Source organism: Rhizomonospora bruguierae (genome assembly GCF_018397995.1).
Lineage (GTDB): Bacteria > Actinomycetota > Actinomycetes > Mycobacteriales > Micromonosporaceae > Rhizomonospora > Rhizomonospora bruguierae.
In genome coordinates, this window is sequence record NZ_BBQH01000012.1 from 69,823 (window position 1) to 184,115 (window position 114,293).

A 114,293-nucleotide genomic window follows, 5' to 3' on the forward strand; every position below is an offset into this window, starting at 1 on the left:
CGCACAGTAGCCGAACCGCCGGTCCGGACCGTGATCACCTCGCTACGCATGCCGCCGAGTCTGCCAAAGAACCGGCGTTACCGGCCGGTACGTGTGTTACCGGTGACAGTTGGCGCGCGGTCCGGGTGACGACCGACCCTCCGGCGGGGCAGGATGGGGACACACACACCACATTCCCACGGTGGAACCCGCCGGGGGAAACCAGCCAGAAGGACAGCCTGTGGCCACGGAACGCAAGCGGCCGGTGATCAGCGACGGCCTGCCGAGCCAACTGCCGGACATCGATCCGGAGGAAACCGGTGAGTGGGTCGAGTCGCTCGACGGCGTGATCGACGAGCGGGGCTCGAAGCGCGCGCGCTACGTCATGCTGCGCCTGTTGGAGCGGGCCCGCGAGCGTCAGGTGGGCGTCCCGCCCCTTACCACCACCGACTACCTCAACACCATCCCGCCGGAGCGGGAACCCTGGTTCCCGGGTGACGAGCACGTCGAGCGCCGGATCCGGGCATACATCCGGTGGAACGCGGCGATGCTGGTGCATCGGGCGCAGCGGCCGGAGATCGGCGTGGGTGGGCACATCTCCACCTACGCGAGCGCGGCCAGCCTGTACGAGGTGGGCATGAACCACTTCTTCCGGGGGCGCAACCATCCGGGCGGCGGCGACCAGATCTTCTTCCAGGGGCACGCCTCGCCGGGCATGTACGCGCGGGCGTTCCTCGAGGGGCGCCTCACCGAGCTGGATCTGGACGGCTTCCGCCAGGAGCTGACCCACCCCACCGGCGGGCGGGGCCTGCCGTCGTACCCGCACCCCCGGCTGATGCCGGACTTCTGGGAGTTCCCGACGGTCTCCATGGGTCTCGGCCCGCTAAACGCGATCTACCAGGCCCGGTTCAACCGGTACCTGCACCACCGCGGGATCAAGGACACGTCGCAGCAGCACGTGTGGGCGTTCCTCGGCGACGGGGAGATGGACGAGGTCGAGTCGCTGGGCGCGATCGGCCTGGCCGCCCGCGAGGAGCTGGACAACCTCACCTTCGTGATCAACTGCAACCTCCAGCGGCTGGACGGCCCGGTCCGCGGCAACGGCAAGGTGATCCAGGAGCTGGAGTCGTTCTTCCGGGGCGCCGGCTGGAATGTGATCAAGGTGATCTGGGGCCGGGAGTGGGACCCGCTGCTCGCGGCGGACACCGACGGCGCCCTGGTCAACCTCATGAACACCACACCGGACGGTGACTACCAGACGTACAAGGCGGAGTCCGGCGCGTTCGTGCGGGAGCACTTCTTCGGCCGGGACCCGCGCACCCGCAAGATGGTCGACGGGATGTCCGACGAGGAGATCTGGAACCTCAAGCGGGGCGGCCACGACTACCACAAGCTGTACGCGGCGTACAAGGCGGCCGTGGAGCACACCGGCCAGCCGACGGTGATCCTGGCCAAGACGATCAAGGGCTGGACGCTCGGCTCGCACTTCGAGGGCCGCAACGCCACCCACCAGATGAAGAAGCTGACGCTGGACGACCTCAAGTCGTTCCGGGACCGGCTCTACCTCGACATCCCGGACGAGGCGCTGGAGGCCAACCCCTACCTGCCGCCGTACTACCACCCGGGCGAGGACTCGCCGGAGATCAAGTACCTGAGGGAGCGGCGGGCGCAGCTCGGCGGGAGCATCCCGTCCCGGCCGACCGTGTTCCCGCCCCTGAAGATCCCGCCGAGCGCGACGTTCGGCGACGTGAAGCGCGGGTCCGGCAAGCAGAAGGTCGCCACCACGATGGCGTTCGTCCGGCTGCTGAAGGACCTGATGAAGGACAAGGAGATCGGCAAGCGCTGGGTGCCGATCATCCCGGACGAGGCGCGCACGTTCGGCATGGACTCGCTGTTCCCGACCGCGAAGATCTACTCGCCGCACGGGCAGAACTACACGCCGGTGGACCGGGAGCTGTTCCTGTCCTACCGGGAGGCCATCGCCGGGCAGATCCTGCACGAGGGCATCAACGAGGCCGGTTCGGTGGCGTCCTTCATCGCCGCCGGCACCTCGTACGCCACGCACGGCGAGCCGATGATCCCGCTGTACATCTTCTACTCGATGTTCGGCTTCCAGCGCACCGGCGACGGGCTGTGGGCGGCGGCGGACCAGATGACCCGCGGCTTCCTGCTCGGCGCGACCGCCGGGCGGACCACGCTGAACGGCGAAGGGCTCCAGCACGAGGACGGGCACTCGCTGCTGATCGCGGCCACGAACCCGGCGGTGGTGGCGTACGACCCGGCGTTCGCGTTCGAGCTGGCGCACATCACCGAGGACGCGCTGCACCGGATGTTCGGCGAGAAGCAGGAGAACATCTTCTACTACCTCACCGTCTACAACGAGCCGATCGTGCAGCCGGCCGAGCCGGAGAACGTGGACGCCGAGGGCATCAAGCGCGGCCTGTACCGGTACCGGCCGGCCAGCGGCGGCGAGGGCCCGCGGGCGCAGATCCTCGCCAGCGGCACCGGCATGCAGTGGGCGTTGCGGGCGCAGGAACTGCTCGCCCAGGACTGGAACGTGGCCGCCGACGTGTGGTCCGCCACCTCCTGGACCGAGCTGCGCCGGGACGCGGTCGTGGCGGAGGAGCACAACCTCATGCACCCGACCGAGGAGCCGCGCGTCCCGTATGTCACCGCGAAGCTGGCGGACGCCGCCGGCCCGGTGGTCGCGGTGTCGGACTTCATGCGCGCGGTACCGGACCTGATCGCGCGCTGGGTACCGGGCGACTACACGTCGCTGGGCACCGACGGCTTCGGCATGTCGGACACCCGGGGCGCCCTGCGCCGGCACTTCCACGTGGACGCCGAGTCCATCGTGGTCGCCACGCTGCGCCAGCTCGCCCGGCGCGGCGAGGTGCCGGCCGGCGTCCCCGCCGAGGCCGCCAAGAAGTACGCGGTGGACGACCCGCGGGCCGCCAGCGCCGGCGAAACCGGCGGCGACTCGTAGGGCGACCCGGCAAGGCCCCCGCCGGCCCGGCGGGGGCCTTGCCGGGTCGCGCGATGGGCCTAGAGTGCCGGCTGTGAAGGCGGATTACGGGTTCGACGCGCCGGCCGTGCCGGTGGCCCTGGGCGGCGCGGGGGTTCTGCTGCTGGGCGTCACCGCCGTCGTCTGGCTGGCCGCCGGCGCCTCGTGGGCGCTGATCCCGCTGGCGTACGCGGTGCTCATGCTGGCCTCCTGCGCGGTGTACGTGCACACCACCGCGGCGCGGCAAGTTCGCCGTCTGGGCGGAACTGCTCGCCGGGCTGGGGCTCGCCGGCGACGAGCGCGTGCTCGACCTGGGTTGCGGTCGGGGTGCCGTGCTCACCTCGGCGGCGCGGCTGGTGCCGGGCGGCCGGGCGGTTGGCGTGGATTTGTGGCGCTCGGTCGACCAGTCCGGCAACGACCCGGCGGGCAGCCGGGCCAACGCGGGCGCCGAGGGTGTCGCCGTCGACCTGCTCACCGGGGACCTGCGGGCGCTGCCCGTGCGCACCGGGGCGGTGGACGTGGTCGTCAGCAGCCTGGCCATCCACAACATCCCGGACGAGCGGGGCCGGCTGTCCGCCGTCGGGGAGGCGTACCGGGTCCTGCGGCCGGGCGGGCGGCTGGTGGTCGCGGACTTCCGGCACGCCCGCCGGTACGCGGAGGAACTGACCCGGCTCGGCTGCACCGACGTGCGGGTACGCGGGCTGGGCTGGCGCTTTTGGTACGGCGGGCCGTGGGCGTCGACGGCGGCGGTCACCGCGACCCGGCCGTGAAGCGGACCGCCACCCCGGCCCTGACCTGGGTGGAGTTCGACCGCACTGACGCGGCGGCCGTGATCGCGCTGGTGCGCCTGGTCGCCTCGACCGGCGACCCGGGCAGGCACGGCGACGGCGTGGAGGTGGTCGTGGAGGCGCCCAGGCCGCGCCTGGTGGCGGACCTGTTCGGCGCCGAACCGGCGGCCGCCCGGATCGCGGTGACCGGACCGGGTGGCCGGGTCGGCTACCCCTTCCACATCGAGCTGATCTCGGACCGGGGTGGCAACGCCGCCCGGGTGCTGCGCGCGCCGCGCGGCTGGGCCACGAGCAACTCGGCCGGGCACGCCTTCCTGATGCAGAAGGGGCGCCCGGGCGCCGCCTTCGACTGGGCGGGCCTGGTCGCGGGTGCGGTATGGGCGCTCTCCCACCTGCGCCCGGACGCCCGGGACACCGGCTGGCGTACCGCCATCGACCGCGAGGCGCGCCGGGTCTAGCCATCCGGGGGGATCGCCCGCGCCCGCGCGGTATCGGCCCGTGGGGCGAACCCGCGAGCCTGCCCACCGAGGTGGCAAGTAGGCTTGCCGGGTGACTGTTCGCGTCCGTTTCGCCCCCTCCCCCACCGGCATGTTCCACGTCGGCGGCGCCCGGTCGGCACTGCAGAACTGGATCTACGCCAAGCAGCGGGGCGGCGACTTCGTGCTGCGGATCGAGGACACCGACGCGGCCCGCAACCGCCCCGAGTGGACCGAGGGCATCCTCACCGCCCTCGACTGGCTCGGTATCCGCCGGGGCACCTACGAGGGCCCGCTGTTCCAGTCGCAGTACGCGGCCGAGCACCGCAAGGCGGCCGAGCAGTTGCTCGCCATGGGTCGCGCGTACTACTGCGACTGCTCCCGCGACGACGTGGTCGCCCGCACCGGCAACAAGCACACCGGGTACGACGGCTTCTGCCGGGACCGCGGCCTCGCCCCCGCCGAGGGCCGCGCGCTGCGCTTCCGCACCCCGGACGAGGGCGCCACCGTCGTGGTCGACCTGATCCGCGGCGAGCCCACCTTCGAGAACGCCCTCATCGAGGACTTCGTCATCGCCCGCGGCGACGGCTCGCCGGTCTTCCTGCTCGCCAACGTGGTCGACGACATGACCATGGGGATCACGCACGTGATCCGGGCCGAGGAGCACCTGCCCAACACGCCCAAGCAGCAGTTGCTCTGGCAGGCTCTCGGGCACCAGCCGCCGGTCTGGGCGCACGTGCCGGTCGTGGTCAACGAGAAGCGCCAGAAGCTGTCCAAGCGCCGCGACAAGGTCGCTCTCGAGCAGTACCGCGACGAGGGCTACCTCGCCGACGCCATGCGCAACTACCTCATGCTGCTCGGCTGGGCCCCGAGCGGCGACCGGGAGATCGTCCCGTGGTCGGTCGTCGAGCAGGAGTTCCGGTTGGCGGACGTGAACCCGTCCCCCGCCTTCTTCGACGAGAAGAAGCTGCGCGCCTTCAACGGCGAGTACATCCGCGCCCTGCCGCCGCAGGAGTTCGTCGCCGCCTGCGAGCCGTGGCTCACCGGCACCGCGATGATCCCCGCCCCGCCGTGGAATCCCGCCGACTTCCGCCCGGCCGACTTCGAGGCGGTCGCGCCGCTGGCCCAGACCCGCATCGCGGTCCTGTCGGAGATCGTCCCGGCCGTGGACTTCCTGTTCCTCCCCGAGCCGGTCGTCGACGAGGCGGCCTGGGCCAAGGCCATGAAGGAAGGCGCCGCCGAGCTGCTGGACGCCGCGATCGCCGCGTTCGGGTCGCTGCCCGAGTGGTCGGCCGAGGCGCTGAAGACGACCCTGGAGCAGGTCGGTGCGGAGCGGGGCCTGAAGCTCGGCAAGGCACAGGCCCCGGTCCGGGTCGCGGTGACCGGGCGGAGCGTCGGGCTGCCCCTGTTCGAGTCCCTTGAGGTTCTCGGGCGGGAGCGCACGCTGGCACGGTTGGTCTCGGCGCGCGCCCGCGTCTAAACCGTTTGGCCCGCTTCAGCGCCGTTGTGGGGTTTCGTGGCCCGACCGTGCCCGTCGTGGGTGGTCAGGCTTGGTCTCCTCGCCGGTCACGGCGGGCCACGAACTCAGCTGAGTGGGGAACCTGCTGGCGGAACGTCCATCTGGGGGCCCAACAACGCCGTCTGGCGCGGGGCGTGGGCTTCTTGACTGCGTGAGTACGGGATCGATTGGGGCCCGTTCCGACCCGGCGAGGTACGGGTGAACATGTACCGGGTTCGTCGGCCTGACGGACGTTTCGGTTGCGATGTCGAATACCTGGTCCGCGCCGACGCGTTGCACCGCCTCGGGCTTACCCCTCCCCACCGCGAACCCGCCAACCGACCAGTGGCAAACACCCTTCTCATACCGGCCGGATGGTGAAGGAGTTATTGCTGATGCCGATCGATGACCCGCCACAAGAACTGCTGTAGTGGGCGCTGACGGCCACCCAACCGCTGGGAAGCGGCGAGTTGGAGCAGACGAGCAGGCCGGTGACCGGCTGGGCGATAGTGTAGGAGTTGTTGCTGATGCCGATCGACGAGCCACCGCAGACGCTGCTGTAGCGGTTACTGGTGATCACCCAACCCGTGGGAAACGGCGAATTGGAACAGACAACCAGATTGGTGACCGGCAGCGAGATGGTGTAGGAATTGTTACCGCCGACCGACGAGCCGCCGCAGGAACTGCTGTAGCGGTTACTGGTAATCACCCAACCCGTGGGAAACGGCGAATTGGAACAGACAACCAGATTGGTGACCGGCAGCGAGATGGTGGCGGAGTTGTTACCGCCGATCGACGACCCGCCGCAGGCGCTGCTGTAGCCGTTGCCGACGATGACGTACCCGTCCGGCACCGGCGTGCCGTAACAGATGGTGGAGACTGCCTGTGCGGCCGTGGGCGCCGCGACGACCCCGGCGGCGAACAGGCCGGCCACGGCCAGCGCGCGCACCGTGCGGCGGATGGTCAGGGAGATCGAGAGCATGGGTTTCCCTTCTATGCAATGACACCTGCCGATTAGAAGATCCCTCAACGGGACGCCGGCTTGGTGACGATCCATCGACGAGAGTGACAGACAAATTTCAGAGGACGTTGAGAAGGTGGGCGCTTGCCGGCCGAGCCCATGACGGCGCGGGACAGACTCTCGTGACACCCCAGGAGCCGAAGAACCACGAAGGTGATAAACGGCAAAAAAACGAGCATATGCCGTAGTTCGCTGTGGATAACGTTGGGGATAACCGCCGTAAGGTTGTGGAAAAGCTGTTTACCGGCGTGCCATCCGCCGCGCCGCTTCGCGGAGTGTCGGACCGGTGGGGCACGATGCCCTGGTGCGCGATGAGCTGGACCAACTGACCCAGGATCCCCTGCCGCGGCTCGAGTCGCCGGGGGTGGATGCGCCCGGCGAGGTGGTGGGGCGGGTGCTCGGCACGGCCGACGCCACCCCGCTGCAGTTCTGGACCGCGGTCGCCCCCGGCAGTTACCTCCAGCTCGACGACGTGGTGGTGACCCGGCGGGAGTTGCCGGGCGGCGAGCCGGTGACGATCGCCGGGGTGGTCACGCAGGTGCGGGCGCGGCACGAGGGCGCGCAGTTCGACAGCGACGTGTTCGCGATCGCGGATGGGACGCTGCCGGCACAGGTGCAGGAGGCGGCGGAGATCACGACCACCCGGGTGGACCCGGAGACGTACGTGCCGCCGCATCCGGGTGCGGTGGTGCACCGGGCGCGGGGCGAGGCGCGGCGGCAGGCGCTGCACTTCGACCGGATGGAGCGGCCCATCCCGATCGGTACGGGGCGGGACGGGGTGCCGGTCTACCTGAACGCGGACTTCCTGGACGGGCAGCGCGGAGCGCACGTGTCCATCTCCGGCATCTCGGGCGTGGCCACCAAGACGAGCTTCGCGACGTTCCTGCTGTACTCGGTGTTCAACAGCCCGGTGCTGGGCGGCGACCGGGTGAACACGAAGGCGCTGATCTTCAACGTCAAGGGCGAGGATCTGCTGTTCCTGGACCACCCGAACGCCCGCCTGGACGACCGGACCCGGGCGGCCTACGCCCAACTCGGGTTGCCGGCGGGGCCGTTCGGGGACGTGCGCGTGTTCGCGCCGCCGCGGGCGGGCGACCGGTCGGGCAGCCCGGACGTGAGCAGCCGGCTGTCCGGTGTGGACACGTTCTACTGGACGCTGGCCGAGTTCTGCGCCAAGCGCCTGCTGCCGTACGTGTTCGCCGACGCGGACGACGAGCGGCAGCAGTACACGATGGTGGTGCACGCCGTGGCGGCGCACCTGGAGCGGCACGCCCAGCCCGCCGAGGGCGGCGGCGGGGTCAGCATCGACGGCGTGGCGATCAACGGGTACGACACGCTGGTCGACTTCGTCGTGGACCGGCTCAACGACGAGGAGACCCGGCACTCCTGGACCGGCAGCGCGGTCGGCCAGGGTACGGTCAACGCGTTCGCCCGGCGGCTGATCGCCAGCAAGAAGGACCTGTCCCGGCTGATCCGGGGCGACCTGGCGACGCGGCGCCCGCACGAGGTGAACACGGCGGCCAGCGCCCAGGTGAGCGTGGTGGACCTGCACAACCTGCCGGACCGGGCGCAGCGCTTCGTGGTCGGCGTGACCCTGAAGACCGAGTTCGAACGCAAGGAGAAGGCGGGTACCGCGAAGCCGCTGCTGTTCGTGGTGCTGGACGAGTTGAACAAGTACGCGCCGCGGGACGGGTCGTCGCCGATCAAGGAGGTGCTGCTGGACATCGCCGAGCGTGGGCGCTCGCTCGGGGTGATCCTGGTCGGCGCGCAGCAGACGGCGAGCGAGGTGGAGCGGCGGATCGTGACGAACTCGGCGGTCCGGGTGGTGGGCCGGCTGGACCCGGCGGAGGCGTCGCGCCCGGAGTACGGCTTCCTGCCGCAGGCGCAGCGGCAGCGGGTGCTGCTGGCCAAGCCGGGGACGATGTTCGTGAACCAGCCGGACATCCCGGTGCCGCTGTGCGTGGAGTTCCCGTTCCCGGCGTGGGCGACCCGGCCCGCGGAGGCGGGCGCGGCGCCGGCCGCGGTGCTGCGGTCGATCACCCAGTCGGCGGACCCGTTCGCGGTGGTGGGCGCCAAGAGCGGCCTGTCGGACGACGAGATCCCGTTCTGAGGGAGGGCCTGCGAGCGTGAAGATACTGCACACCTCGGACTGGCACGTCGGGAAGGTCCTCAAGGGACGGTCCCGGATCGAGGAGCACGTGGCGGTCTTGGCCCAGGTGGTAAACGTGGCCCGGCAGGAGCGGCCGGACCTGGTGATCGTGGCGGGCGACCTGTATGACACGGCGACGCCCACCGCCGACGCGACGAAGGTGGTCACCCGGGCGCTGTCCGCGCTGCGGGCGACCGGGGCGGACGTGGTGGCGATCGGCGGCAACCACGACAACGGTCCGGCGCTGGACGCGCTGCGCCCGTGGTCGGAGGCGGCCGGCATCGCGCTGCGCGGCACGGTCCGCGAGTCGCCGTCCGAGCACGTCATCACGGGCACCACCGCCGGCGGTGAGCGGTGGCGGCTGGTCGCGCTGCCGTTCCTGTCCCAGCGGTACGCGGTGCGCGCCACGGAGATGTACGAGTTGACCGCCGCCGAGGCGACGCAGACGTACGCGGACCACCTGGCCCGGCTGCTGGCCAAGCTGACCGAGGATTTCACCGGGCCGCAGGACGCGGTCAACCTGATCACCGCGCACCTGACGGTGATCGGCGCGGAGGCGGGCGGCGGCGAGCGCGAGGCCCACACGATCATGGGGTACGCGGTGCCCGCCACGATCTTCCCGACCAGCGCGCACTACGTGGCCCTGGGCCACCTGCACCGGGCGCAGCAGGTGGTCGGGCCGTGCCCGGTCCGGTACAGCGGCAGCCCGCTGGCGGTGGACTTCGGGGAGGAGGAGAACCTCCCGACGGTCACGCTGGTGGAGGTCACGGCGAGCACCGCGGCGAAGATCCGGGAGGCGCCGATCACGGCGGCGGTCCCGCTGCGCACCCTGCGCGGCACGCTGGAGCAACTCGCCCAGTTCGGGCCGCAGGAGGAGGGCTGGCTGCGGGTGTACGTGCGGGAGCAGCCGCGCGCGGGGCTGCGCGAGGAGGTGCAGGAACTGCTGCCAAACGCGCTCGAGGTGCGCATCGACCCGGACCTGCTGCCCGCCGCCGGCGCCGGCACCCGGGCCGCCGAGCGCGCCGGCCGGTCGCCGCGGGAGCTGTTCGGCGACTACCTGGACAGCAAGGGCCAGTCCGACGCGGACGGGGTCCGCGAGCTGTTCGACGAGCTGTACGAGGAGGTGAGCGGCGCGTGAGGCCACTGCGGCTGGACCTGGCCGGGTTCACGGTCTTCCGGGAGGAGACCACGGTCGACTTCACCGACACCGACTTCTTCGCGCTGGTCGGGCCGACCGGGTCCGGCAAGTCCACGGTCCTGGACGCGATCTGCTTCGCCCTCTACGGCACGGTGCCCCGCTGGGGCGACAAGCGGGCGATCGTGAACGCGCTGACCCCGTCCGCGAGCGAGGCACGGGTGCGGCTGGTGTTCGAGTCCGCCGGCGCCCGGTATGTGGCGACCCGGGTGGTCCGCCGGGACGGCAAGGGCCGGGTGTTCACCGGCGGCGCGGCGCTGGAGCAGTTGCCGCCGGGCTTCGACGTGCGCAAGTTCGACACCGGGCTGACCCCGGAGGATCTCGGCGAGGTGCTCGCCGGCACGGTGGCGGAGATGGACGAGGCGGTGCTGGCCGCGGTGGGGTTGCCGTACGACCAGTTCACCTCGTGCGTGGTGCTGCCGCAGGGCGAGTTCGCCGAGTTCCTGCACGCCAAGCCGGCCACCCGCCAGCAGATCCTGGTGAACCTGCTGGGCCTGCACGTGTACGAGCGGATCCGGGTCCGGGCGGGTGAGCGGGCGAGCACCGCGGACGCGAAGCTGGCCGCGGTCGACCGGATGCTGGACGGGCTGGCGGAGGCCGGCGACGAGGCGGTCGCCGAGGCGGCGGAGCGGGTGGCGGCGATGCGCGCGCTCGCCGGGTCGGTCGAGGCGGCGATGCCCCGGGTGGCCGCCGCGGCCGCGGCGGTGGCGGCCACCCGCGACACCCTGGCCGACCTGGACGCCGAGATCGCCCTGCTGGCGGCGGTGCGGGCCCCCGCCGAGGCGGGCCGGATGGCCGCCGCCATCACCGCGGCCCGGTCGGCTGCGGCGGACGCGGCGGACGCCGTGGGCGCCGCCGAGGAGCGGGAGGAGAAGCTGCGCGGCGAGTTGGCCGGGGCCGGCGACCCGGCGGCGCTGCGGCTGCTGTTGGCGGCGCACACGGAGCGGGAGCGGCTCGACGGGCAGGCGACGGCGCTGGCCGCCACCCTCGCCGAGGCGGACGCGGAGCACGAGAAGGCGGAGAAGGCGCTGGCGCGGGCCCGCACGCGCGTCGCGCAGGCGCACGAGGCGCTGGAGGCGGCCCGCGCGGCGTACCAGGAGGCGCAGACCGCCGACCGGGCGGCCGCGATCCGGGCGCACCTGGTCGCCGGCCAGCCGTGCCCGGTGTGCGAGCAGACCGTGGGTACGGTACCGGCGGTGCACGCGAAGTCCGCCGTGGCGGCGGCGGAGGCGGCGGGGAAGAAGGCGCGCGCGGTCGCGGACAAGGCGGACGAGCACCTGGCCGGGTGCGACCGGGCGGTGCGGGAGTTGGAGACCGCGCTGGCCGGCACCCGCGCGCAGCACACACAGCTCACGGCCCGGCTGGCGGAACTGGACGAGCGGCTGGCCGGGGCGCCCGGGCCGGAGGCGCTGCGCCGGGACCTGGCGGCGATCGAGGAGCTGCGGCGCGGCCTGGAGGAGGCGAGCGCGGCGGTCCGGTCCGCCCGGGAGGCGCACCGGCGGGCGCGGGGCGCGGTGGAGGCCGCCGAGGAGCGGCTGCGTGGCGGCTGGCGGGCGTTCGACGCGTCCCGTGACGGCGTGGCGAAGCTGGGTCCGCCCGCCGCGGAGCGGGACGACCTGGCCGCCGCCTGGTCGGCGCTGACCGGCTGGGCGTCGGGGGCGGCCGACACCAGGCGCGCGGAGCGTGGCGCGGCGGAGGCGGCGGTGGCGGCGGCCGAGGAGGGCGTCGCCGCGGTCCGGGCGCAGATCGAGGCGCTGTTCGAGGAGGCGGGGCTGGCGGTGCCGGCGGCCTCCACACCGGGCGGCGGCCAAGGCCGTGGATCGGCCGCCGCGCCGGGCGGCGGGCGAGCCCGCGGAAGCGCGGCCGGCGGGCGGGGGCACGGCGCCGGGAACAGCGGCGCGGACGACGCCCGGTACGCACGGGCGGCGCACGTCGCGGTCGAGCGAGCCGAGGGCGAGCAGCGCCGCCTGGCGGACCGGCGGGAGCAGGCCGAGCGGCTGCGCGAGCAGCGGGCGGAGCACGAGCGGCAGTCCCGGGTGGCCAAGGCGCTCGGCACGCACCTGCGGGCCAACAACTTCGAGCGCTGGCTGCTGGCCGAGGCCCTGGACCTGCTGGTGGACGGCGCGTCCCGGATCCTGCGGGAGCTGTCCGGCGGGCAGTACGACCTGGTGCACGACAAGGGCGAGTTCTTCGTGGTGGACCACCACGACGCCGGGCTGCGCCGGGCGGTGCGCACGCTGTCCGGCGGCGAGACGTTCCAGGCGTCGCTGGCCCTGGCGCTGGCCCTCTCCGAGCAGCTCGCCGGCCTGTCCAGCAACGCGGCCAGCCTGGAGTCGATCCTGCTGGACGAGGGGTTCGGCACCCTGGACGCGACCACTTTGGACACGGTCGCGGTCACGCTGGAGACGCTGGCCGCCCGGGGCGACCGGATGGTGGGCGTGGTCACCCACGTGGGGGCGCTCGCCGACCGCATCCCGGTCCGGTTCGAGGTCACCAAGGACGCGCGGTCGGCGCGGATCCGGCGGGTGGGCATGTGACGGTCTGGTTCAAGGACGCCTGGGGGCCCGGCTACGGCACCTCCTTCGAGGTGCCCGATGAGCCGGCCCCGGCCGGCGAGGGCGGCGCGGAGGTGGTCGTCAACGTCGAGCGTGAGCTTCCCGTGTGGGAGGCCCTCTCCCCCGCGCCCGGGGCGCGGACGCCGGACGTGGTGATGCTCGTCGACGGGGTCCGGCGGATCGACGGCGGCATGTGGAGCCGGGAGCCGGACGGCGCCTCGCACCGCGCCCTGGCCGTGTCGTACGCGGCCGGCGTGGTCCGCTGCGACCTGCGGCGGGGCGTGGCCGACCTGGTGGACAGCGAGGTGCGGCGGGGGCTGTTCACCAGCAGCCCGACGGCGACGGACCTGGTGGCGGGGCAGGTCCGGTATGAGGTGCACCGGGTCGGCAGCCCCGACCCGGCGAAGCTGCCCCGGGCGATCCAGGCGCCGCTGACCGCCCTGGAGGTGCACGTCTCCGACCGGGCCGGGGACGACGCCGGCCTGCTCGTCCTGGACGGGCCACTGCGGAGCAGGCGGCACCTCAGGAACGCGGTCGGGTACACGAAGACGCAGCAGGAGAGCTACCTGCCCGCCGAGTTGATCCCGGTCGTGACGGACCTCGCGCCGGGGCAGCGCACCCCCGTCTTCCGGCGCGGCACCCGGTGGGCGAGCTACTCGTGGTATCTGCGGCTGCCCGGCCCGCGCGGGGCGCCGTGGAGCGGGATCGTGCGCGTCGAGTGCAGTACCGAGGTGGGCGACCAGGCCGCGATCGAGTTGGCGGACGTGTCCGCGGTGACGCTGCCCCGGTTCGCCTCCACCCCGTACAAGGACGCGCGGGCCCCGCAGAACCTCGTCCCGATCGGCGGCCTGGAGCGGCGGCTGCGTGCCCTGCTGGGCGACCCCCGCCTGCTGGACCGCGCGCTGTCCCTGGCGACCCGGTCGCCCGCGCCAGTCACCGCGTAGCGGGGCACCGGGCCGGAAATTCCCCGCCGGCCGGTTGATCCGGGCGGGGCCGGCATCCGTATTCCCTGGCAGCCCGCCACCGGTGGTCGGCGGTGCGGTCGACGGGGTTACGTGCTGCGACGGAGGTCTCCATGGCGATGGCGCTGAATCCGACGGCCGATGGAGCGCTGGGTCCCATCGCCATCGGCCGCCCCTGGAAGCGCCCCGCCCGCACGGCGACGACCCCGGCGCGCACCGCCCGGACCCCGCGCAGCCAGCAGTCCGCTACCACGGTCGAGCGCTTCGCCGATCGGCGCCCGGCCCTCGACGCGGCATCCGGCGCCCACCATGATGGGGCGGTGACCCCCCGGCCGGCTCCTCGACACCTCGCCGCCGGGTCCCGGTCCGAGACGGCGGCCGCCCGGCACGAGGAGGCCCTGGTCCGCTCGCTGTACGCCGAGCACTCCCGGCCGCTGCTCGCGTTCGTCCTGCGCCTCGTCGGCGGCGACCGGCAGCGCGCCGAGGACATCGTCCAGGAGACCCTGCTGCGCGCCTGGCGCAACGCCCACAAACTCGGCGCGCAGGGGCAGACCTCGCTGCGGCCGTGGCTGGTGGCGGTGGCCCGGCGGATCACCATCGACGACCACCGCAGCGCCAACGCCCGGCCGACCGAGACGTACGACCGCGAACTGGACACGATGCCGGTCGCCGACGAGACGGACCGGCTGCTCGGCCGGATGACGGTTGCCGAAGCGCTGCGTACGCTGAGCCCGGCGCACCGTGAGATCCTGGTCGAGACGTACTTCCAGGGCCGCACGGTCCCGGAGGCCGCCGAACGGCTCGGCCTTCCGCTGGGCACCGCCAAGTCCCGGGTGTACTACGCGCTGCGGGCGCTCGGTGCGGCGCTACGCGAAAGGGGGGTGACCGGATGACGGAGCACCGCGACGTCGCCGCGTACGCCCTCGGCCTGCTCGACGACCGCGCCGCGAGCCACTTCGAGGAGCACCTGCTCGACTGCGAGTCGTGCGCCGCCGAACTGGACTCGATGGTCCCGGTGATGGAGGCGCTCGCCGATGTCGATCCGGTCACCCTGGTCGAGCCGGCCGCCGCACCGGCCCCCCAGCGGTTATCCGCCCCCGGCCGGCGGCACGACTCGGCCCACCCGGCCGGGCACCCCGGCTCCGGCGGGCGCCGGGAGGCGCTGCTGCGGCCGCTCAAGCGGCACCGCCTCGCCGGGCGCCCGCGGGCGCTGGTGGCCGCGGCCGCGTTCGGGGCCGTGGCGCTGCTCGCGGTCGGCGGGCTGATCGTCGGAGCGCGGTGGAGCGGCAGCGACCCGCCGCGGATCCAGGCCGAGAACACGAGCGGCACGCAGAACCCGGCCCGGACCGCCCCGCCACTCGGCCTCGGCGGCCCCGAGGCGCCGGCCGGCAAGAAGTACGAGGCCACCGACCCGGTGACCGGCGTGCACGCGCTGGTCCTGCTGGAGCGCAAGGCGTGGGGCAGCCAACTGTCGTACGCGATCAGCCAGCTCACCGGCCCGCTGACCTGCCGGCTGACGCTGGTCCGGGCCAACGGCACCACCGAGACGCTGGCCAGTTGGAAGGTACCGCCGGCCGGCTACGGCACCCCGAAGCAGCCGCAGCCGCTGGAACTGCAGACGGCCACCGCCACCGACCCGGACGACCTGGCCCTGGTGCAGGTGCAGGCGGTCGCCCCTAACGGCGTGGTCAAGACGCTGGTCGAGATACCGCTGTAACGACGCCACAAGCCAGAACCAGCGCGAGCCAGACCAGCACGAGCCGGGCCACCGAGCCCGGCTCGCGACGTTTCCGGCGGCCGGCGGAAATTCACCCGGGCCCATCCAGGGAACCGTTCATCCGCGGAGCCCCGCCGTCCGTACTCACCGGTGAAGCAGCGAGCGTCGCGCACCAGTCCGTCCGTTTCGTTCGTCCCTGGAGGTGATAGGCGTGGCGGGGTCAGGCCGATGGATGGTTCGACTGTTTGTCGGCGCCGCCGTGACGCTGTGCGGCCTGGCGGCCGGTCCGGTCGCCGCCCACGCGGATTCGCTGCCCAAGGGGTACACGATGACCGAGTGGGGCCCGCTCGGCCCGGCCGATATCGACCTGGTGACCAAGGTGCGGCTGGCCGGCCTGTGGGAGATCCCGGCCGGGGAGATGGCCAAGGAGAAGGGGCACAGCGCCCGGGTCCGGGCGGTCGGCGCGGAGATCGCCAAGCAGCACCGCGAGCTGGACCTGCTGGCCCGCACCGCCGCCGACAAGCTGTCCCTGCCGCTGCCCGACGAGCCCAACCGCGACCAGCAGGGCTGGTTGCAGGAGATGCGTGACGCCAGCGGCGCCCAGTTCGACAACGTGTTCATCGAGCGGCTGCGCCAGGCACACGGCAAGATCTTCCCGGCGATCGCCACGGTCCGCGCCGGCACCCGCAACTCCGTGGTGCGCGAGCTGGCGCAGCGCTCCAACAACTACGTGATGACGCACCTGGTGCTGCTGGAGAGCAGCGGCCTGGTGGACTACAACGGGCTGCCCGCGCCGCCGTCGCCGGTCGGCGTCGCGCCCGGCAGCGTGCAACTGTCCACCGACGATGTGCGCGGCGTCAACTCGACGGTCATCTGGGTCGTCCTCGGTCTCGCGGCGCTGGCCGGCGGGGCCGCCACGATCCGCCTGTTGCGACCGCGGTAGCGACTTCCCCGCCGCCCGGTAGCCCGACCGGGCGGCGGGGAGCCACGACCCCCGGGTCGGTCCTCGACCCCACCCGCCGGCACCCGCCGCCGGCACCGGGACCGACCCGGGATCAGGCAACACCCACGCGGGGAGGAGGTGAAGCGGCCACACGGTTCGACAGCCGAGCGGCACCCGGGATCCCGTCCCCGGGTGCCGCTCTTCGTGTGCGCCGGCGGCTCCCGGGCGCCGCCGACGGGCGCCGTAGGGTTGACCGGTGGGCGAACGGACCCGGCGCGCGGCCGGAATGGCGGCGGCGGTCGACACCGGCACCGCCCGGCTCTCCCCCGACCCGGACCGGCCCCGCGCCTACACGCTGCTGTTGGACGGGGCGCCGCAGTCGCACGTCGACCTGGACGACCCGACCGCGCTGGAGTTCGAGTACGTACGCCGGCTCGCGTTCGCCCTCGACCTGGCGGCGCCGGCCGGGCACCCGCTGCGGCTCCTGCACCTCGGCGGCGGGGCGCTGACCCTGCCCCGGTACCTGGCCACCACCCGCCCGGGCTCCACGCAGCGCATCGTCGAGATCGACGCGGCCCTGGTCGAGCTGGTCCGGCGGGAACTGCCCTGGCCGCGCTCGGCCGGGCTGCGGGTGCGCGTCGGGGACGCCCGCGAGGTGGTCACCGGCACCCCGGACGCCGCCTACGACGCCGTCGTGGCGGACGTGTTCGCCGGCTCCCGCACCCCCGCCCACCTCACCTCGGTGGAGTTCCTCAACCAGGTCGCCCGGGTGCTGCGCCCCGGCGGCTGGTACCTGGCGAACATCGCCGACGGCCCGCCGCTCGCCTTCGCCCGCGGCCAGGTCGCCACGCTGCGGTCCGTCCTGCCCGAGGTGTGCCTCATCGCGGACGCGGGGGTGCTGCGCGGCCGCCGGTACGGGAACGTGGTGCTGATCGGGGCGCGCACGCCGCTACCCGCCGCGGAGCTGGCGCGACGCGCCGCCGGGGACTGGTTCCCGAGCCGGCTGGTCACCGGCGGGGACCTGGAACGCTTCGCCGCCGGTGCCGCCGCCGTGCGGGACGCGACCGCCCGGCCCTCCCCGCCGCCCCCGCCGGACTCCTTCGGAGCTGGGCTGCCCTGAACCGGTGCCTGGAACCGGGCGCTCCGGGGGCTAGAGTGTGCCCGTGGCGCAGGGGACCCGGCGGCTGGCACTCCCGCCGCATTACCACCTCGCCGGAACGGTCGGCCAGCTCGCGATGGGCCGGCACGACCCCTGCGCCCGCTTCGCCGGCGACGCCTTCTGGTGGGCCACCCGCACCCCGGACGGCCCCGGCACGCTCAGCCTCCGCCACGACGGCGACGACCTACTCGCCACCGCCTACGGCCCGGGCGCCGGGTGGCTGCTGGACCGCGCCGACGCCGTCGCCGGCCTCCGCGACGACCTGACCGGCTTCGCCGACCTCGCCCGCGCCCACCCGGTCGTCGCCCGCCTCGCCCACCAGCGTCCCGGCCTGCGCATCCCCGCCACCGGCCGGCTGTTCCCCCGGCTGCTGCGGGCCATCTTCGAACAGAAGGTCACCGGCACGGAGGCGTTCCGGGCGTACGCGGGCACCGTCCGCCACTTCGGCGAACCCGCGCCCGGCCCGAACCCGCAGCTGTGGCTCCCGCCGCCGGCCGAGGCGGTGGCGGCCACCCCGTACTGGGTCTTCCACCCGTTCGGCGCCGAGCAGCGTCGCACCGACACGCTCCTGCGCACCGCCCGGGTCGCCGCCCGCCTGGACGCCTGCGCCGATTCCGCCGAGGCCACCCGCCGCATGACCGCCATCCCCGGCATCGGTCCCTGGACCGCCGCCGAGGCGGTCCGCACGGTCTACGGCGACCCGGACGCGGTGAGCGTCGGCGATTACCACATCCCGAACACGGTCGCGTGGGCGCTGGCCGGCGAACCGCGCGGCGACGACGCCCGCATGCTCACGCTGCTGGAACCGTTCCGCGGCCACCGCGGGCGGGTCTGCGTGCTGCTGGAGCAGGCGGGGATGATGGCGCCCCGCTTCGGCCCCCGCATGCCCCTGCGCACCTTCGCCCGCTACTGACCTTCCTCCGCGGGGACCGCGAGGCGGGAGGGCGGCGGGGATGGGAAGGTCCGAAGGGCGGGACGAGGTGGGGTGTTCCGCATGGACGTCAGGATCGAGAAGGGGCGCCCCGGTGACGCCGGAGAGCTGATCACGGTGCAGCGGGCCGCGTTCGTGGGTGAGGCGCAGCTGTACGGGACGCCGTTCCTGCCGCCGCTGACCGAGCGGCCGGAGGAGGTGTTCGCGCCGGGGGTCGCGGTGCTGGTGGCCCGGCTCGGCGCGCGGCTGGTGGGGTCGGTGCGCGGGGTGCTGTCCGGCCCGACGTGGCTGGTGAAGCGGCTCGCGGTGGCGCCGGACCTGCACGGGCGCGGGATCGGCAGCCGGCTGCTCGCGGCGGTCGAGGCCGCCGCACCGCCCGCCGCCACCCAGCTCCAGCTGGACACGGGGGCGCGCAGCGAGCCGAACCTGCGGCTGTACCGGCGGTACGGGTACGCCGAGGTGGACCGGCGGGCCATCAGCCCCGATGTGACCCTGGTCTACCTGCGTAAACGAATTGCTGGTTGACTGGCGGGGTGGACCTGCCCGTGTTGCCGCCCGTCGAGCCGATGCTCGCCACCGCCGTACCGGAGCTGCCCACCGGGTCCGGCATGAGCTACGAGCCGAAATGGGACGGTTTCCGCTGCATCATCTTCCGCGACCGGGACGAGGTCGAGCTGGCCAGCCGCGGCGGCAAGACCCTCACCCGGTACTTCCCGGAGGTGGTCGCCCAGGCCCGCGACCAGCTCCCCGAGCGCTGCGCGGTCGACGGCGAACTGGTCGTGATCCGGCGGGCGGAGGGCAGCCAGCCGAGGCTGGAGTTCGAACTGCTCGGCCAGCGCATCCACCCGGCCGCGTCCCGGATCGCGCTGCTGGCCGAGCAGATCCCCGCCTCGTTCGTCGCGTTTGACCTGCTGGTACTGGGCGACGAGGCGTTCCTGGACCGCCCGTACGAGCAGCGGCACGACCTGCTCGCGGCCGCGCTGAAGGACGTGGTCCCCCCGGTGTACCGGACGCCGACCACGACGGACCCGCAGGTCGCGCGGCGCTGGTTCGAGATCTTCGAGGGCGCCGGGCTGGACGGCGTGATCGCCAAGCCGGCGGACCTCCCGTATACGCCCGGCAAGCGGCTCATGTACAAGGTCAAGCACGCCCGCACGGCGGACGCGGTGGTGGCCGGGTTCCGCTGGCACAAAACGGGGCCGGTGGTGGGCTCGCTGCTGCTGGGGCTGTACGACGACAAGGGGACCCTGCACCACGTGGGCGTCTCGTCCAGCTTCTCCATGGCGCGCCGGGCCGACCTGCTGACGGAGCTGAAGCCGTACGAGAACCCGCGGTCGCACCCGTGGACCGGCGTGGACCCGAACGAGGCGGGCGAGGCCGGCCACCGGGTGCCGGGCGCGGTGAGCCGGTGGACCGGCAAGAAGAACCTGGACTGGGTGCCGCTGAGGCCGGAACTCGTGGTGGAGGTGGCGTACGACGCGATGGAGGGGGACCGGTTCCGGCACACGGCCCGGTTCGTGCGCTGGCGGCCGGACCGCGACCCCCGCTCCTGCGGCTACGACCAACTCGAACGGCCGGTCCGCTTCGACGTGGACCGGGTGCTGTCGGGCGACGTGGGCTGACGATCACCGCGCGGGGCCCGGATCCGTCGCCCGGCTCGCGTAGCCTCGACCCGTGCCGAATCCCGGGAGGGTCGTTGTCGTGAGCCGTCCGCACCGCCGCGCACCGCTCGTCGCGCTGCTGGCCGGATTCGTCGCCGTGGTCGCCACCGCCGGCTGCTTCCTGCCGGTGGTGATGCCGACCGGCGGCGCCGACCCCGACCACCCGGTGGGGCTGCCGCCGTCGAGCAGCCCGGGCGGCCCGGCCTGGTCCCGCTGCGACGACGTGCCCGCCAAGCTGGTCGGGCAGGGCGCCCGCGGGATGCGGTACGACTGCGCGACCATCTCCGTGCCCGCCGACTGGGGCGGCGGCGCCGGCGGCGACAAGCTGGAACTGTCACTCATCCGGATCCGGTCGGCGGACCAGAGCCGGCGCATCGGGTCGCTGCTGGTGAACCCGGGCGGCCCCGGCGCGTCCGGCGTCGACACCGCGGTGTACCTGTCGTTCGGCCCGTCCTACGGCGGCCTGCCAACGGAGATCACCCGGCGCTTCGACATCGTCGGCTTCGACCCGCGCGGCGTCGGCCGGTCCAGCCCGATCAAGTGCATGGGCGACCGGGACATGGACGCCTACTTCGGCGCCGACCCGGACCCGCGCACCCAGGAGGAGTTCGACCAGGTCGCGGCGATCCGGCAGAAGCTGGTCGCGGGCTGCGTCCGCAAGTACGGCGACGACCTGCGGTACTACTCGACCGAGCAGACGGCCCGGGACATCGACGCGATCCGGGCGGCGGTCGGCGACGACAAGACGACTTACCTGGGGTATTCGTACGGCACGCTGCTCGGCGCCACGTACGCCCAACTGTTCCCCGAGAAGGTGCGGGCGCTGGTGCTGGACGGCGCCGTGGACCCCGAGCAGGACATCGTGGCCGGCTCGGAGTCCCAGGCGAAGGGCTTCGAGCGGGCGTTCACGAACTTCACCACCTGGTGCCGGAACACCCCGAAGGAGTGCCGGGTGGCGCCGGACGCGCGGGCCGCGATGACCGACGCGCTGGAGAAGGCGCGCAGTTCGCCGATGCGGGCCAGCGACGGGCGGGAGGTCACCGCCGGCTGGGCGCTGTGGGCGGCGGTCTCGTCGCTGTACACCGAGCAGGGCTGGAAGGAGTTGGCCGACGCGCTGGAGGACTACCAGCGGGGCAACCCGCGCGGCATCCTCAAGCTCGCCGACCGGTACGCCGAGCGGACCGACGCGGGCGCTTACAGCAACCTGTTCGACGCCAACTCCGCCATCAACTGCACCGACTCGGACACCTCCCTCACCGCCAACAAGATCCGGTCGTACCAGGAGCAGTGGCGGGCCAAATACCCGCTGTTCGGCGCGCCGATCGCGGTGGACCTGATCACCTGCGCCCAGTGGAGCGCCCCCCGGGACCCGTACCCGACCGGCGCCGCCAAGGGCGCCCCGCCGATCGTGGTGGTCGGCACGACCGGCGACCCGGCAACCCCATACGAGCAGACCGGGCGGTTGGCCGACATGCTCGGCGTCGGTCACGTGCTGACCTGGCAGGGCGAGGGGCACACGGCGTACCCGCAGACGCCGTGCGTCACGAACGCGGTGGACGAGTACCTGATCAACCTGACGGTCCCGGCGGACGGCAAGACCTGCCCCGCCCGGTGAGCCGGGGAACGGTGAGGCGGGGAGTCAGGGCTTGCGGTCGCGGTCCTTGGAGGGCTGCACCCGCTTGGGCTCGCCGGGCATCTTCGGGTGGTCCGGCGGGTAGGGCAGGTCGCCCTCGCCCCGACGCTCGTCCCGCTCCGCCCACTCCAGCAGCGGGGTGATGTCGAACGGGGCGCCGTCGATGCCGGCGTGCGGGTCGCCGAGCTTGGCGAGGCGGGGCGGCATCGTGCGCAGGTCGAAGTCGTCGGGCTCGACGTCGGGCAGTTCGTCCCAGGTGACCGGGGCGGAGACGGTGGCCCGGGGGTTGGCGCGCAGCGAGTACGCGCAGGCGATCGTGCGGTCCCGGGCCATCTGGTTGTAGTCGATGAAGACCCGCTCGCCCCGCTCCTCCTTCCACCACCTGCTGGTGATCAGTTCCGGCCGGCGCCGCTCCAGCTCGCGGGCCAGGGCGATGGTGGCGCGGCGCACCTCGACGAACGTCCAGCGGGGGTGGATGCGCAGGTACACGTGCACGCCCCGGCCGCCGGAGGTCTTCGGCCAGCCGGTGGCGCCCAGGTCGGCCAGCAGGGCGCGCAGCTCGCCGGCGGCGGTCACCACGTCGTCGAAGTCGGTGCCGGGCTGCGGGTCCAGGTCGATGCGCAGCTCGTCGGGGTGGTCCACGGCGTCGCGCCGGACCGGCCAGGGGTGGAACACCACGGTACCCATCTGCGCGGCCCAGGCCACGTGGGCCAGGTCGGCGGGGCACAGCTCGTCGGCGGTCCGGCCGCTCGGGAAGCTGATCTTCGCGGTCTCCACCCAGGGCGGCACGCCGCGGGTCGGTATCCGCTTCTGGAAGAACATCTCGCCGTCGATGCCCTCCGGGAAGCGCTGGAGGGTCGTCGGCCGGTGGCGCAGGGCGCGCAGGATGCCGTCGCCCACGGCCCGGTAGTACTCGAAGATGTCCCGCTTCGTGTAGCCGCGCTCCGGGAAGTAGACCTTGTCGGGGCTGCTGAGGCGCACCGTGCGCCCGGCCACCTCGACCTCGGTGGTCGCGCCGTTGCCGCGGGACCGCGCGGGCTTCGCGCCCTCCGTCGAGCCGTCCATGACGCGACCCTAGTCGACCGGGGACGCGATCGGGCGGTACGCGGCCGACGCCCCTGACCCGCTGCTTCGTCAACTCGCGTCCGCGCGTCGACCGGCCGCCTGGGCGCCCACAGCGGGAGGCGGCCGGGTGCCGGCCGCCTCCCGGTGCCGGTCAGGCCGCGCGGCGGTGCCGGCCGGCGTAGACGGCGGCGGCGCCACCGGCGGCGAGCAGGCTGCCGAGGCCGACCAGGCCGGCGACCGGGGAGCCGGTCAACGGCAACCCGCCCGCCACGGCGGTCTCGACGCGGGGCCGCAGCGGCGGGCTGCTCGGCGGCGGCGGCTCGTTGCCACCGCCGTACCCGCCGCCATTGCCGCCGCCGTTGTTACCGCCACCGCCGTTGTTGCCGCCGCCGCCGTTGTTGCCGCCACCGTCGTTACCGCCACCGCAGTCGGCGGTGGCAACCGAGCCCAGCAGACTGACGCCGTTGCACGAGATGGAGATCGGCACCTGGATCGGCGCGTTCACCTGGATGCCGTTGCCCACCCCGATGCCACCGGTGCTGGCGGTCGACCCGCCCGGCGCGACGGCGGAGGCACCGCGACCCGACTCCGAGGCGCCACCCGATTTCGAGCCCGCGCCCGACTTCGCACCGGCGCCCGCTGAGCCGCCGCCGATCGCCGAACCGCCGCCGCCCAGCAGGCCGCCACCGGCCGCTGAGCCGCCGTCGATCGCTGGGCTGCCCGAGGCGGTGCCGCAGGTGCTGAAGACGACCGAGGCGAGGCCGGCGATCGCGTTGCAGTCGATCGACACGGGCGCCTGGATCGGCACGTTGACCTGCAAACCATTGAGCAAGCCATACGCGTCCTGCGACTGCGCGTCGGCGGCGGCGCCGGTCGCGGAGGCGGCCGCCTGCGCGGGCTGCCCACCGAGGGCCAGCGCGGCGACGGCGAGGCCGGCCGCCGGGACACCGAAGAGAACACGGTGCGGCTTCGTCATCTCAGTCCCATCTCGCTTTTTGCGGCTTTTGCCGCTTATGTCGGAGCGAATTGTACCGGCGGACCGCCCGCCGGGCGCGTCGGGACGCGCCGGCCCGCAGCGCGGACCGGTGGACGAAAGCGCACGTCACGGGCGGGCGGTCACCCGGTACGCAGGGTGCAACGAGCGGGAGGCCGTACCGTTGACGGCATGGCGAGCGACAACATCACCGATCTGCCCCGCACCGAGGACGAGTGGCGGGTGCGGCTGAGCCCGGAGGAGTTCCGGGTGCTGCGCCAGGCCGGCACCGAGGCACCATGGAGCGGCGAGTACGTCAACACCAAGACGCGCGGCATGTACCACTGCCGCGCCTGCGGGGCGAACCTGTTCCCGAGCGACTTCAAGTTCGCCTCGGACTGCGGGTGGCCCTCCTTCGACGACGCCATCCCGGGCGCCGTCAAGGAGATCGAGGACCGCAGCCACGGCATGGTCCGCACCGAGATCCGCTGCGCCCGGTGCGACTCGCACCTCGGTCATGTGTTCCACGGCGAGCACTTCACACCGAAGAACACCCGACACTGCGTCAACTCCCTGTCCATCCGCCTCGAACCGGCGGGCGACTAGGCGCGGTCAGTCAAACTGCCAGAGCTTGGGCGATCTCGCGCGCTAGTTGCTCACTGCCGGCTGCGATGAACGTCTGTCGGCGGTCCATTGCCTTTGCGATATTCGCCTTCGAATCAAGTTCGTAGTCCAAGGTTATCGGGTCGCCATCAAGGTCGACAACCACGCCGCCGGCGGCGGTCAGTATGTAGTGGCCCGGCGCCAGATCCCAGATGGCGAATCCTTTAGCAAATTCGATGACCGCCTCCGTGAAGCCGGCAGCGACGTGGCAGAGGCTCACCGAACCGAAGTCCAGGCCTATACGCCCCCGTTGTTTGCCGTCGGGGGCGGGCGCCCCTAGCGCCTGTAGTAATCCTTCTTGCTGGCTCAGCGGAACGAAACGCTCCATTGGCCGCATAAGGAAATTCGTGACAAGGGACTCCGACAGCCGTTTTGGTGCCCGTACCATCAGTGGCCGGCAAAGATTGTCAGCAGCCACCGCGAATGCCCGATCGACACCGTCCACGTCTCGGGCGGCTACATACAGTTGAATATGGTGGTAGATGTCCCCGACAACGGACGCGACCGGCCGGGCGAGCGACCGCGAATACGCCATGACGTGTGTGTATCCATTCAAGCCACGCACGGCGAGTTCACTGGTGTCCAGTGGATCGACAAGGATACAGAGGTCGGGTTCGGGTTCAGTGCCTACAACCTCCGGCTCGGCTTCTTCCGAGGCGTAGACGAATGAACCAAGCCGGTCGGCGAGCAGCGCTTTGTATCGCTCATGCATCCACATGTCGTGCACCGACAGGAAGTTGTCGCCGTGGCGAATATTGTCACTCTCGCCCGTGTTGCCCGAAAAGGCCGCCTCGATGAGCTTCGGTCTGATCTCGGCGATAACCGAGCGGACGACCTCCGCAAGGCTGCTCCCAATCCCATCAGAAACCGTTACCGCTGACATCCCATCTCCAGCACATCGTTAGCGCAGCTCAAGGGGCGGTTCTATGCCAGGCGGACCCATCGTCGCCGCGATGAACACTGCCTCGAACCCGGCAGCTCGCATGATATTAGCCCCAGTGAGGTCATCGAAACTCGAAACCTCAAGATCCTTGCCTTTTGTCATGGCCCCAAAGACGGCGAAGTACAGGGAGGCGTCGGGATACCGGCTTCGCAATTCGCGTGAGATGAAGCCCACCACGTCCGCGTGCTTGACTTCAAAGTCACAAATGACGATTGTTGGCGCCTCTTTCGCGGCCGGAAAGAGCGGCTGTTCGGCAAGACTGATGTCATCGCGAGTCTTGTTACATCTCAGATAGCCGATGGCGCATCGGCCGAATTGCGCGGAGGCCAGGAAGGTTGCCATAACCAGGCCGGCTTCGTTGACGCCGAAGCAGATATCGGCGTCGAGCCGTCTGCCCAGGTTCTTGATCTGACGCATGAGTCGTTCGACACCGAAGCCGAATACCTCCCACGGCAGATCCAGCAATTGTCCAGGGGTTGGGTTCGGTAGCGAAAACGCGCATACTTCAGGGTTGCCATTTTCCACGGTCGGCACGGGCAGGTTGAAGTCAGACCCAATCATGTCTAGCACCGAGGATGGCTGCCGCGGCATGTGAAGGGGCCGCCTAATTGAATCGGCTCGGGGAGCCCCCGAAGTCTCGGCCCGCTCGCTGAACTGCTTTAAAGAGAGCTGGTCCTCCGGCGGCAACCTTTCATAAGCCTCTGCCACCAGATCACCGGGCGAGATACTCTCATTACCGACACCAAGCGGACCGCGACCGTACGCGGCGGCAAGTATCAGTAGGCTTGAGAACATCGGCGGTGAACCCCTGCCCCTAGTGCGCGCCCATGTCTCCCAAGCGTTGATTGTGGTGCCGCCGAGACTCGTCTGATGTCCCGCAACCTCGTTATATCGGGCAGCCGCTTGATCCTGCGACAACCCGGCCGCATACCGAAACGCCTGAATACTCGGGATGTCCCGGTGGCGGTTCATCAATTCCGCCGCTGCTAGCTTGACCGAGCCAAGCTCCTGCCACAATTGCTTGCCCTGCCGGGCGAGTTCACGTCCACGCGCCTGAGGGCTGGCAATCTGGCGGGTTGGTCGGCCCATCTTCCCCTTCCTCATCCTCCGCACACGACCGGTGGCACACCGATACCTTACCCATGCGGGTGGGCAAACGCGGTGACCGGCCTGTGACCGCAGCTCAGGCTTGCCCAGAAATCCGAGCGTCAATGACCGGGTACGCAGGTGTATATGCCTTCGACCATTGGCATGGTTTAGATAGCAGTCGTCTCCGATAGCTATTTGCCCTGGTCGGGGCCGGACTTGGCTCCCCGCCGTTTCGTGTCGATCAAGCGCCGTGGCGGTGGGTGAGGTCCGGGCGGTGCGCTGCGGAGCGGGCGGTAAGGGCCTTTTCCGCCGTTCGCGGCGCAACGCCCGGACACTTGGCGGCTTGGGAGGTGGGACATGGCTACCTATTCCGGCAGGGAGCAGATTGATCGCGCTCAGGCGGCGCTTGATCGGCATGTGGTGTCGCCGTCGGTGTTCGCCGACCGGTTACGGGCCCTGCGCATCGCGCGTGGCCTGTCGCTGCGCCGGTTGGGGCGGCTGGTGCACTACTCGCACGGCTGGTGCCGGGTGAGGCGCGGGTGTACTCGCTGGCAGCGGCGCGGGCCGGCCGCGCGCGGTGAGGGTCGGACATACCGCGCGGGCGCCGCCTGCCGCGCGGCGACGGGAGGTGAGACGACATGGGTGCGATGCGTCCTGCATCAGCCGGACCGGTTGCCGGAGCCGGAACCGCCGATCCGGCTGCCCCGACCGGTGTCCCCGATGACGACCGGCAACAGAGGAGTCGATGGCCACCGCCTGACCGTGGCCCCACCGTAGAACGGAGATAGCGACAATGACGACGAACACCACGAGCACCACGACGCGGCCGGAACCGGCCGCCGTCGGCAAACGCGCCGCGCAGATCCTAGGCCTGATCAGCGGCAGCCCGGAGTACCGGCGGCTGGTCGACTCGGCCGGCCGGTACGTCGACTGCTGGGCGACATTCACCGGCTACCCGATCATCTCGACGTTCAACCTCGAGGTCGACACCGCGCCGCTGTTCACGGAGGCGATGCGGGTGCTGGCGCTCAAATCGGCGGTCTACGAGTTGTCCGGCGAGGACGAGGAGGCGGCCGAACTCGTCGTCTCGGCGCCGGTGGACGAGATGGTGCACGCGGTGCTGGCGCAGTACACGCTGTGTCAGACAATGACGCAGCGGCTCGGGCTGCGGTTCGTGCACATGACCGATCAGGAGCGGTTCGGCTGGCGGCACGGCGACTACACCGAGCAGTGCTACCGGGCAGCCGGCTGGGGCGAGCCGCCGGCCCGGTACTGGATCGATGCGGACGAGACCGGTCGCCGGTTGAAGATCCTCAATAGCAGATACCGGTCGATCGGCATCGACAACGACGGCCGCCGGCACTCGATCGACTTCAACAGTGACCAGTCGCTGACCGCCGTCGGCTGATAACTGACTCAGCTTCGGCGGGCCAACTCCACCGACAGCACCCGGCGCATCGCCGCGACCACGTGTCGCGGGTCGAACCGCACCGCCGCAGTGGCCTCCGCTCGTGCCAGGGCGGAGGCCATCCGGTCAAGGTCGGCGTCGCGGAGGGTGGCGACAAGCCAGCCTTCCAGGTCTGCCACGTCGGCCGGTAGCTCCAGGTGGACCGGGGCCGGCACGGGTGTGGGCGGAGCGACCTGCGGCAGCGGAACGGCGTCGGAGGCGTAACGGGCGGGTGGCAGCCCGACCCGGAACGGGTGCACGCAGGTCGGGGCGCCGGTGTGCACGTTGATCCGGTATCCGGCGTGCGGATCGTAGCGGGAGTCCGGTCCGGGCCGGTCGGACACATCGAACTCGCCCACGCCGACCAGTTGCGCCGGGCAGATGCCGCACAGCGACTCCTCGCACCAGTCCGGCAGTCGATCACCGCGATCCATGTCAAGGCGCCCTAACTCGTTACAGAACAACATATTCCGCGCCGTCAGGGTAGCGCCAAGTCGCGCCGGATCGAAGGGGCCAATCAATGTCCGTGCTCGCCCGCCCACGTCACCCGATCGTGGCCGATGCGCTGGAGTTGGCCCGCGCCTGGTGCGATGGGCAGGTCATCGACAACGCTCCCGCACTCTCGCACGCCGTACGGGTCGCGGTCGTGCTCGGCCGGCATGTACCCGCCGCGCCGCCGGAACTGATCGCGGCCGCGTTGCTGCACGACGCCCCCGAGTTCGCCCCGCCCTGCGTCGACCTGGACGCGCTGCTGACCGCCAGACTCGGCCCGGCCGTGACCACTGTGGTGCGGGCATTGGAACGCGAACACCAAGCGCTCGCCTCCCACAGCCTGCCGGATCTGGCCGGCGTGCACGGATGGACGGTGTGCGCCAGCGCCGCCGACAAGATCGTCAGCCTGGGGTCGATCCTCGGCCGGGCCGACCGCACGGGCGACCCGGCCGCCTACTGGGCCGCCCGTGGTGCGTTCCTGTCTCGGGCGGACTACTTCCGCGCCTTCCACACCGCCGCATCCCCGCACCTTCCGGGGCGGATGGGCGCCGATCTGGGCCGGCTGGTCGACCTGGCCGTACAGGCGTCCGAGGCATACGGTCCCCGCTGATCAACGGGCCTCCGGTGCGCGTGCACCTCGATGTCGTCGGCGTGGCGCACCCACTACCACTTGACTAGTAGCGCCATCTCAGCGTCTGCTGCGAGCGGCCACCCGCCTAGGATCGCGGGCATGACCTCGCAGCACCCACCCGTCGAGTTGCGGTCCGCCTCGTTCCGGGAGCTCGACGCCGCCACGCTGTACGCGCTGCTGAAGTTGCGGGTGGACGTGTTCGTGGTGGAGCAGAAGTGCCCCTACCCGGAACTCGACGGGCGGGACCTGGAGCCGGGCACCCGCCACCTGTGGCTGAGCCGGGCGGATGCGCCCGTCGCGTATCTGCGGGTCCTGGCGGAACCCGGCGGCGTGAACCGGATCGGCCGGGTGGCGGTGGCGCCGGATCGGCGCGGCGGTGGCCTCGCCGGCCGGCTGATGACCGAGGCGCTGGCCGTGGTCGGTGACCGGCCGACCGTGCTGGACGCGCAGGCGCACCTGGCCGGCTGGTACGCCCGCTACGGCTACGTCGCCGAGGGCGAGGAGTTCCTGGAGGACGGCATCCCGCACCTCCGGATGGCCCGCCCCGGCGTCACCGAGCTCCCACCGGTGGGGTGACCGCTACGGCAGCGCGGCGACGATGTCCGCGATCGGGCGGCGCCGCCCGGTGTAGAACGGCACCTCCTCGCGCACGTGCCGGCGGGCCCGGGCCGCGCGCAACTCACGCATGAGGTCCACGATGCGGTGCAGGTCGTCCGCCTCGAAGGCGAGCATCCACTCGTAGTCGCCGAGGGCGAACGAGGCGACCGTGTTGGCCCGCACGTCCGGGTAGCCGCGCGCCATCTTCCCGTGCTCGGCGAGCATGTCGCGGCGCTCGCCCTCCGGCAGCAGATACCACTCGTACGAGCGCACGAACGGGTACACGCACAGGTACCCGCGCGCCTGCTCACCGGCCAGGAACGCGGGGATGTGGCTGCGGTTGAACTCCGCCGGCCGGTGCAGCGCCATCTGTGACCAGACCGGCGCCAGGTGCCGGCCCAGCCCGGTGCGCCGCAGCAGCCCGTACGCCTCCTGGAGCGCGTCGCTGCTGCTCGAGTGCCACCAGATCATCAGGTCGGCGTCGGCGCGCAGCCCGGACACGTCGTATGTGCCGCGGATCGTCACGTCCTTGCCGTCGAGTTGCTCGAACAGCGCCTCGACCTCGCCGGCCACGTCGTCGCGCAGCGCCGGCAACGGACTCTCGGCCCGGAACACCGACCACATCGTGTACCGGATGGTGTCGTTCAGCTCGCGCAGCCGGGCGGCGTTCGTCTGCTCGCTCATGCGGCCCATTGTTCCAGTGTTGCGGCGATCACATCCGCGGCGGTCTCCCCGGACCGCACGCACGCGGGTATGCCCACCCCGTCGTACGCGGCGCCGGCCAGCGCGATCGTGCCGGGCAGGGCGGCCCGGGCGGCGGCCACCCGCTCCAGGTGGCCCGGCGCGTACTGGGGCAGCGCGCCGCCCCACCGCTGCACGAACGACTCCACCGGCGCCGGCAGCGGCCCGACCAGCCCGGACAGTTCCTTGAGCGCCTGGTCGACCAGGTCCTCGTCCGGCCGCTGGAGCGCCTGCTCCTCGCCGTACCGCCCGACCGACGCGCGCACCAGCGCCACCCCGTCCGGCCGGCGGGTGTGCGGCCACTTGGTGGTGAAGAACGTGGCGGCCTTGATGAGCATCCCCTCCGCCGCCGGAACCAGCAGCCCGGACAGGTCCGGCAGCTCGGCCGCCGGCAGGGCCAGCGCGACCAGCGCGACGCTGGCGTACTCCAGGGCGCCGACCGGGGCGGCGGCATCCCCCGGCACCCCGGCCAGCAGGCGCGCGGCGGGCGTGGCGGGCACCGCGAGGACCACGGCGTCGGCGGTCACGACCTCGGGGGCGCGGGTGGCGCCGAGGACCAGCCGCCACCGCGGGCCGGGACCGGCCTCCGGCGGCGCGGGGCTCAGTTCCCGGACCGGGAGCCCCAGGCGCAGATCCGCACCCGACGCCGCCGCGACCGCCTCGACCAGCCGGCTCACCCCGCCCGCGACCGTGGCGAACACGGGCGTGCCCGGCGGCCGCGGTGCCGCCGCCATGGCCGCGCGCACGGCGCCGGTCAAGGTGTGCCTCACCCGCGCCGCCGCCGCCAGCCCCGGCATCGTCGCCGCCAGCGACAGCCCGTCCGCCCGGCCCGCGTACACGCCGCCGAGCATCGGGTCGACCAGCCGGTCCACCACCTCGTCGCCCAGCCGCCGGCGCACCAGCGCGCCGACCGCCACGTCCCGGCCCGGCTCCAGCAGCGGGCGGCCAGCGTCCCGGTCCAGCTCCGCCGCCGGCCGCGCGACCGCCGCCACCTTCTCCAGATCTCCGGGGACCCCGACCAGCGTGCCCCCCGGTACCGGGCGCAGGCGGCCGCCGACCGCGAGGGCCGCGGGCCGGGGCGCCGGGTGCACCAACTCCCCCGCCAGGCCGACCCGCCGCGCCAGCGCCACGGCCGCCGACTCGCCACCGTCCGGGTCGCGGACGAGGAAGTTTTCCGCCCCGCGCTCCACCGGGGACCCCGCCAACTCGCCGGTGCGCAGCTTCCCGCCGAGCGCGCCGCTCCCCTCGTACACGGTTATGGTGGCTCGGGGAAGGCGCTCCCGCAGGCGGAGCGCGGTAGCGAGGCCGGCGATCCCCCCGCCGACGACGGCGACACGCGTCATGGCCCCAGCGTGCCAGTCACGGTCCTGACAGGGATGGCGGGGGTCTCGTATGCTCTCGCGCGTGTCCAGCAGTGCTGAGCGCGGCGGCGCCGGCCGCCGGGGAATCCTGGCCCGGATTCTCGCCGCGCCCGTGCGCGCCACCGGCGTAGCGGCGAGCGCGCTCGCCCTGGTCGTCTCGGGGTTCACCGGCGGCCTGGAGCCCGCCGCCGCGCCCGGGCCGCCGCAGCAGGCGGCCAAGGCGACGATCGAGGGCAAACCGTGGAATGTCACGGTCAACGGCGTCGGGTACACAAAGGACGCCAAGCCGCTGCGGCCGGAGAAGGAGGGCGATCACTGGATCGCCGTCGGCGCCACGGTGGAGGTCACGGCCGACGAGACCCGCAACGACATCCGGGAGGCGCTGACCCTGGTCGGCGTCCCCGGCCTGCGGAACGAGAAGCCGAGCCGGGTGCTGCTGGGCCGGGACGAGACCCAGGCGCCCGAACTGCACCCGGGCCTGCCCGAGAAGCTGCTGTTCTTCTGGGAGATCGACCCGGCGGCCCCCCAGCCGGTCGAGGCGAACGTGCAGATCTGGGGCAAGACGCAGCGCGCCTCCACACTCACCGGCCACCGGAGTTGGCTGGACCCCGAGGTGAAGGCGCACGTGATCGTCCCCGTCCAGAATCTGGACCAATGACGTACCCCGGCGTTCCGCGGTCCCCCGGCGCCTACCCGGCGCCCGGTTCTTCGCAGCCCCACGGCGCTTATCCTGCGCCTGGTTCTCCCCCGGCCGCCGGTGGCCCCGACGCGGACGACGGCGGGCGACGGGGCCGATTACGGTCCCGGTTCGGCGCCGGCCTGCTGATCGTCGCGGCGCTGGCCGTCGGCACGCTCATCCGCTCCGGCACGCCGGATGTGGACACCGCCGAGCGCCCGTTCAGCCGCGCCGGCGTCATCGGGCGACCCGTCGACGCCCGAACCTTCGACGCCACCGTCCTGGCCGTCCGCGGCGCCGCGAAGATCCACCGGGACGGCGGGCTGACCGGCCGCCAGGAGCACGACACCGACGGCGTCTGGATCCTCCTCAAGGTGCGCCTCGAGGCCCACGACCACACGATCCAGGTCGGCTGGGCCGGTCTGAAGGACGGCAAGGGCCGCACCTTCCACAGCACCGAGCGCATCACGCAGCCGCTGATCGGCGGCCGCTCCCTCCAGCCCGGCATCCCGCTCACCGGCGAGGTGGTCTTCGAGGTGCCCAAGGACGCGGCCACGAACGTCACCCTGCAACTCACCGAGCGCCCCATCGACCGACGCATGGCCGCGATGGTCGAGGTTCCGCTGCCCATCAGCCCGTCGGCGGTGGACGGCTGGCTGGCGAACCCGGCCCCGGTCCAGATTGAGAACCCGGTGGTGGGCTGATGACACACCCGCCGCACCACCCCGCCCCCGAGCCCGACCACGACCCGGCGGATGCCCCACCCTGGGCGCATCCGCAGCCCGGCTACCACCACACGGCCCCGACGCAGCCCGGCCATCCCCAACCGCCGGGCTTTCCGAGCCACCCGCCTGCGCCGCCGCCGGGCTTCCAGGGTCAGCCGGCAGCGCCGGCCGTCGCGGACCCGCATGCACCCGCGCCCTTCCAGGGCCAGCCCGCGCCGCACGGCTTCCCGGGCCAGCCCGCGCCGCACGGCTTCCCGGGCCAGCCCGCGGTCCCGGGCCAGTCCGCGCCGCCGGGTCAACTCGCGCAAGGTCAACTCGCGCCTCAGGCGCATCCGGCGCCGCCCTGGGGGCCGGCGCCGGCCCACCCCCACCCGGGCCAGGTCACGCCGCCTACCGTTCAGCCTCATACAAGGCCACCCGCCGTTCCAGGTCAGCCGGTTCCGCCGGCCCTGTACAGCCAGCCCTCCTGGGCGCCGCCACCGGGCCAGCCAGCACCGCCCTGGCCACCACAACCAGGCCAGCCAGCACCGCCACCAGCGCCCGGCCAGCCATCAGCGGCGCCCTGGGCGGCGCAGCCAGGCCAGCCACCAGCGCCCTGGGCGCCGCAACCCGGCCAGCCAGCACCGCCACCAGGTCAGCCAGCCTCGGCAGCGCGGCAGCCAGCGCCGCCGTGGGCACCGGTGCCCGCTCCGGCGGGTGTGCAGCCGCACCTGGGCGGTCAGTCGGCCGTACCACCTTGGGCGGCGCCACCCATGCAACCGCCCGGCCCGCCGGCGCCACCGTGGGCTTCCCCACCCGCCGCCCATCCGGCGGCACCACGCCCGGCCGTCCCCGGTGGTGCGCGGGCCGCCGGGGCGCCGCGGCCGCCCGGGTTCTTCCGGCGGAACCGGTGGGGGCTGATCCTGCTCGTCCCGGCACTCGTCGGCGCCTTCTGGGCGCCGGCCAAGAACGCCTACGACACCTACCGCTTCACCCCGAACCAGGTGCCGATGGCCGCCAACGGTGCCGGGTGGGTCAGCTACGACGGCGGCCAGGTGCGACTGATCGAGGTGGGGCAGGCCACGTTCAAGCCGCGGTTCGGGGTGACGCCGTCGGCGCCGGCGGGCACCACCGCGTGGCGGGCCCTTCTGCGGTTCTCCGGCGCGGCGGAGAAGGCGTTTCTGGGCTGCGAGGTCGAACTCGAGGATGCCCGGGGCCGCCGCTACGCCATGAACCCGTCGGAGATCAGCGGTTTGGGGGCGCTGTACGCGGTCTGCACGCCGGGCTCGGACGCGAGCGGGACGCCGGAGTACGACACCGAGGCGTACTTTGTCATGCCGGCCGGGGCGCGACCGGTGGCGGTGCGGATCAGCACGCGGGCGATGGCGCCGAACTACGTGAGGCTGACCGTCGGCTGATTCCAGCCCGGGCCGGCGGGGGTGGCCGCAGGGCCGGGAGCCGCCGGGGCGGCGGGGTTCGCCGGGCCGGCGGGGGGCGGCGCGGGCGGGCTGGCCGGGACGCTCGACCCGGAGGCGTCCTCGTGCTGGGTGGCCAGGACCCGGTCCACGGCGGCGGCGAGCAGGCAGGCGAGCAGGGTGTGGCCGATCGCGTCGTTGACCGTCGCCAGCACCCGCGAAACGGGCATCCAGACCTGGCCGAGGTCGCGCGGGCCGATGAGGAACCGTTCCACCTCCCACAGCCACTTGGTGGCGGTCTGGAGGATCAGGAAGACCAGGCAGAACAGCAGCATCGGGCGCAGCCCGGCCCGGCCCAGCAGGCGCAGCCCGTGGATCAGGGGCAGGAAGCGCTCGCGCAGTTCGCCGCCGACCGCCCGGCCGGTGCGGCGCAGCGGGCCCGGCCTGGGCGGGGGTTCGTCCACCACCCGCTGCTGCTCCTGGGTGAGGTCGTTGGGCCCGGCCGCCGCCGGCGCCGCTTCGGACCCGACGGCCGGCGGGGACGCTTCGTGCCGGTCCTGGGCGGCTTTGTCCTTGGCGAGGCGGCGGCCGTAGACGACGGCGCCGACGGCGAGCCAGGCGACCGGGACCACGATGACCGCCTCCGCCGACGTGATGAGCTGGCCCACCCAGCCGACCAGCCGCTCACCGGTGCGGGTCAGCGGGCCGAGCGCGCCCAGCAGCTCCGTGCCGGTGCCCTGCGCCCAGCTCACCACCCGGCGCTCGCGCGCCCAGTCGAGCAGGTTGCCGGAGTAGGTGGCGACCAGGCCGCCGAACGTGACGATCCAGATCGCCTCGACGTAGGCGCCGAGGACGCCCAGCCAGCGGGTCCGGTCGCGGCGCCGGGCCCGGCCGAGCAGCCAGCGCAGCACGAACGCGACGGGCACCACGGCCAGCATCAGCGGCACCGAGACCGGCAGGCGTTTCAGCACGTCCGGGTGGCCGCCGTCGAACACCCCGCCCTCGCCGAACAGCGCGTCCTCCAGCACCCGGTACGAGTACGTGCTCAAGTCGTCCTTCAGGTACCCGTACGAGGCGTAGACGGCGAGGAACGGCACGAGCACGCTGCCCAACTGGTCGAGGACGCCGAGTTGGGTCCGGCCGGGCTCGGTGGCGCGGCTGAGCCAGGGCAGCGAGGGGCGCACCACCCGCAGCGAGAGCACCAGCGCGCTCAGCGTGGCGATCGGCGCCAGCACCAGGATGAACAGGCCCAGCACGGCGTGCACGGCGCTGGCCCGCACGGCCACTTCCATCGCCAGTTCTCGCAGGGCCATGCCGGCGAAGACGAGGGCGAACAGCACGGGCCAGTGGCGCAGGAACAGCCGGCCGGCACCGAGGACCACCGCGCCGGCGTCGCGCAGCGCGGCCAGCCCGAACCGGGACGCTCCCGTGCGCCCCCGCGGCTCGCCCGGCTCCCCCCGGCCCGCCCGACCCTGTTGCTCGATCAGCCCCGCGGTCACGCGGACAGGCTAGCCGAGCACCGCGCCACTCCGGGTGCCCGTCACCGCGCGGACGCGGTGTGCACCAGGTCCACGATGCGGGTCAGCACCTCGGCGTCGGTCTCGGGTAGCACGCCGTGACCGAGGTTGAACACGTGCCCCGGCGCGGACCGCCCGTCGGCCAGCACCCGCCGCACCTCGTCCTCGATCACGTCCCACGGGGCGAAGACCACGCACGGGTCCAGGTTGCCCTGCACCGCGCGCCCGCCGACCCGCCCGGCGGCCTGGTCGAGGGGGGTGCGCCAGTCGACGCCGACCACGTCCGCGCCGGCCTCGCCCATCGCCGTGAGTAGCGGCGCGGTGCCCACTCCGAAGTGGATCCGGGGTACGCCGGCGTCGGCCAGGCTCGACAGCACGTGGCTGGAGTGCGGCAGCACGAAGCGGCGGTAGTCCCGCTCGGAGAGGGCTCCGGCCCAGGAGTCGAACAGCTGCACGGCGCTGACCCCGGCCGCCACCTGCACCCGCAGGAACGCCAGGGTGATCTCGGCGAGGCGGGCGCAGAGGGCGTGCCACACCTGCGGCGCCTGGTACATGAACGCCTTGGTCTTCGCGTGGGTGCGCGACGGGCCGCCCTCGACCAGGTAGCTGGCCAGCGTGAAGGGGGCACCCGCGAAGCCGATCAGCGGGGTCGGCCCCAGCTCCTTGACCAGCAGGCGGACCGCCTCGTCTACATAGGACACATCGGCACCGTCGATCGGGCGCAGCCGCTCCACGTCCGCCGCGGTGCGCACCGGCTCGGCGATCACCGGCCCGGTGCCGGGCACGATATCCAGCTCCACCCCGGCCGCCGCCACGGGCACCACGATGTCGCTGAACAGGATCGCCGCGTCCACCCGGTGCCGCCGCACCGGCTGGAGCGTGATCTCGCAGACCAGCTCAGGCCGCCGGCACGACTCCAGCATGCCGATCCCCTCGCGCACCCGGCGGTACTCGGGCAGCGAGCGCCCCGCCTGCCGCATGAACCAGACCGGTGTGTACGGGACCGGCTCCCCGCGGCAGGCGCGCAGGAAGGCGGAGCCCTCGGTTTCGCGTGTCATCGCCTGCATCGTGTCATGTCCCGGCCGGTCACGGCCCGCCGCCCGGCACCGGCCCGGCGCGCCGCGCGGCCCGCGCCCGTGGCTCGGCCTACGCTGCGGACTATGGCGTCGTCGACCGTCCTTCCCGAGACGTTCACGCGCGCCGTCGCCGGCCTGCGCGCGGTGCGGCCGCGCGCCGAGATCATGCTGGAGGAGATCCCCGCGCCGCAGCGCCTGGCCCCGTACGCGCACGCGCTGAGCGCCACCGTGCTGCGCGGCGGCGACGAGGTGGCCACCGGCCGGCTGATCCTGCTGCACGACCCGGCCGGGCACGAGGCGTGGGCGGGCACCCTGCGCCTGGTCACCTACGTCACCGCCGAACTGGAGCCGGAACTGGCCACGGACGCGCTGCTGCCCGCCGTCGGCTGGAGCTGGCTGGTCGACGCCCTGGACACCCAGGACGCCCCCTACCGGGCGATCGCCGGGACCGTCACCCAGACCCTCTCCACCCGCTTCGGTGAGCTGGCCGGGCCGGTGGCCGGCGCGGACATCGAGATCCGCGCCTCGTGGACCCCGACCACCGACGACCTCGCGCCGCACCTGGGCGCCTGGTGCGTGCTGCTCGCCTCGACGGCCGGACTGCCGCCGCCCGGGGTGACCTCCATCACCGATCGGACCCACCCGGCCGCCTGACGCCGCCTCAGCAGATCGAGATCGAGTCGCAGGCGATACCGATGGGGACGGCGAGCCCGATGCCCTCGGCGTCGCGCGCCTTGGCGGTGGCGATGCCGACCACCTTCTTCTCCCCGTTGATCACGGGGCCGCCCGAGTTGCCCGGGTTGATCGGGGCGTCGAACTGGATGACCGTGCCCGCCCCGTCCGGGTCGTTGCGGAAGGCGCTGACCACGCCGGTGGTGACCGAGTCGCTGAGCCCGAGCGGCGAGCCCACCACGATGATCTGCTGGCCCGACTTGACCGGCTTGTCCGCGACGACCAGTCCGCTGATCTTCTCGCTGGTGCGCAGGTGTGCGAGGTCGTTCTCCTCGTCCACCTCGACGATCGTGGCCGTGAACTTGTCCGACTGCCGCTCCAGCTGCACCTCGCGCCCGCCGGCCTTCCAGACCGACTCCACGACGTGGAAGTTGGTGAACAGGTTCGCGCCGCCGCCCGTCGCGGGCTTGCCCACCGCGAACGCGGTACCGAGGAAGTTGCCCGCCTTGACCCGGAACACGCTGGGCAGCACGGCGGTGGCGACGGCCTCGGGGTTGAACACCTTGCCCGCCTGGGCGGCGAGCTGCGCGGTCTGGTCCTCCAGCGCCCGCAGCCGCCCGTCGTCCGAGGACTGCGCGTCCGCGTTACGCCGGTCGGCCTCGGCCAGCCGGTCGCTCAGTTGGTTGATCTGCAGGGCCTGCAGCACCGCCACCGCGATCAACACCGCCACCAGCGTCAGCGCCACCACGCCGGGCCAGGCCAGCCGCCGCGGCGCCTTTTCCGGGTACCCGGGGGTCGTCGCGCCCGAAATCGGCGCGGCGGGAGTGCCGCCACCCGCGGGCGGCACGGAGGCCGGCGGGGCGAACCCGGCCGGAGCCGGAGCCGGCACGCCGAACGGCGGCGCGGAGGACGCCGAAGGCGGAGCTGCCGAGGCGTGCACGGAAGCCCCGGAGAACCCGGATGGGGGCGCGGAGGCATACGCGGGGGGGCCGGACGGCCGGGCCTGCCAGGCGGCGCCAGCGGGTGACCCGGCCGGGCCGCCACCCGCCGCCGGACCCGAACCCATCACCGGCGCACCCGGGTTCGCGCCCACCGCAGGCGCTGCCGAACTCGCGCCCGCCGGCGCGCCAAGGCTCGCGCCCCCCGCCGGTCGGTACGGCCCCGCACCCGTTGCCGCCGAAGGCTGACCCGCACCCCCCGGCGGCACGTACGGGCTCGCGCCCGGCGGCACGTGGGGGTTGGCGCCCGGCGCACTGCCCTGGCCAGCGGACGGCGCCGCATACAGGTTCGCGCCCGGCGCACCGGCCTGGCCAGCGGGCGGTTCTGCATACGGGTTGGCACCCGGCGCACTGCCCTGGGCAGCGGGCGGCGCCGCATACAGGTTCGCGCCGGGCGCACTGCCCTGGGCAGCGGGCGGCGCCGCATACAGGTTCGCGCCGGGCGCACCGGCCTGGGCAGCGGGCGGCGCCGCGAGCGGGTTGGCGGACGGCGGCACGGGCACGGAGCCGTACACCCGCGACGGATCGCGGCGGGGCGGGTCGAGGCGCGGCGGCAGCGGCCCGGGCCGCGCACCGGCGGCGGTGCCGGGCGGCGGCACCGCGGTCGACTCCTCGCCCGGCGGCCCGTTCCCCGGCGCCGGTTGCGGCGCCGAGGGCTGGCCGGGCTCGGCGTCGCGCGGGTCGTACCCAGCGGTCATAACAGGACGTCCTCCCCATTGACGTGCGCCCGCCAGCATGCCACCGTCCGGCAACCCCGTGGGGCCCACCCCGGTATGCCGACGCGCCGGACCCGGCTGCGACAGGTGAACACCGGTTGACACTACGGTTGTCGGGTGACCGACGAACCACCCCTGCGCCGTCGGCCCGTCGAACACCCCGGGGCAGGGGATGGTCCGGCGGGTCCGCCGGCCCCCATGCCCCTCACCGAGCCGCGCGACGGCACGCCCGAGCCGATCGCCACCCCGGCCGCCCTGGCCGAGGTGGTCGAGCGCTTCGCCGCCGGTACCGGCCCGGTTGCGGTGGATGCTGAACGGGCCTCCGGCTACCGATACAGTCAGCGCGCGTACCTGGTGCAGCTGCGCCGCGAGGGCGCTGGTACGGCGCTGATCGACCCGATACCGCTGGGCGATCTGACCGCGCTGGGCGCGGCGATCGCCGACGCCGAGTGGGTGCTGCACGCGGCCAGCCAGGACCTGCCGTGCCTGGCCGAGGTGGGCATGCGCCCGAAGCGGCTGTTCGACACGGAGTTGGCGGCCCGGCTGTGCGGCTTCGAGCGGGTCGGCCTGGCGGCGCTGACCGAGCAACTGCTGGGCCTGACGCTGGAGAAACACCATTCGGCGGCGGACTGGTCCACCCGGCCGCTGCCGCAGTCCTGGCTGACCTACGCCGCGCTGGACGTGGAACGCCTGGTCGAACTGCGCGACGTGCTCGCCGGGGAGTTACGGGCGCAGGGCAAGCAGGCGTGGGCCGCGGAGGAGTTCGCCGCGCTCACCGTCACCGGCGCCCTGCCACCCAGGCCCCGGGCCGATCCGTGGCGCCGCACGTCCGGCATCCACCGGATACGGGGGGCGCGGGCGCAGTCCCGGGTCCGGGCGATGTGGTACGCCCGGGACGAGGTGGCCGCCCGCCGGGATTCGGCGCCCGGCCGGGTGCTGCCGGACGCGGCGATCATCGCGGCGGCGGAGATGGACCCGAAGGACGAGCGGTCCCTGCTGCTCCTGCCCGGCTTCGGCGGCCGCTCGGTGCGCCGGCTCGCGCGCACGTGGCTGGAGGCGCTGGCCGGGGCGCGGGCACTACCGGACGACGCGCTGCCGGTGACGCCGGTGGTCGAGGGCCCGCCCCCGCCGCACCGCTGGGCGGAGCGGGACCCGGTGGCCGCCGCCCGCCTGGCCCGCTGCCGCGAGGTGGTCACCCGGATCGCCGCCGGGCACACGCTGCCGCCGGAGAACCTCGTCTCGCCGGACTACATCCGCCGGCTGGCCTGGGCCCCTCCGCCGGAGCCGTCGCCGGCCACAGTCGGCGGGATCCTGCGCGGCTTCGGGGCCCGCGGCTGGCAGGTGGACCTGCTCGCCGAGGAGCTGACCGCCGCCCTGCCCGACCCGGCGCTGCCGGAGGCGGCCGGCGAGGCGTAACGGCCGTGCCCTGATGTGGCCCGTCCCACCCGGGGTACGACCATGCGTTACTCACGAGTAACATTGCCTTGCCGAGCGTCCCGCCTGAAGGAGGCACCGTGCCCCGTGAAGTCCGCGACGTCGTCTTCGTCGACGGCGTGCGCACCCCGTTCGGGAAGGCGGGCGGCGTCTACGCCAACACCCGCGCCGACGACCTGGTGATCCGCTGCATCCGGGAGCTGCTGCGGCGCAACCCGCAGCTGCCGCCGGAGCGGGTGGACGAGGTGGCCATCGCCGCCACCACGCAGATCGGCGACCAGGGCCTGACCATCGGCCGCACCGCCGCACTGCTGGCCGGCCTGCCGAAGTCGGTGCCGGGGTACGCGATCGACCGGATGTGCGCGGGGGCGATGACCGCGGTCACCACCGTCGCGTCGGGCATCGCGATGGGCGCCTACGACGTGGCGATCGCCGGCGGCGTCGAGCACATGGGCCGCCACCCGATGGGCGAGGGCGTGGACCCCAACCCGCGCATCCTCGCGGAGCGGCTGGTCGACCCGTCCGCCCTGGTGATGGGCGCGACGGCGGAGAACCTGCACGACCGCTTCCCGGGCATCACCAAGGAGCGCGCGGACGCGTTCGGCCTCGCGTCCCAGCAGCGGACCGCCAAGGCGTACGCGAACGGCAAGCTCCAGCCCGATCTGGTACCCGTAGCGGTCCGCGACCCCGAGGCGGGCTGGGGGCTGTCCACGGTGGACGAAGCGCCCCGCGACACGTCCATGGCGAAGCTGGCCACCCTGAAGACCCCGTTCCGCCCGCACGGCCGGGTCACGGCGGGCAACGCGGCGGGCCTGAACGACGGCGCCACCGCGAGCCTGCTCGCCGCCGAGGAGGTGGCCCGCGAACTGGGCCTGCCGGTCGCCATGCGGCTGGTCAGCTTCGGCTTCGTCGGCGTCGAGCCGGAGGTGATGGGCGTCGGCCCGATCCCGTCCACGGAGAAGGCGCTGCGCCTGGCCGGCCTGACCATCGACGACATCGGCCTGTTCGAGCTGAACGAGGCGTTCGCCGTGCAGGTGCTGGCGTTCCTGGACCACTTCGGCATCGCCGACGACGACCCCCGGGTCAACCCGTGGGGCGGTGCGATCGCGGTCGGCCACCCGCTCGCCTCCTCCGGCGTGCGGCTGATGACCCAGCTCGCGCGCCAGTTCGCCGAGCACCCCGAGGTCCGCTACGGGCTGACCGCCATGTGCGTCGGCATCGGCATGGGCGGCACGGTGATCTGGGAGAATCCACTGTGGGAGGACGGAAAGTGAGCACGGAGACTCCCCTGCGCCGGGATGGCGAGGTTCGCAACCCCAACGAGGTGATCACCAGGTCGCTGCTGCGCCTGGTAGCGGTGCCGGGCCTGGACCGCCCGGCCGCCCTCGTCACGCTGGACAACGGGCTGGACCACACCAAGCCCAACAGCTTCGGACCCGGCGGCCTGGCCAGCCTCGACGACGCCCTGGACCGTGCGTTCGCGGCCAACCCGGCATTCATCGCGGTCACCGGCAAGCCGTACATCTTCTGCGTGGGCGCGGACGTCACCGGCATGCCGCTGATCACCACCCGCGAGCAGGCGCTGGAGATCGGGCGCCTGGGCCACCGCGTGTACGCGCGGCTGAAGGAGAGCACGGTCCCCACGTTCGCCTTCGTCAACGGCGCGGCGATGGGCGGCGGCCTGGAACTGGCGCTGCACTGCCACTACCGCAGCGTCTCCGGCGGCGCCGCCGCGCTGGCCCTGCCCGAGGTCTCGCTCGGCCTGGTGCCCGGCTGGGGCGGCACCCAACTGCTGCCGAACCTGATCGGCATCGTCAACGCCGCGCAGGTCATCATCCAGAACCCGCTCATGCAGAACCGCATGCTCAGGCCGAAGCAGGCCCGCGAGCTGGGCATCTTCGACGAGCTGTTCGAGCCGGCGGACTTCCTGGAGCGTTCCCTGGAGTGGGCGGCCGGAGTGGTCCGCGGCGACGTGACCGTCGAGCGGCCCGAGGTGGACCGCAGCGAGATGTGGGACGCCGTCGTCGGCTTCGCCCGCCAGCAGCTCGACGAGAAGCTGCACGGCGGCGCCGCCCCGGCCGCCTACCGGGCACTGGACCTGCTGCTGCTGGCCAAGACCGCCGACTTCGCCACCGGCACCGCCGCCGAGGACGAGGCCCTGGCCGACCTGGTGGTCAGCGAGGAACTGCGCAGCGGCCTGTACGCGTTCGACCTGGTCCAGCGCCGCGCCAAGCGCCCGGCCGGCGCGCCGTCCACCGGCCTCGCCCGGGACGTCACCAAGGTCGGCATCGTCGGCGCCGGCCTGATGGCCGCCCAACTCGCCCTGCTGTTCGTGCGCCGCCTCCAGGTCCCCGTTGTCCTCACCGACCTGGACCAGGAACGCGTCGACAAGGGACTGGCCCACCTCACCGGCGAGATCGACAAGCTGGTCGGCAAGGGCCGGCTCGACATCGGCACCGCGGCCAAGCTGCACGGCCTGGTCAGCGGCTCGGTCGACAAGTCCGGCTTCGCCGACGCCGACTTCGTCGTCGAGGCGGTCTTCGAGGACCTGGCCGTCAAAAAGCAGGTCTGGGCCGAACTGGAGAAGATCGTCGGACCGGAGTGCGTGCTGGCCACCAACACGTCCTCGCTGTCGGTCACCGCGATGGCCGCCGACCTGGAGCACCCCGAGCGGGTGGTCGGCTTCCACTTCTTCAACCCGGTCGCGGTCCTGCCGCTGCTGGAGATCGTGCGCGGCGAGCGCACCGACGACGCCACGCTGGCCACCGCGTTCGCCGTCGGGCGCAAGCTCAAGAAGTCCTCGGTACTGGTGAAGGACGCGCCCGCGTTCGTGGTGAACCGCCTGCTGACCCGCTTCCTCGGCGAGATCTTCGCCGCCGTGGACGCGGGCACTCCCCCGGCGGTGGCAGACTCCGCAGTGGACCCGCTGGGCCTGCCGATGCGCCCGCTCGCGCTGCTGCACCTGGTCGGCCCGGCGGTGGCGTACCACGTGGGCGGCACCCTGCACGCGGCGTTCCCGCAGCGGTTCGGCGTCTCGGAGAACCTCAAGCGGATCGCCGGCTCGGGTCAACCGCTCATCGTCGACGACGAGGTGAACCCGGCCGTGGCGAGCCTGCTCAAGCTGGGGGACGCGCCGCTGACCGCGGAGCAGGTCCGGGATCGGGCGCTCTCGGCGCTGGCGCAGGAAATCCGGCTCATGCTGGACGAGGGCGTCGTCGCCGAGGCGCAGGACATCGACCTCTGCATGATCCTCGGCGCCGGCTGGCCGTTCCACCTGGGCGGCATCACCCCGTACCTGGACCGGTCCGGCGTGGCGGAAAAGGTCACCGGCAAGCGATTCCTGCCCAAGGGCGTCGCCAGCCTGCCGGCGTAGCCACTGCACAAGAAGGGTCCTCTGGTACGCAAATACCGGAGGACCCTTCCCGCATTATGGGTACTTCTATGCCAATGCACGTCTTGCCCAAACCCGGCTGATGAGATCCGGGCGGCCCAAGCGATCGAGGGAGCCCCTCTGTGCCAGCCGCGTGCGCTTATGCGCGAAAAGTCACGACACCACGCCCCGGCCGACACTCAGAGCCGACACTCAGGCGCGCTCTGCGGCGCTGCGCTCGACGCAGAACAAGTGGCCCTCAGGGTCTGCCATCGTCACCCAGCCCGTACCGTCCGGCTTCCGGTGATCCTCGTGCTCCGTCGCGCCGAGACCCTTCAGCCGCTCGACCTCCTCGTCGCGGCTGCGGTCGGTGGGGCGCAGGTCGAGGTGGAGGCGGTTTTTCACCGACTTGCTATCGGGTACCCGGATGAACAGGATCGTCGCCTCGCCCGCCGCCTCGAGCATGACCTCCGGGTCACCGGGGTTGTCGTCGGGGCGCATCGGGCGGCCGAGAACCCGCGACCAGAACTGCGCCAGGTCGTACGGGTCCCCGGCGGTGTCGAACGTGACGTTGTGAATTGACGCGACCATCGCACTCTCTCCAATGTGGATTGTGGTGCGCCCGGCCGCGGCGGGTCAGCGGTGCCGGCGGCGGGGCGCGGGTACGGCTCGAGTGAGCATGTTTCGCACCTCCCTCCGCCTCAGGCTGACCGCAGGAGTGTAACAAAGGTTGCGACGGCGTGGGCGGTCGGGGGCGCCGGCATCGCCGACACCCCCGACCGCTCCTGATCAGGCCGCGCAGCTGGCCGTCGGGTTTGTGTTGTTGCCGTTCTTGTAGAGCGTGATGCCGAAGTTGTTGCCCGACCCGTTCGGTTTCGCGGTGAGCGTGCCGGTGCTGCCGCTGACCGAGGCGTTCCAGCTGTTCTGCAGGCTCTGGCTGCCGTTCAGCCGGATCGTGACGGTCCAGTTGCTGCTGCCGCTGACCGAGAGGTTCACGTTGAACCGGTCCGACCACTCATCGGCGCGGGTGACGCTGACGCTGCAACTACCCGTGCCGCCACCGCCCGGCGGTGGTGTCGTGGCGCTCCCTCCGGAGGCGGAGCAACTGGCCGTTGGGGTGGTGTTGTTGCCGTTCTTGTAGAGCGTGATCCCGAAGTTGTTGCCCGACCCGTTCGGTTTCGCGGTCAGCGTGCCGGTGCTGCCGCTGACCGAGGCGTTCCAGCTGTTCTGCAGGCTCTGGCCGCCATTCAGGTTGATCGTGACGGTCCAGTTGCTGCTGCCGCTGACCGAGAGGTTCACGTTGAACCGGTCCGACCACTCATCGGCGCGGCTGACGCTGACGGTGCAACCGTTGTTGCCGCCGGGCGGCGGCGGGGGCGGCGTGGTACTGCCGCCGCCACCGGTGCTCCCGCCGACCGTGATGTTCGAGCTGCCGCTGCTCTGGTAGCCCTCGGTCGCGAGGATCTGGTAGTCGTGGCTGCCCAGGTTCATGCCGAGCCGGGACCAGGCGTCGAAGTGGTTGCCGGCGGTGATGGTGCCACCGGTGCGCTTCTGCTGCCGCACGCTCCAGTACTGGTAGAAGGTCGCGGTGCCCTCGATGGAGGGCTGGTTCACCCGCTGCGTGCGGTAGATGTCATACGTGCCGCCGTCGCTGGTGACGGTGCCCATGAACCCCTGCCCGCCCGGGGGCCGGTAGGTGCCCCAGTTGTCCACAATGTAGTACTCGACGAGCGGGCCTCTGGTCCAGCCGTAGAGGGTCAGGTACGCGTTGCCGGACGGATTGAAGCTGCCGGAGTAGGTCACGGTCCGGCGGGCGCCGGGATTCCAGCCCTTACCGGCCACGAAATTGTTGATGCTGCTCCATTGGGTGCTGTACTGCCCGCCAGCGCCCATGGTCATCGTGACGTTTCCGCTGTCTTTCCAGAACGAGTAGAAGTACCCGTTGTTGGTGCCGGTCTGGTTGGTGGTGACGGTCGTGTCGGCGTAGGCGTTGCCGGCCAGCATCGTTCCACTGACGGCGAGTACGGCGGCGCAGACGGCGCCGAAGATCAGCCTGATCCGGCCGCGACCGCGGCGCTTCAGGCGGGCGGGAGCATCGCTCATGTGCGTCTACCTACTCGTGAGACCTGGCGGACGAACCAGGTGGTGGTACGACCGGGGTTGGGGGCTTGCTGGTCGTCGTGGGTGGACGGCCACGAGGCCGGTCGCGGCGGGTGACCCGGACCGGTGGCGCCGACGTTTGTCGATGGCTCATCGTCGGCCAGTAACGGTTGCGATGTCAAGAAGTTCCGAGAAGTTCCGAGAGGTGAATGAGTGCTAAATTCCTGGTCAGAGCCGCATCGCCGAGCCAATCGGGCGCACCGATCAAGCGATGCCGGGAATGAGATGTGAAAGTTTTCAGAATCTTTCCGGACAAGTCCCGGCCGCCATCCGCGCCCCGGGTTCGAGCCGCGACCGCGACGCTCGGCACATCACCACTCCACCCCGCCCGGCGCCCCACACTCGCCCCGCTCCGCGCCCGCACCCCCGCCCCGCCACGCCACGACCGCCTCAATCCCGGCACCACAACTCCAAGATCGATCCCGGGTCCTGGCCCCGGCCCACCCGGTCACGCGATCCGGGTGTCCGCGCGGCGCTGTTCGGGGCACCGCACGGTCGTGTGAGCCCTTATCGTGCCGGCGGTGACGGTGGCGTGGTTGGCGGTGGTCGGCGCGGCGATCGGCGTGGGCGGCCGTCTGGTGGCCACACGGTACGGTGCCCGGCCGCCGTGGTTGGTGACGGCTGCGGTGGGCGCGGCGGTGTTCGCCCTCGTCGGTACCCACCCGAGGGTCCTCGATCCGGCGGTCCTGTGGGTGGCCGCGTTCGGGGTGTGCCTCGGTTTCGTCGACGCGGCGGTCCACCGGCTGCCGGATCCGCTGACGCTGCCCGCGTTCGCCGGGGCGGTCGCCCTGCTGGCCGTGCGCGGCAACGCGCTGCCGGCGCTGCTCGGGGCGGCCGGGTTCGCGGGTGGATACCTGGTGTTGGTCCTGGTCAGGCCGGGCGGCATGGGTCTGGGTGACGCGAAGTTGGCGCTCTCGCTCGGCGCGGTTCTCGGCCCGCACGGGGCCGGCGCGGTGGTGGCCGGGGCGGTGGCTGGGCTGATCCTGGCCGGCGGCCACGCCGTCGTGCTGCTCCTGCTGCGCCGCGCGACCGCGGCGACGCGGCTGCCACACGGGCCGTTCATGCTGCTGGGAGCGCTCGCCGCGCTGCTGGCGACGACCGGGTGACGCCGCCCGCGTCGCCCCCGGGCCGCCACCAATTGACCATGGTCGACCAGAGGGCACGGTAAGGTGCCGCGGTGGATTGTCCCGTTGGCCACGTGCGTCACAAGCGCCACGAGCGTTAGGAGCGAAACAGTGCCCCTCAAGCAGCTACGTCGCGTCCGCTGGGCGGTCCGGGCCACCCTGGGCCTGGGCGTCGCCGCGTCGGTGGTGGCCAACATCCTGCACGCGATGGACAACCCGATCAGCCAGGCCATCGCCGCCTGGCCGCCGCTCGCGCTGCTGCTGACCGTCGAGCTGATCTCCCGGGTGCCGGTGCACCGGCGCTCCCTGGCGTACGCCCGGATCGCCGCCACCGCCGTGATCGCCGGCATCGCCGCGTGGGTGTCGTACTGGCACATGGCCGGCGTCGCCGCCCGCTACGGCGAGACCGGTGCCGCGGCGTACCTGCTGCCGCTGTCCGTGGACGGGCTGATCGTGGTGGCGAGCATCTGCCTGGTCGAACTGGGTGCCCGGATCGCGGCGGAGTCGCAGTGGCAGGCGGCGCCCAAGGCCACGCCCACGCCCGCGACAGGCACCGCGGCCGCACCGGCGACGGCCGCCACGCAACCCGCCGCACCCGCGCCCGCAACAGCCACCACGCCGGAATCCGTACCGGTCATGGCACTCGCCTCCGTGGCACCGACGAAGCGCGCTCCGGCGCCGGCCCGGCGGCAGGGCGCGGGTACCAAGGAGAAGTCGAAGCCCCCGCGGCGCTCGCCGGCGGAGACGGCGGCGCTGGCCTCGGCCTATGTGGCGGCGAAGCCCGACGCGACGGACGCCGAGGTGGCGAAGGCGCTGGGCATCACGACGCAGCGCCTGCGCACGGTCCTCCGGCAGACGGATGTGGCCGCCGGCACGACCGCCGCGAGCCCCGCCGCCGCGAGCCCGACCACCGCGAGCGCTTCCGCCGCGAACCCGACCACCGCGAGCGCTTCCGCCGCGGGCACGACCGCCCCGAACCGCGCAGCGCTGAAGCGCGCGGTCTCGGAGCGCGCGGCCCTGGAGCGGGCCGCCTGAGGCCAGCGGCTACGCCGGGGTAGCCGTGGACCGAGTGCGGCCCTGAAGCGGCGCCCGCGCGGCCGGGGAAGACATTGGTGTCGGACCTCGTCCGGGCGCGCTGGTGACCGAGCTGCACAGGAAACACCCACCGTCCGATCACGGCCGTTTCCCATACCGAAGCGGAGCACCGTGGCACACTCCCCCACCCCGATCAAAGGACAGCACAGAAACCGCCGTAACCGCCGGTCCCTAGCCCGTCGCCAGGGGTGACGTAGCCGGGGTCACGGCGGCGGTCGCGGTCGCGACCGGGGTGGCATCGGCCGCCGGGAGCGAGACGGTGACCTCCAGCCCGCCGCCGTCGAGGGCCACCGCGGCGACCGTGCCGCCGTGCGCGTCGCAGACCGCGCGCACGATGGACAGCCCCAGCCCGGAGCCCCGGTTGCCGGTGCGCTCCCGGCCGCCCCGGCGGAACGGTTCGAACAGCCCCGGCACGTCGGCCTGGTCCACCTCGAAGCCGGTGTTGCCCACCACCAGCACGACCCGGTCGCCCTCGGCGCAGGTGCGCACCCAGAGCCGCCCGTGCAGGTGGTTGTACCGGACCGCGTTCTCGATCAGGTTGCCGGCGAGCCGGTCCAGCAGGCTGGGGTCGCCGACCACCGGCGCGGGGCGCAGGTCCCGCTCCACCTCCAGGCCGAGCCGCTCCGCCTCGCGGGCGACCGTGGCCAGCGCCTGGGTGGCGCCGGTCGCCAGGTCGGTCGGGGCCTTGCGGCTGAGCCGGCGCCCGGCGGCGGCCTCGCTGCGCGCCAGCACCAGCAGCGCGTCCACCAGTCCGTTCGCGCGCTCGGAGGCGTCCCGGACCACCAGCGCCATCCGCCGGAACTCGGCGACGTCGCTGTCCGGGTCGGCGAGCGTCACGTCGATCTCGGTGCGCATGACCGCCAGCGGGGTACGCAGTTCGTGGGAGGCGTTGGCGACGAAGCGTTTCTGGCTGTCGAACGCGTTGGCGAGCCGGTCCAGCATCGCGTCGAACGTGCCGGCCAGTTCGGCCACCTCGTCGTCCGCGCCGGCGTAGCCGATGCGCTGGTCCAGGGTGGCCTCGCCGAGCCGGCGCGCGGTGGCGGTGACCCGGTGCAGCGGGCGCAGCGCCCGGGCGGCGACCAGGTAGGCGGCCACCACGCCCACCAGCCCGATGCCGACCAGCGCCACCAGGCCCTTCACCAGCACCTCGCGCTCGGCCCGGTGCACCAGCCGCTCCTGCCAGCGGGCCGCGTCCAGCCGCTGGCCGTCCGCCAGCACGACCTCGGTGCCCGCCGTCAACTGGTCGCTCGGGTGCAGCGCGTCGCCGACCAGCAGCCAGGCCAGCAGGACCAGGATCACCCCGGCACCCACCAGCAGCACGCCGTTGAGCAGCGTCAGCCGCAGCCGCAGCGTGGGACGCAGCCGGCGGCCGGGGCGCCCGCCGTAGACGGTCATTTGATCATCCGGTAGCCGGCGCCGACGACGGTCTCGATCAGCGGCGGGTCACCGATCTTGCGGCGCAGGGTCATCATGGTGACCCGCACGATGGTGGTGAACGGGTCGGTGTTCGCGTCCCAGACCCGTTCCAGCAGCTCCTCCGAGGAGACCACCGCGCCGTTCGCCTTGAGCAGCTCGGCCAGCACCCCGAACTCCTTGTTGGTCAGGTCCAGCGGGGCGCCGCCGCGGGTCGCGACCCGCCGCGCCGGGTCCAGGACCAGGTCCCCGGCGGTCAGCACCGGCGGGGCGGCGGGGGTGGCCCGTCGGCCCAGCGCCTGCACCCGCGCGACCAGTTCGTCGAACGCGAACGGCTTGGGCAGGTAGTCGTCGGCGCCGAGCTGGAGGCCCTCGACCCGGTCGGCGACGCTGCCGCTCGCGGTCAGCATCAGCACCCGGGTCAGCGCGCCGGAGGCGGCCAGGTCCGCGCAGATCTGGTCGCCGTGCACGCCGGGCAGGTCCCGGTCGAGCACCACTACGTCGTACCGCGTGACGAAGGCCATCTCGTGGCCGCTGTCCCCGTCGTAGGCGACGTCCACGGCCATGCCCTGCCGGCGCAGGCCCCGGCCGATCGCGTCGGCCAGGTTCCGCTCGTCCTCGATCACCAGCACCCGCACGCGCCCGCCTCCCTGCCGGTCCCACCGGTCGCGCCCGCCAGCCTGGTCCGGCGGGCGTGAGGCCGGCGTGAGTCACGGTAGCGCGGGGGCGCCTTGCCAAAGATCGCCGCCTCGGCGAGGGTGATCCGGTACCGCCGTTCCATCGTTGAAGGGGCCCGGATGCCGGTCGGGGAGGTCGCGCACCGCCGCTGGTCGGGCGATTCGCCCCTGGGCGAGGGCGCGCTGGCGGGCACCCGGCTCGCCGGCACCCCGCAGGGCGGCGTCCGCCTCGCCGACCCGGTCGGCCGCCGCCGCTACACCGACCCGCACACCGGCGTCACCGCCGCGTACGAGTACGGCACCTGGACCTCCCCGGAGGTGCGGCCCGGCTTCTCCGCCACCGAACTGATCCCCTCCTGGACGGCGGCGACCCCGGGCGGCAGCTGGATCCTGGTCGAGGCGCGCGGGCGGGCCGCCGGGGCGCCCTGGACCGGCTGGTACGACCTCGGCCACTGGGCGGCCGAGGAGGAGGCCATCCGGCGCACCTCGATCCCCGGCCAGCGGGACCCGGCCGGCGCGGTGAAGATCGACACGCTCGTCGCCCCGGCGGACCGGCCGCTGGACGCCTGGCAGCTCCGGGTCACCCTGCTGCGGCCGGAGGGCACCGCCGACGTGCCGGTCCTGCGCTCGGCCGGGGCCGTCGCCTCCGGCGCACCGGCACCGGCACCGCGCAGCCGCCCCGGACCGGCCCGCGGCGTCACCATCGACGTCCCCGCCTACTCGCAGCGCGTCCACTCCGGCCACTACCCGCAGTGGGACGGCGGCGGCGACTCCTGGTGCAGCCCCACCTGCACGACCATGGTGCTCGCGCACTGGGACGCCGGCCCGGCGCCGGCCGACCTGGCCTGGGTCGACGCGGACGACCCCAACCCCCGGGTGGACCACGCCGCCAGGTGCACCTACGACCACGCGTACCCCGGCGCCGGCAACTGGCCGTTCAACACCGCGTACGCCGGCCGGTATGGCATGGACGCGTTCGTGACCCGGCTGCGCTCCCTCGCCGAGGCCGAGGCGTTCGTCGCCGCCGGCATCCCGCTGATCCTCTCCGTGTCGTACCGCGCCGGCCAGGTACCCGGCCTCGACTACGACACCAGCGGGCACCTCGTGGTCCTGGCCGGCTTCGCGGCCGACGGGCGGCCGGTGCTGAACGACCCCGCCGCGGCCACCGACGCGACCGTGCGCAAGGCGGTCGGCCGGGCCGAGTTCGAGGCCGCCTGGCAGACCACCAGCCACGGCGTCGCGTACGTGATCCGCCCGGAGGCGGTCCCCCTGCCGCTCCCGTGGCCCGCTCAGGCGGTGTAGCGCCAGATACCGATGGAGGCGTCGAGGCGGCGGCAGAGCAGCCAGCCGGCGCCGGACTGGCAGTCGCCCGACACGTCGAGGACCGAGCCCAGCGTGCGGACCGTCGCCTCGCGGGGCGCGCTGATGCCGAACCAGGCCCGGCCGGTGCTCACGTCCCGGCGCAGCAGCGCCATCCGGCCGCCGCCGGCCGGACCGATCAGGGTCCAGCGGCCCAGGTCGCGCAGTTCGCGGCCGGTCGCCGGGTCGAGCACGGCGGTGCGCGACGGCGTGTTGAGCCCGGCGCGCGAGCTGACCACGAGCCAGTCGGCTACCGGCTGCACCCCGACCCAGTCGGTGGTCAGCCAGCGGATCCGCCCCTCGGCCGGGTGCACCAGGCCCACCCCGCCGTCGCTGCCGAACAGGCACAGGTACTCCCCGCAGCCGGGCCCCAGGTACCAGTCCCCGTTGCCGGGCAGGCGCAGCCGCCACGCCGGTCGCAGGGTGACGAGCGAGAACGCGGTCAACTCGCCGCCCCCGCGCCCGCCCACCAGCAGCAGCCGCGCGGCGATCAGCGGCGCCCGGACCTCACCCGGTGCCAGCAGGACCGCGCTGGCGGTGAGCCGGCCGGTGTCCAGGTCGCGGATCTCCACGCCGCCGTCCGGGCGGATCACCACCGACCGGCCCGGCCGCGCCGCATCGCCCTCGCAGTCGACGCACTGCCAGTACCCGTTCGGCACCCGGTACGACCAGACGGTGCGGCCCGTGCGGATCTCCACCCCCTCGGTGACCGTGCCGCCGCCGGCACCCGCGCCGCCGTCGCCGCCGGTCGCGGGTTGGCCACCGGCGAGACTGACGAGCACGGCGATGGCCCGGTTCGGGGAGATCGCCGACAGGGCCGCCTCGCGCTGCCACACCGGCCGCCCGGTACCCGCCGCGACCGCCACGACGGTGTGCCCCCGCGGGCCGTTCTCCACGTCGAGCAGGACCACCCCGGACAGCTCCACCACCTGCCGGATCGGCCCGCGCACCCGGATCGACGCACGCCACAGCGCTCGCCCGTCCGGCAGCGCGTAGCCGGCGAGCGTCCGGTCGCCGATGCCGAGCGGGCCGGCGGCGGCCACGTACAGCCGGTCCCCCACCACCTGCACGAAGTCGCCCAGGCCCGCCGGTACCCGCACCTCGGTCAACCTGGCCGGGGCCGGTGGCGCCGACCCGCCGACCAGCACCAGCAGGGCCGCCAGCAATCCGGCCACGGCGGGCCATCCGGGCCACGCCGGGGTCGGCCACCGCCGGTCCACATCGGGCGGTGCGCGGTCCGCCCCCAAGTCGATGACGACCGGTGCGCTCACCCTTAGAGCGTCGCCCCTGACCGGCCCCGCGTCGACCCACCATCCGCCCCAATTTCCCCGCCGGCACCGCCCACGGCTCGCTGTCAGTCGCGGAAGGACCAGACGCGCACGTCGCCGGGGGCGGCGCGGCAGGCGATCGCGGTACGGGCGAGTTGGCACTCGCTGAGCCGGAACGGGAACGAGTCGAGGATGTGGACCGCGCCGTCGGTGGCGGGGCGGGCCAGCCAGCCGCGCTGGCCGTCGTCGGCGGTGCGCCACAGGATCGGGCCGTCGGGGGCGACCGCCCAGCCGCCCCGGACCGCCCACTGAACCGCGCCGGTCAGCGGGTCCAGCGCGACGGTCGACTCCGCCTCCCGCACGCAGAGTGTCGGCCCGCAGGCCACCAGGTCGCTGCCGGCCACCCGGGGCCGGTGCCACCGCGGTACCAGGGTGACGCCGTCGTACGCGACGAGGCCGGAGCCGGCGTCCCCCCAGTACGCCAGGATGAGCGTGCGGGAGCCGGCCTGGACGGGCGTGACAAGCTGCTGCCCGGCGGCGAGCAGCCGCTGGCGACGCAGGACGCGGCCGGTGCGCAGCTCGCGCAGTTCCGCCTGGCCGTCGGGGTGGATGAGCGCACCGGTGCCGGGCCGACCCGGGAGGGCCGCGAGGGTGGCGCCGGGAACGCGGGCGTTCCACAGGGGGCGGCCGGTGCGCAGGTCGACGGCGGTGAGCGCGGGTGGGCGGGCGGTGCCGACCTCGTCGGTGACGGGCTCGATCAGTGCGGGGTAGGTCCAGCGCAGACGGCCGGTGCCGGCGTCCACGGCGGAGGTGGTGGACCAGCTGCCGAGGGCGCCGTCCCGCCCCGTCACGCCGATGAGGAGCGTGTCGCCGCCGGAGGCGGAGAGCAGGGACGTGCTGCGACCGGCCGCCGGTTGGACGGTCCACAGGTGGCGCCCGCTGGGCAGCCCGTACGCGGTGAGGGCGGTGCCGCGCGGACCGTCGCCCGTGACGTAGAGACGGTCGGCGGTGACGAGGAAGTCGGCGCCGAGGCTGAGCGCCCGGGCCACGACCTCCACGAGCGGGGACCGGTACGGCGCCCCGGCCGCCCCGGTGAGCAGCACCAGGACGGCGAGCAGGGCGACGCCGGTGCGCCGATCGGGCGGGGGCCCGCCGCGCAGCCGGGCGCGCAGGCGCGCCAGGGCACCCGGCCCCCGCCGCACCGGCTCCCAGCCCGGGTCGAGGTCCCCGGCGTCCAGTTCGACCTCGATGAGCGCCGGAGGTGGTGGCTCGTCGGCGTGGTGCGGCACACAGACGCAGGAACCCACCAGGGCCGGGGCGAAACGCCTTACGGCAGGACGCGCTCCGCCGGGACGGCGGCCTCGTCCAGCCCGGACAGCCAGCCGGTGACGTCGCGGGCCACGTCCTGGGCGGTCAGGTTCAGGGCGGCGAGGATCTGCGCCCGGCTGCCGTGCGGGTGCCAGTCGGCCGGGACGCCCACGTCACGCAGCGGCACCGCGACCTCCGCGTCCCGCAGCGCCTTGGCGACCGCGTCGCCGACACCGCCGGTGCGCACCCCGTCCTCGACGGTGACCACCAGGCGGTGCTGGCGGGCCAGCTCGACCAGTTCCGCCGACACCGGCCGGACCCAGCGCGGGTCCACGACCGTGACCCCGAAGCCCTGCTCCGCGACCCGGGCCGCGGCGTCCACGCCGAGCTGCCCGAACGCCCCGACCGCGACCAGCAGCACGTCCTTGCGCTCGGACTCGGCCAGCACGTCCACCCCGCCGACGCGGCGCAGCGCCGGCAGGTCCGGGTTGACCGAGCCGGTCGGGAAGCGCAGCAGGCTCGGCCCGTCGTCCACGGCGAGCGCCTCGCGCAACTCCTCCCGCAGCGAGGCGGCGTCCCGCGGGGCGGCGATGCGCAGCCCCGGCACCACCCCGAAGACGGACATGTCCCAGATGCCGTAGTGGCTGGGGCCGTCCGGACCGGTGATGCCGGCCCGGTCCAGCACGAACGTGACCGGCAGCCGGTGCATCGCCACGTCCAGCAGAACCTGGTCGAACGCCCGGTTCAGGAACGTCGCGTAGACCGCCACCACCGGGTGCAGCCCGCCCAGCGCCAGCCCGGCCGCGGACGTGACCGCGTGCTGCTCGGCGATGCCCACGTCGTACACCCGCTCCGGGTGCCTGCGGGCCAGCTTGGCGATGCCGGTCGGCTCGGCCATCGCGGCGGTGATGCCCACCACGTCCGGCCGCTCGTCGGCCACCGCGACCAGTTCCTCGGCGAACACGTGGGTCCACTTCACCGACGGCGCGGCCAGCAGCTTGCCGGTCTCGATGTCGAACGCGCCCGGGCCGTGCAGGCAGTCCGCGTCGTCCTCCTCGGCCGGGCGGTACCCGTACCCCTTGCGGGTCACCGCGTGCACGATCACCGGGCCGCCGAAGTTCTTCGCCCGGCGCAGCGCCGACTCGACCGCCGCCACGTCGTGCCCGTCGATCGGGCCCACGTACTTCAGCCCCAGGTCCTCGAACATCGTCTGCGGGGCGACCGCGTCCTTGATGCCCTTCTTGACCGCGTGCAGCACCTCGTACAGCGGCCTGCCGACCAGCGGCGTGACGCCCAGCGAGTCCTTGACCAGGTCCAGGACCTTCTCGTACCCGGGGTTGAGCCGCAGCGTGGCCAGGTGGTCGGCGAACCCGCCGATCGTGGGCGCGTACGAGCGCCCGTTGTCGTTGACGACGATCACCAGCGGGTTCTTCGCGGCGGCGATGTTGTTCAGCGCCTCCCAGCACATGCCGCCGGTCAGGGCGCCGTCGCCGACCACGGCCACCACGTGCCGCTTCTCGCCGCGCAGCGTGAACGCCTTCGCCATGCCGTCCGCGTACGACAGCGCCGTGGAGGCGTGCGAGTTCTCGATGGTGTCGTGCTCGCTCTCGGCCCGGCTCGGGTACCCGGAGAGGCCACCGCGCTGGCGCAGCGCCTCGAAGCCCTCCTGCCGGCCGGTGACGATCTTGTGGACGTACGCCTGGTGCCCGGTGTCGAACAGGAACCGGTCCTTCGGCGAGTCGAAGACCCGGTGCATCGCCAGCGTGAGCTCGACCACCCCCAGGTTCGGGCCGAGGTGCCCGCCGGTGCGGGACACCTTCGTGACCAGGAAGTCGCGGATCTGGGCGGCCAGGATGCCCAACTCCTCGTAACTCAGCCGGCCCAGATCCTGCGGTCCGCGGACCGCGGCGAGCAGACTGTCGGTACCTGGAACGTCGTCAGCGCTCATGACCGCCGAGTGTATCCGTGCTTCTCCCGCCCACATCTTGGGAGCCGACTTTGAGCCGCCCGGGCGGGTTCCGCCGGGCCTCACGCCCCAGGGTGATCGAGCCCAGCACGGCCGCCTCCGCCGCCCCGGTCACCGACGGCAGCGCCCCCGGCAGTCCGTGCCAGCTCAACCACCCGAGCAGCGCGAACGCGTACGCCTCCTTCGCCTGCGGCGGGACCCCGAGGTCCGCGCTCGTGGTCAGCCGCGGCACCCGCGCCGCCAGCCGCCGCATCAGCTCCGGATTGCGCACCCCGCCGCCCGAGGCCACGACCTCCTCCACCCCATGCGTCGCGCACGCCGCCGCCACCGTGCGCGCGGTCAGTTCGGTGACCGTCGCGAGCACCTCATCCGGTCCGGGTGTTGCGCCGCTACGGCGGATCGCCTCCTCCAGGTACTGGAGGGTGAACAACTCCTTGCCGGTCGACTTGGGCGGCGGGGCCGCGTAGTACGGCTCCGCGAGCAGCACCGCCAGCAGCCGCTCGTCCACCCGCCCCGCCGCCGCGTGCCGCCCGCCGGCGTCGAACGGCTCCCCGTACCAGCGCAGCGCCGCCGCGTCGATCAGCGCGTTCGCCGGCCCCACGTCGTACCCGATCGGCGCCCGCCCGGGGCCGACCACCGTGACGTTCGCGATGCCGCCGAGGTTCAGCGCCACCCTGGGGCGGTCGCCGCCCAGAACGAGGGCGTCGAACATGGGTACGAGTGGAGCGCCCTGCCCGCCGGTGGCGATGTCGGCCGTGCGCAGATCGCTCAACACCGGCACCCCGACGGCCGACGCCAGCCACGCGGGCGCCCCGAGTTGCAGGGTTCCCCGCGCCCGCCGGTCCTCGACCCAGTGGAAGACCGTCTGCCCGTGGCTGACCACCAGGTCCACCCGCCCGCCCGCGATCTCGTCGACCGCCCGCCGGGCCGCCGCCCCGAACGCCTGCCCCAGCAGCGTGTCCAGCACGCAGACCTGCTCGATCGTGACCCGGTTGGGCGGCAGGACCCCCGCGATCCGGTTCCGCAGCCCGGACCCGTACCCGACGCTCAGCTCACCGAGGGGCGTCATGACGAGCACGTCCCCGTCCGGCCGGAACTCCCCGACCGCCACCTCGATCCCGTCGTACGACGTCCCCGACATCACCCCGACGATCCGCATCGTCGGATCATGCCGCCCGGCCCGAAACTCCACGGATTCCGGGGCGTCAAACGCCGGTGGTCCGCACTAGCGTCACCGACGGATCGCAGACATGACCTATACCGCGGTGGCGCGCCGCAGCGGCGGCTGGTGGACCATCACCATGCCCGAACTGCCCGAGGTCTTCTCCGCGAAGGCGGCAAGCCGCAAGGCCAACCGCGCTGGGACGGGCGGGTCGCGGGCGCCCCCCACTGCCGAGCGCCGGAAGAGGCCCGCTTAGCAGCAGCACTAACCGGACGGATCCGGCGGCACCAGCAGCGCGACGGCCTCCAGGTGCTGCGTCATCGGAAAGCAGTCGTACCCGCGCAGCGCGGCGAGCCGCCATCCCTCGTCGCGGAACGTGCGCACGTCGCGGGCGAGCGCGGCCGGGTCGCAGGCGACGTAGGCGACGGCGCGGGGGCGGGCGGCCGCGATGGCGCGGACCACCCGGGCGCCGGCCCCGGAGCGAGGCGGGTCCAGGACGACCAGGTCGACCGGTCCGGCGAGTCGGCGGCGGGCGAGGGCGGTCTCCACCCGGGCGTGGACGATCTCGACCGGAAGGTCGGCGAGGTTGGCGCGGGCGGCGGCGACACCGGCCGGGGCGGACTCGACCAGGGTGACCCGGCCGGTGGGGCCGAGCGGAGCGGCGACGGCGGCGGCGAACAGGCCGGCGCCACCGTAGAGGTCCCAGGCGGTCTCGCCGGGCAGCGGGGCGAGCAGGTCGAGCACGGCGGCGGCGAGGGAGTCCGGGGCGGCCGGGTGTACCTGCCAGAACGCGTCGACCGGCAGCGCCCACTCCCGTCCGACGGCCTTCTCGCGCACCTCGCGGCCCACCCCGCCGGGTCCGCGCTCGATCGGCTGGCCGGGCCCACCGTCGACCCGAGGCACCACGGGACCACCCGGCTCGGCCCCGCCCGATCCGGCGCCGCCCGCCGACTCGCCACCCGGGCCGGCCGACCCGTCGGAGAGGTCGAACGGCGGGCGGTCGGAGCGGACCGGGATGATCACCGTCTCCCCCGTGCTCGACGCGACCGCCTGCACGGCGTCCGTGCCGGGCCAGTGCTGGCCGGTCACCGGCAGTCGCTGGAGCGCGGGGTGCGCGATCCGGCAGTGGTCGACCGGCACGACGCGGTGCGAACGGTGCTGGAGCAGGCCGGCCCGGCCGGCGGCGTCCACCGCGTACCGGACCCGGGTGCGCCATCCCAGCGGCCCGCCCGGCAGGGCCTCCACCCGGACGCCCAGCTCGTCCAGGTCGCCCGCGGTGAGGCCGGCCAGCCGCTCGAGTTGCTCCCGCAGCACCGCGGCCTTCCACTGCCGCTGCACCGGGACCGCCACGTGCTGGAGGTCGCAGCCGCCACACAGTCCGGGCCGGGCGTACGGGCACGGCTCCGGCACCCGGTCCGCCGAGGCCGACAGGATCCGGACCGCGTCGGCGCGGGCGTAGCCGCGGTGCACCTCGGTCACCTCCGCGAGAACCCGCTCGCCGGGCAGCGCGTGGCGCACGAACACGACCAGTCCGTCCGGGGCCACCCGGGCCACACAGTGCCCGCCGTGCGCCACCGCTCCGATGGTCAACTCGAGCCGATCACCGATGATCATGGGCGACCGGCCGCCTCGGTGTCCGCGGTCGAGGCGTCCTGGCCCGGGGCGGACTGCGCCGGGGAGCCCGTGGGCGGGGTCGACCGCTGCTTGACGCCGGCCCGGCCGTAGCGGGGGCCGCGGGCCGGGGTCCGGGACATCTTCCGGTCGAAGCGGTCCAGGTCGCGGCTGACCGACGAGTGCAACTGCCACGGCACGCTGGTGACCATCACGCCCGGCTCGAACAGCAGCCGGCCCTTCAGCCGCAGCGCGCTCTGGTTGTGCAGCAGGTTCTCCCACCAGTGCCCGACCACGTACTCGGGGATGAAGACCGTCACCACGTCGCGGGGCGAGTCGCGACGCACGGACTTGACGTAGTCGATGATGGGGCGGGTGATCTCCCGGTACGGGGAGTCGATGACGGTCAGCGTCACGCCGATCTGCCGCCGCTCCCACTCCTTCTGGATCACCCGGGTGTCCTTCTCGTCCACGTTCACCGTGACCGCGGTCAGCGTATCCGGCCGGGTGGCCTGGGCGTAGGCGACGGCCCGCAGGGTCGGCAGGTGGACCTTGGAGACCAGCACCACGGCGTGGTTGCGGGCCGGCAGCACCGGCCGGTCCTCCTGCGGGGCCAACTCGCGCGAGACGGTGTCGTAGTGCCGGCGGATGGCCAGCATCAGCAGGTAGATCACGGCCATGGCGGCGATCGCGATCCAGGCGCCGAGCAGGAACTTGGTGACCAGCACGATGAGCAGGACCACGCCGGTGAGCCCCATGCCGAAGGTGTTGATGGCGCGGGAGCGGTGCATGCGCCGCCGGACGACCGGGTCCCGCTCGATGCGCAGCAGCCGGTTCCAGTGCCGGATCATGCCGGCCTGGGAGAGCGTGAACGAGGCGAACACGCCCACGATGTAGAGCTGGATCAGCCGGGTGACCTCGGCCTGGAACGCGAAGATGAGCACCATCGCGAACAGCGCCAGCAGGACGATGCCGTTGGAGAAGGCCAGCCGGTCGCCGCGGGTGTGCAACTGGCGGGGCAGGTACCGGTCCTGCGCGAGGATCGAGCCGAGCACCGGGAAGCCGTTGAACGCGGTGTTCGCGGCGAGGAACAGGATCAGCGCGGTGACCGCGGCGACGGCGTAGAGCAGCACCGACCCGGAGCCGAAGACCGCCTCGCCGAGCTGGGTGGTGACGGTCTTCTGCACGTACCCGGGCGGCGCGCCGACGATCTGGGTGGCCGGGTTCTCGACGAACTTCAGGCCGGTGGCGCGGGCCAGCCCGACGATGCCGATCAGCATGGCGATGGCGACCAGACCGAGCATCAGCAGCGTGGTGGCCGCGTTGCGGCTCTTGGGCGGCTTGAACGCCGGCACGCCGTTGGAGATGGCCTCGACGCCGGTCAGCGCGGCGCAGCCGGAGGAGAAGGTGCGCAGCAGCAGGAACACCATCGCGAACCCGGTGAGGTGCTCCTGCTCGGCGTTGATGACCAGCCCCGAACTGGGCGCCTGGAGGTGGTCACCGAGGACGACGATCCGCACCAGACCGGTGGCGACCATCCCCAGAATGACGATCATGAACCCGTAGGTGGGGATCGCGAACGCCGTGCCGGACTCCCGGATGCCCCGCAGGTTCATCGAGGTGAGCACGGCGACCGCGGTCAGCGCCACACCGACCTTGTGGTCGGCCACCCACGGGATGACCGAGCCCAGGTTCGCCACCCCGGACGCCGTGGACACCGACACGGTCAGCACGTAGTCGACCATCAGGGCGCTGGCCACCGCCACGCCGAACCGTGGCCCCAGGTTGACCGTCGCCACCTCGTAGTCCCCGCCGCCGGACGGGTAGGCGTGCACGTTCTGCCGGTAGCTCGCGACGACCGTGAGCATGACCACCACGACCGCCAGGGCCACCCACGGCGAGAACACGTACGCGGAGGCGCCGGCGATCGACAGCGTCAGCAGGATCTCATCCGGCGCGTACGCGACCGAGGAGAGCGCGTCCGAGGCGAACACCGGCAGGGCGATGCGCTTGGGTAACAGGGTGTGCTGCAGGCGGTCCGAGCGCATCGCGCGGCCCAGCAGGAGGCGCTTCATCAATGAGGTGGGACGGGCCACGACTGCCAAGCCTACGGCCGCCCGGCGATATTGGCGCACCACCCGTCCCGCCGCGCCGCGCACCGGCGTGGCAGGCTTTGCCTACCACCACCGGAATGGGTGTGAGAAGGGGTCAGCGTGCACGTCGTGATCATGGGGTGCGGGCGGGTCGGCTCGACGCTGGCGCACAGCCTGGAGGCGCGCGGCCATTCGGTCGCCGTGATCGACCAGGACGCCGACGCGTTCCGCCGGCTGAGCCCCGAGTTCACCGGGCTCACCGTGACCGGCATCGGCTTCGACCGGGACGTGCTGCGCCAGGCCGGCGTGGAGCGGGCGGACGCGTTCGCGGCCGTCTCCAGCGGCGACAACTCCAACATCATCTCGGCCCGGCTGGCCCGGGAGACGTTCGGCGTGGCGCGGGTGGTGGCCCGGATCTACGACCAGAAGCGCGCCGAGGTGTACGAGCGGCTGGGCATCCCGACGGTCGCCACGGTCCGCTGGACGGCCGACCGGATGATCCGGCACCTGGTTCCCGAGGGCAACGTCGAGGTGTGGCGGGACCCGACCAGCACCGTCTCGATCGTCGAGGTGCCCCTGCACGGCGACTGGGTCGGCCGCCCCCTGGCCGACCTGGAGGAGGCGACCGGTACCCGGGCCGCGTTCCTCATGCGCTTCGGCATCGGCGCGCTGCCCACCGCGTCCGTCGTCCTGCAGGACGGGGACCAGGTGTTCATGCTGGTCACGGACGAGATCGCGGGCACGGTCAGCAAGGTCACCGGCAGCGCGCCAGCGGCCGGCTAGGGAGAGGGACGGTTCCGCCATGCGGGTCGCGATCGCCGGAGCCGGCAACGTGGGCCGGTCCATCGCCCAGGAGCTCATCGACAACGGGCACCGGGTGATGCTCATCGAGCGCCAGCCCCGCCAACTGCGCCCGGACCGGGTGCCGGACGCGGAGTGGATCCTCGCCGACGCCTGCGAGCTGGCCAGCCTGGAGGAGGCCGATGTGGCCGGCTGCGACGTGGTGGTCGCCGCCACCGGGGACGACAAGGTCAACCTGGTGGTGTCGCTGCTGGCGAAGACCGAGTTCGCGGTGCCCCGGGTGGTGGCCCGGGTGAACCGCGCCGAGAACGAGTGGCTGTTCACCGAGCAGTGGGGCGTGGACGTGGCGGTGAGCAAGCCGCGGCTGATGGCCGCCCTGGTCGAGGAGGCCGTCACGGTCGGCGACGTGGTCCGGCTGATGACGTTCCGGCAGGGCGAGGCGAACCTCGTGGAGATCACGCTGCCGCCGCAGGCGCGGCACGTCGGCCACCCGCTCCGGGACGTGCCGCTCCCCCGGGACTCGGCCCTGGTGGCGATCGTGCGCGGCAAGCGGGTGCTGGTCCCCGGCCCGGACGACCCGGTGGAGGCCGGCGACGAACTGGTGTTCGTCTGCACCGCCGAGGTGGAGGACGAGGTGCGCACGGTGCTCCTCGGCCGCGGACTGCCCGACCGGGCGGCCCGCGAGGAGCGCTAGCCGGCCGGTGCGGGATCGTACTCCCGGCGCACCCGGCGGACGACCCACAGCGTGATCGCCAGCAGCACGGCGTACGGCGGGTAGCCCAGCAGCAGCCGGGCGACGCCCAGCGCGGTGTCCATGTGCGCCGCCCAGAAGACGGCCTGAACACCCACCTTGAGCAGCCAGACCACGCCCCAGAGCACGGTCAGCCAGGTGAACGTGCGGACCAGCCGGGGGTCGCCGCGCCACTCCGACTTGCCGCCGGCCGCGATCACCGACCACAGCCAGCCGACCAGCGGCTGGCGGATCGCCGCCGAGCCGAGCAGCACCAGACCGTACCCGATGCCGTAGAAGATGCCGGGCAGGTAGAAGTCGCGGGAGTCACCGGTGCGCCAGGCGATGTAGGCGCCGATCCCGACGCCGAGAAGCCCGTTGACCGCGTGCCGGATCGGCTTGCGCTGGGTCAGCCGGATCACCGCGATGGCCACCGCGACGCCCACCGAGGCGATCAGCGCCGGGTTCAGCGAGGTGAGGATGTTCGCCAGCACGAACACCACCACCGGCACGCTGGACTCGGCCAGCCCCCGCCATCCGCCCAGCTGGTCGGCCATCTGCTCGGCGAAGCTGGGCAGCCGCTCCTCGGCGTCGTCCTCCGGTTCGACCGCCGCCCCGGCGTCGGTCGGGGCGTGCTCGTGCGGTGGCGGTGTCGTCATCGCGGCGCTTCCAACTCGTAGTACGGGTTGTAGATGACCTTGCGGGCGTCCCGGACCGCGATCCGGCCCCGGACGGTGAGCTGCCGCCCCGGCGCGATCCCCGGGATCTGCCGCCGGCCCAGCCAGACCAGCGTCACGACGTCGCTGCCGTCGTAGAGGTCGGCCTCCAGGGTGGGCAGGTTGGTGCGGGGCGTGTAGCAGACGGTGCGCAACCGGCCGGTGATGCTCACCCGCTCGCCGCGCCGAACCTGTTCCGCCAGGCGGCAGCCCGATTCGGCGCTCTCCCGCTGCAACTGCTCGGCCTCGAGTTCCTCCTCGCTGGCCGCCAGCCGTTTCAAGAACCGACGCAGGGACGGGCGTTCATCGGTCTCCATGGCGTTGACCCGTCACTCTCCTGTGGCGCGACTCGTGCGAGGTGTTACGCCCAGGGTACGCCGAAGGCATGATGATCGGCGTCGGCGTACCGACCCGGGTAGCGGACCCGCCGCGGGCGTGGCCACGCCGAACCGGTCAGGTGTCGGTCCGCGGTCGCGGCGACGGGCGGCGGCGGGCGTCCGGGGCGGGTGCCACCCCGTTGGTCCCGCCCGGCACGGTGCCCCGCTGCGCGGCCTGCCGCACCGCCTCCTGGGCGGACTGCTCCGCGTCCTGCTGGGCCGCCGCCTGCTGCGCCATCTCCTTCGGCAGCCGCAGCGGCAGCGGCTCCAGGACCGGCTTGGCCTCCTGGCCGCGGTCCACGACCAGGCCGTGCAGACACTGTAGGAGCGGCTGGGCGTTGGCCGCCGGGTCCACCGCGGCCGGGCCGTGGAACATCGCCCGGACCATCCAGCGCGGCCCGTCCACGCCCACCAGCCGCACCTCGGCCGGGCCTTCCGGCCCACGCACCCGGGCGCGCAGTTCCGGCCCGTACTGGCCGGGCACCTCCTCGGCGGGGAAACCGTCGGCGCTGATGTTCTGCCGCAACTCCTCCCGGACCCGGTCCCAGACCCCCTCGCTGCGCGGCGCGGCGAACACGCCCAGTTGGAGGGCGCTGTTGCCGTGCACCAGCAGCACCTGCTGCACCTGGCCGTCCGGGTCGGCCTGCACCTGGATCTCCACGCCCTCGATGGCGGGGATCTGGAGGCTGCCCAGGTCGAGCCGCTGCACCTCGGCGGGCGCCTCGGTCACGTCGTACGGGCCCACCACCGGCGCGAGCCGCTCGGTCGCCTGCTCGCCGCCCGGCTCGGGCTGGCGGTCCCGGGCCCCGCGCGAGTGCCGCCCACCCTCCCGGCGTCCGGAAAACCTCACCGTGCCATCCCTTCCCCTGTCAGCTTCTCCCGCACCAGCTCGGCGTGCCCGCCCGTCGACCCGTGGCCGCCCTCGCCCCGGGCCGAGGCGGGCAGCTCCTCCACCGGGTGGAAGCGCGCCCGCTCCACCCGCTGGACCACCAGCTGCGCGATCCGGTCCCCGCGGTTGATGACGGCCACCGCGTCCCGGTCGTGGTTGATCAGATTCACCAGAATCTCGCCGCGGTAACCGGCGTCGACGGTACCGGGCGCGTTGAGGACGGTCACACCCAGCCGGGCGGCCAGCCCGGAGCGGGGGTGCACCAGGCCCACGTACCCCTCGGGGAGCGCGATCGCGACCCCGGTGGGCACCAGCGCCCGCTCCCCCGGCCCGATCTTCACGGTGGTCGCGGCCACCAGGTCCGCACCCGCGTCGCCCGGGTGCGCGTAGGCCGGCGCGGGCAGCTCCGGGTCCAGCAGGCGCAGCGCGACGTCGACCTCCGGTGTCATGCCCCCATCCTGCCGTGTCGGCCCGCGGCGCCGCGCCGTACCCTCGGCCCTCGTGGGGACCGAATCGGGGCGCGGCCCGGAGCGCGGTGCGGGCCACGCCGAGCGCCTGTACGCGCCGTGGTGGCTGTGGCTGGTCGGGCTGGGGATAACGGCGCTGGTCGCCGCCGAGGTGGGGCTGGGCGCGCCGGGGCTGCGCACCTGGGTGCCGTACGTCGTCCTGCTGCCGCTGGCCGCGGTGGGCCTGTGGTGGGTGGGGCGGATCCGGGTCGCCGTCGAGGGCGACGAGTTCAAGGTGGACGACGCCCGGCTGCCGCTGCGGTTCGTCGCGGACGCCATCCCGCTGGACGCCGCCGGCCGGCGCGAACTGCTCGGCGTGCACGCCGACCCGCTGGCCTTCGTGGTTCAGCGCCCCTGGGTGCGGGGCACCGTCCAGGTGGTCCTGAACGACTCCGACGACCCGACCCCCTACTGGGTGATCAGCAGCCGCCGGCCGGAGCGACTGGCGGCCGCCCTGCTCGCCAGGAACGCCACCCACCCGGGCCCGATCGCGGGGCGGTAGCCCACCCGAACGCCGCCGGCGGCGCTCAGCCCGGCCCGATCGGCGGGCGCTGGTGGCGCAGGTCCTCGCGGATCCGATCGCCCATCGCCTTGGTGGCCCGCCGGTTCAGGAAGCCGGCGACGGCGGCGCCGGTCAGCACCGGCCCGAGGGTGGTGAGGTTACGGCCGAAGCGGCGCAGCAGCCGGTCCCCCAGTTCCCTGCGGGCGGCCGTGCTCAGCGCGGCGGAGACGCCCACCCCGGGCATCATCGGGTTCACGCCCCGCTGCTCGGCCCAGGACTGGAGCAGCGACACCGCCCGGTGCGTCGCCGGGCCGCCGATCGGGACCCCGTACACCTCGTGCAGTTCGCCGATGAGCTTCATCTCGATCGCCACCACGGCGACCGTCTCCGCGGCCAGCAGGACCGGCGCGGAGAGCAGGGCCGGCGTGACGACCCACTCGACCGCCGCGATCCCGCCGCCGGCGGCGCCGACCCCCGCCGTGGCGATCGCCGCGTTGCGGATCAGCCGCTCGGCCAACTGCTCGCCGGTCAGCCCGTCGTGGTGGCGGCCGAGGGTGGCCGCGTCCCGGACCGGAATGTACGGCGCCACCTCGCCGACCGCGGTGGCCAGCCAACGGACCGCCAGCCTGGGCCGGAACAGGTCGCCGACGCCGCGGACGCGTACGGCGTCGCTCACCCGGCGGACCAGTTGCCGGCGCCGGGCCGGGTCCACGTCCCCGGCCGCCAGCTCGGCCACGGTCTCGGCGAGTTCCGCCGTGCGCTCCTGCTCCGCGGTCGGCGGCTGCGCGTCCGAAGTGGCCGGTGGCGACGCGGTGCCGGGGTGGTCGTCGGGGCTCATCCGCCACCTCCCGCCCGCGTCGCCGTCCGTTGCCGTCCGTCTCGTGCTGTCTTTGCCCCCCAGTGTGCCCGGCTAATCAGCGCGCCTGAGCGCTCAGGCTGCCCGGCTGATCGGCACGCGGGCATGGTCGAGCCCGGCACGGCACTGTGCCCCGGCCGCCTGGGCTCCCGGTCAGGCGCACTCGCGGCAGATCAGTTCCCCGTTCCGCTCCGTCGCCAGTTGGCTGCGGTGGTGCACGAGGAAGCAGCGCGAGCAGCGGAACTCGTCGGTCTGCATGGGCAGCACCTTGACCGTCAGTTCCTCGTCGGCGAGGTCCGCGCCGGGCAGCTCGAAGCTCTCGGCTACCTCGGCCTCGTCCACGTCCACGCTGCCCGACTGCGAGTCGACCCGGCGGGCCTTGAGCTCTTCAAGGCTGTCCTCGCCGAGGTCGACCTCGTCGCGACGCGGAGCGTCGTAGTCGGTGGCCATCGGTTGTCACTCTCCTGTTTCGATGTATCGCTTCCGGATGTAACGCCCGACGACGTGGGAAGGGTTCCCGCCCGCGCCGTCGTTATATAGGTCCCGCTGTTTACGTCGCCGGTGGCGTGTCCGGTCGCCGCGCCGTTGAGGTACCGCCGGTCCGAAACTGGTCCGGCGAGCGCGGTACCTTACCTTCCCCGTCCGATGCATGTACGCCCACGCCCGGGAACTTGTTCCCAATGTGACTGAGGCGACACCAAGGTAGGCGCACGGCCCGGTTGACCATCGTCGGCGCGCCGGAAACCACCCGATCCGCCACACCGCGAAACCCGGCGACCTGCGACCCGCGCGGCCCCCGCAGGGACTACTCTCGGCGGTCAGAAGCGCCGCGTACCCCTCAGGGAGTGTCCACCGTCATGACTTTCGCCCGCGTCCGAGCCCTGGTCGTGCTGGCCGTGCTGGTGGTCGCCGCCGGGGTCTTCATCGTCGTGGCGCTGGTCCGGGACAGCCAGAGCTCGGTCTCCGTGACCGGTGGCTGCCCGGCCGGCTACGTGCCGGCGAACCTGAAGCTGCCCGAGGCCAAGGACATCAAGATCCGCGTCTTCAACTCCACCGACCGCCCGGGTCTGGCCGCCGAGGTCTCCAACGACTTCAAGAACCGGCAGGTACAGGTGATCAAGGAGGGCAACAGCGGCAAGGCGGTGCCCGGCGTGGTGGTGCTGCGGTACGGGCCGAAGGCGGTCGGGGCGGCGCACGTGATGCGCTCGTTCTTCCTCAACCAGGCGAAGACCGAGTTCAACATCAAGCGTCAGGACGACGTGGTGGACGTCGTGATCGGACCGGACTTCCGCCAGCTCGCCACGCCGACCGAGTTCAACCAGTCGGTCTCGGCGCTGCAGAACCCGGAGCCCCCCAAGGGCACCTGCGACGCCGGCATCCACTAGGTACCGACGCCCGGCGGCGCACCGGCTACGGCCCGGCCGCGGCGTCCAGTTCGACCAGCAGGTCGTGCAGCGGGTCGAACAGGGCCGGTGGGGCCGCCACGACCATGTCCTGCCCGGCGGGCACCCCGGCCAGCCCGGCGACCCGCAGCCCCGCCTCCGCCGCGACCAGCCCGCCCGCGGCGAGGTCCCACGGGTTGAGCCCTCTCTCGTAGTACGCGTCGACCAGCCCCTCGGCGGCCCGGCACAGATCCAGCGAGGCCGCCCCGAACCGCCGGATGTCCCGCACCCGGGGCAGCACGCCGCCGAGCACGGCCGCCTGGTGCGCCCGCCGCGCCGGGTCGTACCCGAAGCCCGTGGCGACCAGCGCCTGCCCCAGGGAGCGCTCCCGGGACCCGGTCAGCCGCCTGCCGCCGCGCCACGCCCCGCCGCCCAGCACCGCCGTCCACTCGTCACCGGTGACGACCTGGTGGACCACGGCGGCGACGACCGTCCCGTCCACCTCCGCGGCCAGCGAAACGGCGTACTCGGGCAGGCCGTACAGGTAGTTCACGGTGCCGTCGATCGGATCCAGGATCCACCGGACGGCGCCCGGCGCCGGCTCGGCGGCCTGCCCGTACTCCTCCCCGAGCAGCGAGTCGCCGGGGCGGGCGGCCAGCAGCGCGGTCCGCACCTGGCGTTCCACCGCCCGGTCGGCCGCCGTCACCACGTCCGTGTCGGTGCTCTTCGTGGCCACCGCCTCCACCGGGCCGGCCCGCATCCCGCGCGCGGTCGCGGCCGCCTCCCGGGCCACCTCGACGGCCAGCGCCAGCAGGTCCCGACAGTCGTCTCCGGTCAACACAGGCCCTCCCGGTCCGTCACTCATCCGGGCCAATCCTCGCAAGGTTTCCAGCGTGGCCGTACCGGCGCCCCGCGAGGGTGACGGGTCCACCCACATCCCTCCGAGCGGGCGCGCGGGCAGCGACACGGGATGATCGGCGCTGACGGCGCTACAATTCACGCCTGCCCCGCGTACCGCGGATCGCCCGCCGAGCCGGCCGGTCCTCGGTGCGAGGGTCCTCAAGACAACCACACCGGCCTCACGTCGCGCCCGCCGCGCTGGCCGGACCGCGTGCCGCTCATCGCCTCCGGAAGGTCGTTCGTGACAGAAGCCCGCCACACCGGCGCCGACGTACGCTCGCTCACCGACACCCTGATCGCCCGGGCCGGTTCGGCGGGCGGGCAGCTCACGTCGGCGGAGGTGGCACACACCGTCGAGGCCGCCGAGGTCACCCCGGCCCAGGCCAAGAAGATCCTGCGTGCGCTGGCCGAGGCCGGCGTCACCGTCGTCGTGGACGGTTCGGCGAGCACCCGCCGCAAGGTGGCCGCCGCCCGCGCCGCCACCCCGGCCTCCAAGGCCACCACCGCGAAGGCCACCGAGGCGGGCGCCCCGCGCAAGGCGGCGGCGAAGAAGGCGCCGGCCGCCCGCGCCGCGGCGGACCCGCCCGCGCCCACCCCGCTGCGCCCGGCCGAGCCGGCCAGTGCGGCCGCGACGCCAGGCACCCCGGCCAAGGGGCCCGCCCGCGCGGCGAAGGCCACCAAGGCCGCCAAGGGCACGAAGGCGACCACCGCCAAGGCCGCCGAGGGTGGCGAGGGGCCGGGCGAGGAGATCGACCCGGAGGAACTGGCCGCCGAGATCGAGGACGTGGTCGTCGACGAGCCCGCCGAGCTGGCCGAGGCGGCCCAGGCGGACGCGGCCCAGGACAGCTCCGACTTCGAGTGGGACGACGAGGAGTCCGAGGCGCTCAAGCAGGCCCGCCGGGACGCGGAGCTGACCGCCTCCGCGGACTCGGTGCGCGCGTACCTCAAGCAGATCGGCAAGGTTCCGCTGCTCAACGCCGAGCAGGAGGTCGAGCTCGCCAAGCGGATCGAGGCCGGGCTGTACGCCGCGGAGCGGCTGCGCGCCGCCGATGAGAGCGACGAGAAGCTGCCCACCCAGCTCAACCGGGACCTGCTGTGGATCTCCCGGGACGGCGAGCGGGCCAAGAACCACCTCCTTGAGGCGAACCTGCGTCTGGTGGTGTCGCTGGCCAAGCGGTACACCGGCCGGGGGATGGCGTTCCTGGACCTGATCCAGGAGGGCAACCTGGGCCTCATCCGGGCGGTGGAGAAGTTCGACTACACCAAGGGCTACAAGTTCTCCACGTACGCCACCTGGTGGATCCGCCAGGCGATCACCCGGGCGATGGCCGACCAGGCGCGCACCATCCGGATCCCGGTGCACATGGTCGAGGTCATCAACAAGCTCGGCCGCATCCAGCGCGAGCTGCTCCAGGATCTCGGGCGCGAGCCCACCCCGGAGGAGTTGGCCAAGGAGATGGACATCACCCCGGAGAAGGTGCTGGAGATCCAGCAGTACGCCCGGGAGCCCATCTCGCTGGACCAGACCATCGGCGACGAGGGGGACAGCCAGCTCGGCGACTTCATCGAGGACTCCGAGGCGGTCGTCGCCGTCGACGCGGTCTCCTTCTCGCTCCTGCAGGACCAGCTCCAGCAGGTGCTCCAGACGCTGTCGGAGCGGGAGGCCGGCGTGGTCCGGCTGCGCTTCGGGCTGACCGACGGCCAGCCACGCACGCTGGACGAGATCGGCCAGGTCTACGGGGTGACCCGCGAGCGGATCCGCCAGATCGAGTCCAAGACGATGTCGAAACTGCGTCACCCGTCGCGCTCGCAGGTGCTCCGAGACTACCTGGACTGACCCGGATGTTCCACTCCTCGTAGGGCCTTTGTCACTCCGCGTGCACTATGGCGCGCATGGGTGATCGTTGTCGCGTTGTGATCCATGGCGTGGCACGTTGGGGACACGGCACACTGTCCGTACCCGTGTGACCCCGGTCCCGCCGGGGCACATTGGGAACGCCGACACCCGCCAAGGTGTTGGAGGATAGGTGAGTAGAACCGAGAGAAGTTCATCGGTGACGACCCGAGGAGGAAGGCGATGACCCCGACCCTCACGCCGCCGCCGGCGACGGTGGCCCAGCCAGCCGCCGATGAACGGTGCGATCGCTGCAACGCCGCGGGCAAGCTGCGGATCGTACTGGCGGGCGGAGGCGAACTGGTGTTCTGCGGACACCACGCCAACAAGTACGCCGAGGACCTGGTGAAGATCACGGTGCAGTTCATCACCGATCCCGAGTTCACCTGGCGCGGCGCGGAAATGATGCCCAACTGATCCACCCCATAACGCGGTAGGTGGGCGCTCGCCGGGTGTGCCGGCGGGCGCCCTTCCCGTACCCGCTACAGCGTCTGGATCGTGGCGATCCGCTCCTCGAGCTGATCGATCGTGGCCTGGGCGCTGGGCGGGCCGCCACACAGCCGGCGCAGCTCCGCGTGGATCTTGCCGTGGGGCAGGTTCGTGCGGTGGTGGTGGGCGTTGACCAGCGCGTTGAGCTGGCGGCGCAGCGCGAGGCGGCGCTCGGCCGCGCTCATCGGGCGCGACTCGGGGCGCGGCGCCGGGACCTGCTCCGCGGCCGGCGCCCGCCGGGAGGCGGCCACCTGCTCGGCCTGGCGCTTGTTCAGCAGCAGGGCCACCTGTTCCGGCGTGAGCAGACCCGGCAGCCCCAGGTACTCCTCCTCCTCCGGCGTACCCGCCTGGACCGGGGTGCCGAACGAGGCGCCGTCGAAGATGACCTGGTCCAGTTCGGCGGTCGCGGACAGCGCCTCGAACCGCTTCTCCAACTCGCCGCTGGCCTGCTCGCTGCGCTGGGCGCGTTCGAGCAGGTCGTCGTCGAGGCCGTCCTTGCGCTTGGGCTCGCCGAGCACGTGGTCCCGCTGGGCCTCCATCTCGCTGGCCAGCCCGAGCAGGTGCGGCACGCTGGGCAGGAACACCGTGGCGGTCTCCCCGCGCCGGCGGGCCCGGACGAAGCGGCCGATCGCCTGGGCGAAGTACAGCGGGGTGGACGCGCTGGTCGCGTAGACGCCGACGGCCAGGCGCGGAATGTCCACGCCCTCGGAGACCATCCGGACGGCGACCAGCCAGCGCTGCTCCGACCCGGAGAACTGGGCGATGCGGGCCGAGGAGCCGGGGTCGTCGGAGAGGACGACGGCCGCCTTCTCGCCGGTGACCCGCTCGATGAGCCGGGCGTAGGCGCGCGCGGCCTGCTGGTCGGTGGCGATGACGAGGCCGCCCGCGTCGGGCATGCCGCCGGCCCGCAGTACCTGGAGCCGGGCGTCCGCGGCCCGGAGCACCTGCGGCATCCACTCGCCGGCCGGGTCGAGCGCGGTGCGCCAGGCCTGGGCGACCAGATCCTGGGTCATCGGCTCGCCGAGGCGGGCGGCCAGTTCGTCGCCGGCACTGGTCCGCCAGCGGGTCTCGCCGGAGTACGCCAGGAAGATGACCGGGCGGACCACGCCGTCGGCGAGCGCGTCCGCGTACCCGTAGGTGGAATCGGCCCGGGAGCGGGGCAGGCCGTCGCCCGCCTTCTCGTAGGTGACGAACGGGATCGGGTTGTCGTCGGAGCGGAACGGCGTACCGGTGAGCATCAGCCGCCGGACGGCGGGCTCGAAGGCGGCCTTCACGCCGTCCCCCCAGGAGCGGGAATCACCGGCGTGGTGGATCTCGTCCAGGATGACCAGGGTGCGCCGGGTCATGGTGCGCCGGCGGTGCACGTGCGGGGCCATGCCGACCTGGGCGTAGGTGACCACGGCACCGTGGAAGTCGGCGGCGGAGTGCAGGTCGGCGTTGCGGAAGGCGCTGTCCAGCTGGATGCCGACCCGGGCCGCGGCGGCCGACCACTGGCTCTTCAGGTGCTCGGTCGGGGCGACCACGGTGACCGCCTCGACCGTGCCGTCGGCGAGCAGTTCGGCGGCGATGCGCAGGGCGAACGTCGTCTTGCCCGCCCCGGGCGTGGCGACCGCGGTGAAGTCCTCGGCCCGGCGGCGCAGGTACTCCACGAGGGCCTTGCGCTGCCAGGCGCGCAGTGGCGGGAAATCGTCCAGCACGGGCGCTGGCAACGCCATCGACGACCGCCCCCCTATCGGTACCCAGTCCACGAAAACGCCCCCGGGCCGCATGGGGCCGTGGAGGCGCGAGATGCAGTTTAGCGGCTCGCGGGCCGGGTTCGCCCGAGACCGGCGGTCGGTGTCGGGGCGGACCACCGCCGCTGCAGCGCCACCACCCGTACCACGAAGATGAGCGCGGCGGCGCCGGCGAGCGCGGCCGGCCCGGTCACGTGCAACCAGCGCAGCCCCACGAGGAGGACGGCGCCGAGCAGGGCGGCGACCGCGTAGATCTCCCGGCGGAGCACCACCGGGATCTCGCCGGTGAGCAGGTCCCGGCCCAGGCCGCCGCCGATGCCGGTGAGCATGCCGAGCACGCAGGCGCCGAACGCCGGCATGCCGGCGGCGAACGCCTTGGCGGTCCCGGTGACGGTAAACAGTGCCAGGCCGGCCGCGTCCAGCACGAGGACCGTGCGGCGCAACCGGTTGACCTGGGGGTGCAGCCAGAAGGTGGCGAGCGCCACGGCGACGGCGACGGCCGCGTACCGCCAGTCGGCGAACGCCAGGGGCGGTACGCCGATCACCAGGTCGCGCAGGATGCCGCCGCCGAGCGCCGCGACGAAGCCGACGAAGACGACGCCGAACAGGTCCAGCCGCTTGACCACGGCGGCCGTGGCGCCGGAGGCGGCGAACACCGCCACGCCGATCAGGTCGGCGACGAGCAGGGGCGTCACTCCTTGAACGACTCGTAGATCTCCCGGCACTCGGGGCAGACCGGGAACCGGTTCGGGTCCCGGGTGGGCACCCAGACCTTGCCGCACAGTGCCCGCACGGGCGTGCCCATCACCATCGCCTCGGTCAGCTTGTCCTTCTCCGTGTAGTGCGAGAAGCGCTCGTGGTCGCCCTCATCGGTGGGGCGCAGATCCGGGCGCTCCTCGATGATCGTGTCGGAATCGGATGTGATCGGACTGGTCATCCGTACAGTCTCGCAGGTCGCGCCACCGTCGCACAGCGCGCCCGCCCGGCGCCGGCGGCCGCCCGAGCGGCACCCGGACCACCCGCCCGGCTACCGTGAAGATCGTGACCGACTTTCACCTGCGGTACGGGGCGGAGGTCGCCGAGGCGCTGCGCGCCGGGCGGCCCGTGGTGGCCCTGGAGAGCACGATCATCTCGCACGGCCTGCCCCGCCCGGACAACCTGCGGGTGGCGCGGCAGATCGAGCAGACCGTCCGGGACGCCGGCGCGGTGCCGGCGACGATCGGCATGGTCGCCGGCGACCTGGTCGTGGGCCTGAGCGACGCGGAGGTGGAGCGCCTGGCCGGGCGGGACGGCGTGGCCAAGCTCTCCGTCCGGGACCTGGCCGTGGCGGCCGCCGCCGGCGCGGACGGCGCCACCACCGTCGCGGCGACCAGCGCCATCGCGGCCAGCGCCGGCATCAAGGTGTTCGCCACCGGCGGGCTGGGCGGCGTGCACCGCGAGGCGAGCCGCACGTTCGACGAGTCCGCCGACCTGATCACCCTGGCCCGCACCCCGATCGCGGTGGTCTGCGCCGGGGTGAAGTCGATCCTCGACGTGGGCGCGACCCTGGAGCGGTTGGAGACGCTCGGCGTCGGCGTGGTCGGCTACCGCACCCACCGCTTCCCCGGCTTCTTCATCACCGACGCCGGCTTCACCCTCGACTGGTCGGTCGACTCCCCCGAGCACGCCGCCACCGTGCTGCGCGCCCAGCGCGAGCAGGGCACCCACCACGGCGCGCTGATCATCGCCAACCCGCTGCCCGAGGACGAGCAACTGGACCGGGCGCTGCACGACCGGGTCCTCGCGGAGGGGCTGGCCATGGCGGAACGCGACGGCGTGGCCGGCAAGGCCGTGACGCCGTTCCTGCTGGCGCACTTCCACTCCGCGACCCAGGGACGCAGCCTCACCGTGAACGTGCGAATCATCCTGCGCAACGCCGACCTGGCGGCCCGGGTCGCGGTAGCGTCCGCGGCATGAACCGGCGGGTGGTGGTCGTCGGCGACCTGGTCACCGACGTGCTGGCCGCCCCGGCCGGGCCGGTCGCCCCGGGCACCGACACCCCCGCACACATCCGGGTCACCGGGGGTGGCCAGGCGGCCAACACGGCGGTCTGGCTGGCGGCGGCCGGCACACCGGTCACCCTGGTCGCCGTGGTCGGTGATGACACCGCCGGCCGCACCCGCCGCGCCGAACTGGCCGACGCGGGCGTGGACCGCGCCGTGCGCGCCTGCGCCGAGCGGCCCACCGGCACGATCGTGGTCCTCGCCGGCGGCGGCGACCGCACCATGCTCAGCGACCGGGGCGCGACCCTCTCGCTCACCTCGGCCGACATCGACGCCGGCCTCACCCCGGACGCCGGCCACCTGCACCTGTCCGGGTACCCCGTGTTCGCGCCGGAGACCTACGAGGCCGCCCGCCACGCGCTCGCGGCGGCCCACCGGCAGGGCATGACGACCAGCGTCGACGCGGCGTCCGCGGCCCCGCTCCGGCAGTTCGGCGCGGCGGCCTTCCTGGACTGCGTACGGGGGGTGGACCTGCTCCTGGCCAATGAGGACGAGGCGGAGACCCTCACCGGATCGGCGGACCCGGCGGTGGCCGGCCGGCGGCTGGCCGAAACGGTCGGCGTCGCCGTCGTGAAACTCGGCCGGGACGGCGCCCTGTGGTGCGGCCGCGACGGCACGCTGCTGCGCGTACCGGCCGAGGCGGTCGACCCGGTGGACGCGACCGGCGCCGGTGACGCGTTCGCCGCCGGCCTGCTCGCCTGCTGGACCGCCGGCGGCGACCCGACCGCCGCGCTGCGCGCCGGTGCCCACTTCGGCGCCCGGGCGGTGACCAGCCTGGGCGCCCGCCCCGCGGACCCGTCTAGTCCGGGTCGATGACCCGGGGCGGCGTCTCCGCCGGCAGCACCCGGGGAGTTGGCTCCTTGCTCCGCTGGCGGTGCAGCTTGGTCGCCAGCCGGTGCTCTTGCTTGGGCGGGCCGTCGTTGGCGATCAGGACCGCCGCCCACGGCAGGAACACCATGCCGACGGCGCAGAGCGACAGCCACACCCCGAGCAGCGGCGGGCGCAGCCCGATGAGCACCGCGCCCAGAACGAGGCAGCCCGCCCGGACCGACATCATCGTCACGTACCGCCGCTGGCGGCTGCGCAACTGATCCTGCTGGCTGGGCGGTGCGTCCGTGATGACGGTCGGCCGCGGCCCGGGGCGCTTCACCCGTTCATCCTGCCACGCTCCGCGGGCCGCACCACCCGTACCCGCGTTGGTCCTTCGCGGGTGCGGTACTGCTCCGGCGTCAGCCCTTCGCGGCCTTCGCCTCCGCCTTCACCCGCTTCTTGTACGCGCGCACCCGGGCCAGCGACTCGTCGTCGACGATGTCCGCGACCGACCGGTACGAGTCCTGCTCGCCGTACCCGCCGGCCGCCTCGCGCCAGCCGGGCGGCCGCACGCCGTACTGCTTGCCGAGCAGGGCGACGAGTATCTGCGCCTTCTGCTTGCCGAAGCCCGGCAGCGCGAAGATCCTCTTGTACAGGTCGGCGCCGTCGGCCACGCCGGTCCAGAGGGCGGCGGCGTCCCCGCCGTACTGGTCGACCAGCACCCGGCACACCTCCTGCACGCGCGCCGCCATCGCCTTCGGGAAGCGGTGCAGCGCGGGCGGCTTCGCGAAGACGGCGATGAGCTCGTCCGGGTCGAAGGTCGCCAACTCGGTCGCGGTCGGCGCGTGCCCGAGGCGTTGCGCCAGCACCCACGGCGACGTGAACGCCTTCTCCATGGTGATTTGTTGATCAAGAGTCAGGCCGATCACCACCGCCAGCGGGTCGCGGTCGAGCAGCGCGTTGGCCTCGGCGTCGATGGGCAGCGAGAACGTCATGCGGCCATCTTGCTACCTGCCCGAGGGCCGGAGAACCGGGCCGGGCGAAAGCGTCTCCCCGGTGTGCGACTTTCCAGCTTCCGACCGGCCTGGGCGGGGCGGCCGGACCGGCACCCGGCAGGATGGGGCCGTGACGGACGCTCTGTTGGACCAGGCCGGAATCGCCCGGCTGCGCGAGGCGCTGGGCGGCGCCGGGTACACGGTGAACGGGATCGTGGGGCGGATCGGGCCCGCGGCGAGCGCGGCGGCCGGGCGGAACGACTTCCGCGCCGCGCTGCGGGAGACCGCGGAGCGGGACCCGCTGGGCACCCTGATCCGCCTGTTCGTCTGCGGCCAGACCGAGCCGGAGGAGGCGGTCGCGCGCGCTCTCGCGCCGCTGCCCCTGGCGGACGCGCTGGCCGCCGGCCTGGTGGAACGGGAGGGCACCGGGCTGCGGCAGGGCGTGGACCTCGAGCCGTACGGCGACGACTGGTGGGTCCTGTCCGACGTGCCGGCGCTCGCCCGCCCCGGGCGTCCCCTACCGGCGGACCACGTGCTCGGCGTGGGCGGCGCATCCACCACGCTCGCCGAGGCCGCGATCCGGCGGCCGGTGGCGACGGCGCTCGACCTCGGTACCGGCTGCGGGATCCAGGCGCTGCACCTGTCCCGGCACGCCGGATCGGTGACCGCCACGGACCTGAGCGTCCGGGCGCTGCGGTTCGCCGCCACCACCGCCGCGCTGAACGGGCTGGCGTGGGAACTGCTCCAGGGCGACCTGGTGGCTCCCGTCGCCGGACGCCGGTTCGACCTGGTGGTGAGCAATCCACCGTTCGTGGTCGGCCCCGGGGTCGCCACGCACACGTACCGCGACTCGGGGCGCCCGGGCGACGCGGTCTGCGCCGAACTGGCCGCCGCCGCGCCGGGACTGCTCACCGAGGGCGGCACCATGCAGTACCTGGCGAACTGGGTGCACGTGGCCGGCGAGGACTGGGGCGACCGGGTGGCCGGCTGGTTCGCCGGCACCGACCTGGACGCCTGGGTGATCCAGCGCGAGGTGGCCGACCCGGTGGCCTACGTGCAGCTGTGGCTGGGCGACGCATCGGAGGAGGCGAACCCGCAGCGGGCCGCCGCCTGGCTGGACTGGTTCGACGCACACAAGATCGAATCGGTCGGCTTCGGGCTGGTCAGCCTGCGCCGGGGCGGCCACGAGGACCCGATCGTCCGGGTGGAGGACCTCCGCCAGACGGTCGAGGGCGACCTGGGCCCGCACGTCGCCGCCTGGTTCGACCGGCAGGACTGGCTGCTGCCCCGGGACGCCGACGCGATCCTGGCCGCCCGCTACCGGGCGGCGGAGGGGTTGCAGCTCACCCAGGAGGCGAGCATGGGCCCCGAGGGCTGGGCCGTGGACCGGCAGATCCTCGTCCAGCGGTACGGGCTGCGCTGGTCGGAGGAGATCGACCCGCTGGTCCTGGCGCTGGTCGGCGGCTGCGACGGCTCGGTACCGCTGCGGGAGCAACTGGCGGTGCTGGCGGTCGCCCACGACGCGGAGGAGGCGGCGCTGGCCGAGGTCGCCGCCCCGATCGTGGCCCACCTCGTGGAGCGCGGCGTCGTCCTGCCAACGGAGGCCCCGTGAACGCCCGCAGCGCGCCGACCGGCGACCGCGCAGGAAGCACCGCAGTCGCGAACGAAAGGCGGGCACCGTGAGGGCGGTCGTGCAGACCGTGGGCAGGGCCAGCGTGACGGTCGACGGCGAGGTCGTCGGGGCGATCGAGAACGGGCTGCTGGTCCTGCTCGGGGTCACGCACGGCGACACCGCGCAGATCGCCGACCAGGTCGCCCGCAAGGTGTGGGAACTGCGCATCCTGGACGACGAGAAGTCCGCCTCGGACACCGGTGCGCCGATCCTGGTGGTGAGCCAGTTCACCCTGTACGGGGACGCGCGCAAGGGCCGCCGCCCGACGTGGAACGCGGCGGCGCCGGCCGAGGTGGCCGAGCCGATGGTCCGGGCGTTCTGCGCGGCGCTGCGGCAGCGGGGCGCGACGGTGGAAACCGGGCGCTTCCGGGCGCACATGCTCGTCGAGAGCGTGAACGTCGGGCCCCGGACCATCCTGCTGGAGTACTGAGCCCCTCCGGGCGGACGGGTCGGCAGACCCGCCGGCGATGCCACAACGGCCCTACCGGATTCGTGCCACCCCTGCGCCGCCTCACCTCCGTCTCACGCGCCACCCGCCAAGCTTTTGCCTACCGGTACGACACCGGTCACCCAAGCGGGGAAGCGAGGCACGAAGTGGACGCGCAGATTACCGAGATCGAGTCCTACCCCGATCTGGACGCGACCGACGAGCGGGGCGCGTCCGCCGACCTGGTGCGCACCTATCTCAACGGGATCGGCAAGACCAAGCTGCTGACCGCCGAGGGGGAGGTACGGCTGGCCAAGGCCATCGAGGCGGGGCTGTACGCCGAGGAGCTGCTGAGCTCGGGCGCGCCGGTGGCCGAGGGGCTGCGTACCGACCTGGAGACGGTGGTGCGCGAGGGCGGGGCCGCCAAGAACCACCTGCTTGAGGCGAACCTGCGGCTGGTGGTGAGCATCGCCAAGCGGTACACCGGCCGGGGGATGGCGTTCCTGGACCTGATCCAGGAGGGCAACGTGGGCCTCATCCGGGCGGTGGAGAAGTTCGACTACACCAAGGGGTACAAGTTCTCGACCTACGCCACCTGGTGGATCCGGCAGGCGATCAGCCGGGCCATGGCGGACCAGTCCCGGACGATCCGCATCCCGGTGCACATGGTCGAGCAGGTGAACCGGATGGTCCGCGCCCGCCGGGATCTGTCCGTGACGCTGGGCCGCGAGCCCCGGGTGGACGAGGTGGCGGCCGCGATGGGCGTCCCCGAGTACCAGGTCATCGAGTTGCTCTCCTACGACCGCGAGCCGGTCAGTCTGGACCAGGCGGTGGGCGAGGACGGCGAGAGCGCGCTCGGTGACTTCGTCGCGGCGGTGGACCCGTCCGCCGAGCCGGCCGACACGGTCGCCACCGGCCAGTTGCGCACCGAGGTGGAGATCGTGCTGGCCACGCTGTCCACGAAGGAGCAGGCGGTGATCCGGCTGCGGTTCGGGCTGGACGACGGCCGGCAGCGCACCCTGGACGAGGTCGGCAAGGAGTTCGGCCTCAGCCGGGAGCGGATCCGGCAGATCGAGAAGACGACGCTGCTGAAGCTGCGGCACCCGTCGCGCGCCCAGCGGCTGGAGGCGTACGCCTGCTAGTGGGATGTCGAGGGGCCGGCCGACCGGGGGGCGGCCGGCCCCTCCGCACGCCCGCACTCCGTTCGTCGCACCGCGCGTGCCCTCGCCTCTCGGTCGGGCCGGGCCACGGTGCGCCCTCACGACTCCGCCGCGAGCATGAGCGCTCGGCGGCTGCGGCGCCTGACTCGCTAGCGCAGGCGGCGCGGACCCGTGTCCGGGCGCGGGACACCGGCCGGACCGATGTGGGCAGCCGCGTGCAGGACGGAGAGACCGTCCGGGCGGGCCAGCACCGGGTTGAGCGTGAGCGCGTGCACCTGCGGCTGGTCGTCGACCAGGCGACCGACGCGCAGCAGCAGGTCGGCGAGGGCGTCCCGGCTGACCGCCGGGGTGCCCCGGTAGCCGGTGAGCAGCGGGGCGGCCTTGGGGGCGTCCAGCAGGGCGTGGGCGTCCCGGTCGGTCAGCGGGGCCGGATGCCAGGCGCGGTCGCCGAGCAGTTCGATCGCCAGGCCGCCGAGCCCGAAGCCGACGATGGGACCGAACACCGGGTCCTCGGTGGCCTCGATCACGCAGGCCACGCCCGGCGGGACCATCCGCTGGACCAGGACCTCCAGGCCGAACGGCGCGGCGACCTCCCGGTACGCGCGGCGGACGGCACCGGCGTCGGCCAGGTTCAGGCGGACCGCGCCGAGGTCCAGGCGGTGGCGCAGGGCGGCGCCGGCGGCCTTGAGCGCCACCGGGTAGCCGACCTGCCCGGCGGCCGCCACGGCGGCGTCGGCGGAATCGGCGGTCAGGCTGGGTGCCACCTCGATGCCGTACGCGGCGAGCAGGCCCTCCACGTCGCCGCCGACCAGGGCGCGCCCGGCCGCCATATCGTCCACTTCGGACAGGGCCGGGAGCGTACCCGCCGGCTGCCGGCGCCACTGCGCGTACCTGGCGACCGCCGCCAGGGCGCGCACCGCCTCCTCCACCGACGGGTACGCCGGCACCCCGGGCGGCGGCGAGCCCGCCAGGAAGGTGGCGACCATCGGTTTGTCGCCCTGCGCGGGCAGCACCGGCAGGTCGGCCGCGCCGGGCAGCGGCGGGGCGAAGACGACCACGAGCGCGTCCACGCCGTCGTCGGTGGCGGCGACGCGCAGGGCGGCGGCGTACTCGTCGCCCGTGCACTGCGGCGGGAGATCCACCGGGTACCCCTCGGCCAGGACCAGCCCGTCGGCGCGGACCGCGGCGGCGGCGAGCCGGCCCAGGGCGGAGGAGTTGGTCACCACCGCGACCCGGCGCCCGGCGGGCAGCGGTTGCCGGGCGACCAGCACGCCGACGTCGAACAGTTCGGCGACGGTCTCCACCCGGATCACCCCGGAGCGGGCGAACAGCGCGGTGACGGCGGGCGGGTCCAGCGGCGTCCCGGCGGGGCGGGCGGTGGAGGCGACCGCCACGACGGGCTTCGTACGACCGATCCGGCGCGCGAGCCGGGCGAACTTGCGCGGGTTACCGAACGTCTCCAGGTACAGCAGGATGGCGTCCGTGGCCGGGTCGTCCTGCCAGAACTGGAGCAGGTCGTTGCCGGAGACGTCGGCGCGGTTGCCGGCGCTGACGAAGGTGGAGAGCCCCAATCCCCGGCGCTCGGCCTCGGCGAGCAGCGCGACCCCGAGCGCCCCGGACTGGCTGAAGAAGCCCACGCGGCCCGGCGCGGGCAGGCGCGGCGCGAGCGTGGCGTTGAGCCGCACCGCCGGGTCGGTGTTGGCCACCCCGAGGCAGTTCGGGCCGACGACCCGCATCCCGGCGACGTGGGCGGTGCGGACGACATCCTCCTGCGCCCGCGCGCCGGCCGGGCCGGTCTCTTCGAAACCCGCCGAGACGACCACCAGGGCGTGCACGCCGGCCGCGGCGGCGTCGTCGACGACCTCCCGCACCGACTCCGGCGGCACCGCCACCACGGCCATGTCCACATCGGACGCCTCGGTGGCCGACCGGTACGCGGGCAGCCCGCCGACCGCCTCCGCCGACGGGTGGATGGGGTGGACCGGTCCGGTGAAGCCACCCTCGGTCAGGTTGCGCAGCAGCGCCGCGCCGACGCCCCGGCCGGACACGCTGGCGCCGTAGACGGCCACGGCGCGCGGGGCGAGCAGGCGGGCGATCGAGCGGGCCTCGGCGTTCTGCTCGCGGCGCCAGATGACCTGCTGCGAGCGCTCCGTGGGTGCGGTCGGGAAGCTCAGGTGCACCACGCCGTCCGCGTACCGGCGCTGCACCTCGTACCCGGCGTCGGCGAAGACCCGCAGCATGGCGCCGTTGGCGGGCAGCACCTCCGCCACGAAGCGCCGGATGCCGGCCTCGGCGCCGGCCGCCGCCAGGTGCTCCAGCAGCACCGAGCCCACGCCCCGGCCCTGGTGCGCGTCCTCCACCACGAACGCCACCTCGGCGTCCTCCGACCCGGGGCCGAGCCGCTCGTACCGGCCGACCGCGATCAGCCGGTCACCGAGGGCGACCACGAACGCCTCCCGGTCGCGGTGGTCGACGGTGACGAAGCGTTCCAGGTCCCGCTCCGGGATCCGGGGGTACGGCGAGAAGTAGCGCAGGTACCGGGTGCGCTCGGAGAAGCGGCCGTGCATGGCCACGATGGCCGGGGCGTCCTCCGGGCGGATCGGTCGCAGGTGGACCGTCGCCCCGTCGGAGAGCAGCACGTCGGCGGAGCGGTCCACGCCCGTCAGTCCCGGGGGTCGTGCGGGTCGAGGCCGTGCAGCGGGAACACCGCTTTGCGGGTGGCGAGGACCGCCCGGTCCACGGCGTCCATCTCGCCGTCGGGCTGCCAGGGCCGGTACTGCGCCGAGGCGCCGTCGGTCATCCGCGGCGGAACCTCGCGGCCGGGGCGACGCGCACGGGCCAGTTCCCGCCACGCTGGCGGGGTGGGCGTGGCCGGGTCGATCGGGTCGCCGGTGACCGTGGCGAGCAGGTGCGTCCACGCCCGGGGCACCACCTCCACCAGCGCGTACCCGCCGCCGCCGGTCGCGATCCAACGGCCGTCGCAGACCTCCTCCGCCAGGTCCCGCAGGGCCAGGTAGGCGGCGCGCTGGCCGTCCACGGTCAGGCGCAGGTCGGCGAGCGGGTCCAGGTGGTGCGCGTCGGCGCCGCACTGGGTGAACAGCACCTGCGGCCGGAACGCGCGCACCACCGACGGCACCACGGCGTGGAACGCCCGCAGCCAGCCGGCGTCCCCGGTGCCGGGCGGCAGCGGGAGGTTCACCGCCGTACCCTCGGCACCGGGTGCGCCCACCTCGTCGGGGAAGCCGGTGCCGGGGAACAGCACCAGCGGCGTCTCGTGCACGCTGACCGTCAGCACCCGCGAGTCCGCGGCGAACACCTCCTGGACCCCGTCGCCGTGGTGCACGTCGATATCCACGTACGCGATCCGTTCGGCGCCGAGGTCCAGCAGGCGGGCGATGGCGATGGCGGGATCGTTGTACACGCAGAAGCCGGAGGCCCGCGCGGGCATGGCGTGGTGCAGCCCGCCCGCGACGCTGACCCCGCGCCACGTCCGGCCCCGCCACACCGCCTCGGCGGCGGCGACCGTGGCACCCACGATCCGCGCGCTAGCCTCGTGCATGCCGTCGAACGCCGGGTTGTCGGGGGTGTTGAGGCCCCAGCCGGTGAAGAACGGATCGTCCGGTGCGGCCTTCACCGCCGCCAGGTAGTCCGGCCGGTGGACCCGCGTCAGCAACTCCTCACCGGCCGGCTCGGGGCGCACGAGGCGCACGCCGGGGCGGTCCAGGACGCCCAGTTCGTGGGCGAGCGCGATGGTCAGCTCCACCCGCACCGGGTCCAGCGGGTGCTCACCCATGTCGTACGCGAGCAGCGCCTCGTCCCAGACGACGGTCGTGGTCACGGGGTGGCTCCGGTGGCGACCGGCCGGCCCGGATCCGTGATCCAGCCGCTCCAGGAACCCACGTACAGCGCGGCGTCGGTCCGGCCGGCGCGGTGCAGTTCGAGGACGGCACGGGCGGCGGTGATGCCCGACCCGCAGTACGCGCCGAGCCGCTGCCCCTCGTACGCCGGGATGGGCGTGCCGGCGGGCACGTTCACCGCGCCCGGGATGTGCCCGGCAACCGGGTCGATCGGCTCCGCCTCGCCCCGGTACCGCTCCGGCGTGCGCACGTCCACCAGCACACCGGTGCGGGCGAGGTCGGCCGCGCCCTCGGCGTCCAGAACCGGAAGGTGGCCGGGGCGGACGGTGAAGTCCCCGCGCTCCGGGCGGACCTCCTCGGTACTGACCGGCATACCCGCGGCCACCCACGCCGGGTACCCGCCCTCCAGCACCCGAACCTCGGGGTGGCCCGCCCAGCGCAGGGTCCACCAGGCACGGGCGGCGGCGAGCAGGTCACCGCCGTCGTAGACGAGCACCGGCCGGTCGCCCTGGACGCCCGCCGCGCGCAGCGCCTCCGCCAGGCGCCCCGGCTCCGGAAGCGGGTGCCGGCCGCCCTCGCCCGGCGGGCCGCACAGCTCCTCGTTCAGCTCCAGGAAGACCGCGCCGGGAAGGTGCCCCGCGGCGTACTCTGGGCGGGCCGAGGGGCCGCCCAGCCGCCACCGGACGTCCAGCACGGTCGTTTCCTCGACAGCCGCCTCCGCGACGCGCGTCACCGGGTCCACGGAACCCAGTCAACACCATTCGTGCCGGCCGTTGTGTCGGACGGTGCGGGTAGCATCGGACGTCGGGAGGGCCGCTAACGTGAACAACCTTGTCGATACGACCGAGATGTATCTGCGCACCATCCTCGAGTTAGAGGAGGAGGGCGTGGTGCCGCTGCGTGCCCGGATCGCGGAGCGGCTGCACCAGAGCGGGCCAACGGTCAGCCAGACCGTCGCCCGGATGGAGCGGGACGGCCTACTGACCGTCGAGGGGGACCGGCAACTGGTGCTCACCGACCTCGGCCGGGCCCAGGCGATCTCCGTCATGCGCAAGCACCGCCTGGCCGAACTGTTGCTGGTGAACGTCATCGGCATGCCGTACGTGGATGCACACGAGGAGGCCTGCCGCTGGGAGCACGTGATGAGCGACGCGGTCGAGAAGCGGGTCTACGAGCTGCTCAACCGCCCCACCCGCTCGCCCTACGGCAACCCCATTCCCGGACTGGACGCGCTCGACAACGACCAGCCCGAGGCGCCCGCCCTGGACCAGGGCGTCAGCACGGCCGGCGAGCGGAACCTGGCGTTCCCGGGGCTGTCCGGCCCCGTGGTGGTCCGGCGCATCTGCGAGAGCGTGCAGACCGACGCGGACGTGCTGCGCCTGCTGCACACCGCGGGCGTCGACCCGGGCGTGACGGTCACCGTGGCGCAGGAGCGCGACGCCGTGACCATCGACCGCTCCGGCGAGCAGATCCGCCTGCCCCGCGAGGTCGCCTCCCGGGTCTTCGTCGCCGCCCGCTGACCGTCGGGCGAGGGGTCAGATGCTGGTCCGGTCGATCCTCTTGGCCAGGGCGACCAGCCCGGGCAGGATCGTCGCGGCGGCGTCCTTCTCCGCGTCCGGCGGATAGGTGAAGCACAGGGTGAGCAGACGGCCGTCGCCGGTCAGCCAGCCCACCTCGGCGGCCGGGCCGGCACCGCCCTTCGGGGGCAGGGTGCGCTGGTAGGCGGCGGCGCCCAGACCCTTCACCGTCGCGGCGCCCTTCGGCTTGACCTGGGCGGCGAACACGGTGCCGTCGGCGCTGGTCGGGGTGGCGGTGACGACCAGGTCCGGGCGGCTGGCACCGGTGCGCTGGGCCACGCAGGCGCTGGTCTTCTGCTGCTTGCTGGCCGCCGCCACCTCGAACTGAACGTCCAGCGCCGCCGCGATGTCGGCGAAGTCGAGCAGGTAGCAGGCGCCACCCGCGGCCGACGCCGGCGCGACCGTGCGGGTCGGCGTGGGCGACGGAGTGGCCGCCGCGGCGGCGTCACCGCGCGCGGTCACCGGCCCGCAGGCGGTGAGTAGCGTCAATGCGACGATGGCGCCGAGGAGCGGGAGAGGGGTGCGCACGGGGATCCTCCGGGTCGTTCGCCGCACCACCGTACGATGTGGAAGCCCGCCAGGGAAGCCCGCTACGCCGGGAGCAGCTTCACGATGTGCCGCGCGATCTCCAGCGAGCTGGTCGCGGCCGGCGACGGGGCGTTCAGCACGTGCACCTGCCGCCGCCGCTCGACGATCAGGAAGTCGTCCACCAGGTCGCCCCGCGGCGTGATCGCCTGCGCCCGCACGCCCGCGCCGGTCCGCACCAGGTCCGCCTCGGTGACCTCGGGGACCAGGCGGGCCAGGCTCGCCGCGAAACGGTTGCGGGACAGCGACCGGCGCACCTCGGTCAGCCCGTACCCGAAGTGCCGGCGGGCCAGCCGCCACAGGCCCGGGTACGTGCCGTAGTCCGCGATGTCCCGGGGGCTGATCCGGCCCCACGAGTACCCCTCGCGGGCCAGCGCCAGCACCGCGTTCGGCCCCGCGTGCACGCTGCCGTCGATCATCCTGGTCAGGTGCACGCCGAGGAACGGGAACTGCGGGTCCGGCACCGGGTAGATCAGCCCGGCGACCAGGTCACGCCGCTCCGGGCGTAGTTCGTAGTATTCGCCCCGGAAGGGGATGATCCGGGCGGGTGGGCGCGCGCCGGCCAGCCGGGCGATCCGGTCCGCGTGCAGGCCGGCGCAGTTGACGAGCGCGTCCGCCCGGACGGTGCCGTGCGTGGTCCCGACCAGCACCGAACCGCCCTCCTCCCGGATGCCCGTGACCCGCACGCCCCGGCGCACCTCGCCACCGGCCCCCTCGACCAGCGCCGCGAGCCGCTCGCTCACCTTCCCGTAGTCCACAATGCCGGTGGACTCGACGCGCAGCGCGCCGACCGCGGCCACGTGCGGCTCGTACTCCTTCGCCTCGCCGGGTGAGATCAGCCGCACCGGCAGCCCGTTCGCCTCGGCCCGCTCGTGGAGCGCCCGCAGCCTCGGCATCTCGGACCCGTCGGTGGCGACGATGAGCTTCCCGCACACCCGCACGGGAATGCCGTGCCGCTCGCAGAACTCCACCATCGACCGGCTGCCCACCCGGCTCAGCCGCGCCTTCAGGCTGCCCGGCGTGTAGTACACACCGGCGTGGATCACGCCCGAGTTGTGGCCGGTCTGGTGGGCCGCCACCCGGGGCTCCTTCTCCAGGACGGTCACACTTGCGCCCGGGCGGTCCACCGTGAGCCGGTACGCGGTCGCCAGGCCCACGATGCCGCCACCCACCACGACGTACCGGCTCGCCATGCGCTGAGCGTAACCCGCGTCTATGCCTCGTACGGGCAGTGCCGGCAGCCCCGGCCGCAGCATGTGCCCCGGCGGGCGAGAAACCCGGCCGTCAGGACGAACAACCCGGTCTCCGGGTCGAGGTAACCCGGCCGATCGGTCGCGAGCGCCTCCGCGTGGGCGGAAAGTATCCCCTCGCGGTGCGGGTGATCGGGCGCCAGGCGAGCCGGGTGCGGCTCGGTCAACGGCCGCTCCGCGAGCGGCTTGCGCACCTCGGCCACCCGGCGACCCTATCCGGCCGGGCCACCGGGGCATCAGCGGGACGAACGGTAGCCGCCGACTTAAACTGCGGTGTGGCCCACCGGATGATCGTCGACTTCGCGGGCACCGTCCGACGCGACGGGCGGCGCCGGACCGACGAGCTGGCAACCGCCGACGGCCTGTCCGGTTGGGTACGGGCCCAGGCCGGGCACCTCGACGACGTGCTGGACGTCACGAACTACACCCCCACCACGGAAGACCTGTGGCGGATCGTCGCGCTCAGAGGCGCGGTACGGACCCTGCTCACCCGCGCGGTCAGCAACCCGCCGGCCGCCACCGGCCGTGGAGAGCTCGACGTCCCCGCACAGCGCACTCCCCTCTCGGTGCCTCCCGACCCGGCCGACGCTGCTCCCCTGGGGGCCGATACGTCATCCGAACCCGTCACCGCTCGCGCCGGGCACATCACGTCCGCCGCTGGCCCAGGCACGATTGCCGCAGCCAGTCCTGCCGGGTTCGGCACCTCGCTTCGCGGCGCGGCCGTCGCCCTCGGAGGCGGCCCGGCTTCGTCCGACGCGATCGCGGACGCGGACGCGCTGGCGGAGGTGAACGCGTCGGCCGCGCTGCTCGAAGCTCCTCAGCTTGACTGGCCGGAGCCGGGCCCACGCCGCCGCCACCCGGCCGACCCGACCCACGCGCTGCTCAGCGCGCTCGCGGTCGCGGCGATCGACCTGCTCACCGGCCCCGACCGGGAACGCCTACGCGCCTGCAACGCGCCACGCTGCGTGCGGTTCTTCCTGAAGCAGAATCCGCGCCAGGAGTGGTGCCGCCCCGCCTGCGGCAACCGGGCGAGAGTCGCCCGCTTCCACGACCGCCGCCACCGCGCCGCCCGCTGATCTCGATTCGGCCTCTGACAAAGCGACGGTGACGGTGCGGAGATCACGCGCCGTGGCGGCAGGTGATCATCGCCTCGGCATTCGCGCCGATTCCCCCCTTGCCCAAGCCGATGTAGATGTCGGTCCGCGAGTAGCCGGTGGTCCTCGGGAACGGGAGGGAAAACTCGGCCGTCCGCCCCGAAAGCTGTATCTGACGGGCGAACACGATGTGACTCGCCCGGTCGCGGCCGCCGCCACCGTGGTCATCAAAGATCGAAAATTTCGTCGATGAGCAATTCGATCTGCACCCGGGCGCGGAGGATGGATACCCGATTTCCTGATTCCCGTCCTGGGGTAGGTCGAGAAGATTACCGATCACTCGGCGGGCAGGGCACCCCCGCGCGTGAGCATGCAGCAGATCTGGGTGATCCTCATCGCCTTGAGCCCGTCATCGGTCACGAACGCAGCAAAGGGATGTCCCCCGGGACCGAAACGGTCCGGGGGACATCCCTTGGGTCCGGCTCCCGATCTTCCTGGCCAGAAAGATCAGGTAACAGCCATCTCTCAGCTGCAGCCGCTGGTGGAGCCGCAGCCCTCGCAGACGTAGCAGCTACCGGCCGGGCGCATCTTCGTGCCGCAGGTGAAGCAGAGCGGGGCGTCCGCCGACGTGCCCAGCACCGCCTCCAACAGCTCGGTCGACGAGCCCGCCTTCGGGGCCGGCTTCTCCCCCACCGGGGCCGCGGGGGTGGGCCTCTCGACCTCCGCCGGCTTCTTCTCCTCGATCGGCGCCGAGGTGGCCATGCCGGCCATGTCGATGTCCTCGCCGGCCTCGGCGCGGACCTGGGCGGCCCGCTCCGCGGCGGTGAAGATGCCCAACTCGGCGCGGCGCTCGTACGGCAGGTAGTCCAGCGCCAGCCGGCGGAAGATGTAGTCCATCACGGACACGGCCATCCGCACGTCCGGGTCGTCGGTCATGCCGGCGGGCTCGAAGCGCATGTTCGTGAACTTGGACACGTACGTCTCCAGCGGGACGCCGTACTGCAGGCCGATGGAGATGGCCACGGCGAACGCGTCCATCACGCCGGCGAGCGTGGAGCCCTGCTTGGACATCTTCAGGAACACCTCGCCGAGGCCGTCGTCCGGGTAGGACGAGGCGGTGAGGTAGCCCTTCGCGCCGCCGACCGAGAACGACACCGTGGAGGACGGGCGCTTCTTCGGCAGCCGCTTGCGGACCGGGCGGTACTCGACGACCTTCTCAACCGCCTTCTCCGCGGCCGGCTCGGCGGCGCCCTTCGCCGGCTTGGCGTTGGACAGCGGCTGGCCGACCTTGCAGTTGTCCCGGTAGATCGCCAGCGCCTTCAGGCCCAGCTTCCAGCCCTCGAAGTAGATCTTCTCGACGTCCTCGACGGTGGCCGACTCCGGCATGTTGACGGTCTTGGAGATCGCACCGGAGATGAACGGCTGGACGGCCGCCATCATCCGCACGTGCCCCACCGGCGCGATGGAGCGCTCGCCCATGGCGCAGTCGAACACCGCGTAGTGCTCCGGCTTGAGGCCCGGGGCGTCCACCACGTGGCCGTGCTCCGAGATGTACTCGACGATCGCCTCGACCTGCTCCTCCGGGTACCCGAGGGAGCGCAGCGCGCGCGGGACCGTCTGGTTGACGATCTGCATGGAGCCGCCGCCGACCAGCTTCTTGAACTTGACCAGCGCCAGGTCCGGCTCGACGCCGGTGGTGTCGCAGTCCATCATCAGGCCGATGGTGCCGGTCGGGGCGAGCACGGACGCCTGGGCGTTGCGCCAGCCGTTCTGGGCGCCGATCGCGGTGCCGGTCTCCCACTGGCGGCCGGCCTCGCGCTGCAGTTCCGTGGCGACCACGCCGCCGGGGCGGATCTCGTCGTTGGCGGCGGCGTGCTTGCGCATGACCCGCTGGTGCGCCTCGGCATTGCGCGGGTACCCCTCGTACGCGCCGACCACGCCGGCCAGCTCGGCGGAGCGCCGGTACGCGGTGCCGGTCATCAGCGAGGTGATGGCGGCCGCGAGCGAGCGTCCGCCCTCCGAGTCGTACGGCAGGCCGGAGGCCATCAGCAGGGCGCCCAGGTTCGCGTACCCGATGCCGAGCTGGCGGTAGGCGCGGGTGGTCTCGCCGATCTTCTCGGTCGGGAAGTCGGCGAAGCAGATCGAGATGTCCATCGCGGTGATGACGAACTCGACCGACTTGACGAAGCGCTGCACCTCGAAGCCGCCGTCGGCGCGCAGGAACCGCATCAGGTTCAGCGACGCCAGGTTGCACGAGGAGTTGTCCAGGTGCAGGTACTCGGAGCAGGGGTTGGACGCGGTGATCCGGCCGGTCTCCGGGCAGGTGTGCCAGTCGTTGATGGTGTCGTCGTACTGCAGGCCAGGGTCGGCGCACTCCCACGCCGCCTGGGCGATGGTCCGGAACAGCTTCTTGGCGTCCACGGTCTCGATGACCGCGCCGTCGAGCCGGCCGCGCAGGTCGAACGGGCCGGCATCCTCCACCGAGCGCATGAACTCGTCCGAGACGCGGACCGAGTTGTTCGCGTTCTGGTACTGCACGCTGACGATGTCGCGGCCGCCGAGGTCCATGTCGAAGCCGGCGTCCCGCAGCGCGCGGATCTTGTCCTCCTCGCGCGCCTTCGTCACCACGAACTCCTCGATGTCCGGGTGGTCCACGTCGAGGATGACCATCTTCGCGGCCCGCCGGGTGGCCCCGCCGGACTTGATCGTGCCGGCGCTCGCGTCGGCGCCGCGCATGAAGCTGACCGGGCCGGAGGCGGTACCGCCGCTGGACAGCAGCTCCTTCGAGGAGCGGATCCGGGACAGGTTCACGCCGGAGCCGGAGCCGCCCTTGAAGATCAGGCCCTCCTCCTTGTACCAGTCCAGGATCGAGTCCATCGAGTCGTCGACGGCGAGGATGAAGCAGGCGCTGACCTGCTGCGGCGACGCGGTGCCGACGTTGAACCAGACCGGCGAGTTGAAGCTGAACACCTGGTGCAGCAGCATCCAGGTCAGCTCGTGGGCGAACACCTCGGCGTCGGCCGGGCTGGCGAAGTAGCCCCGCTCCGCGCCGGTTTCCCGGTACCGGGTGACCACCCGGTCGATCAACTGGCGCAGCGACCACTCCCGCTCCGGCGTGCCCACCGCGCCCCGGAAGTACTTGGTGGTCACGATGTTCGCGGCGTTCACGCTCCAGGAGTCCGGAAACTCCACGCCGCGCTGCTCGAAGTTGATCGAGCCGTCCCGCCAGTTCGTCATCACGACATCGCGGCGCTCCCACGTCACCTCGTCGTACGGGTGCACGCCCTCGGTCGTCCACACCCGCTCGACCCGCAGGCCGCTCGACGGCCGCGTGCGCGGCGCCGGCGCCTTGCCCGTCCCGTTCATTCCGGAGCGTCCCCCAGCCACGTCTTTCCCCCTCGCGTCCCTGTCACCACTTACTGCTAACGCCCGGCGGCGGGCTGCGGCGCCGCGGGCCGGGCGGCCCCATCGGCACCACCCTGTTCCCCGGGTACGACACTTTCCGGGGCCGCGGCGCACTCCTGCCCGCGCCCGGCGTCCCCGGCCCCGGTGCGGCCTTGCACGGCCCCCGCACGGGCGCGCGCTTCCGCGGGCCCGGATTCCCCGGCCTCGCGGGCGGCGGCAGCCGCCCGCAAGGTGGCGATCTCCCGCTCGAAATCGCCCAGCGAGTCGAACGAGCGATAGACGCTCGCGAAACGCAGGTACGCCACCTCATCCAGATCGCGCAATGGACCGAGGATCGCCAGCCCCACGTCGTGGCTCGGCACCTCGGCCGCGCCCCGGGCCCGGATCGTCTCCTCCACCCGCTGCGCCAGCAGCGCGATCGCGTCCTCGTCCACCGGCCGGCCCTGGCACGCCTTGCGCACCCCACCAATGATCTTGATTCGGCTGAACGGCTCGGTCACGCCGCTGCGCTTGACCACCGCCAGCACCGGCTCCTCGACGGTCGTGAACCGCTTCCCGCACTCCGGGCAGGCGCGGCGGCGGCGGATCAACTGCCCATCGTCCGCCTCCCGCGAATCCACCACTCGCGAATCGGCGTGCCGGCAGTACGGACACCGCATGGCACTCTCCCTCACCGCCACCAGGCGAAGCGCACGCACGACGAAGCAGCCCACTCCCGTGGGCGGCACACCGCGCATAACTTGTGAACAAGATACGGCTGTCGACCCCAACTTATGGAGGTCCTACACCGCTGTAACTACTAGATGTGGTGTCGACCGTATGCCTCCGGGCGCCGGTTCGCAAGTTCATCGGTGTACCACACGACACCCGGGCGTGGCGGATTGCCGAAGGCCGCGCACACCGTGATCCGCCTCTGCCCACGCCACCCCCGCGACCCGCCGACCCCGGGTGGTACGCCTTGACGCCCCGCATTCCGGCGCTCTCGGACCGGCTCGGCGTGGCGCTGCCCACGGCGGTGCCGCAGGTGGCCAGAGGGCGGTTCCCGGCGGCCCGGCGCCGATCAGCCTCGGCCGGCCCGCTACCGCTCCGGCGGAAGCGTCAGTTCCTGCCCCGGGTAGACCGTGTAGCCGGGCAAAGCGTTGAGGCGGCGGATCTCGTCGATGAGCTGGAACGGATCCCAGCCCCTGGAGTTGCTGCGGGTGGCGAGATCCCACAGGGTCTCGCCGGGTTGGACGACGACGGCACGCGGCCGGGCGGCCGGGTCCGCGGCGCGCGACTGGGGCGCGACCAGAACCGCCACCGCGCCGGCGAGCGCGAGCAGCAGGGCGAGCACGACGACGCGGCCGCGCCTGGTCAGACGCACCGGGGGGCGACGCCGTGGGCGGCCGGGGACACGCCGGTTGACCTGCGGAAACGGGATGACGACCGCGGTCTGGTGCATCCCTACCCACTCCTATCGAACACTAGTTCGACCGAACACACGTACGATTGCGTATCAGCCGACCGCGATGAAATCCAGCGCCGACCCAACGACACGCCGCAGCACGTCGTACAGATGTTTGAAACTGTCCCACCCGCGCTATACGGTCACTCGGCAAGAAGGCACCACGGCGGCGGGCCGCGAAGCCGTCGTCAACCGCGCGGGTGCCGGCGGGCGCGGCACCATCGCGGGGCCATCGCACCCGCACGAGCCGACGAGGGAGGACGGACGTGTCGACCGACGACCGGACGCGCCGGCAGGCGAAGTTCGAGCAGAACGGCGCCGGCGTCGCCGGGGGCGCAGAGGCGGGCACCGCTCGGGCGACCGAGCCGGCGGCGGGGCGACGGCGCGCCGGCCGCGCCCGGGCGGCGGAGTCGGGCCGGGAGGCGCCGCGGTTGCGGTCGGTGACGTCCGTGGTGAGTGCGTTCCCGGACCCGGTGGCGACGGACCTGACCACGCGCCAGCGGCGGATCCTCGAGTTCATCCGGGACTGGGTGGAGCGGTACGGGTACCCGCCGAGCGTGCGCGAGATCGGCGAGGCGGTCGGGCTGGTCTCCCCGTCGAGCGTGGCTTATCAGCTCAAGGAGTTGGAGCGCAAGGGCTACCTGCGGCGGGACCCGAACCGGCCGCGCGCGGTGGACGTGCGCCCGCCGAGCGACCTGGCGGAGGACGACGAGGCCGCCCGGGCGGCGCGGCCGACGCCGGCGTTCGTGCCGGTGCTGGGCCGCATCGCGGCGGGTGGTCCGATCCTGGCGGAGCAGGCCGTCGAGGACGTGTTCCCGCTCCCCCGCGAACTGGTCGGCGAGGGCACGCTGTTCCTGCTCCAGGTCAAGGGCGACTCGATGATCGACGCCGCGATCTGCGACGGAGACTGGGTGGTGGTCCGGCAGCAGCCGACGGCGAACAACGGCGAGATCGTCGCCGCGATGCTGGACGGCGAGGCGACCGTGAAGACGTACCGCCGGCGGGACGGCCACGTGCTGCTGATGCCGCGCAATCCGGCATTCGAGCCGATTCCGGGCGACCAGGCCACGATCATGGGCCGGGTCGTCGCCGTGCTACGTCGAGTTTGAGGCGCCGTGCTACGTCGCGTCTGAGGCGGCGCGGCACGAGCCTCGACACCGAAGAACCCGGAGCGCGCGGGAACCGTCAGTAGCGCGTGTACGGGTCCGGCTCGCGGTCGTACTGGTCGTCGCCGTAAGCGGGCGGGTAGTTCGGGTCGTGGCGGCCGCCGTAGACCCCGCCTCCACGGCCGCCACCTCGGCGGTCGGGGGGCGGCGGGGCCGGGGCGGGCGAGGAGGGCGCGGGGCGGTCCCAGCCGGCGCGGGCGTCCCAGCCGCCGCTGTCGTTTCCGTCCCAGCCGGCGCCGCCGTCCCAGCCCGGGTCGCGGCGAGCGCGGCGGCCTCGGTCGCGGCCGCCGCCGTCCCAGGCCGGGTCGTGGCCGCCGCTCCAGCCGGGGTCGCCGGCATCCCAACCCGTGTCGTGGCCGCGTGCGGGGGCGGCGCCACGGCCCCGGACCGGGGCGGCGCCGCGACCGTGAGCCGGTGCGGGGCCGCGTGGGTCGTCCCAGCCGTCGTCCGCGGGATCGCTGGCGTAGCCCTCGGCCCGGTAGGTACCTCCGGAGCGGGGACCGCAGTCGGGGCCGCCCGGCGGCGAGCCGTAGGTCGTGCCGGCGGCGGAGCCATACTCGGTGCCGGCGCGCGCGCTGTAAACGCCGCCACGCGCCGCCGGCGGCGCCTCCCGCACCGGGGAGGCGAACCCACTCGCGGCGACGCCGTCCGGGTCGACCGGGGCGCCCGCGTCGAGCGGATCCTCCTCGGGCGGGCGGCGGCGGAAGCGGAGGATCGCGACGACGCCGACAACGACGAGGATCAGGCCGACCACGCCCACCGAGCCGATCAGGTACATCAGATCGGTCAGCGACAGATCGGCGAACCAGGAGGGCTTGTCACTCTTGCCGCCGCCCGCGTTCTGCTCCACGGGGTCCTTCGCCGCCGCGGAGGCGGGCGCGTACGAGTAGACGACGTTCCCCGTGTCCGCCTCCAGGTCGCCCAGGTTGGAAACGGTGACGAAGGCGGCGCCGTCCGCGGTGTACGAGATGGCCTCGCCGAAGATGTCGCTGGTCAGCGGGGTGGCGCGGGGGGTGCTGTCGCCGGTGAGGGCCTTGACCACGTCGCCGCCCGGGACGTCCCACTCGAACGCGTCGGCGTAGGTGCGCAGGACCACCTTGCTGCCGTCCGGCGACACCGCGCCGCCGGTGATCACCAGCCGGCCGGGCGGCCCGAGCCGGTTCTCCGTCGTGCTCTTCGGCAGCGTGATCTCGCCGACCTTGGTCATCGGTGTGCCGTCGGTGGTGTTCTTCGGCAGCTTCGCCGCGGTCACGGCGGGCGCGTAGATGGCGGACTTGCCGGTGCTCTTGGTGATGATGTACGGGATGCCGTTCTTCGGCAGCAGCAGCGCCTTGGCGTCGTGGGCGCCGTCGGGGTAGGTCAGGCGGTGGATCGTGGCCTTCTCCGAGCCGTCGACCGGCATGCTCCACAGTGCGACCGTGGGGCGCTCGCCCTTGGGGTCGCCGATGTCGGCGATCCACAGGGTCTTGCCGTCCGGGGAGAGGGCGGCATCCTGCGGGTCCCGCGGGTCGGTGCGGAAGCTCTGCTCGTTGGCCAGCTTGCACTTCCCGTCGAGGAAGAACACCCGCTTGCGGTTGGCGACCGAGGTGGCGCCGTTGACCACCACGTAACCGTCGCCGGTGGCGGCGATGCCGGACAACTCGCGCAGCCGCGACTCGCTGATCGTGCACGCCTTCTTCCCGGCGGCCAGCGCCGGTGGCGCCCCGACCAATGCCGCGAACGCCGCCACCAGCGCCGCCATGAGCGCCGCGATCGGGAGCCGGACCGCAATTGGGACACGCCGCATCGCGCAAGTGTCGCACGGGCGGGCGCCCACCCGTGTTACCCGTCGGTCGCTCGGGGGATCCGGCACCCGGTCAATGCCCGTCGCCGGCGGTAAACGGGGCGAGCAGGGCGGCGAGCATCGGGTCCACCCGGGCGTGGATCAGGGTGCCCTCGCCGGCGTGCCGGGTGTCCAGCACCTCGCCCCACCGGTGCACCCGCGCCACCAGGTCACCCCGGTCGTACGGGAGGCAAACGCGCACCTCGACGGCGGGGCGGGGCAGCCGGGACTCGATCGCGGCGCGCAGCTCGTCGATGCCGGCGTTGCGCCGGGCGGAGACGAACACCGCGTCCGGCCAGGCGCGCTTGAGCCGCAGCAGGGTCTCCTCGTCGGCCGCGTCTGTCTTGTTGACGACAAGCAGTTCGGGGACCCCGTCGCCGCCCACCCCGGCGAGCACCTCGTGGACCGCGCGGACCTGCTCCTCCGGGTCCGGGTGGGCGCCGTCGACCACGTGCAGCACCAGGTCCGCCTCGGCGACCTCCTCGAGGGTGGACCGGAACGCCTCCACGATGTGGTGCGGGAGGTGCCGGACGAAACCGACCGTGTCGGAGAGCGTGTAGAGGCGGCCGTCGCTGGTGTGGGCCTGCCGGGTGGTCGGGTCCAGGGTGGCGAACAGCGCGTCCTCCACCAGCACGCCCGCGCCGGTCAGCCGGTTGAGCAGGCTCGACTTGCCGGCGTTGGTGTACCCGGCGATCGTGACGGCCGGCACCGCGTTGCGGCGGCGGCGCGACCGCTTCGTCTCGCGGACGGTCTTCAGCGACGAGATGTCCCGCTTGAGGCGGGCGATGCGGGTGCGGATCCGCCGGCGGTCGGTCTCCAGCTTCGTCTCACCGGGGCCGCGCAGCCCGACGCCGCCGCCGACCCCGCCGCCGCCGGCGCCACCGCCCGCGCCGCCGGCCTGCCGGGACAGCGCCTCGCCCCAGCCACGCAGCCGGGGCAGCAGGTACTGCAGCTGGGCCAGCTCGACCTGGGCCTTGCCCTCCCGGGTCTTGGCGTGCTGGGCGAAGATGTCCAGGATCAGCGCGGTCCGGTCGATCACCTTGACCTTGATCCGGGACTCCAGCGTGCGCAGCTGGCTCGGGGACAGCTCCCCGTCGCAGATCACCGTGTCGGCGCCCGTGGAGATCACCACGTCGCGCAGCTCGTCGACCTTGCCGCGGCCGATGTACGTGGACGGGTCGGGGCGACCGCGCCGCTGGATGAGCCCCTCGAGCACCTGCGAGCCGGCCGTCTCGGCCAGCGCCGCCAGCTCGGTGAGGGAGTTCTCCGCGTCGGTCACCGTGCCCTCGGTCCAGACGCCGACCAGGACGACCCGCTCCAGCCGCAGCCGGCGGTACTCGACCTCGGTGACGTCGGCGAGTTCGGTGGACAGCCCGGCGACCCGCCGCAGGGCGTGCCGCTCCTCGAGCTCCAGCTCGCCAGGGGTCGCGTCGAGATCGGAATCGATGTCCTCGGCCAGCTCCAGTACGAAGCTGTCCTGCTCGCGCAAAGTAATCTCCTGTCGCCGGGAACTCGGTCCTAACCGCCTTCAATCGTGGCACGCGACGCTGGCGGGTGCACCTGTGTTACGCCGCCCCGGCGACGAGGGGCAAAATGCCTCCCAGCACCCCACCTACGGAGGGACCACCGTGCCGACCACTCGCCTGCCCAGCGCCGGCTTCTCCATCACGATCCGGATCGCCGTGACCGCCGACGCGTCGGCCATCGGCCGGCTCACCACCTGCGTCGGTGACGCGGGCGCGATCGTCACCGCGCTGGACGTGGTGGACTCCGACCCGGTCAGCGTGGTGGTGGACCTGACCTGCGACACCGCCGACTCGTCGCACGCCGACCAGGTGGTCCAGTCGCTGAACGGGTTGGCCGGGGTCCAGGTCCGCAAGGTTTCCGACCGGACGTTCCTGCTGCACCTGGGCGGCAAGATCGAGGTGGCGCCCAAGGTGGCCCTGCGCACCCGGGACGAACTGTCCCGCGCGTACACGCCCGGCGTGGCGCGGGTGTGCCTGGCGATCGCGGAGAACCCGTCCGACGCGCGGCGGCTGACGATCAAGCGGAACACGGTCGCGGTGGTCACCGACGGCTCGGCCGTGCTGGGGCTGGGCAACATCGGGCCGGCCGCCGCCCTGCCGGTGATGGAGGGCAAGGCCGCCCTGTTCAAGCGGTTCGGCGGGGTGGACGCCTGGCCGGTGGTGCTGGACACCCAGGACACCGAGGAGATCATCCGGATCGTCAAGGCGATCGCGCCGGCGTACGGCGGGATCAACCTGGAGGACATCGCGGCGCCGCGCTGCTTCGAGATCGAGGAGCGGCTGCGGGACCAGCTGGACATTCCGGTCTTCCACGACGACCAGCACGGCACCGCGATCTGCGTGCTCGCGGCGCTGACCAACGCGCTGCGGGTGGTGGAGAAGAAGCTGTCCGACGTGCGGGTGGTGGTCTCCGGGGCGGGCGCCGCCGGCACGGCCATCATGAAGCTGCTGCTGCGCCAGGGCGTCGGCGACGTGATCGCCTACGACCGGCCGGGCGCGCTGCACCGCGGGCTGCCCGGCCTGAACCCGGCCTGGCAGTGGCTGGCCGAGAACACGAACAAGGACCGGTACGCCGGCGACCTGCCCGGCGCGCTGCGCGGCGCGGACGTGTTCATCGGGGTCAGCGCCCCCAACCTGCTGACCGGCGACGACATCGCCGGCATGGCCGACCAGGCGATCGTGTTCACCCTGGCCAACCCCGACCCCGAGGTGGACCCGCGGGCCGCCCGCCAGCACGCGGCGGTGGTCGCGACCGGCCGCTCCGACCAGCCCAACCAGATCAACAACGTGCTGGCCTTCCCCGGCGTGTTCCGGGGCATGCTCGACGCCCACGCCGAGCAGTTCACCGAGGACATGGCGCTGGCCGCCGCCCGGGCGATCGCGGACGTGGTCGGCTACGACAAGATCAACCCGACGGTCATCGTGCCGAGCGTGTTCGACGCCCGGGTCGCCCCCGCGGTGGCGGCGGCCGTGCGCGCCGCGGCCACCGGCGGCACCCTGCCGACCACGGTCTCCGCCGAGGAGCTGCCGGACGTGACCGACCTCACTCCCCCACAGCGCTAGCGCTACAGCTCCAGGACGCCCCGGGCGACCAGGACCGCGGGCCCGGCGAGGGTGACGGAGCCACCCCCCAGGGTCAGCGTCAGGCGGCCACCCGGCACGTCCACCGCCACCGTCCCGGCGGACCGGCCGGCGTCGGCGAGCACGGCCGCCGCCACCGCGCAGGCGCCCGTGCCGCAGGACAGCGTCTCGCCGCTGCCCCGCTCGAACACCCGCATGCGCACGTGCAGGTCCGCGCCCTCCACCGGGGCGGCCGAGGGCGCCACGAACTCCACGTTCACCCCGGCCGGGAACACCGCCGGGTCGTACCCCGGCGAGGTGTGCAGCGCCAGCCCGGCCAGGTCGACCGCCTCCGGCAGCACGCAGACCAGGTGCGGGTTGCCCATGTCGACCACGGTGCCGGGCAGGGAGAGCCCCTCCAGGGTCGCCGCGCTCCGCCCGTACAGCCGGGGTTGACCCATGTCGACGGCGATCGACTCCGCGCCGACCAGCGCGCGCACGACGCCGGCCCGGGTGGCGACCGGCAACCCGCCGCCCTCGTCGGTGGCCAGCCCCGCGCTGGTCAGGTACCGGGCGAACACCCGCACGCCGTTGCCGCACATCTCCGCGAAGGAGCCATCGGAGTTCCAGTAGTCCATGAACCACTCGGCCTCGCCGGCCATGTCGACCGCGTCCGGATGCTTCGCGGCCCGGACCACCCGCAGCACGCCGTCCGCGCCGATCCCCCGGCGCCGGTCGCAGACGGTCGCGACCAGGGCCGGCGTCAGCGGCAGCCGGCCGTCCGGGTCCGGCAGCAGGACGAAGTCGTTGCCGGTGCCGTGTCCCTTGACGAACTCCACGCCGCTCATCATTCCGCAGCCGCCAGCGCCCTAACCACCAGGTTCTCGTCCGCGCCGTCCAGCCAGACCACCCGCGGGTCGCGCCGGAACCAGGAGCGCTGGCGGCGCACGAACCGCCGCGTCGCCCGCACGGTCTCCGCGTGCGCCTCCGCCTCCGAGCACCCACCGGCCAGGAAGCGCAGAACCTGCTGGTACCCGAGGGCGCGGCTGGCCGTAAGCCCCTCCCGCAGCCCCCGCGCCTCCAGCGCGCGGACCTCGTCCACCAGGCCGGCGGCCCACATCTGGTCCACCCGGGCGGCGATCCGCCCGTCCAGGTCGGCGGGGTCCCGGTCCACGCCGATCTGCACCGCGTCGTAGAACGGGCGCGGCTCGGGCAGCCGCGCGGTGAACGGGCGACCGGTCAGCTCGATCACCTCCAGGGCGCGCACGATCCGGCGCCCGTTGCCCGGCAGGATCGTCGCCGCGGCGGCCGGGTCGGCGGCGGCCAGCCGGGCGTGCAGCGGCGCCGGTCCGGCATCCGCCAGTTCCGCTTCCAACCGGCGGCGCACCGCCGGGTCCGTGCCCGGGAACTCGAACTCCTCCAGCACCGCCCGCACGTACAGCCCCGAGCCCCCCACCAGCAGCGGCACCCGGCCGCGCGCGGCCACGGCGTCGATCGCCGCGCGCGCCAGCCGCTGGTACTGCGCCACGCTGGCCGGCTCGGTCACCGGCCAGATGTCCAGCACGTGGTGCGGCACGCCCGCCCGCTCGGGCGGGGTCAGCTTGGCCGTGCCGATGTCCATCCCCCGGTACAACTGCATGGAGTCGGCGTTGACGACCTCCCCGCCGAGGGCGTGGGCCAGCGCCAGGCTCAGCGCGGACTTTCCGGCGGCGGTCGGTCCGACCACCGCGATCACGCGGGTCACGCCCGCCGCCACGTCGCCACGAAGTAGGCCACGCCGTACGGGGCGGCGTAGTAGGTCAGCTCCCCGCGCACCGGCCCGGTGTCCGCGCCGGCCAGCACCTGCCAGGCCGGGCGCCCCGCGACCAGCAACTCCTCCGCCACGCCCGGCTCCAGGCCGAGTAGGGCCCGGCGGTCCGCGGTGGCCAGGGCTTCGGCAACCCCGTCGTCGTACCCGGGAGCCCGCGGGTCGTCATACCCGGGAGCCTTGACCCCGCGGCAGGCGGAGCCGTCCCCCATCACGAGCAGTGCCACCCGCCCCTCCGCCACGAGCCGGGCGCCGAGGTCGGCCGCCTCCCGCGGCGACGCGTCGACCGCGACGCACTGCCCGGCGTAGGGCTGGCCGCTCCCCGCCAGGAGCCACGCCCCGACGGAAAGGCTCAGCGGAAGCGTGCCCGGCGCGCCGGGCACCCCGTACCCGGCGAAGGAGTACGTCTCGCCGGGCCGCGTGGCGCGCGTGGTCGGGCCGGCCCCCACGATCACGAGACGGTCGGGACGCGTGTCGACCAGCGTGGCGACCGCCGCCGCGCACCTGGCGCGCAGATCGTCCAGTTCCGGGGCCGCGCCGGCGGCAATCTCGGGGACAATCAATGGCGGATGCGGGCAGACCGCGGCGGCGACCAGTGACACGCGGTCCACCGTAGCGGCAGGTCCCCGGCCCCCAACCGGGCGAGGAGTAGGACACCGTATGGTCACGGTCGCCCTTGGGCGCTCGACGCGGACCGGGTGGGACCTGTGACAATGCCGTGGAGAACATGGCTGCGCTGTGGCGACCGTCACCGGACCAGCACCGGTGTGGTCGGGAGAACGAGGATGGGCAGATGAACGACTGGGCGGCTTACGGGCGGGTCGACGAGGACGGCACGGTCTACGTGAAGACCGCCGAGGGTGAGCGGGCGGTGGGCTCCTGGCAGGCCGGCACACCCGAAGAGGGCCTGGCCCACTTCGCCCGGCGCTTCGCCGACCTGGTGACCGAGGTGGACCTCATCGAGGCCCGGCTGAACTCCGGCGCGGCCGACGCCGGGCACTCCCTGACCAGCATCCGCCGGCTGCGCGCCGGCCTCGGCGAGGCGCACGTCGTCGGCGACGTGGACGGCCTGGTGGCCCGGCTGGACAAGCTCTCGACCGTTGCCGAGGAGAAGGCCGGCGCCGCCCGCGCCGCCCGGGACGCCGCCCGCGCCGAGGCGGTGGCCCGCAAGACGGCGCTGGTCGAGGAGGCCGAGAAGCTGGCCGCCGAGTCCACCGGCTGGAAGAGCGCCGGGGACCGGTTCAAGGAGATCCTCGACGAGTGGAAGACCATCCGGGGGGTCGACAAGAAGACCGACGGCGAGCTGTGGAAGCGGTTCGCCGCCGCCCGGGACGGCTTCACCCGCCGCCGCGGCGCGCACTTCGCCAGCCTCGACGCCCAGCGCAAGCAGGCGCAGTCGGTCAAGGACCAGCTCGTCGCCGAGGCCGAGTCGATGGCCGACTCGACCGACTGGGCACACACGGCCAACCGGCTCAAGGAGCTGATGGCCGAGTGGAAGGCCGCCCCGCGCGCCTCCAAGGAGGCCGAGCAGCGGCTCTGGGAACGGTTCCGGGCCGCCCAGGACGCGTTCTTCACCCGGCGCAGCGAGGTGTTCTCCGCCCGCGACGCCGAGCAGCGCGGCAACCTGGAGCGCAAGCAGGCCCTGCTCGCCCAGGCCGAGGCGCTGGACGTGGACGCCGACCCGCGCGCCGCGCAGCAACAACTCCGCGAGATCCAGGGCCAGTGGCACGACGCCGGCCGGGTCCCCCGGGAGGCCGCCGGCGGTCTGGACCGGCGGCTGCGCGCCGTGGAGGAGAAGGTCCGCCAGGCCATGGATTCCGCGTGGCGGCGCACCGAGCCGTCCGCGAACCCGCTGCTGGTCCAGATGCGCGACCAGGTCGCCGAGGCCGAGCAGCGGCTGGCCCGCGCCCAGGCGGCCGGCGACGCCCGCCGCATCCGGGAGGCCGAGCAGGCCCTGGCCGCCAAGCGCCAGTTCCTCGCCCTCGCCGAGCAGTCGAGCTAGCTGGCCTTCCGCCGCCGACCCACCCGCAGCGTCGACGCCGATACTCGACATTGACGCGGCGGAGTCAAGTTCATAGATTGTCCCCGGCGCGGAGTCTGCCCTCCACCGCCGACGGCATCAGTCCGGGCATGCCACCCATCGAACATCGAACGGAGCATTGGCATGTCTGTGCGCAAGCGCGCCCTCGGCGCCGGCCTCGCGGCGGTTCTCGCCGCGGCGGCCGCCGCGGTCGCGGTGACTATGAACGCGGGACCGGCGGTCGCCGCCGGCACCGGCACCGGGTACCTGCACACCAGCGGTAACAAGATCGTCGACAGCACCGGCGCGACGGTGCGGCTGACCGGCATCAACTGGTTCGGCACCGAGACGGACAACAAGACGTTCCACGGGCTGTGGTCCAGCAACCCGTGGCGCAGCCAGATCGACACGATGGCCCGGCTGGGCTACAACACGCTGCGGATCCCGTACTCGGACGACATCTTCAAGGCCGGAGCCACCGCCACCGGCATCAACGACTTCGTCAACCCGGACCTGGTGGGCAACTCGCCGCTCCAGATCATGGACAAGGTCATCAACTACGCCGGTACCAAGGGCATGCGGGTGATCCTGGACCGGCACCGGCCGGACTCGTCCGGGCAGAGCGCACTGTGGTACACCAGCGCCGTACCGGAGAGCACCTGGATCGCCAACTGGAAGACGCTGGCCCAGCGGTACGCCGGCAACACCACCGTGATCGGCGCGGACCTGCACAACGAGCCGCACGCCACGGGAACCCTGCCGAACGCGACCGGCGCCTGCTGGGGCTGCGGCGACCAGGCCCGGGACTGGCGGCTGGCGGCCGAACGGGCCGGCAACGCGATCCTCGGGGTGCAACCGAACTGGCTCATCATCGTGGAGGGCGTGAGCTGCCCGAGCGGCGGCGAGTCCAACCCCTGGGCCAACGACCCCAACCTGGTCGAGGACTGCGGCTGGTGGGGCGGCAACCTGACCAAGGCCGGCGATTTCCCGGTCCGGCTGAACGTGGCGAACCGGCTGGTGTACTCGCCGCACGAGTACGCCACCTCGGTGTACCACCAGACGTGGTTCGACGCCCCGAACTACCCCGCGAACATGCCGGCCATCTGGGACAAGTACTGGGGCTACCTGTACAAGCAGAACATCGCCCCGATCATGATGGGCGAGTTCGGCACGACGCTGGCCTCGAACATCGACAAGGTCTGGCTGCAGAACCTGATGGCCTACACCGGCACCGGCGTCAACGGCATGTCGTTCACCTACTGGTCGTGGAACCCGAACTCGGGTGACACCGGCGGCATCGCGCTGGACGACTGGACCACCATCAACACCGCCAAGCAGGCGATCCTCCAGCCGTACCTGATCGCGCCGGTCGCTGGCGGGCCCACCACCGGGCCGACCGGCGGACCCACCGGCGGCCCGACGGGCGGACCCACGGGCGGGCCGACCGGCGGACCCACCGGCGGACCCACGGGTGGCCCGACCGGCGGACCGACCGGCGGACCGACCGGCAACCCGGTGGGCGGCTGCTCGGCCACCTACCAGCAGGACAACGCGTGGCAGGGCGGCTTCCAGGGCTCGCTGACCGTGAAGAACAACGGCTCCGCCGCGGTGAACCCGTGGACGGTGAAGTGGACCTGGCCGTCCGGCGTGACGCTGCAGAGCGGCTGGAACGCCACGGTCACGCAGAGCGGGACCACGGTGACGGCAGCCGCGCCGAGCTGGGCGACCAGCCTCGCCGCGGGCGCCTCGGTGACGATCGGCTTCACCGCCAACGGCAACGCCACCAGGCCGGCGTCCGTAACGCTCAACGGCGCCAACTGCGCTTAGCTGGTACTGCAGGAAGCGGCCGTCGCCCCGTCCCGGGCGACGGCTGCTTCCGCGCCCACCACCGGCATGCCGAGCAGCACCTTGGGTGCGCCCGGGGCGTGCCCGGCCGCCCACACGTCCCCAGCACGGGTGCGGCGGTGCGACAGCGGGGCGCCGTCCGCGTTCAGGTGGTGCGGGGCGGCGTACGTCACCACGGTCTCCACGATGTCGCCGGGGCGGATGGCCGCCGCCAGCTCGCCGGTCGCGAAGTGCACCAGCCGGCCGTCGCGGGCCCGGCCCGACATCCGCCCGGTGCGCTCGTCCTTGCGCCCCTCGCCGACCGCGACGAGCACCTCGACCCGCTCCCCCACAAGCCTCCGGTTCTGCGCCCAGGTGACCTCCTCCACCACCGCCATGAGCCGGTCGTAGCGCTCCTGGACCACCTGCTTCGGCAACTGGTCCGGCAACTCGGCCGCCGGGGTACCGGGCCGCTTGGAGTACTGGAACGTGAACGCGCTGGCGAAGCGGGCCCGGCGCACGGCGTCGAGGGTCTGCTGGAAGTCCGCCTCGGTCTCGCCGGGGAAGCCGACGATGATGTCCGTGGTGATCGCGGCGTCCGGCATCGCGGCCCGCACCTTCTCGAGGATGCCGAGGTACCGCTCCCGCCGGTACGAGCGGCGCATCGCCCGCAGGACCGCGTCGGAGCCGGACTGCAGCGGCATGTGCAGTTGGTGGCAGACGTTCGGGGTCTGTGCCATCGCGGCGATCACGTCGTCGGTGAAGTCCTTCGGGTGCGGGCTGGTGAAGCGCACCCGCTCCAGGCCGGCGACCTGCCCGCAGGCGCGCAGCAGCTTGCCGAACGCGTACCGGTCGCCGAACTCCGCGCCGTACGAGTTGACGTTCTGCCCAAGCAGGGTGATCTCCAGGACGCCCTCGGCCGCGAGCGCCTCCACCTCGGCCAGGATCTCGCCCGGCCGGCGGTCCTTCTCCCTGCCGCGCAGGCTCGGCACGATGCAGAACGTGCAGGTGTTGTTGCAGCCCACCGAGACGGAGACCCAGCCCGCGTAGGTGGACTCGCGCCGGGTCGGCAGGGTGGAGGGGAAGACCTCCAACGACTCCAGGATCTCCACCTCGGCGGCGGCGTTGTGCCGCGCCCGCTCCAGCAGTGCCGGCAGCGAGCCGATGTTGTGGGTGCCGAAGACCACGTCGACCCAGGGTGCCCGGCGCACGATCTCGCCCCGGTCCTTCTGCGCCAGGCAGCCACCGACCGCGATCTGCATGCCCGGGTGCCGGTCCTTGGTCGGGCGCAGGTGGCCGAGGTTGCCGTAGAGGCGGTTGTCGGCGTTCTCCCGCACCGCGCAGGTGTTGAACACCACGAGGTCCGGGGTGCCGGACCCGGTCGCGCGGACGTAGCCGGCGCCCTCCAGGAGTCCGGCGATGCGCTCGGAGTCGTGCACGTTCATCTGGCAGCCGTACGTCACGACCCGGTAGCTTCTCGACACGCCATCAAGGGTAAAGCCGCCCCCGCCGGCGTCGGCATGGTAGGTGGCGGCGACGCGTCAACGGGGATACGGCAAGTTATCGGCCTGTGACCGTCCCGGCGACCGCTTGAGGCATGCGCCCCTTTACAGTTGCCGGCATGACTGAGGCCAAGGGCACAGTTGCCGGCGTGACTGAGGCCGACGCCGCCGCGGGGGCGGGGGTCGGCGCGGGCCCGCTGGTCCAGCTTGAGGGCGTGAACAAGCACTTCGGGCACCTGCACGTGCTCCGCGACGTCGACTTGGCCGTGGCCCGGGGCGAGGTCGTGGTGGTGATCGGCCCGTCCGGCTCCGGCAAGTCGACGCTGTGCCGCGCGATCAACCGGCTGGAGACCATCGACTCCGGCCGCATCGTCTTCGACGGCCAGCCGCTGCCCGCCGAGGGGCGCTCCCTGGCCCGGCTGCGCGCGGACGTCGGCATGGTCTTCCAGTCGTTCAACCTGTTCGCGCACCGGACGATCCTGCAGAACGTGACGCTCGGGCCGATCAAGGTACGCAAGGAGAAGCCGGCGGAGGCGCGCGAGCGGGCGATGTCCCTGCTGGAGCGGGTCGGCATCGCCAGCCAGGCCGACAAGTACCCGGCACAGCTGTCCGGCGGCCAGCAGCAGCGGGCGGCGATCGCCCGCGCGCTGGCCATGCGGCCGAAGGCGATGTTGTTCGACGAGCCGACCAGCGCCCTGGACCCGGAGATGGTCGGTGAGGTGCTGGACGTGATGACGGCCCTGGCCGGCGAGGGCATGACGATGATCGTCGTCACGCACGAGATGGGTTTCGCCCGGCACGCCGCGAACCGCGTCGTGTTCATGGCGGACGGGCAGTTGGTCGAGCAGGCGGGGCCGGAGGAGTTCTTCGCCAACCCGCGCAGCGACCGCGCCAAGGACTTCCTGTCGAAGATCCTGACGCACTGATCGGCAAGCAGTAAGAGGAGGACGTTCCAGTGAAAACCTTTACGCGCCTGGCCACCGTCACCACGATGGCGGCACTCGCGCTGTCGGTCGCGGCCTGTGGCAAGGAGGACACACCGAGTTCGAACGCCGGCGGCGGCAACGCGCCGGCTTCGGACACCTGCCAGACGTCCGGCGCGACCTTCACCCCGGCCTCGGGCGTGGACATCGCCGGCAGCTCGACCTTCGAGAAGATCAAGTCCGGCGGCACGGTCCGCGTCGGCGTGAAGTTCGACCAGCCGAACCTGGGCTACAAGGACACCTCGGGCACGCGCTGCGGCTTCGACATCGAGATCGCCCAGTACCTCGCCAGCCAGCTCGGCATCGACCCGGCGAAGATCGAGTACAAGGAGATCCCGTCGGCCAACCGGGAGACGGCGATCAAGGGCGGTGAGATCGACTACTACGTCGGCACCTACTCGATCACCGACCAGCGCAAGAACGACATCTCGTTCGCCGGCCCGTACTTCATCGCCGGCCAGGACCTGCTGGTCCGCAAGGACGACAACTCGATCACCGGCAAGGACACGCTGAAGGGCAAGAAGGTCTGCTCCGCGACCGGCTCCACGCCGATCCAGCGGATCCGCGACGAGCAGCTCACCGAGCCGAACAACATCGTCGAGTTCAAGACCTACTCCGAGTGCGTCTCCAACCTGCTGGACAAGAAGGTCGACGCGGTCACCACGGACGACGCGATCCTCAAGGGGTACGCGGCGCAGAGCCCGACCGACATGAAGGTCGTCGGCCAGCCGTTCAGCGTCGAGAAGTACGGCATCGGGCTGCCCAAGGACGACAAGGCCCTGCGCGACTTCGTCAACGACGCGCTGGACGCCGCCTACAAGGACGGCACCTGGCAGAAGATCTACGACGGCACGCTGGGCAAGTCGGGCTCCTCGGCCACCCCGCCGCCGCTCGAGCGGTACTGATTGAGAGCGGCCGGGCGGGCGCCAGCCCGCCCGGCCGCACTGTGCGACTCGCGGACCTGGAGCGAAGCGTGGGCGACTTCTTCGGCGTACTGACCAACGGCAACAACGGGCGGGTGTTCCTGGACGGCTTCACCAACACGGTGGAGTTGTTCGTCATCGCCGCCCTGTGCAGCCTCACGCTGGGCATGCTGCTCGGCGCGATGCGGGTCTCGCCGGTGCCGACGCTGCGCGCCTTCGGCGCCGGCTACGTCAACATCGTGCGGAACACGCCGCTGACCCTGGTCTTCGCGTTCCTGATTTTCGCCGTGCCGAAGCTCGGCCTGAACATCAACCCGTTCCCGTCCGCCTGCGTCGCGCTGACCGTCTACACCGCCGCGTTCGTCTGCGAGGTGGTCCGGTCCGGGATCAACACCGTGCCGACCGGCCAGGGCGAGGCGGCCCGCGCGCTGGGCATGACGTTCGGCCAGGTGCTGGGCCTGATCGTGCTGCCGCAGGCGGTGCGCTCGATGGTCCCGCCGCTGATGAGCGTGCTGATCGCGATGCTCAAGAACACGACGATCGCCGCCGGCTTCTCCGTGCTGGAGGCGGGCGCGATCCAGGACTACATGTCCGAGCGGGGCGAGCCGCGGTTCGGGGTGCTGCTCTGGGTCACCATCGGCTTCCTGATCCTCATCCTCCCGCTGGTGGCCTTCCAGCGGTACCTCGAGCGCAAGTGGGCGGTCGCACGATGAGCGGTGGCAGCACCGTCCTGTATGACGTTCCCGGGCCGCGGGCCCGCCGGCGCAACGCCGCCATCGGGCTGCTGGCGCTCGCCGGGATCGCCGCCCTCGTCGCGTTCGTGATCTACCGGTTCAACGTGACCGGCCAGTTCGAGCAGCGCCGGTGGGACCAGTTCCAGTACTCGGCGGTCCAGCGGGAACTGCTGTCCGGCCTGGGCGCCACGCTCAAGGCGGCCGGCATCGCCTCGGTGCTGGCGCTGCTGTTCGGCGCGGTGTTCGCCAGCGCCCGACTCAGCGACCGCTGGATCCTGCGGGCGCCGGCGACGTTCGTGGTCGAGCTGTTCCGGGCCATCCCGCTGCTGATCATGATCTTCTTCTTCTACTACGGCCCGCTCCAGTACGGCTGGAGCATCCCCAACCTGTGGGCGCTGGTGCTCGGCCTGACCCTCTACAACGGCTCGGTGCTGGCCGAGATCTTCCGGGCCGGCATCGCCGCCGTGCCGCGCGGCCAGGCCGAGGCCGGCTACGCGACGGGCCTGCGCAAGAACCAGGTGCTGCGGCTGATCCTGCTCCCCCAGGCGGTCCGGTCGATGCTGCCGGCGATCGTCAGCCAGCTCGTGGTGCTACTCAAGGACACCGCGCTGGGCTTCATCATCACCTACCCCGAGCTGCTGTACTACGGCAAGCAGATCGGCGGGCGGCTGGCGTTCGGCCTGCCGTACGTGCCGGCATACCTGGTCGTCGCGGCCATCTACATCGCGCTCTGCGGCGCGCTGTCCATGCTCGCGTACTGGCTGCAGAAGCACCTGTCGCGGATGCCGAAGACGGCCGCGCCGGTAATGCTCCGCACCGACAAGGAGACGGGAGCGACGGCACCCACGCCCCTGTGACAGCATGTGCCAGATCGGTCACCGTACGGCACGTAAGACGGGTTGACGGGTAGTAGCCTCACCGGTGCTACGACACGCATCCGTCTATACGGGGGGATAGGGACGTGCCTGACACCGGTCAGGATCTGGGCGCCGATCTCAACCGCCTGGAAACCATGGCGTTGCGGAACCTGCCCAACGTGGCGGAGCAGTACGGCAACGCCGCCGCCAGGGTCAACGGCACCGGCTTCAGCGTCGGCGCCGCCTTCAGCCGCCACACCGCGTTCGGCGGCAGCACCCAGGGCCCCGCGCTCGGCCCGTGGATCCAGCTCAAGGACACCATCGCCGGATATCTGCGGGACACGGCCGACAAACTGGACGCCACGGCGGAGGCGTTGGAGTTGGCCGTCAAAGCGATCGCCGACGCCGACCAGGCGGCCGCCGCCGAACTAGACAGGCTGCGCGGCGGGGCGCACCGTGACGTGCCACCACCGCAGGGGCGGTGACGGGTGAGCTTCGACCAGTTGCCGCAGCACGTACAGGACATCGCGACGAAGGCGTACGCCGAGGGGGTCAAGCGGCTCAGGGGTACGCAGTCGCCCACGTACATCGCCCAGGAGGAGCTGAACCTGAGGGCAACTGTGCTTTCGTCGACGTGCCCGCGATGTACCAGCCGTTCCTGACCATGCCGGAGCCCAGCGCGTTCGACGGGTTGATCCACGACCTCGAGCAGGCGATGAGCAGCTTGACCTCGAAGGCCGAGCAACATGACCCGTTTGCCAGGGACGGCGGCCGGGTGTACTCGGCGAACCCGGTCCTGGAAGAGCTGCCCGCGTCCGGCGACCTCATCGCATCGTGGACCGGCTACGCCGCGATCACCTTCAAACAAACCTTCATCGACCCGTTCCCGGCGCTGGTGCAAAACCAGTTCCTGCTGGTCTCAATGCTCCGCGCGGCGCTGGAGGCGGAGCGGACGCTGTGGGAGAGCGCCCGCAGGGACATCGACAAAATCGCCGAGACGACGCTTAAGGCGCTCGATGCCATGCACGGCAGCTGCCACCAGACCTCGTGGACGCTCACCTTCGACATCATCGCGGCCGTGGTGGGCGTGGCGCTCGCCATCCCGACGTTGGGTGCCTCGGAGATCGGCGCGGCGGCGGTGATCTCGCTGACCGCCGGCGCCGCCGGCGCCGGCGTCGTGGGCGACCTTCCGGTCGAGTCAGACAAGCCAGACAACGGCACCAAGGTCGGTGGCCACGAGGTCAACGAGGTCATTGGGTCCATGCGGACGGCCATCCAGGACTACACGACCCTCGTCAACGACCGCGAGAGCTTCATCGCCCAGCGGCTGCGAGGCATGGTCGGCACGGTGCACAGCCGGCCCGACCTGTTCGTGTCGCCGCGGCCAGCGCTGCGCGACATGAACGGCGGCAATGCCACCTCCGGTCGCTACCTCGGCTACTCCACCTGAGAAGGGCAGGCACCGTGGGCGAGCTCGCCGACCGGCTCGACCGGATGACCGTCCGCGCGTCGACCCGCGACCGTTCGGTGTCCGCGCGGTTGGGCGGCCTGTCGGAAATCGGGCTGGAGTTGACGGCCGGCTACTACCACCGCGCCTCCGAACCTGACCTGGAGCGCAAGCTCGCCGGTGCGGTGGTGGAGAACACCAGCCAGCGGGCGGCCTACCGGGCGCGTGTGCTCTTCGACTACCTCGACGCCCGCGGGCGGTCGGTCGCCTACCCGCAAGCCCGGGAGCGGATCGTGGAGGTACCGGTGATCCCGCCGGGCGCGCGGATACCGGTGGGAACCTGGTCGTACGTGCGCGAAGACGGCATCCGCACCCACCCGACCATCACGACGCTGAAGGTCACCTTCGGTCAGGTGCGCTGGGTGGCGACCACCGAGGTCCCGACCGGCATCACCGCCACGACGCAGACCATCACCCGCCGGCCGGAGGGGTCCCTGAGCGCGATGCTCACCTACACCCGGCAGTCAACATCCTGCCGGACCCTCGTACCGCGGGGGGGGTCGGCATGGTGTTCCGGAACGCGACCGGACCCGATCACCCCCGACGACCCGGTCAACTGAGCGGCACCTCAGCGGGCGATCTCCGTCACCCGGGACTCGCGGACCACGGTCACCCGGATCTGGCCCGGGTAGGTCAGCTCCTCCTCGATCTGCTTGGCCACGTCCCGGGCGAGCACGGCGGCGCCGATGTCGTCCACGTCGTCGGGGCGGACCATGACCCGGATCTCCCGGCCGGCCTGCATCGCGAACACCTTCTCCACCCCCGCCTTGCCGCCGGCGATCTCCTCGATCCGCTCCAGCCGCTTCACGTACGCCTCGAGGCTCTCCCGGCGCGCGCCGGGACGCCCACCCGAGCAGGCGTCCGACGCCTGGGTGAGCACCGCCTCGACGGTCTGCGGCGGCACCTCGTTGTGGTGCGCCTCGATGGCGTGCACCACGTCCTCGCTCTCGCCGTACTTGCGGGCCAGGTCGGCGCCGATCAACGCGTGGCTGCCCTCCACCTCGTGGGTCAGCGCCTTACCGATGTCGTGCAGGAACGCGCACCGCTTGATGGTCGGCACGTCCAGCCCCAGCTCCGCGGCCATGACGCCGGCGATGTGCGCGGTCTCGGTGAGGTGCTTGAGCACGTTCTGCCCGTACGAGGTGCGGTAGCGCAGCCGGCCGAGCAGGGTCACCAACTCCGGGTGAATCTCGGTGATGCCCACCTCGACCAGGGCGTCCTCGGCGGCCCGCTGGCACAGGCGCTCGACGTCCTGCCGGGCGAGGTCGAACACCTCCTCGATGCGGTGCGGGTGGATCCGCCCGTCCAGGACCAGCTTCTCCAGGGTCAGCCGCCCGATCTCCCGGCGGACCGGGTCGAAGCAGGACAGCAGCACCGCCTCGGGCGTGTCGTCGATGATCAGGTTGACGCCGGTGACCGACTCGAAGGCGCGGATGTTGCGCCCCTCCCGGCCGATGATCCGCCCCTTCATCTCGTCGCTGGGCAGGTGCAGCACGGAGACGACGCTCTCCGCGGTCTGCTCGCTGGCGACCCGCTGGATGGCGTCCACCACGATGTGCCGGGCCCGCTGCTCCGCGGTGCCGCGGGCATCCGCCTCGATGTCCCGCACCAGCAGCGCGGCCTCCCGCTTCGCCTGCTGCTCGATCGCCTCGACCAGTTCCGTCCGGGCCGCCTCGGCGGTCAGCCCGGCGACCCGCTCCAGTTCCCGGCGGCGCCGCTCCTCCGCCTCCGCGAGCCCCCTCTCCCGGGCCTCCAGCGCGGCCGACCGCTCGGCCAGTTCTCGCTTCTCGGCGGCCAGCCGCCGGTCCCGCTCGGCGAGGCGCTCCACCTCCTCGGCGTGCAACCGCTCCCGCTCGTCCAGGCGGTGTGCCCGGCGCTCCAGGTCGGCGGCGTGCTCCTTGGTGGTGGCGGCGAGCATCGCGATCTCCCGCTCGCCGCTGCGCCGGGCGGCGGTACGCAACTGCTCCGCGTCCTGCTCGGCCTGCCGGTGTGCCCGCTCCAGGATCGTGTCCGCCTCCGCCCGCGCGGCGTCCAGCACCCGGCGCGCCTCGGCCCGGGCGGCGCTCGCCTCGGCCTTCGCGGCGGCGGCCTCGGTCCGCGCGCTCGCCGCGGAACTGCGCGCCTGCTCCACCGAGGCGGTCGCCTCGTCGGCGGCGCTGCGCAGCGCGGACAGGGACTGCTCCCGGCGGTCCCGCTCGGCCAGGTAGGCCGGGTCCGGTGGGGCAGCCGGCGGGGCCGGCGGCGCGGCGACGAGGCGGCGCAGGGCGCGCGCACCGAGCACCAGCCCGGTCAGCACCAGGGCGGCCAGCACGGCGACCGCCGCCACCAGGCCCCACTCCAGGCCGGTCACGCCACACCCCTCGGGTACCCGCCGGCGCCGTCGCGGTCGGGGGCGATCGTCGCCCACTCGATCATGGCGTCCACCTCCTCACAGCGAGGCGCCGGTACCGGGCACATGGCCCGGGCCCGCAACGCGCGTGCG

104 protein-coding genes and 2 pseudogenes (1 of these 106 running past the window's edge) are annotated in these 114,293 nt (G+C 73.1%); 54 read left to right on the top strand and 52 right to left on the bottom strand.

Annotation, left to right across the window (positions count from 1 at the left end; genetic code table 11):
- Window positions 1-50, bottom strand: the 5' portion of a protein-coding gene (locus KJS59_RS03785) for a YjbQ family protein (RefSeq protein ID WP_213450875.1). 355 nt of this gene lie to the left of the window's left edge; 50 of the gene's 405 nt are visible here — the first part of the coding sequence; the start codon lies at window positions 48-50; the stop codon falls past the left edge of the window.
- A gap of 170 nt (window positions 51-220) precedes the next feature.
- Between KJS59_RS03785 and aceE the strand changes: the two genes are divergently transcribed.
- Window positions 221-2,965: a pyruvate dehydrogenase (acetyl-transferring), homodimeric type gene (gene aceE, locus KJS59_RS03790; protein ID WP_213450876.1), complete on the top strand. Its 2,745-nt coding sequence runs from the start codon at window positions 221-223 to the stop codon at window positions 2,963-2,965.
- An 84-nt stretch (window positions 2,966-3,049) separates the two neighbouring features.
- On the opposite strand, the gene KJS59_RS31690 is transcribed toward aceE, so the two are convergent.
- Window positions 3,050-3,184, bottom strand: coding sequence for a hypothetical protein (locus tag KJS59_RS31690; protein WP_283775739.1), 135 nt, complete (start codon window positions 3,182-3,184; stop codon window positions 3,050-3,052).
- Window positions 3,185-3,285: 101 nt separating this feature from the next.
- On the opposite strand from KJS59_RS31690, the gene KJS59_RS03795 reads away from it, so the two are divergent.
- The 3 genes from KJS59_RS03795 (at window position 3,286) to gltX (ending at window position 5,727) form a co-directional block, all read left to right on the top strand.
- On the top strand, window positions 3,286-3,753 hold the full coding sequence (locus KJS59_RS03795) for a class I SAM-dependent methyltransferase (RefSeq protein ID WP_249713842.1): 468 nt from the start codon (window positions 3,286-3,288) through the stop codon (window positions 3,751-3,753).
- On the top strand, window positions 3,714-4,229 hold the full coding sequence (locus KJS59_RS03800; protein ID WP_213450877.1) for a hypothetical protein: 516 nt from the start codon (window positions 3,714-3,716) through the stop codon (window positions 4,227-4,229). Before KJS59_RS03795 ends, KJS59_RS03800 begins: the two co-directional genes overlap by 40 nt.
- 91 nt (window positions 4,230-4,320) lie before the next feature.
- Window positions 4,321-5,727: a glutamate--tRNA ligase gene (gene gltX, locus KJS59_RS03805; protein ID WP_213450878.1), complete on the top strand. Its 1,407-nt coding sequence runs from the start codon at window positions 4,321-4,323 to the stop codon at window positions 5,725-5,727.
- A 379-nt stretch (window positions 5,728-6,106) separates the two neighbouring features.
- Here the strand turns inward: gltX and KJS59_RS03810 are convergent, their stop codons facing one another.
- Window positions 6,107-6,727 (bottom strand): hypothetical protein, encoded by a 621-nt coding sequence (locus KJS59_RS03810; protein WP_213450879.1) that lies wholly within the window; start codon window positions 6,725-6,727, stop codon window positions 6,107-6,109.
- A 379-nt stretch (window positions 6,728-7,106) separates the two neighbouring features.
- On the opposite strand from KJS59_RS03810, the gene KJS59_RS03815 reads away from it, so the two are divergent.
- From KJS59_RS03815 to KJS59_RS03870, 12 genes are all read left to right on the top strand, one after another.
- Window positions 7,107-8,876, top strand: coding sequence for an ATP-binding protein (locus tag KJS59_RS03815; protein ID WP_213451030.1), 1,770 nt, complete (start codon window positions 7,107-7,109; stop codon window positions 8,874-8,876).
- A gap of 16 nt (window positions 8,877-8,892) precedes the next feature.
- Complete coding sequence (locus KJS59_RS03820) at window positions 8,893-10,053, top strand: exonuclease SbcCD subunit D (RefSeq protein WP_213450880.1); 1,161 nt, start codon at window positions 8,893-8,895, stop codon at window positions 10,051-10,053.
- The gene (locus tag KJS59_RS03825) at window positions 10,050-12,647 is read left to right on the top strand and encodes an AAA family ATPase (protein ID WP_213450881.1); all 2,598 of its coding nucleotides are present in this window, start codon (window positions 10,050-10,052) and stop codon (window positions 12,645-12,647) included. The genes KJS59_RS03820 and KJS59_RS03825 overlap by 4 nt, the downstream gene beginning before the upstream one ends.
- Window positions 12,644-13,609: a hypothetical protein gene (locus KJS59_RS03830; RefSeq protein ID WP_213450882.1), complete on the top strand. Its 966-nt coding sequence runs from the start codon at window positions 12,644-12,646 to the stop codon at window positions 13,607-13,609. The genes KJS59_RS03825 and KJS59_RS03830 overlap by 4 nt, the downstream gene beginning before the upstream one ends.
- Before the next feature lie 131 nt (window positions 13,610-13,740).
- Window positions 13,741-14,520 (top strand): sigma-70 family RNA polymerase sigma factor, encoded by a 780-nt coding sequence (locus KJS59_RS03835; protein WP_306345135.1) that lies wholly within the window; start codon window positions 13,741-13,743, stop codon window positions 14,518-14,520.
- Complete coding sequence (locus KJS59_RS03840) at window positions 14,517-15,344, top strand: zf-HC2 domain-containing protein (RefSeq protein ID WP_213450883.1); 828 nt, start codon at window positions 14,517-14,519, stop codon at window positions 15,342-15,344. Before KJS59_RS03835 ends, KJS59_RS03840 begins: the two co-directional genes overlap by 4 nt.
- 232 nt (window positions 15,345-15,576) lie before the next feature.
- A complete protein-coding gene (locus KJS59_RS03845; RefSeq protein ID WP_249713843.1) occupies window positions 15,577-16,287 on the top strand; it encodes a DUF4142 domain-containing protein in 711 nt (236 codons plus the stop codon).
- A gap of 286 nt (window positions 16,288-16,573) precedes the next feature.
- Window positions 16,574-17,407, top strand: coding sequence for a spermidine synthase (locus KJS59_RS03850; protein ID WP_213451033.1), 834 nt, complete (start codon window positions 16,574-16,576; stop codon window positions 17,405-17,407).
- Window positions 17,408-17,450: 43 nt separating this feature from the next.
- Window positions 17,451-18,359, top strand: coding sequence for a DNA-3-methyladenine glycosylase family protein (locus tag KJS59_RS03855; protein ID WP_376771116.1), 909 nt, complete (start codon window positions 17,451-17,453; stop codon window positions 18,357-18,359).
- A gap of 81 nt (window positions 18,360-18,440) precedes the next feature.
- The gene (locus tag KJS59_RS03860) at window positions 18,441-18,902 is read left to right on the top strand and encodes a GNAT family N-acetyltransferase (RefSeq protein ID WP_213450885.1); all 462 of its coding nucleotides are present in this window, start codon (window positions 18,441-18,443) and stop codon (window positions 18,900-18,902) included.
- 8 nt (window positions 18,903-18,910) lie between these two features.
- Window positions 18,911-19,999: an ATP-dependent DNA ligase gene (locus tag KJS59_RS03865; protein WP_213450886.1), complete on the top strand. Its 1,089-nt coding sequence runs from the start codon at window positions 18,911-18,913 to the stop codon at window positions 19,997-19,999.
- Between the two features lie 79 nt (window positions 20,000-20,078).
- Window positions 20,079-21,653, top strand: a complete 1,575-nt coding sequence (locus tag KJS59_RS03870) for an alpha/beta hydrolase (RefSeq protein WP_249713844.1) — start codon at window positions 20,079-20,081, stop codon at window positions 21,651-21,653.
- Window positions 21,654-21,677: 24 nt separating this feature from the next.
- Here the strand turns inward: KJS59_RS03870 and ligD are convergent, their stop codons facing one another.
- Together ligD and KJS59_RS03880 are read right to left on the bottom strand one after the other, a co-directional pair.
- Window positions 21,678-22,736: a non-homologous end-joining DNA ligase gene (gene ligD / locus KJS59_RS03875; protein WP_213450888.1), complete on the bottom strand. Its 1,059-nt coding sequence runs from the start codon at window positions 22,734-22,736 to the stop codon at window positions 21,678-21,680.
- A gap of 151 nt (window positions 22,737-22,887) precedes the next feature.
- A complete protein-coding gene (locus tag KJS59_RS03880) occupies window positions 22,888-23,712 on the bottom strand; it encodes a hypothetical protein (protein WP_213450889.1) in 825 nt (274 codons plus the stop codon).
- A 189-nt stretch (window positions 23,713-23,901) separates the two neighbouring features.
- Between KJS59_RS03880 and msrB the strand changes: the two genes are divergently transcribed.
- On the top strand, window positions 23,902-24,315 hold the full coding sequence (msrB, locus tag KJS59_RS03885) for a peptide-methionine (R)-S-oxide reductase MsrB (protein WP_213450890.1): 414 nt from the start codon (window positions 23,902-23,904) through the stop codon (window positions 24,313-24,315).
- Between the two features lie 10 nt (window positions 24,316-24,325).
- Here the strand turns inward: msrB and KJS59_RS03890 are convergent, their stop codons facing one another.
- Together KJS59_RS03890 and KJS59_RS03895 are read right to left on the bottom strand one after the other, a co-directional pair.
- Window positions 24,326-25,255 (bottom strand): inositol monophosphatase family protein, encoded by a 930-nt coding sequence (locus KJS59_RS03890; protein WP_213450891.1) that lies wholly within the window; start codon window positions 25,253-25,255, stop codon window positions 24,326-24,328.
- 18 nt (window positions 25,256-25,273) lie between these two features.
- Window positions 25,274-26,404 carry a hypothetical protein gene (locus KJS59_RS03895; protein WP_213450892.1) on the bottom strand — a complete coding sequence of 377 codons (1,131 nt, stop codon included), beginning with the start codon at window positions 26,402-26,404 and terminating at the stop codon, window positions 25,274-25,276.
- 793 nt (window positions 26,405-27,197) lie between these two features.
- Between KJS59_RS03895 and KJS59_RS03900 the strand changes: the two genes are divergently transcribed.
- A complete protein-coding gene (locus tag KJS59_RS03900; RefSeq protein WP_213450893.1) occupies window positions 27,198-27,812 on the top strand; it encodes a hypothetical protein in 615 nt (204 codons plus the stop codon).
- An 8-nt stretch (window positions 27,813-27,820) separates the two neighbouring features.
- On the opposite strand, the gene KJS59_RS30870 is transcribed toward KJS59_RS03900, so the two are convergent.
- Window positions 27,821-28,285, bottom strand: a complete 465-nt coding sequence (locus tag KJS59_RS30870) for a hypothetical protein (protein ID WP_249713845.1) — start codon at window positions 28,283-28,285, stop codon at window positions 27,821-27,823.
- Window positions 28,286-28,371: 86 nt separating this feature from the next.
- Between KJS59_RS30870 and KJS59_RS03910 the strand changes: the two genes are divergently transcribed.
- Both KJS59_RS03910 and KJS59_RS03915 read left to right on the top strand, forming a co-directional pair.
- Window positions 28,372-28,953 (top strand): HD domain-containing protein, encoded by a 582-nt coding sequence (locus tag KJS59_RS03910; protein WP_213450894.1) that lies wholly within the window; start codon window positions 28,372-28,374, stop codon window positions 28,951-28,953.
- Between the two features lie 120 nt (window positions 28,954-29,073).
- The gene (locus KJS59_RS03915) at window positions 29,074-29,550 is read left to right on the top strand and encodes a GNAT family N-acetyltransferase (RefSeq protein WP_213450895.1); all 477 of its coding nucleotides are present in this window, start codon (window positions 29,074-29,076) and stop codon (window positions 29,548-29,550) included.
- A gap of 3 nt (window positions 29,551-29,553) precedes the next feature.
- Here the strand turns inward: KJS59_RS03915 and hemQ are convergent, their stop codons facing one another.
- Complete coding sequence (gene hemQ / locus KJS59_RS03920; RefSeq protein WP_213450896.1) at window positions 29,554-30,255, bottom strand: hydrogen peroxide-dependent heme synthase; 702 nt, start codon at window positions 30,253-30,255, stop codon at window positions 29,554-29,556.
- Window positions 30,252-31,655, bottom strand: coding sequence for a protoporphyrinogen/coproporphyrinogen oxidase (locus KJS59_RS03925; RefSeq protein ID WP_213450897.1), 1,404 nt, complete (start codon window positions 31,653-31,655; stop codon window positions 30,252-30,254). The genes hemQ and KJS59_RS03925 overlap by 4 nt, the downstream gene beginning before the upstream one ends.
- 61 nt (window positions 31,656-31,716) lie before the next feature.
- Here KJS59_RS03925 and KJS59_RS03930 point away from each other — a divergent pair, with 61 nt between their 5' ends.
- The 3 genes from KJS59_RS03930 (at window position 31,717) to KJS59_RS03940 (ending at window position 34,471) form a co-directional block, all read left to right on the top strand.
- Window positions 31,717-32,331 (top strand): hypothetical protein, encoded by a 615-nt coding sequence (locus KJS59_RS03930; protein WP_213450898.1) that lies wholly within the window; start codon window positions 31,717-31,719, stop codon window positions 32,329-32,331.
- Window positions 32,328-33,053, top strand: coding sequence for a DUF4352 domain-containing protein (locus tag KJS59_RS03935; protein ID WP_213450899.1), 726 nt, complete (start codon window positions 32,328-32,330; stop codon window positions 33,051-33,053). Before KJS59_RS03930 ends, KJS59_RS03935 begins: the two co-directional genes overlap by 4 nt.
- Window positions 33,054-33,826: 773 nt before the next feature.
- Window positions 33,827-34,471, top strand: coding sequence for a hypothetical protein (locus KJS59_RS03940; protein WP_213450900.1), 645 nt, complete (start codon window positions 33,827-33,829; stop codon window positions 34,469-34,471).
- Here KJS59_RS03940 and KJS59_RS03945 read toward each other — a convergent pair.
- Window positions 34,447-35,967 (bottom strand): hypothetical protein, encoded by a 1,521-nt coding sequence (locus tag KJS59_RS03945; RefSeq protein ID WP_213450901.1) that lies wholly within the window; start codon window positions 35,965-35,967, stop codon window positions 34,447-34,449. The genes KJS59_RS03940 and KJS59_RS03945 overlap by 25 nt on opposite strands.
- Window positions 35,968-36,008: 41 nt before the next feature.
- Window positions 36,009-37,052 carry a uroporphyrinogen decarboxylase gene (gene hemE, locus KJS59_RS03950; RefSeq protein ID WP_213450902.1) on the bottom strand — a complete coding sequence of 348 codons (1,044 nt, stop codon included), beginning with the start codon at window positions 37,050-37,052 and terminating at the stop codon, window positions 36,009-36,011.
- 93 nt (window positions 37,053-37,145) lie between these two features.
- Here hemE and KJS59_RS03955 point away from each other — a divergent pair, with 93 nt between their 5' ends.
- Complete coding sequence (locus KJS59_RS03955; protein ID WP_213450903.1) at window positions 37,146-37,715, top strand: DUF3000 domain-containing protein; 570 nt, start codon at window positions 37,146-37,148, stop codon at window positions 37,713-37,715.
- 7 nt (window positions 37,716-37,722) lie between these two features.
- On the opposite strand, the gene KJS59_RS03960 is transcribed toward KJS59_RS03955, so the two are convergent.
- Entirely contained in the window at window positions 37,723-38,940 is a 1,218-nt protein-coding gene (locus tag KJS59_RS03960; RefSeq protein ID WP_456316008.1) for a trypsin-like peptidase domain-containing protein, read from the bottom strand.
- A gap of 624 nt (window positions 38,941-39,564) precedes the next feature.
- Between KJS59_RS03960 and KJS59_RS03965 the strand changes: the two genes are divergently transcribed.
- The 3 genes from KJS59_RS03965 (at window position 39,565) to KJS59_RS03975 (ending at window position 44,254) form a co-directional block, all read left to right on the top strand.
- Window positions 39,565-40,863, top strand: a complete 1,299-nt coding sequence (locus tag KJS59_RS03965) for a ribonuclease D (protein ID WP_376771117.1) — start codon at window positions 39,565-39,567, stop codon at window positions 40,861-40,863.
- A 98-nt stretch (window positions 40,864-40,961) separates the two neighbouring features.
- Window positions 40,962-42,155 carry a thiolase family protein gene (locus KJS59_RS03970; protein ID WP_213450905.1) on the top strand — a complete coding sequence of 398 codons (1,194 nt, stop codon included), beginning with the start codon at window positions 40,962-40,964 and terminating at the stop codon, window positions 42,153-42,155.
- Window positions 42,152-44,254 carry a 3-hydroxyacyl-CoA dehydrogenase NAD-binding domain-containing protein gene (locus KJS59_RS03975; RefSeq protein WP_249713847.1) on the top strand — a complete coding sequence of 701 codons (2,103 nt, stop codon included), beginning with the start codon at window positions 42,152-42,154 and terminating at the stop codon, window positions 44,252-44,254. The genes KJS59_RS03970 and KJS59_RS03975 overlap by 4 nt, the downstream gene beginning before the upstream one ends.
- A 210-nt stretch (window positions 44,255-44,464) precedes the next feature.
- On the opposite strand, the gene KJS59_RS03980 is transcribed toward KJS59_RS03975, so the two are convergent.
- Both KJS59_RS03980 and KJS59_RS31695 read right to left on the bottom strand, forming a co-directional pair.
- On the bottom strand, window positions 44,465-44,842 hold the full coding sequence (locus tag KJS59_RS03980; protein WP_213450906.1) for a VOC family protein: 378 nt from the start codon (window positions 44,840-44,842) through the stop codon (window positions 44,465-44,467).
- 501 nt (window positions 44,843-45,343) lie between these two features.
- Window positions 45,344-46,354: pseudogene (locus KJS59_RS31695) on the bottom strand (glycoside hydrolase family 11 protein); the annotation flags it as partial.
- A gap of 578 nt (window positions 46,355-46,932) precedes the next feature.
- On the opposite strand from KJS59_RS31695, the gene KJS59_RS03990 reads away from it, so the two are divergent.
- Together KJS59_RS03990 and KJS59_RS03995 are read left to right on the top strand one after the other, a co-directional pair.
- Window positions 46,933-47,517, top strand: a complete 585-nt coding sequence (locus KJS59_RS03990) for a prepilin peptidase (protein WP_213450908.1) — start codon at window positions 46,933-46,935, stop codon at window positions 47,515-47,517.
- A gap of 129 nt (window positions 47,518-47,646) precedes the next feature.
- Window positions 47,647-48,570: a DUF2637 domain-containing protein gene (locus KJS59_RS03995; protein WP_213450909.1), complete on the top strand. Its 924-nt coding sequence runs from the start codon at window positions 47,647-47,649 to the stop codon at window positions 48,568-48,570.
- Window positions 48,571-48,801: 231 nt separating this feature from the next.
- Here KJS59_RS03995 and KJS59_RS04000 read toward each other — a convergent pair whose 3' ends face one another.
- Both KJS59_RS04000 and KJS59_RS04005 read right to left on the bottom strand, forming a co-directional pair.
- Entirely contained in the window at window positions 48,802-50,025 is a 1,224-nt protein-coding gene (locus KJS59_RS04000) for a sensor histidine kinase (RefSeq protein WP_213450910.1), read from the bottom strand.
- On the bottom strand, window positions 50,022-50,681 hold the full coding sequence (locus tag KJS59_RS04005) for a response regulator transcription factor (protein WP_213450911.1): 660 nt from the start codon (window positions 50,679-50,681) through the stop codon (window positions 50,022-50,024). The genes KJS59_RS04000 and KJS59_RS04005 overlap by 4 nt, the downstream gene beginning before the upstream one ends.
- 159 nt (window positions 50,682-50,840) lie before the next feature.
- On the opposite strand from KJS59_RS04005, the gene KJS59_RS04010 reads away from it, so the two are divergent.
- A complete protein-coding gene (locus tag KJS59_RS04010; RefSeq protein WP_213450912.1) occupies window positions 50,841-52,022 on the top strand; it encodes a C39 family peptidase in 1,182 nt (393 codons plus the stop codon).
- Here KJS59_RS04010 and KJS59_RS04015 read toward each other — a convergent pair.
- The 6 genes from KJS59_RS04015 to KJS59_RS04040 all read right to left on the bottom strand — a co-directional run bounded on the left by KJS59_RS04015 (window position 52,010) and on the right by KJS59_RS04040 (window position 61,490).
- Entirely contained in the window at window positions 52,010-53,350 is a 1,341-nt protein-coding gene (locus tag KJS59_RS04015; RefSeq protein ID WP_213450913.1) for an outer membrane protein assembly factor BamB family protein, read from the bottom strand. The two genes, KJS59_RS04010 and KJS59_RS04015, sit on opposite strands and share 13 nt — an antisense overlap.
- 83 nt (window positions 53,351-53,433) lie before the next feature.
- Window positions 53,434-54,636, bottom strand: coding sequence for an outer membrane protein assembly factor BamB family protein (locus tag KJS59_RS04020; protein ID WP_213450914.1), 1,203 nt, complete (start codon window positions 54,634-54,636; stop codon window positions 53,434-53,436).
- A 38-nt stretch (window positions 54,637-54,674) separates the two neighbouring features.
- A complete protein-coding gene (gene dxs, locus KJS59_RS04025) occupies window positions 54,675-56,603 on the bottom strand; it encodes a 1-deoxy-D-xylulose-5-phosphate synthase (RefSeq protein ID WP_213450915.1) in 1,929 nt (642 codons plus the stop codon).
- Window positions 56,593-57,780: an anhydro-N-acetylmuramic acid kinase gene (locus KJS59_RS04030; protein WP_213450916.1), complete on the bottom strand. Its 1,188-nt coding sequence runs from the start codon at window positions 57,778-57,780 to the stop codon at window positions 56,593-56,595. Before KJS59_RS04030 ends, dxs begins: the two co-directional genes overlap by 11 nt.
- A gap of 267 nt (window positions 57,781-58,047) precedes the next feature.
- A complete protein-coding gene (locus KJS59_RS04035) occupies window positions 58,048-59,397 on the bottom strand; it encodes a class I SAM-dependent RNA methyltransferase (protein ID WP_213450917.1) in 1,350 nt (449 codons plus the stop codon).
- A complete protein-coding gene (locus KJS59_RS04040) occupies window positions 59,394-61,490 on the bottom strand; it encodes an APC family permease (RefSeq protein ID WP_213450918.1) in 2,097 nt (698 codons plus the stop codon). The genes KJS59_RS04035 and KJS59_RS04040 overlap by 4 nt, the downstream gene beginning before the upstream one ends.
- 117 nt (window positions 61,491-61,607) lie before the next feature.
- Here KJS59_RS04040 and KJS59_RS04045 point away from each other — a divergent pair, with 117 nt between their 5' ends.
- Window positions 61,608-62,270 carry a potassium channel family protein gene (locus KJS59_RS04045; protein WP_213450919.1) on the top strand — a complete coding sequence of 221 codons (663 nt, stop codon included), beginning with the start codon at window positions 61,608-61,610 and terminating at the stop codon, window positions 62,268-62,270.
- A gap of 19 nt (window positions 62,271-62,289) precedes the next feature.
- Window positions 62,290-62,982 carry a potassium channel family protein gene (locus tag KJS59_RS04050; RefSeq protein ID WP_213450920.1) on the top strand — a complete coding sequence of 231 codons (693 nt, stop codon included), beginning with the start codon at window positions 62,290-62,292 and terminating at the stop codon, window positions 62,980-62,982.
- On the opposite strand, the gene KJS59_RS04055 is transcribed toward KJS59_RS04050, so the two are convergent.
- From KJS59_RS04055 to dut, 4 genes are all read right to left on the bottom strand, one after another.
- On the bottom strand, window positions 62,979-63,677 hold the full coding sequence (locus KJS59_RS04055; protein WP_213450921.1) for a DUF3159 domain-containing protein: 699 nt from the start codon (window positions 63,675-63,677) through the stop codon (window positions 62,979-62,981). The genes KJS59_RS04050 and KJS59_RS04055 overlap by 4 nt on opposite strands.
- On the bottom strand, window positions 63,674-64,051 hold the full coding sequence (locus KJS59_RS04060) for an OB-fold nucleic acid binding domain-containing protein (RefSeq protein ID WP_213450922.1): 378 nt from the start codon (window positions 64,049-64,051) through the stop codon (window positions 63,674-63,676). Before KJS59_RS04060 ends, KJS59_RS04055 begins: the two co-directional genes overlap by 4 nt.
- Before the next feature lie 136 nt (window positions 64,052-64,187).
- Complete coding sequence (locus KJS59_RS04065; protein WP_213450923.1) at window positions 64,188-64,961, bottom strand: DUF3710 domain-containing protein; 774 nt, start codon at window positions 64,959-64,961, stop codon at window positions 64,188-64,190.
- On the bottom strand, window positions 64,958-65,449 hold the full coding sequence (gene dut / locus KJS59_RS04070; protein WP_213450924.1) for a dUTP diphosphatase: 492 nt from the start codon (window positions 65,447-65,449) through the stop codon (window positions 64,958-64,960). Before dut ends, KJS59_RS04065 begins: the two co-directional genes overlap by 4 nt.
- 52 nt (window positions 65,450-65,501) lie before the next feature.
- On the opposite strand from dut, the gene KJS59_RS04075 reads away from it, so the two are divergent.
- Complete coding sequence (locus tag KJS59_RS04075; protein WP_249713848.1) at window positions 65,502-66,008, top strand: DUF3093 domain-containing protein; 507 nt, start codon at window positions 65,502-65,504, stop codon at window positions 66,006-66,008.
- A 25-nt stretch (window positions 66,009-66,033) separates the two neighbouring features.
- On the opposite strand, the gene KJS59_RS04080 is transcribed toward KJS59_RS04075, so the two are convergent.
- Together KJS59_RS04080 and KJS59_RS04085 are read right to left on the bottom strand one after the other, a co-directional pair.
- Window positions 66,034-66,846: a hypothetical protein gene (locus tag KJS59_RS04080; protein ID WP_249713849.1), complete on the bottom strand. Its 813-nt coding sequence runs from the start codon at window positions 66,844-66,846 to the stop codon at window positions 66,034-66,036.
- A 171-nt stretch (window positions 66,847-67,017) separates the two neighbouring features.
- The gene (locus KJS59_RS04085; RefSeq protein ID WP_213450926.1) at window positions 67,018-67,314 is read right to left on the bottom strand and encodes a DUF4193 domain-containing protein; all 297 of its coding nucleotides are present in this window, start codon (window positions 67,312-67,314) and stop codon (window positions 67,018-67,020) included.
- Between the two features lie 407 nt (window positions 67,315-67,721).
- Here KJS59_RS04085 and KJS59_RS04090 point away from each other — a divergent pair, with 407 nt between their 5' ends.
- Window positions 67,722-68,249, top strand: coding sequence for a LytR C-terminal domain-containing protein (locus tag KJS59_RS04090; protein WP_213450927.1), 528 nt, complete (start codon window positions 67,722-67,724; stop codon window positions 68,247-68,249).
- A gap of 25 nt (window positions 68,250-68,274) precedes the next feature.
- Here KJS59_RS04090 and KJS59_RS04095 read toward each other — a convergent pair whose 3' ends face one another.
- Complete coding sequence (locus KJS59_RS04095; protein ID WP_249713850.1) at window positions 68,275-69,084, bottom strand: inositol monophosphatase family protein; 810 nt, start codon at window positions 69,082-69,084, stop codon at window positions 68,275-68,277.
- A 303-nt stretch (window positions 69,085-69,387) separates the two neighbouring features.
- Here KJS59_RS04095 and KJS59_RS04100 point away from each other — a divergent pair, with 303 nt between their 5' ends.
- Complete coding sequence (locus KJS59_RS04100) at window positions 69,388-70,983, top strand: RNA polymerase sigma factor (RefSeq protein WP_213450929.1); 1,596 nt, start codon at window positions 69,388-69,390, stop codon at window positions 70,981-70,983.
- A gap of 240 nt (window positions 70,984-71,223) precedes the next feature.
- The gene (locus KJS59_RS04105; protein WP_213450930.1) at window positions 71,224-71,457 is read left to right on the top strand and encodes a DUF7455 domain-containing protein; all 234 of its coding nucleotides are present in this window, start codon (window positions 71,224-71,226) and stop codon (window positions 71,455-71,457) included.
- A gap of 65 nt (window positions 71,458-71,522) precedes the next feature.
- On the opposite strand, the gene KJS59_RS04110 is transcribed toward KJS59_RS04105, so the two are convergent.
- From KJS59_RS04110 to KJS59_RS04120, 3 genes are all read right to left on the bottom strand, one after another.
- Window positions 71,523-73,244 (bottom strand): DEAD/DEAH box helicase, encoded by a 1,722-nt coding sequence (locus tag KJS59_RS04110; RefSeq protein ID WP_213450931.1) that lies wholly within the window; start codon window positions 73,242-73,244, stop codon window positions 71,523-71,525.
- 80 nt (window positions 73,245-73,324) lie between these two features.
- Window positions 73,325-73,957 (bottom strand): trimeric intracellular cation channel family protein, encoded by a 633-nt coding sequence (locus KJS59_RS04115; RefSeq protein ID WP_249713851.1) that lies wholly within the window; start codon window positions 73,955-73,957, stop codon window positions 73,325-73,327.
- Window positions 73,954-74,199, bottom strand: coding sequence for a DUF3039 domain-containing protein (locus KJS59_RS04120; protein ID WP_213450933.1), 246 nt, complete (start codon window positions 74,197-74,199; stop codon window positions 73,954-73,956). Before KJS59_RS04120 ends, KJS59_RS04115 begins: the two co-directional genes overlap by 4 nt.
- Window positions 74,200-74,303: 104 nt before the next feature.
- On the opposite strand from KJS59_RS04120, the gene KJS59_RS04125 reads away from it, so the two are divergent.
- On the top strand, window positions 74,304-75,218 hold the full coding sequence (locus KJS59_RS04125) for a pseudouridine-5'-phosphate glycosidase (RefSeq protein WP_213450934.1): 915 nt from the start codon (window positions 74,304-74,306) through the stop codon (window positions 75,216-75,218).
- Window positions 75,215-76,120 carry a carbohydrate kinase family protein gene (locus tag KJS59_RS04130; RefSeq protein ID WP_213450935.1) on the top strand — a complete coding sequence of 302 codons (906 nt, stop codon included), beginning with the start codon at window positions 75,215-75,217 and terminating at the stop codon, window positions 76,118-76,120. The genes KJS59_RS04125 and KJS59_RS04130 overlap by 4 nt, the downstream gene beginning before the upstream one ends.
- Here the strand turns inward: KJS59_RS04130 and KJS59_RS04135 are convergent.
- A complete protein-coding gene (locus KJS59_RS04135) occupies window positions 76,104-76,454 on the bottom strand; it encodes a DUF3099 domain-containing protein (protein ID WP_213450936.1) in 351 nt (116 codons plus the stop codon). The genes KJS59_RS04130 and KJS59_RS04135 overlap by 17 nt on opposite strands.
- Window positions 76,455-76,533: 79 nt before the next feature.
- On the bottom strand, window positions 76,534-77,109 hold the full coding sequence (locus KJS59_RS04140; RefSeq protein WP_213450937.1) for an HhH-GPD-type base excision DNA repair protein: 576 nt from the start codon (window positions 77,107-77,109) through the stop codon (window positions 76,534-76,536).
- A gap of 130 nt (window positions 77,110-77,239) precedes the next feature.
- Between KJS59_RS04140 and KJS59_RS04145 the strand changes: the two genes are divergently transcribed.
- The 3 genes from KJS59_RS04145 to sigB all read left to right on the top strand — a co-directional run bounded on the left by KJS59_RS04145 (window position 77,240) and on the right by sigB (window position 80,350).
- A complete protein-coding gene (locus tag KJS59_RS04145; RefSeq protein ID WP_249713852.1) occupies window positions 77,240-78,721 on the top strand; it encodes a DUF7782 domain-containing protein in 1,482 nt (493 codons plus the stop codon).
- A 67-nt stretch (window positions 78,722-78,788) separates the two neighbouring features.
- On the top strand, window positions 78,789-79,211 hold the full coding sequence (dtd, locus tag KJS59_RS04150; protein WP_213450939.1) for a D-aminoacyl-tRNA deacylase: 423 nt from the start codon (window positions 78,789-78,791) through the stop codon (window positions 79,209-79,211).
- Window positions 79,212-79,375: 164 nt separating this feature from the next.
- Window positions 79,376-80,350, top strand: a complete 975-nt coding sequence (gene sigB, locus KJS59_RS04155; RefSeq protein WP_213450940.1) for an RNA polymerase sigma factor SigB — start codon at window positions 79,376-79,378, stop codon at window positions 80,348-80,350.
- A gap of 167 nt (window positions 80,351-80,517) precedes the next feature.
- Here sigB and KJS59_RS04160 read toward each other — a convergent pair whose 3' ends face one another.
- From KJS59_RS04160 to KJS59_RS04170, 3 genes are read right to left on the bottom strand one after another with little or no spacing between them, the layout of a single operon-like run.
- A complete protein-coding gene (locus KJS59_RS04160; protein WP_213451038.1) occupies window positions 80,518-83,034 on the bottom strand; it encodes a bifunctional acetate--CoA ligase family protein/GNAT family N-acetyltransferase in 2,517 nt (838 codons plus the stop codon).
- Window positions 83,031-84,161 (bottom strand): acetoin utilization protein AcuC, encoded by a 1,131-nt coding sequence (locus KJS59_RS04165; protein ID WP_213451039.1) that lies wholly within the window; start codon window positions 84,159-84,161, stop codon window positions 83,031-83,033. The genes KJS59_RS04160 and KJS59_RS04165 overlap by 4 nt, the downstream gene beginning before the upstream one ends.
- A gap of 41 nt (window positions 84,162-84,202) precedes the next feature.
- Window positions 84,203-84,958 (bottom strand): sulfurtransferase, encoded by a 756-nt coding sequence (locus KJS59_RS04170; protein WP_249713853.1) that lies wholly within the window; start codon window positions 84,956-84,958, stop codon window positions 84,203-84,205.
- An 88-nt stretch (window positions 84,959-85,046) separates the two neighbouring features.
- On the opposite strand from KJS59_RS04170, the gene KJS59_RS04175 reads away from it, so the two are divergent.
- The gene (locus KJS59_RS04175; protein WP_213450941.1) at window positions 85,047-85,745 is read left to right on the top strand and encodes a metal-dependent transcriptional regulator; all 699 of its coding nucleotides are present in this window, start codon (window positions 85,047-85,049) and stop codon (window positions 85,743-85,745) included.
- Window positions 85,746-85,760: 15 nt separating this feature from the next.
- On the opposite strand, the gene KJS59_RS04180 is transcribed toward KJS59_RS04175, so the two are convergent.
- From KJS59_RS04180 to KJS59_RS04190, 3 genes are all read right to left on the bottom strand, one after another.
- The gene (locus KJS59_RS04180) at window positions 85,761-86,330 is read right to left on the bottom strand and encodes a hypothetical protein (protein ID WP_213450942.1); all 570 of its coding nucleotides are present in this window, start codon (window positions 86,328-86,330) and stop codon (window positions 85,761-85,763) included.
- Between the two features lie 62 nt (window positions 86,331-86,392).
- The gene (gene lhgO, locus KJS59_RS04185; protein ID WP_213450943.1) at window positions 86,393-87,580 is read right to left on the bottom strand and encodes an L-2-hydroxyglutarate oxidase; all 1,188 of its coding nucleotides are present in this window, start codon (window positions 87,578-87,580) and stop codon (window positions 86,393-86,395) included.
- A gap of 20 nt (window positions 87,581-87,600) precedes the next feature.
- Entirely contained in the window at window positions 87,601-87,831 is a 231-nt protein-coding gene (locus tag KJS59_RS04190) for a DUF5522 domain-containing protein (RefSeq protein ID WP_376771121.1), read from the bottom strand.
- A 93-nt stretch (window positions 87,832-87,924) separates the two neighbouring features.
- On the opposite strand from KJS59_RS04190, the gene KJS59_RS04195 reads away from it, so the two are divergent.
- Entirely contained in the window at window positions 87,925-88,713 is a 789-nt protein-coding gene (locus tag KJS59_RS04195; RefSeq protein ID WP_213450945.1) for an ABATE domain-containing protein, read from the top strand.
- 43 nt (window positions 88,714-88,756) lie between these two features.
- On the opposite strand, the gene KJS59_RS04200 is transcribed toward KJS59_RS04195, so the two are convergent.
- The 4 genes and pseudogenes from KJS59_RS04200 to KJS59_RS04215 form a co-directional block, all read right to left on the bottom strand.
- Entirely contained in the window at window positions 88,757-88,918 is a 162-nt protein-coding gene (locus tag KJS59_RS04200; RefSeq protein ID WP_213450946.1) for a hypothetical protein, read from the bottom strand.
- A 338-nt stretch (window positions 88,919-89,256) separates the two neighbouring features.
- Window positions 89,257-92,097 carry a vitamin B12-dependent ribonucleotide reductase gene (locus KJS59_RS04205; protein WP_213450947.1) on the bottom strand — a complete coding sequence of 947 codons (2,841 nt, stop codon included), beginning with the start codon at window positions 92,095-92,097 and terminating at the stop codon, window positions 89,257-89,259.
- Window positions 92,098-92,333: 236 nt separating this feature from the next.
- Window positions 92,334-92,795: pseudogene (gene nrdR / locus KJS59_RS04210) on the bottom strand (transcriptional regulator NrdR); the annotation flags it as partial.
- Window positions 92,796-93,214: 419 nt separating this feature from the next.
- Entirely contained in the window at window positions 93,215-93,499 is a 285-nt protein-coding gene (locus KJS59_RS04215; RefSeq protein ID WP_249713855.1) for a LysM peptidoglycan-binding domain-containing protein, read from the bottom strand.
- A 347-nt stretch (window positions 93,500-93,846) separates the two neighbouring features.
- On the opposite strand from KJS59_RS04215, the gene lexA reads away from it, so the two are divergent.
- Window positions 93,847-94,689: a transcriptional repressor LexA gene (gene lexA / locus KJS59_RS04220; protein ID WP_213450948.1), complete on the top strand. Its 843-nt coding sequence runs from the start codon at window positions 93,847-93,849 to the stop codon at window positions 94,687-94,689.
- A 76-nt stretch (window positions 94,690-94,765) separates the two neighbouring features.
- Here the strand turns inward: lexA and KJS59_RS04225 are convergent, their stop codons facing one another.
- Complete coding sequence (locus KJS59_RS04225; RefSeq protein ID WP_213450949.1) at window positions 94,766-96,532, bottom strand: hypothetical protein; 1,767 nt, start codon at window positions 96,530-96,532, stop codon at window positions 94,766-94,768.
- Window positions 96,533-96,602: 70 nt separating this feature from the next.
- A complete protein-coding gene (hflX, locus tag KJS59_RS04230; protein WP_213450950.1) occupies window positions 96,603-98,057 on the bottom strand; it encodes a GTPase HflX in 1,455 nt (484 codons plus the stop codon).
- 139 nt (window positions 98,058-98,196) lie between these two features.
- Between hflX and KJS59_RS04235 the strand changes: the two genes are divergently transcribed.
- The gene (locus KJS59_RS04235; RefSeq protein ID WP_213450951.1) at window positions 98,197-99,657 is read left to right on the top strand and encodes an NAD-dependent malic enzyme; all 1,461 of its coding nucleotides are present in this window, start codon (window positions 98,197-98,199) and stop codon (window positions 99,655-99,657) included.
- 2 nt (window positions 99,658-99,659) lie between these two features.
- Here KJS59_RS04235 and dapF read toward each other — a convergent pair whose 3' ends face one another.
- Genes dapF through KJS59_RS04250 form a run of 3 tightly spaced genes read right to left on the bottom strand, consistent with a single transcriptional unit; the run spans window position 99,660 to window position 102,072 of the window.
- Window positions 99,660-100,493 carry a diaminopimelate epimerase gene (gene dapF / locus KJS59_RS04240; RefSeq protein WP_213450952.1) on the bottom strand — a complete coding sequence of 278 codons (834 nt, stop codon included), beginning with the start codon at window positions 100,491-100,493 and terminating at the stop codon, window positions 99,660-99,662.
- An 8-nt stretch (window positions 100,494-100,501) separates the two neighbouring features.
- Window positions 100,502-101,410: a tRNA (adenosine(37)-N6)-dimethylallyltransferase MiaA gene (gene miaA / locus KJS59_RS04245; RefSeq protein ID WP_249713856.1), complete on the bottom strand. Its 909-nt coding sequence runs from the start codon at window positions 101,408-101,410 to the stop codon at window positions 100,502-100,504.
- A complete protein-coding gene (locus tag KJS59_RS04250; RefSeq protein ID WP_213450953.1) occupies window positions 101,395-102,072 on the bottom strand; it encodes a class III extradiol dioxygenase subunit B-like domain-containing protein in 678 nt (225 codons plus the stop codon). The genes miaA and KJS59_RS04250 overlap by 16 nt, the downstream gene beginning before the upstream one ends.
- A gap of 182 nt (window positions 102,073-102,254) precedes the next feature.
- Between KJS59_RS04250 and KJS59_RS04255 the strand changes: the two genes are divergently transcribed.
- Together KJS59_RS04255 and KJS59_RS04260 are read left to right on the top strand one after the other, a co-directional pair.
- Entirely contained in the window at window positions 102,255-103,463 is a 1,209-nt protein-coding gene (locus KJS59_RS04255; RefSeq protein WP_213450954.1) for a DUF349 domain-containing protein, read from the top strand.
- Window positions 103,464-103,625: 162 nt separating this feature from the next.
- Window positions 103,626-105,308, top strand: coding sequence for a cellulase family glycosylhydrolase (locus KJS59_RS04260; RefSeq protein ID WP_213450955.1), 1,683 nt, complete (start codon window positions 103,626-103,628; stop codon window positions 105,306-105,308).
- Here the strand turns inward: KJS59_RS04260 and miaB are convergent.
- Window positions 105,305-106,789 carry a tRNA (N6-isopentenyl adenosine(37)-C2)-methylthiotransferase MiaB gene (gene miaB, locus KJS59_RS04265; protein ID WP_283775740.1) on the bottom strand — a complete coding sequence of 495 codons (1,485 nt, stop codon included), beginning with the start codon at window positions 106,787-106,789 and terminating at the stop codon, window positions 105,305-105,307. The genes KJS59_RS04260 and miaB overlap by 4 nt on opposite strands.
- Window positions 106,790-106,926: 137 nt before the next feature.
- Between miaB and KJS59_RS04270 the strand changes: the two genes are divergently transcribed.
- The 7 genes from KJS59_RS04270 (at window position 106,927) to KJS59_RS04300 (ending at window position 112,371) form a co-directional block, all read left to right on the top strand.
- Complete coding sequence (locus tag KJS59_RS04270) at window positions 106,927-107,733, top strand: amino acid ABC transporter ATP-binding protein (protein ID WP_456316007.1); 807 nt, start codon at window positions 106,927-106,929, stop codon at window positions 107,731-107,733.
- A 29-nt stretch (window positions 107,734-107,762) separates the two neighbouring features.
- The gene (locus KJS59_RS04275) at window positions 107,763-108,695 is read left to right on the top strand and encodes a glutamate ABC transporter substrate-binding protein (protein WP_249713857.1); all 933 of its coding nucleotides are present in this window, start codon (window positions 107,763-107,765) and stop codon (window positions 108,693-108,695) included.
- A gap of 68 nt (window positions 108,696-108,763) precedes the next feature.
- Complete coding sequence (locus tag KJS59_RS04280) at window positions 108,764-109,426, top strand: amino acid ABC transporter permease (protein ID WP_213450956.1); 663 nt, start codon at window positions 108,764-108,766, stop codon at window positions 109,424-109,426.
- Window positions 109,423-110,304 (top strand): amino acid ABC transporter permease, encoded by an 882-nt coding sequence (locus tag KJS59_RS04285; RefSeq protein WP_213450957.1) that lies wholly within the window; start codon window positions 109,423-109,425, stop codon window positions 110,302-110,304. Before KJS59_RS04280 ends, KJS59_RS04285 begins: the two co-directional genes overlap by 4 nt.
- Window positions 110,305-110,408: 104 nt before the next feature.
- Entirely contained in the window at window positions 110,409-110,789 is a 381-nt protein-coding gene (locus KJS59_RS04290; protein WP_213450958.1) for a hypothetical protein, read from the top strand.
- 179 nt (window positions 110,790-110,968) lie between these two features.
- Entirely contained in the window at window positions 110,969-111,754 is a 786-nt protein-coding gene (locus KJS59_RS04295; RefSeq protein ID WP_213450959.1) for a hypothetical protein, read from the top strand.
- Between the two features lie 14 nt (window positions 111,755-111,768).
- Entirely contained in the window at window positions 111,769-112,371 is a 603-nt protein-coding gene (locus KJS59_RS04300; protein WP_213450960.1) for a hypothetical protein, read from the top strand.
- 8 nt (window positions 112,372-112,379) lie between these two features.
- Here KJS59_RS04300 and rny read toward each other — a convergent pair whose 3' ends face one another.
- Window positions 112,380-114,161 carry a ribonuclease Y gene (gene rny / locus KJS59_RS04305; RefSeq protein WP_213450961.1) on the bottom strand — a complete coding sequence of 594 codons (1,782 nt, stop codon included), beginning with the start codon at window positions 114,159-114,161 and terminating at the stop codon, window positions 112,380-112,382.
- Window positions 114,162-114,293 lie beyond the last annotated feature (132 nt).

What these genes read in the sequence shown, in the direction of transcription:
- KJS59_RS31690 (WP_283775739.1), bottom strand. Translation starts at nt 3,184, where the DNA reads ATGAGCACCGCGTACGCCAGCGGGATCAGCGCCCACGAGGCGCCGGCG.
- KJS59_RS03810 (WP_213450879.1), bottom strand. Translation starts at nt 6,727, where the DNA reads ATGCTCTCGATCTCCCTGACCATCCGCCGCACGGTGCGCGCGCTGGCC.
- KJS59_RS03835 (WP_306345135.1), top strand. Translation starts at nt 13,741, where the DNA reads ATGGCGATGGCGCTGAATCCGACGGCCGATGGAGCGCTGGGTCCCATC.
- KJS59_RS03840 (WP_213450883.1), top strand. Translation starts at nt 14,517, where the DNA reads ATGACGGAGCACCGCGACGTCGCCGCGTACGCCCTCGGCCTGCTCGAC.
- KJS59_RS03845 (WP_249713843.1), top strand. Translation starts at nt 15,577, where the DNA reads ATGGTTCGACTGTTTGTCGGCGCCGCCGTGACGCTGTGCGGCCTGGCG.
- KJS59_RS03850 (WP_213451033.1), top strand. Translation starts at nt 16,574, where the DNA reads ATGGCGGCGGCGGTCGACACCGGCACCGCCCGGCTCTCCCCCGACCCG.
- KJS59_RS03860 (WP_213450885.1), top strand. Translation starts at nt 18,441, where the DNA reads ATGGACGTCAGGATCGAGAAGGGGCGCCCCGGTGACGCCGGAGAGCTG.
- ligD (WP_213450888.1), bottom strand. Translation starts at nt 22,736, where the DNA reads ATGGACGGCTCGACGGAGGGCGCGAAGCCCGCGCGGTCCCGCGGCAAC.
- KJS59_RS03880 (WP_213450889.1), bottom strand. Translation starts at nt 23,712, where the DNA reads ATGACGAAGCCGCACCGTGTTCTCTTCGGTGTCCCGGCGGCCGGCCTC.
- msrB (WP_213450890.1), top strand. Translation starts at nt 23,902, where the DNA reads ATGGCGAGCGACAACATCACCGATCTGCCCCGCACCGAGGACGAGTGG.
- KJS59_RS03890 (WP_213450891.1), bottom strand. Translation starts at nt 25,255, where the DNA reads ATGTCAGCGGTAACGGTTTCTGATGGGATTGGGAGCAGCCTTGCGGAG.
- KJS59_RS03895 (WP_213450892.1), bottom strand. Translation starts at nt 26,404, where the DNA reads ATGGGCCGACCAACCCGCCAGATTGCCAGCCCTCAGGCGCGTGGACGT.
- KJS59_RS03900 (WP_213450893.1), top strand. Translation starts at nt 27,198, where the DNA reads ATGACGACGAACACCACGAGCACCACGACGCGGCCGGAACCGGCCGCC.
- KJS59_RS30870 (WP_249713845.1), bottom strand. Translation starts at nt 28,285, where the DNA reads ATGGATCGCGGTGATCGACTGCCGGACTGGTGCGAGGAGTCGCTGTGC.
- KJS59_RS03910 (WP_213450894.1), top strand. Translation starts at nt 28,372, where the DNA reads ATGTCCGTGCTCGCCCGCCCACGTCACCCGATCGTGGCCGATGCGCTG.
- KJS59_RS03915 (WP_213450895.1), top strand. Translation starts at nt 29,074, where the DNA reads ATGACCTCGCAGCACCCACCCGTCGAGTTGCGGTCCGCCTCGTTCCGG.
- hemQ (WP_213450896.1), bottom strand. Translation starts at nt 30,255, where the DNA reads ATGAGCGAGCAGACGAACGCCGCCCGGCTGCGCGAGCTGAACGACACC.
- KJS59_RS03925 (WP_213450897.1), bottom strand. Translation starts at nt 31,655, where the DNA reads ATGACGCGTGTCGCCGTCGTCGGCGGGGGGATCGCCGGCCTCGCTACC.
- KJS59_RS03935 (WP_213450899.1), top strand. Translation starts at nt 32,328, where the DNA reads ATGACGTACCCCGGCGTTCCGCGGTCCCCCGGCGCCTACCCGGCGCCC.
- KJS59_RS03940 (WP_213450900.1), top strand. Translation starts at nt 33,827, where the DNA reads ATGCAACCGCCCGGCCCGCCGGCGCCACCGTGGGCTTCCCCACCCGCC.
- hemE (WP_213450902.1), bottom strand. Translation starts at nt 37,052, where the DNA reads ATGCAGGCGATGACACGCGAAACCGAGGGCTCCGCCTTCCTGCGCGCC.
- KJS59_RS03955 (WP_213450903.1), top strand. Translation starts at nt 37,146, where the DNA reads ATGGCGTCGTCGACCGTCCTTCCCGAGACGTTCACGCGCGCCGTCGCC.
- KJS59_RS03980 (WP_213450906.1), bottom strand. Translation starts at nt 44,842, where the DNA reads ATGGTCGCGTCAATTCACAACGTCACGTTCGACACCGCCGGGGACCCG.
- KJS59_RS04000 (WP_213450910.1), bottom strand. Translation starts at nt 50,025, where the DNA reads ATGACCGTCTACGGCGGGCGCCCCGGCCGCCGGCTGCGTCCCACGCTG.
- KJS59_RS04010 (WP_213450912.1), top strand. Translation starts at nt 50,841, where the DNA reads ATGCCGGTCGGGGAGGTCGCGCACCGCCGCTGGTCGGGCGATTCGCCC.
- dxs (WP_213450915.1), bottom strand. Translation starts at nt 56,603, where the DNA reads ATGAGCGCTGACGACGTTCCAGGTACCGACAGTCTGCTCGCCGCGGTC.
- KJS59_RS04030 (WP_213450916.1), bottom strand. Translation starts at nt 57,780, where the DNA reads ATGCGGATCGTCGGGGTGATGTCGGGGACGTCGTACGACGGGATCGAG.
- KJS59_RS04035 (WP_213450917.1), bottom strand. Translation starts at nt 59,397, where the DNA reads ATGATCATCGGTGATCGGCTCGAGTTGACCATCGGAGCGGTGGCGCAC.
- KJS59_RS04050 (WP_213450920.1), top strand. Translation starts at nt 62,290, where the DNA reads ATGCGGGTCGCGATCGCCGGAGCCGGCAACGTGGGCCGGTCCATCGCC.
- KJS59_RS04055 (WP_213450921.1), bottom strand. Translation starts at nt 63,677, where the DNA reads ATGACGACACCGCCACCGCACGAGCACGCCCCGACCGACGCCGGGGCG.
- KJS59_RS04060 (WP_213450922.1), bottom strand. Translation starts at nt 64,051, where the DNA reads ATGGAGACCGATGAACGCCCGTCCCTGCGTCGGTTCTTGAAACGGCTG.
- dut (WP_213450924.1), bottom strand. Translation starts at nt 65,449, where the DNA reads ATGACACCGGAGGTCGACGTCGCGCTGCGCCTGCTGGACCCGGAGCTG.
- KJS59_RS04080 (WP_249713849.1), bottom strand. Translation starts at nt 66,846, where the DNA reads ATGAGCCCCGACGACCACCCCGGCACCGCGTCGCCACCGGCCACTTCG.
- KJS59_RS04085 (WP_213450926.1), bottom strand. Translation starts at nt 67,314, where the DNA reads ATGGCCACCGACTACGACGCTCCGCGTCGCGACGAGGTCGACCTCGGC.
- KJS59_RS04090 (WP_213450927.1), top strand. Translation starts at nt 67,722, where the DNA reads ATGACTTTCGCCCGCGTCCGAGCCCTGGTCGTGCTGGCCGTGCTGGTG.
- KJS59_RS04105 (WP_213450930.1), top strand. Translation starts at nt 71,224, where the DNA reads ATGACCCCGACCCTCACGCCGCCGCCGGCGACGGTGGCCCAGCCAGCC.
- KJS59_RS04110 (WP_213450931.1), bottom strand. Translation starts at nt 73,244, where the DNA reads ATGGCGTTGCCAGCGCCCGTGCTGGACGATTTCCCGCCACTGCGCGCC.
- KJS59_RS04120 (WP_213450933.1), bottom strand. Translation starts at nt 74,199, where the DNA reads ATGACCAGTCCGATCACATCCGATTCCGACACGATCATCGAGGAGCGC.
- KJS59_RS04130 (WP_213450935.1), top strand. Translation starts at nt 75,215, where the DNA reads ATGAACCGGCGGGTGGTGGTCGTCGGCGACCTGGTCACCGACGTGCTG.
- KJS59_RS04140 (WP_213450937.1), bottom strand. Translation starts at nt 77,109, where the DNA reads ATGACGTTCTCGCTGCCCATCGACGCCGAGGCCAACGCGCTGCTCGAC.
- KJS59_RS04165 (WP_213451039.1), bottom strand. Translation starts at nt 84,161, where the DNA reads ATGGGTGAGCACCCGCTGGACCCGGTGCGGGTGGAGCTGACCATCGCG.
- lhgO (WP_213450943.1), bottom strand. Translation starts at nt 87,580, where the DNA reads ATGGCGAGCCGGTACGTCGTGGTGGGTGGCGGCATCGTGGGCCTGGCG.
- KJS59_RS04195 (WP_213450945.1), top strand. Translation starts at nt 87,925, where the DNA reads ATGATCGTCGACTTCGCGGGCACCGTCCGACGCGACGGGCGGCGCCGG.
- KJS59_RS04205 (WP_213450947.1), bottom strand. Translation starts at nt 92,097, where the DNA reads ATGAACGGGACGGGCAAGGCGCCGGCGCCGCGCACGCGGCCGTCGAGC.
- KJS59_RS04225 (WP_213450949.1), bottom strand. Translation starts at nt 96,532, where the DNA reads ATGCGGCGTGTCCCAATTGCGGTCCGGCTCCCGATCGCGGCGCTCATG.
- KJS59_RS04255 (WP_213450954.1), top strand. Translation starts at nt 102,255, where the DNA reads ATGAACGACTGGGCGGCTTACGGGCGGGTCGACGAGGACGGCACGGTC.
- KJS59_RS04260 (WP_213450955.1), top strand. Translation starts at nt 103,626, where the DNA reads ATGTCTGTGCGCAAGCGCGCCCTCGGCGCCGGCCTCGCGGCGGTTCTC.
- KJS59_RS04270 (WP_456316007.1), top strand. Translation starts at nt 106,927, where the DNA reads ATGACTGAGGCCAAGGGCACAGTTGCCGGCGTGACTGAGGCCGACGCC.
- KJS59_RS04285 (WP_213450957.1), top strand. Translation starts at nt 109,423, where the DNA reads ATGAGCGGTGGCAGCACCGTCCTGTATGACGTTCCCGGGCCGCGGGCC.
- KJS59_RS04295 (WP_213450959.1), top strand. Translation starts at nt 110,969, where the DNA reads ATGCCGGAGCCCAGCGCGTTCGACGGGTTGATCCACGACCTCGAGCAG.